Origin of the sequence: Fusobacterium sp. IOR10 (assembly GCF_010367435.1) — a bacterium.
GTDB lineage: Bacteria > Fusobacteriota > Fusobacteriia > Fusobacteriales > Fusobacteriaceae > Fusobacterium_B.
On the sequence record NZ_WJWY01000003.1, the window covers coordinates 1 to 98,167 of the forward strand.

Annotated in this window: 79 protein-coding genes, 1 tRNA gene, 2 rRNA genes, 1 pseudogene and 1 riboswitch; of the genes and pseudogenes, 52 read left to right on the plus strand and 31 right to left on the minus strand. The window is 28.2% G+C overall.

The window, feature by feature from the left end:
- The 22 genes from GIL12_RS10030 to GIL12_RS01075 all read left to right on the plus strand — a co-directional run.
- Positions 1-90 (plus strand): 23S ribosomal RNA (locus tag GIL12_RS10030); the annotation flags it as partial.
- Positions 91-149: 59 nt separating this feature from the next.
- A 5S ribosomal RNA gene (gene rrf, locus GIL12_RS00975) occupies positions 150-266 on the plus strand.
- Positions 267-356: 90 nt separating this feature from the next.
- Positions 357-1,583 (plus strand): FtsW/RodA/SpoVE family cell cycle protein, encoded by a 1,227-nt coding sequence (locus tag GIL12_RS00980; protein ID WP_163468212.1) that lies wholly within the window; start codon positions 357-359, stop codon positions 1,581-1,583.
- Between the two features lie 74 nt (positions 1,584-1,657).
- Positions 1,658-1,846: a DUF896 domain-containing protein gene (locus GIL12_RS00985; RefSeq protein WP_163468214.1), complete on the plus strand. Its 189-nt coding sequence runs from the start codon at positions 1,658-1,660 to the stop codon at positions 1,844-1,846.
- An 11-nt stretch (positions 1,847-1,857) separates the two neighbouring features.
- Positions 1,858-3,252: an asparagine--tRNA ligase gene (gene asnS, locus GIL12_RS00990; protein ID WP_163468216.1), complete on the plus strand. Its 1,395-nt coding sequence runs from the start codon at positions 1,858-1,860 to the stop codon at positions 3,250-3,252.
- Between the two features lie 41 nt (positions 3,253-3,293).
- Entirely contained in the window at positions 3,294-4,325 is a 1,032-nt protein-coding gene (locus GIL12_RS00995; protein WP_163468218.1) for an alpha/beta hydrolase family protein, read from the plus strand.
- 60 nt (positions 4,326-4,385) lie between these two features.
- The gene (locus GIL12_RS01000; protein WP_163468220.1) at positions 4,386-4,688 is read left to right on the plus strand and encodes a hypothetical protein; all 303 of its coding nucleotides are present in this window, start codon (positions 4,386-4,388) and stop codon (positions 4,686-4,688) included.
- 12 nt (positions 4,689-4,700) lie between these two features.
- Entirely contained in the window at positions 4,701-6,506 is a 1,806-nt protein-coding gene (locus GIL12_RS01005; RefSeq protein WP_163468222.1) for a polysaccharide deacetylase family protein, read from the plus strand.
- A gap of 21 nt (positions 6,507-6,527) precedes the next feature.
- The gene (locus GIL12_RS01010; protein WP_163468224.1) at positions 6,528-7,268 is read left to right on the plus strand and encodes a MipA/OmpV family protein; all 741 of its coding nucleotides are present in this window, start codon (positions 6,528-6,530) and stop codon (positions 7,266-7,268) included.
- 45 nt (positions 7,269-7,313) lie between these two features.
- Positions 7,314-7,401: riboswitch (SAM riboswitch) on the plus strand.
- Positions 7,402-7,510: 109 nt separating this feature from the next.
- A complete protein-coding gene (gene metK, locus GIL12_RS01015) occupies positions 7,511-8,665 on the plus strand; it encodes a methionine adenosyltransferase (protein WP_163468226.1) in 1,155 nt (384 codons plus the stop codon).
- A 142-nt stretch (positions 8,666-8,807) separates the two neighbouring features.
- Complete coding sequence (gene rimP / locus GIL12_RS01020; protein ID WP_163468228.1) at positions 8,808-9,314, plus strand: ribosome maturation factor RimP; 507 nt, start codon at positions 8,808-8,810, stop codon at positions 9,312-9,314.
- A gap of 23 nt (positions 9,315-9,337) precedes the next feature.
- Positions 9,338-10,399: a transcription termination factor NusA gene (nusA, locus tag GIL12_RS01025; RefSeq protein WP_163468230.1), complete on the plus strand. Its 1,062-nt coding sequence runs from the start codon at positions 9,338-9,340 to the stop codon at positions 10,397-10,399.
- Positions 10,392-10,910 (plus strand): DUF448 domain-containing protein, encoded by a 519-nt coding sequence (locus tag GIL12_RS01030; RefSeq protein ID WP_163468232.1) that lies wholly within the window; start codon positions 10,392-10,394, stop codon positions 10,908-10,910. The genes nusA and GIL12_RS01030 overlap by 8 nt, the downstream gene beginning before the upstream one ends.
- 25 nt (positions 10,911-10,935) lie before the next feature.
- Positions 10,936-13,050: a translation initiation factor IF-2 gene (gene infB / locus GIL12_RS01035; protein ID WP_163468234.1), complete on the plus strand. Its 2,115-nt coding sequence runs from the start codon at positions 10,936-10,938 to the stop codon at positions 13,048-13,050.
- A gap of 29 nt (positions 13,051-13,079) precedes the next feature.
- Entirely contained in the window at positions 13,080-13,442 is a 363-nt protein-coding gene (gene rbfA, locus GIL12_RS01040) for a 30S ribosome-binding factor RbfA (RefSeq protein WP_163468236.1), read from the plus strand.
- Between the two features lie 11 nt (positions 13,443-13,453).
- Positions 13,454-15,139 carry a single-stranded-DNA-specific exonuclease RecJ gene (recJ, locus tag GIL12_RS01045; RefSeq protein ID WP_163468238.1) on the plus strand — a complete coding sequence of 562 codons (1,686 nt, stop codon included), beginning with the start codon at positions 13,454-13,456 and terminating at the stop codon, positions 15,137-15,139.
- 29 nt (positions 15,140-15,168) lie between these two features.
- Positions 15,169-16,458, plus strand: coding sequence for a trigger factor (tig, locus tag GIL12_RS01050; RefSeq protein WP_163468240.1), 1,290 nt, complete (start codon positions 15,169-15,171; stop codon positions 16,456-16,458).
- 88 nt (positions 16,459-16,546) lie between these two features.
- Positions 16,547-17,128: an ATP-dependent Clp endopeptidase proteolytic subunit ClpP gene (clpP, locus tag GIL12_RS01055; RefSeq protein ID WP_163468242.1), complete on the plus strand. Its 582-nt coding sequence runs from the start codon at positions 16,547-16,549 to the stop codon at positions 17,126-17,128.
- A 25-nt stretch (positions 17,129-17,153) separates the two neighbouring features.
- Positions 17,154-18,419: an ATP-dependent Clp protease ATP-binding subunit ClpX gene (gene clpX, locus GIL12_RS01060; RefSeq protein ID WP_163468244.1), complete on the plus strand. Its 1,266-nt coding sequence runs from the start codon at positions 17,154-17,156 to the stop codon at positions 18,417-18,419.
- A 3-nt stretch (positions 18,420-18,422) separates the two neighbouring features.
- Entirely contained in the window at positions 18,423-20,741 is a 2,319-nt protein-coding gene (gene lon / locus GIL12_RS01065) for an endopeptidase La (protein ID WP_163468246.1), read from the plus strand.
- Between the two features lie 23 nt (positions 20,742-20,764).
- Positions 20,765-21,367 (plus strand): ribosome biogenesis GTP-binding protein YihA/YsxC, encoded by a 603-nt coding sequence (yihA, locus tag GIL12_RS01070; RefSeq protein ID WP_163468248.1) that lies wholly within the window; start codon positions 20,765-20,767, stop codon positions 21,365-21,367.
- A gap of 18 nt (positions 21,368-21,385) precedes the next feature.
- The gene (locus GIL12_RS01075) at positions 21,386-24,043 is read left to right on the plus strand and encodes a valine--tRNA ligase (RefSeq protein ID WP_163468250.1); all 2,658 of its coding nucleotides are present in this window, start codon (positions 21,386-21,388) and stop codon (positions 24,041-24,043) included.
- Positions 24,044-24,178: 135 nt separating this feature from the next.
- On the opposite strand, the gene brnQ is transcribed toward GIL12_RS01075, so the two are convergent.
- Positions 24,179-25,450 carry a branched-chain amino acid transport system II carrier protein gene (brnQ, locus tag GIL12_RS01080; RefSeq protein ID WP_163468252.1) on the minus strand — a complete coding sequence of 424 codons (1,272 nt, stop codon included), beginning with the start codon at positions 25,448-25,450 and terminating at the stop codon, positions 24,179-24,181.
- Between the two features lie 619 nt (positions 25,451-26,069).
- Here brnQ and GIL12_RS01085 point away from each other — a divergent pair.
- On the plus strand, positions 26,070-27,419 hold the full coding sequence (locus GIL12_RS01085; RefSeq protein ID WP_203522461.1) for a sodium-dependent transporter: 1,350 nt from the start codon (positions 26,070-26,072) through the stop codon (positions 27,417-27,419).
- 70 nt (positions 27,420-27,489) lie between these two features.
- Here GIL12_RS01085 and GIL12_RS01090 read toward each other — a convergent pair whose 3' ends face one another.
- From GIL12_RS01090 to GIL12_RS01110, 5 genes are all read right to left on the minus strand, one after another.
- Entirely contained in the window at positions 27,490-28,713 is a 1,224-nt protein-coding gene (locus GIL12_RS01090) for a uracil-xanthine permease family protein (RefSeq protein WP_163468254.1), read from the minus strand.
- Positions 28,714-28,877: 164 nt separating this feature from the next.
- Positions 28,878-29,510, minus strand: a complete 633-nt coding sequence (locus GIL12_RS01095; protein WP_163468257.1) for a thiamine diphosphokinase — start codon at positions 29,508-29,510, stop codon at positions 28,878-28,880.
- Between the two features lie 22 nt (positions 29,511-29,532).
- Positions 29,533-30,381: an endonuclease/exonuclease/phosphatase family protein gene (locus tag GIL12_RS01100; protein ID WP_163468259.1), complete on the minus strand. Its 849-nt coding sequence runs from the start codon at positions 30,379-30,381 to the stop codon at positions 29,533-29,535.
- Between the two features lie 56 nt (positions 30,382-30,437).
- Positions 30,438-31,016, minus strand: a complete 579-nt coding sequence (gene gmhA / locus GIL12_RS01105; RefSeq protein WP_163468261.1) for a D-sedoheptulose 7-phosphate isomerase — start codon at positions 31,014-31,016, stop codon at positions 30,438-30,440.
- 19 nt (positions 31,017-31,035) lie between these two features.
- Positions 31,036-31,908 carry a LysR family transcriptional regulator gene (locus GIL12_RS01110; protein WP_163468263.1) on the minus strand — a complete coding sequence of 291 codons (873 nt, stop codon included), beginning with the start codon at positions 31,906-31,908 and terminating at the stop codon, positions 31,036-31,038.
- Between the two features lie 156 nt (positions 31,909-32,064).
- Between GIL12_RS01110 and pepF the strand changes: the two genes are divergently transcribed.
- From pepF to GIL12_RS01130, 4 genes are all read left to right on the plus strand, one after another.
- A complete protein-coding gene (pepF, locus tag GIL12_RS01115; RefSeq protein ID WP_163468265.1) occupies positions 32,065-33,879 on the plus strand; it encodes an oligoendopeptidase F in 1,815 nt (604 codons plus the stop codon).
- A 176-nt stretch (positions 33,880-34,055) separates the two neighbouring features.
- A complete protein-coding gene (locus GIL12_RS01120; RefSeq protein ID WP_163468267.1) occupies positions 34,056-35,837 on the plus strand; it encodes an adenine deaminase in 1,782 nt (593 codons plus the stop codon).
- 19 nt (positions 35,838-35,856) lie between these two features.
- A complete protein-coding gene (gene ade, locus GIL12_RS01125; protein WP_163468269.1) occupies positions 35,857-37,587 on the plus strand; it encodes an adenine deaminase in 1,731 nt (576 codons plus the stop codon).
- A 29-nt stretch (positions 37,588-37,616) separates the two neighbouring features.
- The gene (locus tag GIL12_RS01130; protein ID WP_163468271.1) at positions 37,617-39,182 is read left to right on the plus strand and encodes a xanthine/uracil/vitamin C permease; all 1,566 of its coding nucleotides are present in this window, start codon (positions 37,617-37,619) and stop codon (positions 39,180-39,182) included.
- 34 nt (positions 39,183-39,216) lie between these two features.
- Here the strand turns inward: GIL12_RS01130 and GIL12_RS01135 are convergent, their stop codons facing one another.
- Positions 39,217-41,190 carry a sigma-54-dependent Fis family transcriptional regulator gene (locus tag GIL12_RS01135; RefSeq protein ID WP_163468273.1) on the minus strand — a complete coding sequence of 658 codons (1,974 nt, stop codon included), beginning with the start codon at positions 41,188-41,190 and terminating at the stop codon, positions 39,217-39,219.
- 322 nt (positions 41,191-41,512) lie between these two features.
- On the opposite strand from GIL12_RS01135, the gene GIL12_RS01140 reads away from it, so the two are divergent.
- Positions 41,513-42,703, plus strand: a complete 1,191-nt coding sequence (locus GIL12_RS01140; RefSeq protein ID WP_163468275.1) for a MalY/PatB family protein — start codon at positions 41,513-41,515, stop codon at positions 42,701-42,703.
- A 60-nt stretch (positions 42,704-42,763) separates the two neighbouring features.
- The gene (locus GIL12_RS01145; protein ID WP_163468277.1) at positions 42,764-44,107 is read left to right on the plus strand and encodes a Na+/H+ antiporter NhaC family protein; all 1,344 of its coding nucleotides are present in this window, start codon (positions 42,764-42,766) and stop codon (positions 44,105-44,107) included.
- Between the two features lie 74 nt (positions 44,108-44,181).
- Here the strand turns inward: GIL12_RS01145 and GIL12_RS01150 are convergent, their stop codons facing one another.
- From GIL12_RS01150 to GIL12_RS01165, 4 genes are all read right to left on the minus strand, one after another.
- Positions 44,182-44,787, minus strand: coding sequence for a metal-sensing transcriptional repressor (locus GIL12_RS01150; protein WP_163468279.1), 606 nt, complete (start codon positions 44,785-44,787; stop codon positions 44,182-44,184).
- Positions 44,788-44,914: 127 nt separating this feature from the next.
- Positions 44,915-46,174, minus strand: coding sequence for a YeeE/YedE family protein (locus tag GIL12_RS01155; RefSeq protein ID WP_163468281.1), 1,260 nt, complete (start codon positions 46,172-46,174; stop codon positions 44,915-44,917).
- A 17-nt stretch (positions 46,175-46,191) separates the two neighbouring features.
- The gene (locus GIL12_RS01160) at positions 46,192-47,889 is read right to left on the minus strand and encodes an FAD-dependent oxidoreductase (RefSeq protein WP_163468283.1); all 1,698 of its coding nucleotides are present in this window, start codon (positions 47,887-47,889) and stop codon (positions 46,192-46,194) included.
- A 149-nt stretch (positions 47,890-48,038) separates the two neighbouring features.
- Entirely contained in the window at positions 48,039-48,890 is an 852-nt protein-coding gene (locus GIL12_RS01165) for a S1 RNA-binding domain-containing protein (protein ID WP_163468285.1), read from the minus strand.
- A 139-nt stretch (positions 48,891-49,029) separates the two neighbouring features.
- On the opposite strand from GIL12_RS01165, the gene GIL12_RS01170 reads away from it, so the two are divergent.
- Entirely contained in the window at positions 49,030-49,521 is a 492-nt protein-coding gene (locus GIL12_RS01170) for a D-Ala-D-Ala carboxypeptidase family metallohydrolase (protein ID WP_163468286.1), read from the plus strand.
- Between the two features lie 39 nt (positions 49,522-49,560).
- On the opposite strand, the gene GIL12_RS01175 is transcribed toward GIL12_RS01170, so the two are convergent.
- Positions 49,561-49,869 (minus strand): hypothetical protein, encoded by a 309-nt coding sequence (locus GIL12_RS01175; protein WP_163468288.1) that lies wholly within the window; start codon positions 49,867-49,869, stop codon positions 49,561-49,563.
- 135 nt (positions 49,870-50,004) lie between these two features.
- Between GIL12_RS01175 and GIL12_RS01180 the strand changes: the two genes are divergently transcribed.
- From GIL12_RS01180 to murI, 3 genes are read left to right on the plus strand one after another with little or no spacing between them, the layout of a single operon-like run.
- Positions 50,005-50,799, plus strand: coding sequence for an ATP-binding protein (locus GIL12_RS01180; RefSeq protein ID WP_163468290.1), 795 nt, complete (start codon positions 50,005-50,007; stop codon positions 50,797-50,799).
- Entirely contained in the window at positions 50,792-51,553 is a 762-nt protein-coding gene (locus tag GIL12_RS01185; protein ID WP_163468292.1) for a tRNA 2-thiocytidine biosynthesis TtcA family protein, read from the plus strand. Before GIL12_RS01180 ends, GIL12_RS01185 begins: the two co-directional genes overlap by 8 nt.
- A gap of 27 nt (positions 51,554-51,580) precedes the next feature.
- On the plus strand, positions 51,581-52,384 hold the full coding sequence (gene murI, locus GIL12_RS01190) for a glutamate racemase (protein ID WP_163468294.1): 804 nt from the start codon (positions 51,581-51,583) through the stop codon (positions 52,382-52,384).
- 67 nt (positions 52,385-52,451) lie between these two features.
- On the opposite strand, the gene GIL12_RS01195 is transcribed toward murI, so the two are convergent.
- The 19 genes and pseudogenes from GIL12_RS01195 to GIL12_RS01285 all read right to left on the minus strand — a co-directional run bounded on the left by GIL12_RS01195 (position 52,452) and on the right by GIL12_RS01285 (position 71,707).
- Positions 52,452-53,336, minus strand: coding sequence for a YegS/Rv2252/BmrU family lipid kinase (locus GIL12_RS01195; protein ID WP_163468296.1), 885 nt, complete (start codon positions 53,334-53,336; stop codon positions 52,452-52,454).
- A gap of 97 nt (positions 53,337-53,433) precedes the next feature.
- Positions 53,434-54,450 carry a ketol-acid reductoisomerase gene (gene ilvC, locus GIL12_RS01200; RefSeq protein WP_163468298.1) on the minus strand — a complete coding sequence of 339 codons (1,017 nt, stop codon included), beginning with the start codon at positions 54,448-54,450 and terminating at the stop codon, positions 53,434-53,436.
- 32 nt (positions 54,451-54,482) lie between these two features.
- Positions 54,483-55,286, minus strand: a complete 804-nt coding sequence (locus GIL12_RS01205) for an ABC transporter ATP-binding protein (protein ID WP_163468300.1) — start codon at positions 55,284-55,286, stop codon at positions 54,483-54,485.
- Complete coding sequence (leuB, locus tag GIL12_RS01210; RefSeq protein WP_163468302.1) at positions 55,271-56,332, minus strand: 3-isopropylmalate dehydrogenase; 1,062 nt, start codon at positions 56,330-56,332, stop codon at positions 55,271-55,273. Before leuB ends, GIL12_RS01205 begins: the two co-directional genes overlap by 16 nt.
- Before the next feature lie 8 nt (positions 56,333-56,340).
- Positions 56,341-56,916, minus strand: a complete 576-nt coding sequence (leuD, locus tag GIL12_RS01215) for a 3-isopropylmalate dehydratase small subunit (protein WP_163468304.1) — start codon at positions 56,914-56,916, stop codon at positions 56,341-56,343.
- A 5-nt stretch (positions 56,917-56,921) separates the two neighbouring features.
- Entirely contained in the window at positions 56,922-59,816 is a 2,895-nt protein-coding gene (locus tag GIL12_RS10190; protein WP_203522463.1) for a 2-isopropylmalate synthase, read from the minus strand.
- 9 nt (positions 59,817-59,825) lie between these two features.
- Positions 59,826-60,314, minus strand: a complete 489-nt coding sequence (gene ilvN, locus GIL12_RS01225; protein WP_163468306.1) for an acetolactate synthase small subunit — start codon at positions 60,312-60,314, stop codon at positions 59,826-59,828.
- A complete protein-coding gene (gene ilvB / locus GIL12_RS01230) occupies positions 60,315-62,024 on the minus strand; it encodes a biosynthetic-type acetolactate synthase large subunit (RefSeq protein WP_163468308.1) in 1,710 nt (569 codons plus the stop codon).
- Between the two features lie 393 nt (positions 62,025-62,417).
- On the minus strand, positions 62,418-62,648 hold the full coding sequence (locus tag GIL12_RS01235) for an ACT domain-containing protein (protein WP_163468310.1): 231 nt from the start codon (positions 62,646-62,648) through the stop codon (positions 62,418-62,420).
- A gap of 1 nt (position 62,649) precedes the next feature.
- Positions 62,650-64,296 carry a biosynthetic-type acetolactate synthase large subunit gene (gene ilvB / locus GIL12_RS01240; RefSeq protein WP_239056024.1) on the minus strand — a complete coding sequence of 549 codons (1,647 nt, stop codon included), beginning with the start codon at positions 64,294-64,296 and terminating at the stop codon, positions 62,650-62,652.
- An 8-nt stretch (positions 64,297-64,304) separates the two neighbouring features.
- On the minus strand, positions 64,305-65,918 hold the full coding sequence (gene ilvD, locus GIL12_RS01245) for a dihydroxy-acid dehydratase (RefSeq protein WP_163468314.1): 1,614 nt from the start codon (positions 65,916-65,918) through the stop codon (positions 64,305-64,307).
- 384 nt (positions 65,919-66,302) lie between these two features.
- Complete coding sequence (locus tag GIL12_RS01250) at positions 66,303-66,953, minus strand: M48 family metallopeptidase (protein ID WP_163468316.1); 651 nt, start codon at positions 66,951-66,953, stop codon at positions 66,303-66,305.
- On the minus strand, positions 66,943-67,458 hold the full coding sequence (locus tag GIL12_RS01255) for an NUDIX domain-containing protein (protein WP_163468318.1): 516 nt from the start codon (positions 67,456-67,458) through the stop codon (positions 66,943-66,945). Before GIL12_RS01255 ends, GIL12_RS01250 begins: the two co-directional genes overlap by 11 nt.
- A 19-nt stretch (positions 67,459-67,477) precedes the next feature.
- Entirely contained in the window at positions 67,478-68,197 is a 720-nt protein-coding gene (locus GIL12_RS01260; RefSeq protein ID WP_163468320.1) for an HAD family phosphatase, read from the minus strand.
- 22 nt (positions 68,198-68,219) lie between these two features.
- The gene (rfbB, locus tag GIL12_RS01265; RefSeq protein ID WP_163468322.1) at positions 68,220-69,239 is read right to left on the minus strand and encodes a dTDP-glucose 4,6-dehydratase; all 1,020 of its coding nucleotides are present in this window, start codon (positions 69,237-69,239) and stop codon (positions 68,220-68,222) included.
- 24 nt (positions 69,240-69,263) lie between these two features.
- On the minus strand, positions 69,264-69,818 hold the full coding sequence (gene rfbC / locus GIL12_RS01270; RefSeq protein ID WP_163468324.1) for a dTDP-4-dehydrorhamnose 3,5-epimerase: 555 nt from the start codon (positions 69,816-69,818) through the stop codon (positions 69,264-69,266).
- A 19-nt stretch (positions 69,819-69,837) separates the two neighbouring features.
- Positions 69,838-70,716 (minus strand): annotated as a pseudogene (rfbA, locus tag GIL12_RS01275) (glucose-1-phosphate thymidylyltransferase RfbA).
- Between the two features lie 137 nt (positions 70,717-70,853).
- Positions 70,854-71,558 carry a 5'-methylthioadenosine/adenosylhomocysteine nucleosidase gene (locus GIL12_RS01280; protein WP_239056025.1) on the minus strand — a complete coding sequence of 235 codons (705 nt, stop codon included), beginning with the start codon at positions 71,556-71,558 and terminating at the stop codon, positions 70,854-70,856.
- Positions 71,559-71,618: 60 nt separating this feature from the next.
- Positions 71,619-71,707, minus strand: a tRNA-Leu gene (locus GIL12_RS01285).
- 138 nt (positions 71,708-71,845) lie between these two features.
- On the opposite strand from GIL12_RS01285, the gene GIL12_RS01290 reads away from it, so the two are divergent.
- The 19 genes from GIL12_RS01290 (at position 71,846) to GIL12_RS01380 (ending at position 98,007) form a co-directional block, all read left to right on the plus strand.
- Complete coding sequence (locus GIL12_RS01290) at positions 71,846-73,249, plus strand: aminopeptidase P family protein (RefSeq protein WP_163468327.1); 1,404 nt, start codon at positions 71,846-71,848, stop codon at positions 73,247-73,249.
- A gap of 178 nt (positions 73,250-73,427) precedes the next feature.
- Positions 73,428-75,098: a DEAD/DEAH box helicase gene (locus GIL12_RS01295; protein WP_163468329.1), complete on the plus strand. Its 1,671-nt coding sequence runs from the start codon at positions 73,428-73,430 to the stop codon at positions 75,096-75,098.
- A 71-nt stretch (positions 75,099-75,169) separates the two neighbouring features.
- Positions 75,170-76,135 (plus strand): endolytic transglycosylase MltG, encoded by a 966-nt coding sequence (gene mltG, locus GIL12_RS01300; RefSeq protein ID WP_163468331.1) that lies wholly within the window; start codon positions 75,170-75,172, stop codon positions 76,133-76,135.
- 5 nt (positions 76,136-76,140) lie between these two features.
- Positions 76,141-77,781 carry a DUF4080 domain-containing protein gene (locus tag GIL12_RS01305; RefSeq protein ID WP_370456692.1) on the plus strand — a complete coding sequence of 547 codons (1,641 nt, stop codon included), beginning with the start codon at positions 76,141-76,143 and terminating at the stop codon, positions 77,779-77,781.
- Between the two features lie 13 nt (positions 77,782-77,794).
- A complete protein-coding gene (tilS, locus tag GIL12_RS01310) occupies positions 77,795-79,129 on the plus strand; it encodes a tRNA lysidine(34) synthetase TilS (protein WP_163468333.1) in 1,335 nt (444 codons plus the stop codon).
- Positions 79,123-81,384 (plus strand): ATP-dependent zinc metalloprotease FtsH, encoded by a 2,262-nt coding sequence (gene ftsH, locus GIL12_RS01315; RefSeq protein WP_163468335.1) that lies wholly within the window; start codon positions 79,123-79,125, stop codon positions 81,382-81,384. Before tilS ends, ftsH begins: the two co-directional genes overlap by 7 nt.
- A 110-nt stretch (positions 81,385-81,494) precedes the next feature.
- Positions 81,495-81,752 carry a 30S ribosomal protein S15 gene (gene rpsO / locus GIL12_RS01320; protein ID WP_163468337.1) on the plus strand — a complete coding sequence of 86 codons (258 nt, stop codon included), beginning with the start codon at positions 81,495-81,497 and terminating at the stop codon, positions 81,750-81,752.
- Positions 81,753-81,883: 131 nt separating this feature from the next.
- Positions 81,884-83,224: a TrkH family potassium uptake protein gene (locus tag GIL12_RS01325; RefSeq protein ID WP_163468339.1), complete on the plus strand. Its 1,341-nt coding sequence runs from the start codon at positions 81,884-81,886 to the stop codon at positions 83,222-83,224.
- Between the two features lie 21 nt (positions 83,225-83,245).
- Positions 83,246-83,923 (plus strand): TrkA family potassium uptake protein, encoded by a 678-nt coding sequence (locus GIL12_RS01330; RefSeq protein ID WP_163468341.1) that lies wholly within the window; start codon positions 83,246-83,248, stop codon positions 83,921-83,923.
- Positions 83,924-83,932: 9 nt separating this feature from the next.
- A complete protein-coding gene (mnmG, locus tag GIL12_RS01335; RefSeq protein ID WP_163468343.1) occupies positions 83,933-85,822 on the plus strand; it encodes a tRNA uridine-5-carboxymethylaminomethyl(34) synthesis enzyme MnmG in 1,890 nt (629 codons plus the stop codon).
- Positions 85,822-86,523: a 16S rRNA (guanine(527)-N(7))-methyltransferase RsmG gene (gene rsmG, locus GIL12_RS01340; protein WP_163468345.1), complete on the plus strand. Its 702-nt coding sequence runs from the start codon at positions 85,822-85,824 to the stop codon at positions 86,521-86,523. The genes mnmG and rsmG overlap by 1 nt, the downstream gene beginning before the upstream one ends.
- Positions 86,524-86,549: 26 nt before the next feature.
- Positions 86,550-90,872: a translocation/assembly module TamB domain-containing protein gene (locus GIL12_RS01345; protein ID WP_163468347.1), complete on the plus strand. Its 4,323-nt coding sequence runs from the start codon at positions 86,550-86,552 to the stop codon at positions 90,870-90,872.
- Between the two features lie 12 nt (positions 90,873-90,884).
- The gene (locus GIL12_RS01350; RefSeq protein WP_163468349.1) at positions 90,885-92,957 is read left to right on the plus strand and encodes an outer membrane protein assembly factor; all 2,073 of its coding nucleotides are present in this window, start codon (positions 90,885-90,887) and stop codon (positions 92,955-92,957) included.
- A gap of 28 nt (positions 92,958-92,985) precedes the next feature.
- Positions 92,986-93,462 carry an OmpH family outer membrane protein gene (locus GIL12_RS01355; protein ID WP_163468351.1) on the plus strand — a complete coding sequence of 159 codons (477 nt, stop codon included), beginning with the start codon at positions 92,986-92,988 and terminating at the stop codon, positions 93,460-93,462.
- Positions 93,463-93,481: 19 nt separating this feature from the next.
- The gene (lpxD, locus tag GIL12_RS01360; RefSeq protein ID WP_163468353.1) at positions 93,482-94,489 is read left to right on the plus strand and encodes a UDP-3-O-(3-hydroxymyristoyl)glucosamine N-acyltransferase; all 1,008 of its coding nucleotides are present in this window, start codon (positions 93,482-93,484) and stop codon (positions 94,487-94,489) included.
- A gap of 139 nt (positions 94,490-94,628) precedes the next feature.
- Positions 94,629-95,216: a TIGR03936 family radical SAM-associated protein gene (locus tag GIL12_RS01365; RefSeq protein WP_163468356.1), complete on the plus strand. Its 588-nt coding sequence runs from the start codon at positions 94,629-94,631 to the stop codon at positions 95,214-95,216.
- Positions 95,217-95,232: 16 nt separating this feature from the next.
- On the plus strand, positions 95,233-96,501 hold the full coding sequence (gene serS, locus GIL12_RS01370) for a serine--tRNA ligase (RefSeq protein ID WP_163468358.1): 1,269 nt from the start codon (positions 95,233-95,235) through the stop codon (positions 96,499-96,501).
- A complete protein-coding gene (locus tag GIL12_RS01375; RefSeq protein ID WP_163468360.1) occupies positions 96,491-96,964 on the plus strand; it encodes a CbiQ family ECF transporter T component in 474 nt (157 codons plus the stop codon). The genes serS and GIL12_RS01375 overlap by 11 nt, the downstream gene beginning before the upstream one ends.
- Positions 96,965-97,029: 65 nt before the next feature.
- Entirely contained in the window at positions 97,030-98,007 is a 978-nt protein-coding gene (locus GIL12_RS01380; RefSeq protein ID WP_163468362.1) for a class II fructose-bisphosphate aldolase, read from the plus strand.
- The last annotated feature ends 160 nt before the right edge of the window (positions 98,008-98,167 follow it).

Sequence of the window (98,167 nt, forward strand, 5' to 3'; positions counted from 1 at the left end):
AACTTCGAGACTAGGAGTTTGATAGGTTGGAAGTGTAAGTGAAGCAATTTATTTAGCAGACCAATACTAATAAGTCGGAATCTTAATCAAATATTAAATTATATTTTACTATGTAGTATCAAGTGTTCAAGAAATACAAATAAATAATGATTGGCAAGAATAGCTATGAGGGTACACCTAGTAACATACCGAACCTAGAAGTTAAGCTCATAAACGCTGAAAGTACTTGGGGGGCAGCCCTCTGGGAGGATAAGTACTTGCCAATCTTTTTTTTATTTTTTGGAAAAATATTTAGATTATGTTATAATCTGTTCAATGGAAGCTATCTAAAAATATTTGTAGTATAAGGAAAAATGATGGAAAAAAATAAGAATATTTATCAGCAACAAAAAATAATAGAAGAAAATATAGCAAAGGTTCTAAAGGAAAAAAATAAAAAAAAAGTTGTTAAAAGAAGAAAAAGAGTTTTAATAGGAATATTAGGTATAATAATGATACTAGGAATTTTAAATATTTTTAGTATATCCTATTATAGAAACGGTATTTTAAATAAAAGTAAATATTGTCTCTATTTAAGCATAGGATTATTTTGTTATTGTTTACTAAGCGGTAAGGATTATAGAATATTAAAAAATAAATATATAGTATATTTTCTATATTTTATTTCTATTTCAATTTTGTCTTTTTTAGCTGTGGGAAATAAACTCTTTCCAAGCATAGTTAGAGAAATAAACGGTGCAACAGGTTGGATTGTAGTAGGCACCTTTGGAACCATACAACCTGCAGAACTTTTAAAGGTAGTTTTTATAGTTCTACTAGCTAGACTGTTTTCAAAATGTGAGGAAGAAAATAAAAGTGTATTTGAAACATTTACATCTTCAGCTTTTATTTTAATGGTTTTTTCATTTTTAATATTCTTTGAAAATGATTTGGGAACAATAATCCATTACATTTGTATTTATATCTTTATGTTTTTCTTCACTAAAATATCAAAGAAAAAAATATTAGAAATATTAATGCCAGCAATTGTTTTAGGAATAACTGTTTTAACATTTATTTATAGAGGAGATTCACCAAATTATAAATTAGTGAGAATAAGGATGTTCTTACAAGGAATACTTAGAGATAATTACTTGGGAAATCTTAATGAAGGATATCAGGTTGCCCAATCTTTACTTGCCTTTGGAAACGGAGGTATTTTAGGGAGAAGTTATGGTAGTGGAGTTCAAAAATATAATTATTTGCCTGAAATACACACTGATTTTATAATGGCTCTATTTGGAGAAGAATTAGGTTTTATTGGGGTAGTATTTGTAATATTCTTATTTTTCTTATTATATAATTTAATATTAGAAATAGGATTAGATTCTAAAGATATTTTCGGTAAATACTTAGCAGTAGGTATAGGTGGTTTTATAATAACTCAATTTTTAATCAATTTTTTTGTAGTTTTAGGCTTACTACCAGTTTTTGGTATTCCCATGCCTTTGTTCAGCTATGGAGGAAGTTCAATAATTACCATTATGGTTGCAATGGGAATTATTGCTAGCATAAACAATGTGTCCATGTTTGACAAAAAATAAAATAAAATGTATAATACTTTAGATTTATAGATGTAATAAATTACAACTAATATGTTATAATATAGGAGATAAAAATGGAAATGAAAGATATAGTTACAAAGGTAAATTATTTTGCAAATCTGTCAAAAAAAAGAACTTTAACTAAAGAAGAATTATTAGAAAGAGATAAATACAGAAAGCTTTATATTGAAAAATTTAGAGCTCAAGTTAAAGGTCATTTGGACAGAATAGAAATAGTAGATGATAAAGGGAACTTAAATTAAGGGGGAGTTTAATGAGTTGTGGAGTTACAGTAAGAGAATTGTATAGAAAAGAAAAAGAATTATTGGGGAAAGAGGTTGAAATTTCTGGATGGGTAAGAAAAATAAGAGCTCAAAAAAACTTTGGGTTTATAGAAATAAATGATGGAAGTTTTTTTAAAGGAATTCAAATTGTTTATGATACAAGTTTAGAAAATTTTGAAGAAATTTCTCATTTATCAATTTCTTCTTCTGTATTTGTAAAAGGAATGTATAAAGAATCACAAGGAAAAGGGCAAGCAGCAGAAATAATTGCCACTGAAGTGAAAATAGAACAAAAAGCAGACTTGGATTATCCACTTCAAAATAAAAGACATTCATTTGAATATCTAAGAGAGATAGCACATTTAAGACCAAGAACAAATACTTTTTCTGCTGTATTTAGAGTAAGATCAGTATTAGCTTATGCTATTCATAAATTTTTTCAAGACAAAAATTTTGTGTATGTTCATACTCCAATTATAACTTCTTCAGATACTGAAGGGGCAGGAGAAATGTTTAGAGTTACAACTTTGGATATGGAAAATTTGCCTAAGAATGAAGATGGAACAGTTAATAATTCAAAAGATTTTTTTGGTAAAGCAACTAACTTAACAGTAAGTGGACAACTTAGTGTTGAGACATATTGTTCTGCTTTTAGAAATGTTTATACTTTTGGACCTACATTTAGAGCAGAAAATTCAAATACTTCAAGACATGCTTCTGAATTTTGGATGATAGAACCAGAAATGGCATTTGCTGACTTAACAGTAAATATGGATGTTGCTGAAGAAATGGTTAAATATATAATTAAATATGTTATGGAAAATTGTCCAGAAGAAATAGAATTTTTCAATAAATTTATAGAAAAGGGATTAACTGAAAAATTAAATAATATTCTAAATAATGATTTTGCAAGATTAACATATACAGAAGCTATAGATATATTAATAAATTCAAAACATAAATTTGATTATAAAGTTGAATGGGGAATAGATTTACAAAGTGAACATGAAAGATTTTTAGCTGAAAATCATTTTGGAAAACCTGTATTTTTAACAAATTATCCAAAGGAAATTAAAGCTTTCTATATGAAATTAAATGAAGATGGTAAAACCGTTAGAGCTATGGATTTATTAGCTCCAGGAATTGGAGAAATAATAGGTGGATCTCAAAGAGAAGATAAACTAGAAATATTAGAAGGAAAAATGAATGAATTAGGATTAGATAAAGATGAATATAAATTCTATACTGATTTAAGAAAATATGGAAGTTTCCCTCATTCAGGTTATGGATTAGGTTTTGAAAGAATGATGATGTATATTACAGGAATCACTAATATTCGTGACGTAATACCATTCCCAAGAACACCAGGAAATGCAGCATTTTAAACAAATTTAATTGAATAAAAATAAAGAAAGGAGATAAAAAAATGATTATTAGTCTTTTTGTGACAGTAGTATTTTTATGTCTTCTTTTTTACTTTATAACTTATCCTTATAAATTTAAATTTGCAAGAAAATTAAAAAGAGTATTGTCATATGAGGAAGTTCAATATAATAAGGAAACAGAGTTAGATTTAACCAGTTTAAGTAAAGAAGAAGTTTATGATAATTTTAACATTCAAAGAAAAAGTATAAAAAGTGTTCATGTTAAGGAAATGATGAAAGTTATTATTGTAACTCCAAAGAACGTAGAACTTAAAGAAATTCCTTGTTTAATTTTACTCCACGGTATTAGAGACTCAAGTGAAGATTGGTTGGAGAGAGGGAAATTATTAGAAAATTATTTAATCTTAAAAAAAAGTAATAGTATAAATGATATGATGTTTATCTTACCTGATTCAGGATATGCTGGAGAAAGTTGGTATACCAACTTTTATGAGGATAGCAATTTTAAATATGAAGATTATATAATGGATGAACTGTACAATGAAGTTAAAAAAATCACTCCAAATGGGAAATTAGGTATAGCAGGTTTTTCAATGGGTGGTTATGCAGCTTATAAAATAGGACTGAAAAACATTGGAAAATTTAATGTTATTGGAAGTTTTTCAGGGGCAGTAAGTCTAATTAGGATGAGCGTAAATAGAAGGGTCATGAGAATAATGAAATATATTTATATTCCAAGATTTTTATTTAACGATTTGGATAAAACAAATTTTATACGAATTTTTAGTCCTTGGGGTTGGAGAATATTAAAACAAGATCCATATAGTATAATTAAAGTGATGGATAAGGAAGAATTCAATGGAAAGAATTTTTATTTAAGTGTAGGTGCAGAGGATAAGAAACCTTATTTGATGCTTCAACAATGGATTGATATAGTTGGAAGATTAAAAAAATATAATATAAATTTCAAAGGCTATATTTATAAAAATGAGTATCATACTTGGGAGTTTATTTCAAAGGATATTTATTGTTTTTTAAAATATTTTAATAAAACAATAAATAAAATTGACTAGAAGACGGAAGATATGATATGCTCAAAGAAAGAATTGACTTATAAGTCAAGGGGTGTGTGTTTGTTGAAAAGATTAATCTTAATTATAATTGTAGTTCTAATGACCTCTTGTTCAGGAATACACTATTATAACAGTTACGAATTTGAGAAGAATTTTAAAATTTCTGAGAAAATGTTCAATAGAACCTTAGAAGGAAAAGTTACTAAGAAAAAGTTGAAAAAATTAAAAAAACATTTTGTTGTTTTAAACAGACAATTGTATGAGGAAAATGATAATTATATTAGAATAAATAAAGAAATAGTTGAAAATTACAGTGGCAAAATTAACCACTATATTATGTTGATAAAGGATTTAGAAGATTAAAAGTGAGGGAAAATGAATATATTAATGGCATTATCTCAATTGGAAGTTACAGGGGCTGAAGTTTATGCAGTAACCCTTAGTAATGAATTAATAAAAAGAAAAAATAAAGTTATTATAGTATCAGACACATTAACAAAAAAAACCAGTGCTGAATATTTTGAAATTCAATTTAATAAGAGAAGTTTATTTCAAAGATTGGGTCACGTTAGAAAATTATTAAAAATTATAAAAGAAAATGATATTCAAGTTGTTCATGCTCATTCTAGAGCCTCAGCTTGGAGTTCAGCATTAGCTTGTAAAATAGCAAGAATTCCTCTAATAACAACTACCCATGGGAAACAACCTGTTCATCTAAGTAGAAAATTAATTAAATGTTTTGGTGATTATGGAATAGCAGTTTGTGAAAATATTAAGCATCAACTAATTACTGAATTAGGAGTTGATAATTCCAAAATAGAGGTGTTGAGAAACCCAGTTGATTGTAACGAATATCTTTTTGAAGTTGAAAATAAATGTAATGAAAAAATAGTAGTTTCAATAATTGGAAGATTGTCAGGACCAAAGGGAGATGTGTGCTACGATATTTTAGAGGAAATATCAGATAGAAAAGATTTAGTTGTTAGAGTTATTGGAGGAAAAGAAGTTCCTAAAAGATTTGAGAAATTTAAAAATAAAGTTGAATTTATGGGATATATAAATAATGTTTATGAGGAAATATGTAAGTCATCAATAGTTATAGGAGCTGGTAGGGTTGCAGTGGAAGCTATTTTATCAGGTAAGCCAGTTATAGCAGTTGGAGAAAATGAATATTTAGGATCAATAGGAACAAGTAACATAGACTATGGATTAAAAAGCAACTTTGGTGATATTAATTTAAATGAAAATTTAGCTAGTAAAGTTGAAATAAGAGGAATATCTCAAGATATTAATAATGCAATTAAAAAATCCCATGGAAATCTTTTGGAATTAAGAAAAAAGGTAGAGAAGAATTTTTCCTTAGAAAAAATAGTTGATAGAATAGAAAAAATATATTCAAAACAATATGTTTTAAAAAACAAATATGAAATTCCAATTATAATGTATCATAGAGTTATAAAAGGAGATGAGGAAGAGAAAGGGGTTCATGGAACCTACATAGAAGAGAAAATCTTTAGACAGCATATGCAGTACCTAAAGGATAAAGGTTATGAAACAGTGACCTTTGAAGATTTAAAGGATAATAATTATAAAAAAAGATTCAATAAAGACAAAAAATTAATAGTATTAACCTTTGATGATGGGTATAAGGATAACTATGAAATAGCCTTTCCAATTCTTAAAGAATTTGGATTTAAGGGAGTAATATATTTATTAGGAGAGTTGAAATACAATAAATGGGATGCTGAAAATAATTTTAATCCAGAAAAAGTTTTTCATCTAATGAGTGATGAAGAAATACTAGAGATGCAAAATTACGGAATGGAATTTGGTGGGCATTCTATGACACATTCTAAAATGGGAAATTTAAAGCCTGAAATAGCAAAAAAAGAAATTATTGATTCTAAAGAAATATTAGAAAAAAAATTAGGGAAAAAATTAACTAGTTTCGCTTATCCCTATGGGCATAGAAGCAAAATAGTTAAAGAACTTGTAAAGGAAGCTGGATATGAGTTTGCAGTGACAACAGATAATGGAGACATTTCTTTTCAAGAAGACTTATTTGACATAAGAAGAATAGCGATTTTTCCAACTAATGGAAAATTTAGTTTTAAAAGAAAAGTAACAGGAAAATATAATTTTATAAAAATAAAAAGAGAAGAGAAACATATGAATAAATAAATTATTAACTGGGAGGTAATTATGAAAAAAATAGCTTTTTTTCCCATGATAGCATTAGTATCACAAATTACTTTAGCATCTAGTGTTGGAATTGGTTATGGAGTTACAAGTGAATTTTTTAAAGGTGATGATAAAAGTCATGTACTGCCATTTTTGAATTATGAATATGACAATTATTTTATAGATTCTACAACAGCTAATACGTTACACATAGGGTATAGGTTAATGGAAGATGATGTGTACGCATTTTCTTTATATGCAGTTCCCTTTGGAGGATATAAAATTGATGGAAGTGATTTAGATTCTAAATATAAAGGAATTGATGACAGAGATTATCAATTTATGCTAGGAAGTGAATTTAAATATTACAATGGACTTCATGATGTTGAGACAATTTTAAATGCAGAAATAGGCCAAGAGGGAGGAAAATTATCCCTTAGAATTCAAAAACCTTATGTAATTAATGAAAATTTAATAATAAAACCTTCTTTTAATTTTAACTATTATAATTCAAGTTTTATTGATTATTATTTTGGTATAGACTCTGGAGAAGCCAGTACAAGTACTTCCTTAAATGAGTATAATGGGGAAAGTGGCTATTCACTAGGAATTGGGGTTACAAGTTCTTATAGATTAACAGATGCTTTTTCATTGCTTGGATTTTTAGGTGCAATGAAATTTTCAAGTGAAATAAAAAATTCTCCCATTGTTAGTAATAGTTTGATTTATTTAGGTGGAGTTGGAATTGTATATACTTTTTAAAAAAGCTTGACTTTTTGAACAAATAATAATAAAATATAAACTGAAATACCATCAAGAGAGACGGAGGGATTGGCCCGTAGATGTCTCAGCAACCTACATTTATTGTGTGGTGCTAATTCCAAAGAGATGGGACAATGTAGATATTATGTCCTTTCCTATGGAAAGGACTTTTTATTTTGAATTTAATTTGTGATAACTAAGTAAATATAATATATAAGTATATATATTTTAAGGAGGAATTAATGGAAGATTTAATTTATTTTACTTCAGAATGCGTTTCCCCAGGACATCCAGATAAAGTATCTGATCAAATTTCAGATGCAGTTTTAGATGCATGTTTAAAGGATGATCCAGAATCAAGAGTAGCATGTGAGGTTTTTTGTACAACAGGACAAGTAATAGTTGGAGGAGAAATTACCACTAAAACTTTTGTAAATATTCAAGATGTAGTTAGAGATAAAATAAGAGAAATAGGATATAAAACAGGTATGGGATTTGATAGTGATTGTGGGGTATTTAATTCAATACACGCTCAATCATCAGACATTGCCATGGGTGTAGATAGAGGAGGAGCAGGAGACCAAGGTATTATGTTTGGGGGAGCTGTAAAAGAAACCCCAGAACTTATGCCTCTTGCTTTAGTATTAGCAAGGGAAATATTAAGAGTTTATGTGGATTTAAAGGATAATGGAGTTTTGACTTGGGCTAGACCAGATGCAAAATCTCAAGTAACATTAGCCTATGACAGGGAAGAAAACATTAAATTTATTGAAGCTATAGTTGTTTCAGCTCAACACAATCCAGACGTAACTCAAGAACAAATCCACGAGGATTTAAAAGAATTAGTAATTAAACCTGTAATTAAAAAATATAACATGAAGTTTGAAGATATAAAGAAAATATTTATCAATCCCACAGGACAATTTATAATCGGCGGTCCAAATGGAGACACAGGACTTACAGGCAGAAAAATTATAGTTGATACCTATGGTGGATATTTTAGACATGGGGGAGGAGCTTTTTCTGGAAAAGACCCTTCAAAAGTTGACAGATCAGGGGCTTACGCTGCTAGATGGGTTGCTAAAAATATAGTTGCAGCTGGATTAGCTTACAAATGTGAGGTTCAACTATCTTATGCAATAGGAGTAATAGAACCAATTTCAATAAAAGTAGATACATTTGGTACAGGTAAAGTTGATGAAGTGAAATTATCAAGAGTAGTTAAAAAAATATTTGATTTAACACCAAGAGGAATAGAAAAAGAGTTGAAATTAAGAAGTGGTGAATTTAGATATCAAGATCTTGCAGCTTTTGGTCATATTGGAAGAACAGATATTGATCTTCCATGGGAAAAATTAGATAAAGTTGAAGAATTAAAAAGCTATTTTGGCTTATAATTCTAGGACGGAAATCTGTTTAAAAGCCTATGATTTGCTTAGGAAAAATCCAAAGAATGATTGATTTTTTTGAATTTATATGGTATAATTTCTTGGTAAAGTATATTGTTTAGAGGAGAGTGGGGAAACCCACTCTTTATTTATGGTAAGGATTAGGAAGAGAGGTGAGTTGTTTTTGGAAAAAGAAGATAAATTGAAAGTTATAGAAAAAATTGAGAAGATAATAGATCCAACTCTAAAAGAATTTGGTCTGGAATTAGTTGATGTGGAGTATCTTCAAGATGGAGGATATTGGTATGTAAGGATATACATAGAATATTTAGATAAGGAGATATCATTGGGAGATTGTGCTAAAGTGAGCTCAGCAGTTGGTGATGATATAGATAAAATTATCGATAAAAAATTCTTTTTAGAAATTTCCTCACCTGGAATAGAAAGACCTTTAAAAAAACCAGAAGATTTCATTAGATTTCAAGGGTCAAAAATAAAAGTAAGTTTAAAGCATAAGTTAAATGATAAAAAGAATTTTGAAGGTGTACTAACAAAATTTGAAAATAATATTGTATTTCTTCAAACAGAGGATGAAATGCAAATACCATTTAAAGAGATTAGAAAATCTAATCTAGTCTATGATTTTAAAGATATTTAAAGTCTAGGCTTCAGGAGGAGAAAATGAAAGGTAAAGACGGAAAAAAATTTCTAGCAGCATTGGAAGAGTTGGAGAAATCAAAGGGGTTAAGCCAAGAAAGTTTATTAGAAACAGTTGAGCAAGCCCTTTTAGCAGCTTATAAAAAACATTTTGGAGAAGAAGAAAATGTCAAAGTTGAGATAAACAGAACAACAGGAGAAATTAAAGTTTATGAATTAAAAACAATTGTTGATGATGTTTATGATGCAGCTTTAGAAATTTCTTTAGAAGATGCTAAAGAATACAAGAAAAGAATTAAAATTGGAGACGAAATAAAAATAGAAGTTAACTGTGAAGAGTTCAGAAGAAATGCAATTCAAAACGGTAAACAAATAGTTATCCAAAAAGTTAGAGAAGCAGAAAGAACAGGGGTTTACGATAAATTTAAAGTTAGAGAAAAAGATATAATCATTGGTATTATAAGAAGAATCGATGATAGAAAGAGTATATTTATAGAGTTTGATGGAACAGAAGCAGTACTTCCTATATCTGAACAATCACCATCTGATGTATATAGAGTTGGAGACAGAATAAAAGTTTATGTTGCTGAAGTTGAAAAAACTAGCAAATTCCCTAAAATAGTAATATCTAGAAAAAACGAAGGACTATTAAGAAAATTATTTGAATTGGAAATTCCAGAAATATCTGAAGGGTTAATAGAAATAAAATCAGTTGCTAGGGAAGCAGGATCTAGAGCTAAAATAGCAGTCTACTCAAAGGATAAAAATATAGATACAATAGGTGCTTGTATTGGTCAAAAAGGACTAAGAATAAGAAATATTGTAGATGAATTAAATGGAGAAAAAATAGATATAGTTGAATGGAAAGAATCAATAGAAGAATTCGTTTCAGCAGTTCTTAGTCCAGCAAAAGTTAATAGTGTGGAAATTCTAGAAGATGAAACTACAGCAAGAGTTATAGTTGATGCAACTCAATTGTCTTTAGCAATTGGTAAAAGTGGTCAAAATGCAAGACTTGCTGCTAAATTAACTGGAATGAGAGTAGATATAAAAGTAAAAGAAGCGTTAGAGGAAAAAAATGACTAAAATTTCTGAAAGAACATGTATTATTTGTAGAAAAAAGCATACTAAGGATGAATTATTTAGAATTGTTGAAAAAGGAGATAAATATACCTTTGATGAGAAAATGAAATCTCAAAAAAGAGGAACATATATATGCAGATCCCAAGAATGTGTGAACAGATTATCAAAACATAAGAAAATAAAAGTTGAAATAGATGATTTACTAAAAATGTTAAGCTTATTAAAAAAAGATACCAAGGATTATCTTAAGGTTTTGAAAGCAATGAAGAATTCTCAGGAGTTAGTTTTTGGAGTAAATATGATTTTTGATGAAATAGAAAAAATTCATTTTATGATAATAGCTGAAGATATAAGTGAAAAGAATGACAATAAGCTAATAAGAAAAGCAAATGAAAACAACATTCACTATATTCATTACGGAAGTAAGATTCAGTTAGGAGAAATATTCGATAAAGAAGAAGTAAATGTAATTGCTATTAAAAATAAGAGGGTAGCCCGAGGACTTATAGGATAAGTTTTAAGGGGGGTGCTAAGAATAAATGAAAGTAAGAGTTCATGAATTAGCTAAAAGATATAAAATGGGGAATAAGGAGTTTTTAAATTTAATTAAAGAGTTAGAAATAGAAGTGTCATCTCATTTATCTGGTTTAACAGATGATCAAGTTGATAAAATAAAGAATTATTTTGTTAAAGATGACGAGCACGATAAAAAAGAGAATAAAAAGAAAAAATCAAAAACAAAAAATAAAGAAAGTGAAGAGGGAATAGATATAGATAAGAAAAAGAATAAGAATAAAAACAAAAAGAAAAAAAAGGGTAGAAGAGCAGATTTTTATGTAAAAAAAGTTGATACTGAAGCTGCAGTTTTAGTTGAAGAAGATGGAGTTAAAATAATAAAAATGAGAAGTGAAATGACTTTAGGTGATTTTGCTGAAAAACTAGGAGTTAACAGTTCAAGTTTAATCAAAAAATTATTTTTAGAAGGTGGAATGTACACAATAAACAGTCCAGTTAATTTAGAATTAGCAGAACAATTAGCAGCTGAATATGATATTTTAGTTGAAGAAGAAGAAGAAGAAAAAATAGCATTTGGAGATAAATTTGCACTTGAAATAGAAGACAAAGAGTCTGATTTAGTTGAAAGAGCTCCAGTTATAATAATTATGGGTCACGTTGATCATGGTAAAACATCTCTATTAGATGCAATAAGAAGTACTCAAGTTGTTGATGGAGAAGCAGGAGGAATCACTCAAAAGATTGGTGCTTACCAAGTTGTAAAAAATGGAAAGAAAATAACTTTTGTTGATACTCCAGGTCATGAGGCTTTTACTGATATGAGAGCAAGAGGAGCACAAGTAACTGATATAGCAATATTAGTTGTAGCAGCTGATGATGGTGTAATGCCACAAACAGTTGAAGCAATCTCCCATGCTAAAGCAGCTAAGGTTCCAATTATAATCGCAGTAAATAAAATAGATAAACCAGATGCTAATCCATTAAAAGTTAAACAAGAACTTATGGAATATGGACTAGTTGCAGTTGAATGGGGTGGAGACATAGAGTTTGTTGAAGTTTCTGCTAAAGCTAGAATAAATTTAGATGATTTATTAGAAACTATTTTATTAACAGCTGAAATCTTAGAATTAAAAGCAAATTCAAAGAAAAGAGGAAAAGCAGTTGTTCTTGAATCTAAATTAGATTCTCAAGTTGGACCAATTGCAGATATACTAATTCAAGAAGGAAACATAAAGATAGGTGACGTTGTAGTTGCAGGGGAATCTTATGGTAAAATAAGAGCCTTAATTGATGATAAAGGTAAAAAAATCAAAAAAGCTATTACATCTCAACCAGTTGAAATTATAGGATTTAACACAGTTCCAGAAGCAGGAGACGTTGTTTATGTAATTCAAAATGAACAACATGCTAAAAGAATAGTAGAAGAAATGACTAAAGAAAGAAGATTAGGAGAGAAATCAAGAAAAACTGTAACTCTAGAATCTCTATCAGAAAGTTTTGAACATGAAGAAGTAAAAGAATTAAACTTAGTTATCAGAGCTGATACAAAGGGTTCTGCTCAAGCTTTAGTGGAATCTTTAAATAAATTAAATAATGATGAAGTTGCAGTTAATATAGTTCAAGCAACTCCAGGAGCAATAACTGAAAGTGATGTAAGACTTGCAGAAGTTTCAGGTTCAATAATAATAGGATTTAATGTTAGACCTACAACTAAAGCAATAAAAGACGCTGAAAAAGCTGGAATAGAAATAAGAACATCTTCTATAATTTATGAAATAATTGAAGATGTTGAAAAAGCCTTAACAGGTATGTTAAAACCAGAATTTAAAGAAAATTATTTAGGAAGAATAGAAATCAAACAAATATTTAAAGTTACAAAATTAGGAAATATAGCTGGATGTGTAGTTGTTGATGGAAAAGTAAAAAGAGACTCAAACATAAGAATACTTAGAAATGGAACTATTACATATGAAGGAAAATTATCATCTTTAAAAAGATTTAAAGACGATGTAAAAGAAGTTGTTGCTGGTCAAGAATGTGGATTAGGAATAGAAAACTTTAATGATATTAAAGTTGATGATATAGTAGAGGCATTTAATATTGTAGAAATAAAAAGAACTCTTAACGATAAAAAATAAGTTTGATTTTTATTTAGAAAGGGGCAAAAATGAGAAAAGAAAGATTAGCTTCTATAGAAAAAGAAATACTAAGGGTTGTTTCAACATTATTTCTAACTGATATAAAAAACCCTAAAGTTAAAGGATTAGTTTCTATAACAAGAGTTAACGTAACAGAAGATTTAAAATTTGCAGATTTATATTTTACAATTTTATCCACAGAGGGTAAGGAAATAGATAATAAAAAAGTTTTAGAAGGATTAAATGAAATTAAAGGTTTCCTAAGAAAAGAAGTGGCTAAAACATTGGCTCTTAGATATATACCAGAATTGAGAGTAAAGTTAGATACTTCAATAGAGTATGCTGTTAAAATGTCTAAATTACTAGATGATTTAAAAATAACTAAGGATTAGGCGAATGGAAAATGTTATGGAAAAATAATTTTATAGAGGATTCTTTAGTGGAAAAAAAATCCATAGAATGGGGTATTTCAAAAACACTTACAAGACTTCTATTAAAAAAACAAATAGTTGAAAAAGAAGAAGTTGAAAAGTTTATAAATCCTGAATTAAGTCAATTAAGAGATCCTTTTGATTTTGAAAATATGGAAGCTGCTGTTTCGAAAATCATAGAAAAAAGGAATAGTCAAGAAAAGATATATATCTATGGTGATTATGATGTTGATGGGATAAGTGCTACTGCTTTTTTAGTTCATGTTTTTAGGGATATAGGAATAAAAACAAATTACTATATTCCAAATAGAATGGAAGAAAACTATGGCTTTGATAAAAAAACTGCAGATTTTATGAAGAGCAAGAAAGGAAAACTTGTTATTACTGTAGATATAGGTGCTAATTCCATAGAAGATATTAGATATGCTAAAAGTATAGGAATTGATATTATTGTTACAGATCATCATAAGGCTGAAAAGGAAGAATTTGATGACGAATATATATTGATAAATCCTAAAATTAGTAAAACTTATAAATTTAAATATTTGTCAGGGGCAGGAGTCGCTTTAAAATTGGCCCAAGGATTATATAGAAAATTAGGTATATCTGAGGAAAACCTATATAAATATTTAGACATAATAATGATAGGTACAGTGGCAGATGTTGTACCTATGGCAGATGAAAATAGAATAATAATTAGTAACGGATTAAAAGTATTGAAAAATACTAATGTAAATGGATTATTTTATCTTTTGAAATATTTAAAATTTCAGCATAAAAAAATAACCACAACTGATGTAAGTTATTTTATTTCTCCTTTAATAAATTCCTTAGGAAGAATAGGAATTTCAAAAGTAGGAGCAGATTTTTTCATAGAAAATGATGATTTTAAAATATATAACATTATTGAAGAAATGAAAAAAATGAATAAAATAAGAAGAAAATTAGAAAAAAAGATATTTGATGAAGCTATTGAAATAATTGAATCATACACTGATGGAAGACAGGAAAAAAAGATACTTATAAAATCAGAAAATTGGCATCCAGGTGTTATTGGGGTGGTTTCCTCTAGATTATCTATAAAGTATGGTGTTCCAGTAATTTTAATAGCTATAAGCAAAGACATTGGAAAAGCATCTTGCAGAAGTAGTAACGGAATAAATGTTTTCAATATATTTGTAGATATGAAAGAAAACTTTATTAGGTTTGGAGGACATGATTTAGCAGCAGGTTTTGTAGCTAAGATTGAAAAATTAAACGAAATTGAAAAAATATTTTCTGAAAAAATTAATAATTTAGATAAGGAAAAAGTACAAGAAATAGTAGAGATAGATATGAAATTATCTGTAAATGATATAAATAAAGAATTATTGCAAGATATGGAAAAACTATCCCCCTATGGATTATCAAATAAGCAACCATTGTTCTTAGATGAAAATATTGAAATAAAAACAATTGAAAAATTTGGAGTGGAAAATAGACATTTTAGTGGTGTTTTGAAAAAGAATAATAAAGAGTATTCTTATATAGCTTTTAATTTATCAAATGAGATAAAAAATATAAAAGATTTAAAAAATTTGTCAATAGTCTATTATCCTGAGAGAATAGTAGTTAAAGATAAAGAAAAATACAACATAAGAATAAAAAGTATAAAATAAAATTTATATAAAAAACTAAGGAGGAAAAAATGAAACACGAAATTAAAAAACTTGAAAAATCAGCTTTAGAGATTACTATGACTTGGAATAAGGAAGAATTCGCTCCAATAGAAAAAAAAGTAATTACAGAAATTCAAAAAAATGTAGAGGTTCCAGGATTTAGAAAGGGACATGCACCTATTGATCAAATAGAAACAAAATTTGCAAAGGAAATTACTGAAGAAATTACTGATAAATTAATAAAATCAGATTTCATGAATGTTGTAAAAGAAGCAGAATTAAAACCTATCAGTCCTTTATACAATGCAAAAACTGAAAAGAAAGATGGAGGATTTGAAATTGTTGCTTCAATAGATGTTTTTCCTGAATTTGAATTAGGTCAATATAAAGATTTAGAAGTAGAAAAAACAGAATTTGAAATGACTGATGAAAAATTAGAAGAAGCTGTAAAAGAATTATTAAAAAGCAAAGCAAAATTAGAAGACTGTGAAGAAGGTTATAAAGCAGCAATGGGTGACACTTTAGATCTTGCATTTGAAGGTTCTGTAGACGGTGTTGCATTTGAAGGAGGAAAAGCTGATTCTCATACATTGGAATTAGGAAGTCATTCTTTCATTGATACTTTTGAAGATCAATTAGTTGGATATACTGTTGGACAAGAAGGAGAAGTAAATGTAACTTTCCCTACTGAATATCATGTTGATACTCTAGCTGGAAAACCTGCTTTATTCAAAGTTAAAGTAAATGCTATAAAAAAATTAACAACTCCTGAATTAACAGATGATTTAGCAAAAGAATTAAAATATGAAAATGTTGAAGATTTAAAAGCTAAATTAAGAGAAGAAACTGAGAAAAAAGGAAAAGAAGCAGTTGAAGTTGAATTTAAAGGAAGACTTTTACAAAAAGTTATGGAATTAACAGAAGTTGAAATTCCAAAATCTTTAGTAATGCAAGAAGTAGACGCTAAAATCAATCAATTTGCACAACAATTAAAATCTCAAGGAATGGAATTTGAACAATACTTAAAAATGACAGGTTCAACAATGGAAAGTATTTATGATCAATTAGCTCCTATGAGTGAAAATAAAGTAAAAATGGATTTAGTTTTAGATAGAATAGCTCAAGTTGAAAAATTAGAAGTAACTGAAGAAGAATTAGTTGAAAAAGCAAAGGAATTTGCAACTTCTTATGGAATGACTTATGAAGCTTTACAAGATGAATTAAATAAAAACAAAAAAATGGAAGACTTTAAAGGAAGTATCAAAGCTGATTTAGTAATAAATAAAGCAATGGATTTCTTAGTAGCTAATGTTAAATAGATTATAAAAATTGAGACATTGGTTTTCCAATGTCTCTTTATGGAAAAAATAAATTTTTTTATTTTTTCTATAAAGGAGGGGATGACATATGTATTATAATCCAGTTGTAATAGAAAATACTAGTAGCGGAGAAAGATCTTATGATATTTATTCAAGGCTATTGAAAGATAGAATTATATTTTTAGGAACAGAAGTTAATGATACTGTAGCAAATGCAATTGTAGCACAACTTTTATTTTTAGAGGCAGAGGATCCAGAAAAGGATATAATAATGTATATAAACAGTCCTGGTGGAGTTGTAACAGCAGGGATGGCTATATATGATACAATGAACTATATTAAGCCAGATGTTCAAACTATTTGTATAGGACAAGCTGCTAGCATGGGAGCTTTTCTTTTATCTGCAGGAAGTAAAGGAAAAAGAGCTGCTTTAGAAAATTCAAGAGTAATGATACATCAACCTCTTGGTGGAGCCCAAGGTCAAGCAACAGATATAGAAATTCAAGCTAAAGAAATATTGAAAATAAAGGATACATTAAGTAGAATATTATCTGAAAATTGTGGAAAAACTCAAGAAGAAATATTAAAAGATACAGATAGAGATAATTTTATGTCTGCAAAAGAGGCATTGGATTATGGAATTATTGATAGAATTTATAATAAGAGATAGTGAAGGCATTTAGAGAGGAGAAAATATGGATAAGGTAGTTTGTTCTTTTTGTGGAAGAGGAAAAGAAGAAGTAGGAAAACTTTTTAGAGGAATAGAAGGATCTTATATTTGTGAAGAGTGTATTGAAACATGCTATGAAATGCTTGAATATTCTGCAGATTCTATTGAAGAAGTATTATCTGAAAAAGAAACAAAAGAAAGAGAAGAGATTAAACTTTTAAATCCAAAAGAAATAAAAGAAAAATTAGATGAATATGTAATAGGTCAGGAAGAAGCTAAAAAAGTTCTTTCAGTTTCTGTTTACAATCATTATAAAAGAATAAAACTATTATCAACAAACAAAGAAGTATTAGATGATGGAATAGAACTTCAAAAATCTAACGTTTTAGTAATTGGTCCAACTGGTTCAGGAAAAACATTAATGGCTCAAACTCTTGCAAAGATACTAAATATTCCATTTGCAATTGCAGATGCAACTACTTTAACAGAAGCTGGATATGTTGGAGACGACGTAGAGAATGTTTTAGTTAGATTGTTGCAAGCAGCTGATTATAATGTAAATGCTGCTGAATATGGGATAATATTTATAGATGAAATAGACAAAATAGCTAGAAAATCTGAGAATATGTCTATTACAAGGGATGTATCAGGAGAAGGAGTTCAACAAGCTCTATTAAAGATAATAGAGGGAACAAAATCTCAAGTTCCTCCTGAAGGTGGGAGAAAACATCCTAACCAACCATTAATAGAAATAGATACTAAAAATATACTATTTATTGTTGGAGGAGCCTTTGAAGGGTTAGAAAAGGTAATAAACAAAAGGACTCAAAATAAAAGTATAGGTTTTGGTTCAGAAGCTACCAAGGAAAAATTAGGAGCTGAAGGGGAAGTATTTAAAAAAGTAACTCCTGAAGATTTAATTAAACAGGGAATAATTCCTGAATTAGTTGGAAGACTACCCCTTGTAACAACACTTCAAAATTTAGATGAGGAAGCATTATTAAAAATATTAGTTGAGCCTAAAAATGCAATAATAAAACAATATAAAAAATTCTTTCAAATGGAAGACATAGAATTAGAAGTCACTGAGGAAGCATTAAAAGAAATTGCAAAAAGAGCACTAGACAGAAAAATAGGTGCTAGGGGATTAAGAGCTATTATAGAAAGAACAATGATAGATTTAATGTATGAAATTCCATCAAAAAAAGATGAAAATATAAAAAAAGTTATAGTTGATAAAGATTCTTTAGACAATTATAAGAAAGTAAAATTAATAAAAAGGGAGGAATAGCAAATGAGCAATAGGATAGCGTTTTTACCTACAAGAGACTTAATCGCATTTCCAGGAGCAGTTCGTCCATTATATGTGGGAAGAGAAAAAAGTCTAAAAACAATAAAAAAATTAATTAAAAAGGGTGAAACTAAATTATTATTGGTTTCCCAAAAAAAGATGGAACAAGAAAATCCCTCTTTTCCAGAAGACGTATATCAAGTGGGTGTTATAGCTAATATATTACAAGAAATTACAATGCCAAACGAAACTGTTAAATTATTAATAGAGGTTGAAAAAAAAGTCATTGTTGAAAATATAAAGGATGAAGATGGTGATGTAACTGCTGAATATACAGTAGTTGAACCAGATACTAATTATGATAAAGAGACAATGGCCTTGTATAGGAAAATTGTTTCTAAATTTGAAGACTATATAGATATAGAAAGAAATTTATCAAAGGAAGTTTTAATAAGCTTAGAAGGAAGTACTAATGTTGAAGCTAATTTTGACTTAATTTGTAATAATTTAAAAATAGAAAATAAAAAGAAACAATTACTTTTGGAAAAATTTAATGCAAAAGAAAGAGGTTTTTACTTATTAGAAATTTTATTAAATGAAATGGAAATGTTAAGAATTGAAACTAATGTGGAAGAAAAAGTAAGAAAAAAAATAGATGCAGCTCAAAAAGCATATTATATAAAAGAAAAAATAAATGCCCTTAAGGATGAACTTGGAGGGGAAGAAGAAATTAGTCAAGAGGATGACGAAATTTTAAAAAGGCTTGAAAAAGCTAAACTCCCTGTAGAAGTAAGAAAAAAAATAGAAGCAGAATTAAAAAAAGTTTCTAAAATGCCATCTTTTTCTGCAGAAGCTTCAGTTTCTAGAAATTATATAGATGTTCTTCTTGATTTACCTTGGGGAAAATCAACAAAGGATCATTTGGATATAGTGAAGGCTAACAGAATATTAGAAAGAGATCATTATGGATTGAAAGAAGTTAAAAATAAAGTACTAGACTATTTAGCTGTAAAAAAACTTAATCCAAAAATGAAGGGAACAATACTTTGCTTAGTTGGCCCTCCAGGGGTTGGAAAAACATCAATTGCAAAGTCAGTGGCAGATGCAATGGGTAGAAAATTTGTAAGAGTATCCCTAGGTGGAGTAAGAGATGAAGCTGAAATAAGAGGACATAGAAGAACTTACATAGGTTCTATGCCTGGAAGAATAATGAAGGCTATGAAAATAGCAGGAACTAAAAATCCATTAATATTATTAGATGAACTTGATAAAATGGCAAGTGATTTTAAAGGAGATCCAGCTTCAGCAATGCTTGAAGTTTTAGACCCAGAGCAAAACATTCATTTTGAAGATCATTATGTGGATTATCCATTTGATTTATCAGATGTCTTTTTCCTTGGAACAGCAAATGATTTAAGAAACATACCAAGACCATTAATAGATAGAATGGAGATAGTTTCAATTTCTTCATACACTGAATTTGAAAAATTAAATATAGCTAAAAAATATATAGTAAAGAAACTTCAAAAAGAAAATGGTTTGGAAAAGATAAAAATTAATATTTCAGATAAAGTTATATTAAAAATAATAAATGAATATACAAGGGAAGCAGGAGTTAGAAATTTAAAAAGAGAAATTAATAACTTATTTAGAAAATTAGCTAGAAAAGTTATTAATGAAAAAGTAGATAAAATAAGTGTTACAGTTACAAATTTAGAAAAATATTTAGGAAAACCTAAGTTTAGGTTAGAAAAATTAAAGGAAAAACAAAGCAAAGTTGGTATTGTCAATGGACTTGCTTGGACATCAGTTGGTGGAGTAACTCTAGAAGTTCAAGGGGTATTAATTCCTGGAAAAGGAAATATAACATTAACAGGTACACTTGGAGATGTAATGAAAGAATCTGCACAAGTTGCATTTACTTATGTTAAATCTAATTTTGAAAAATATAATATAAAATCTGAAGATTTTTTACAAAAGAAAAATATTCATCTTCATTTTCCAGAAGGTGCAACTCCAAAAGATGGTCCTTCTGCAGGGATTACAATAGTAACAGCTATTTTGTCTGTTCTTACAGGTAGAAAAATAAGACAAGATGTTGCAATGACAGGGGAAGTAACAATAACAGGAGAAGTTCTTGCTATTGGTGGAGTTAAAGAAAAAGTTATAGGGGCTCATAGAGCTGGAATAAGAGAAGTTATTCTTCCTGACGATAATAGAGTTGATGTGGATGAAATACCTCAAGAAGTTTTGAAAGAAATGAAAATTAATTTCGCTAAAACTTATGACGATGTGGAAAAAATTGTTTTTGAAAACAATTAATAAAGAAAAAGTTAGGAGATATTATGCAAATAAAACAGGCAGATTTTGTAAAATCAGCAGTTTATGATAAGGATTATCCAGAAGAATTAGGGGGAATAGAATTTGCCTTTGTTGGGAGATCCAATGTTGGAAAATCATCTTTAATAAATAGTATAACAGGAAGAAAAAAATTAGCAAGAACAAGTAAAACTCCAGGTAGAACACAACTTATTAATTATTTTATAATGAATAATGAATTTTACTTTGTTGATTTACCAGGGTATGGTTTTGCAAAAGTACCTAAAGCGGTTAAAGCTGAATGGGGAACAACTATGGAAAGATATTTATCTAGTCCTAGGAAAAAATTAGTATTTGTTCTTTTGGATATTAGAAGAGTTCCAAGTGGAGAAGATTTGGAAATGTTAAATTGGCTAGAGCATTTTGAAACACCATTTAAAATTATTTTCACAAAAATGGATAAGGTTTCAAATAATGTTAAAAGCAAATGTTTAAAAGCTATTAAAACTAAATTAGAATTTGATCATGATGATGTATTTTTTCATTCTTCACTAAAAAATACAGGAAAACAAGAAATATTAGATTATGTTGGAAAAGTAGTTGACAAATATAGAGTAGAAAACAATTAAAATTTGGAGGTAGGAGTAATGAAAGAATTAGAAAAGGTATATTCTCCTAAAGAAATAGAAAAAAAGTGGTATAAAATTTGGGAGGATTCTAAATATTTTGCAGCAACTATGGATGAAAAAAAGAATAATTATTCTATAATGATTCCACCACCAAATGTAACAGGAATACTACATATGGGGCATATTTTAAATAATAGTATTCAAGATACATTAATAAGATTTAAGAGAATGTCAGAATACAATACTTTGTGGATGCCTGGAATGGACCATGCTGGAATAGCTACACAAAATAAAGTTGAAAGAAAACTAGCAGATGAAGGATTGACAAAGGAAGATTTAGGAAGAGAAAAATTTATAGAAGAAACATGGAAATGGAAAGAAAAACATGGTGGGATAATAACTTCTCAACTTAGAAAAATAGGAGCTTCTCTTGATTGGGATAGGGAAAGATTCACTATGGACGAAGGACTTTCAGAATCTGTAAAGGATATATTTATCAAACTATACAATGATGGTTTAATTTATCAAGGTGAATATATGGTAAATTGGTGCCCAAGATGTGGAACTGCAATTGCAGATGATGAAGTGGAATTTGAAGATATAGATGGTGGATTTTGGTATGTTAATTATTCAGTTAAAGGAACAGATGAAAAATTAACAATAGCAACTACAAGACCTGAAACAATGTTAGGGGATGTGGCTATAGCAGTTCACCCAGATGACGAGAGATATAAGCATTTAGTTGGTAAAAAAGCAATACTTCCATTAGTTGGTAGAGAAATAGAAATAGTTGCAGATTCATATGTAGATATGGAATTTGGAACAGGAGCCTTGAAAATAACTCCAGCTCATGATCCCAATGACTTTGCAATTGGAGAAAAATTTAATCTTCCAATTATCAATGTATTTACAAAGGATGCTAAAATAGCTGAAGGATATAAGTATTCTGGAATGGATAGATTTGAAGCTAGAGATAAAATAGTTGAAGATTTAAAAGCAGAGGGATATTTAGTAAAATTTGAAGCTAGATCTCATAATGTAGGTACATGTTATAGATGTAAAACTGTAATAGAACCTAGAGTATCTAAACAATGGTTTGTAAAAATGAAACCTCTTGCAGAAAAGGCATTGGAAGTAGTTAGAAATGGCGAAGTAAAAATAATGCCAAAAAGATGGGAAAAGGTATATTATAACTGGCTTGATAATATAAGAGATTGGTGCATTTCAAGACAAATTTGGTGGGGACATAGAATACCTGCTTGGTATGGACCAGATAAAAAAATGTTTGTTGCTCATGACGAAGCAGAAGCCTATGCACAAGCTAAAGAATTTTATGGTAAGGATGTGAAATTAGAACAAGAAACAGATGTTTTAGATACTTGGTTCTCATCAGCACTTTGGCCATTTTCAACTTTAGGTTGGCCAAATAAAACAAAAGAATTGGAATTATTCTATCCAACTTCTACCCTAGTAACAGGAGCAGATATTTTATTCTTCTGGGTAGCTAGAATGATAATGTTTGGAGAGTATACTCAAGGGGAAATTCCATTTCATAATGTATATCTTCACGGAATAGTAAGGGATGATTTAGGTAGAAAAATGTCAAAATCATTAGGAAATTCTCCTAATCCACTTGATTTAATAGATAAGTATGGAGCAGATGCAATTAGATTTACAATGCTATATAATACATCTCAAGGTCAAGATGTTCATTTCTCTGAAAAATTAATAGAAATGGGAAGAAATTTTTCCAACAAAATTTGGAATGTTTCAAGATTTGTTATAATGAATTTAGAAGGTTTTGATGTAACTAAAGTTAAAGCAGAAGAATTGAAATATGAGCTTGTGGATGAATGGATATTCTCAAGATTAAATGCAACAGCTAAAGAAGTTGCAGACAAATTAGATAAGTTCCAATTGGATGAAGCTGCAAAATCTGTTTATGAATTTTTAAGAGGAGATTTTTGTGATTGGTACGTTGAATTAGCAAAAATTAGATTGTATAATTCAGATGATAAGGATCAAAAAATTACAGCTCAATATGTTTTATGGTCTATTTTAGAAGCAGGAATGAGATTATTACATCCATTCATGCCATTTATAACAGAGGAAATTTGGCAAAAAATAAAAACTAACGGAGAAACAATAATGTTAGAAAAATATCCAGTTTGTGATGATTCTCAAGTAAATAAAGATGTGGAAAAATCTTTTGCCTATATTCAAGGAATAGTATCATCTCTTAGAAATATTAGAGCAGAAGCTTCAATATCTCCAGCTAAATTAGCAAAAGTTGTTATTAAAACATCTGATGATAATGAACTTAAAACAATAGAAGATAATTATATGTTTATAACAAAATTATGTAATTTAGAAGAACTTAATTATGGAAAAGAGATAGAAAAACCAGCACAAAGTGGATTTAGAGTAAATATGAATTCAGAGGTTTATATGATTCTTACAGGTCTTTTAGATGTTGAAAGTGAAATCAAGAAATTAGAATCTCATTTGTCAAAAGTAGAAAAAGAATTAGAAAAGATAAATAAGAAATTATCCAATGAAAAATTCTTAGCAAAAGCTCCAGAAAATATTTTAGAAAGAGATAGAAGAATTCAAAGGGAATATCAAGATAAATTTAATAAACTTTCTGAAAATATAAAAGAATTAAGAAATAATTAATAGACTCAATTAAGAAAAACAAATATATTTAATCCTTCAGTTTTTAGCTGAAGGATTTTTTATTAATTGTATAAAAAAGGTGCTAATATTAAAAAATACTAGCACCTAATATTATATAATCTAATGAAAGTTGTATTAATTATTTTTTTTACTAGAGAAGAATAAACTAACTACAAAAACAATTACACATGGAACTAGCCATGAGAAACCATTTTTTGCAAGAGGAATATATTCAATCATTTTAGAAAGACTAGATATATGGAAAGTACTTCCTAAAACCTCTAAAGTAGCAATAATTAAAGCTGTATAAGATACTGATTTAAAAACAGTTTTATTTTCAATTCCAAACATATTTAATAAAATCAAAACAATAGTTATTGGATAAAGAATTATCAAAACAGGAATTGATAATTTTATAATGAAATCCACTCCTCCAATTGCCATTAAAGCTGAAAAAATACAAGTGAAAATAGCAATTCCTTTATAAGAAAATGGAGTGATTCTTTCAAACCAATCACTTACAAGGGCAACAAGTCCAACTGAAGTAGTAAGACAAGCCACAGACACACAAACACCAAAGGCTAATTTACCAATGGATCCTAGAGTAATTTCAGCTATATAAAGCGCAGAACTTGTAGTAGCAGCACCACTTTCAACTCCACTAACTCTAGAACCAAGATACATTAAAGATAAGTAAATAAGTCCAAGGCCTAAAGCAGCAATAATAGCAGCACCACTTAAATAAGATCTTTGCTCATGTGGATCTTTAATTCCTTTTCCCTCTAACCCTTTAACAATAACAACCCCAAATATAACAGAAGCAAGAGCATCCATAGTTTGATATCCTTGAACGAATCCATATGAAAATACTTTCTCTGCTTTTGAAACAATAGGAGTTCCAATGTCTGTAGTTAAGCCAATAATAGTAACTGCAGCTAAAATAATTAAAATTATAGGAGTAAGAAATTTTCCAATAATATCTGTAATTTTAGATTCTTTTAAAACAAGAGCAAGAGTAATACCAAAGAAGGCAACTGATGTTATAATTGAAATCATAAAATGATTGGCATTTGGTAACATTGGCAAAACTCCCATTTCAATTGTAGTAGATCCTGTTCTAGGAATTGCAAATAACGGACCAATTACTAAAATAAGAATAGAATAATACAGAGTATTAAACTTAGGAGAAATAATTTTAGCAAAATTTTCAACCTCTCCAACTTTAGTAAATGCAAGAACCCCTAAAAGTGGAAGTCCAACTCCAGTAAGTAAAAAACCAAATCCAGCTAAAAGCCAGTTGGATCCCATATTTACACCAACAGAAGGCGGAAATATAAGGTTTCCAGCTCCAAAAAACATTGCAAATAGTGCAAAACCAAGCACTAAAATCTCTTTTTTCTTATTCATACACACACATCCCCCTTTAAACCTTAACAATAAAAAACAACCTAATCATAAGCAATTAGGTTGATGATAACTTAAATATATATTTTTAAAACTAAATTATATTTACGCAAAATTGCAATGATAATTTAATTTATATAAAAATTTATGTTTTAAGAAACCTAATATACTCTTATTCATACTAAAAAATCTGTTACGTATGACTAGTATTAGTAGCACTAATATAGTTATTAGTATCAGTAAAATATTTATTATGAATATTTTAAGTGTATTATTAAACATAAATATTTCTCCTTTGAAAAATTATAATAATATAATTTTATCAGATATTGGGTTTTATGTCAATAAATAAATCATAAAGTTAGTGATTAAGAAAATAAAATCTTTAATTAAAATTAAAATATATTAATCTTTTGAAACCAATATATATAGCTAATATTTTTTAATAAATAAAATTTATATTAAAAAAAAAGTTGACATAAATTAAAATTTTAGTTAGAATAATTGTCATAAGTGAAAAATATGCTATAAAATTAGAATATATATACCAAAAAAACAAACAATTTGTAAAAAAAAGTTAAACAGTTGTTTTAAATAAAATTTAATATAAAACAGGGGGATTATGATGACGGAAAAAAAAGAAAAAAGGGGAGAATGGAGTTCAACCTTAGGATTTATTTTAGCAGCAGCAGGATCAGCTGTAGGATTGGGGAATTTATGGAAATTTCCATATTTAGCTGGTAAAAATGGTGGAGGAGCTTACTTATTTGTATATTTAATTTTTGTTGGACTTATTGGGTTCACAATGATATTAGCTGAGATGGCAATAGGTAGAAATGGACATTCAGATGCTTTAGGTGCATTTAGAAAAGTTAGTGAAAATTGGAAATACTTAGGATTATTACAAATTTTTATTAGTTTTCTAATTTTATCTTATTACAGTGTTATTGGTGGATGGGTTTTGAAATATGTTTTTTCATTCTTAAGTGGTGGAATATCAGGGGATAAAGCAACATATTTTACTAATTATATTAGTAGTACAAATGGCCCAATAATATTTCATTTATTCTTTATGATAGCTACAGCAGCAATAGTTTTCAAAGGAGTTTCAAGTGGAATTGAAAAGGCAAGTAAATTTATGATGCCAGCATTATTTGGATTATTAATTTTAATTTGTATACGTTCAGTGACTTTACCAGGTGCAGGTGCAGGAATCAAATTTTTCTTAAAACCAGATTTTTCTAAACTTAATGGTTCAGTTGTATTAGATGCACTAAGTCAAGTTTTCTATTCATTAAGTTTAGCAATGGGTATCACAGTAACATATGGTAGTTACTTAAGAAAAGAAGAAAATTTATTAGGTAATGCAATAAAAGTACCAATTTTAGATACAATAGTAGCTGTGTTAGCAGGTTTTGCAATTTTACCAGCAGTATTTGCTCTAGGATTTAAACCAGGTGCAGGACCAGGATTAATGTTTATTACATTACCAGCAGTATTTGAACAAATGGCTTTTGGAAAATTGTTTGGATTGATGTTCTTTGTGTTGGTTTTATTTGCAGCATTAACATCTTCAATTTCTCTTTTAGAAGTTAGTACTTCTTTACTTGTGGATCAATTTAAAATAAAAAGACAAAAAGCAGTTATAATTTTAACAGCAGCATTATTTTTATTAGGTGTTCCTTCTTCTTTATCAATGGGAGTTTGGTCAGATTTAAGAATATTTTTCGGAATGAATTTCTTTGATTTCTTATGTTACTTAACTGATAATGTTTTCCTACCAATTAGTGGACTTTTAACTTGTATATTCATAGGTTATGTTTGGAAAAAAGAAGACCTTTACAAACAAATTACAAATGATGGAACTATTAAATTTAAAATGTTTAAAGTTTGGTTTGGAATGTTAAAATATGTAGCTCCTGTAATTTTAGTAGTAATATTACTAAAATCATTGGGAATTATAAATGTTTAAAAGGATATTAAAAAACTTCTAAAAAAAGAGGCGAGTACTTATTAATAAGTACTCACCTCTTTTTATTTTATTATCTGTCTTCTGGGAAGAATTTGTTTAATGTAACTCCAACTAGAGCTGCTATTGCAAGACCAGATAAAGAAACAGTTCTCCAAATTGTGATATTATTTATTCCAATACCAAGCACAAGAATAAGAGAAGCTATAATCAAATTTCTAGATATGGAAAAATCCACTTTGTATTCAATAAGAGTTCTCATTCCAACAGAAGCAATCATTCCAAATAGAATAACAGATATACCACCCATAACAGGAGTAGGTATAGTTTGTAAAATAACACCAAATTTCCCAATAAATGAAAGGACAATTGCATAGCAAGCTGCGATTCTTAAAATAGCAGGGTCATAAACTTTAGTTACTGCTAAAACACCAGTATTTTCACCATAAGTTGTATTTGCAGGACCTCCTAATAATCCAGCTACCACAGTAGCCATTCCATCTCCAAGTAAAGTTCTTGAAATACCAGGATTAGCAAAGAAATCTTTTCCAACAACTGCTCCATTAGTAGTAATATCTCCAATGTGTTCAATAAATACAACAAAGGCAATAGGTGCAATTGCAAGTACACTAGTTAGACTAAATTTAGGTACAGTGGTAAGGGAAGTCCAAGCTTCTGGAGAAAATCCAATCCAACTAGCCTCTCTTATTGGAGTAAAGTCAACCATTCCAAGTGCCATGGCAACTAGATATCCAATAACTACAGATAGAAGGATAGGTACTAACTTAAAGAAAGATTTTCCTAATAAAGATACAAGTACCATACAAATAACAACAGTTCCAGATACAATTAAACTTCTAGTATCAAATATTCCATTGGAATATCCTGCCATTGAAAGAGCAGTGGGACTAAGTCTCAATCCTATAACAACGATAGTTGGTCCAACAACTATTGGTGGGAAGAAAGATTTTACTTTTTCTACACCAAAAATTCTAACAAGTTGGCTAACTAAAACATAGACAAGACCTGCAGCGATAACTCCACCTTTAACTTCAGCTATACCATTTTCCCTTAAAACAAGAGAGATAGCTCCGATAAATGCAAAAGAAGATCCTAAAAATACAGGGACGATTTTCTTAGTACATGCATGAAAGATTAAAGTTCCAAGACCTGCTGATAAAAGAGCAACTGAAGGATTTAATCCAGTAAGGAAAGGTACAAGTACAGTAGCTCCAAACATAGCTAAGATGTGCTGAAGCCCCAGGACTAGTTTTCCTTTAGTGTTAATTTCATTCATTCATTAACCTCCATTAATATATTAAATTTATGTAATAACTTTAAAATAAATAAGATCACTTATTTTTGGACAAAAAAAATTTGAGAGTTTTCACAAATTTTCTTAAATTTTTACGTATTTTTACTATTCTATCACATTAGAAAATAGAAAGTCAAATAGTTTTATTATAAATTTTCAATAATCCCAATAAGCTTTCCAATTGAAAAAGTGATATGAGCTGTTGACTCAGTAATAACATTGCTATTACAAATAGAATCTCCCCTATATAATAAAAAATTATTTAAAGGATATTTAAAACCCCTTAGGGTTAAATTATGGACAGCATCAGTCATAGGAATAAAGGAAACAGTTTTATTGATTTCATTTATAATATGAAAATCTGAAGTAACTCTAAAGATTTTTTCTGTGTCACTTAAAAAAACAATGTTGTTGTATTTAAATAATAAATTTAAATTAGTTAAAAAATGATCAGTTCTTCCTCCTAGTCCACCTAGGATAATAATTTCATCATAATTTCTCCTTGAGATATCTGAAATTAATAACTCACCATCAGTTAGATCTTTTTCAGAATTAAATTTATTAATAATACAATTTAAACTTCTAGCTTTATCAATTAAATTTTTATCACAGGAATCTAGATCTCCCCAGATTTCCAGTGGTTTTAAATTTAATTCCAATGCAAATTTAACCCCTCCATCTGCACAAAAAATGTTTTCCTCATTTTTCAAGATTTCTTTATAGAAATTTTTAGTAGTATCCATACTACCATTTAAGAAAATAAATGCTTTGTTTTTCATAAAAATCCTTTCATCATTAATTCTAATCATCGTCTAAATCAGTACTCACCTCTATAAAAATAGGGAGATGATCAGAAATATATTTTCTACAATATTCATAGTTACCATTTGTATAGTCAATGGTACCACTTATATTATTATACTCCTTTGTATATTTTTTTGAAACAAAAATATTATCATATTGATTGGCTAATTTTTTTGTTCCAATAGTTGTCTTTAAATTAGGGGAAATACAATTTATTACACTGTCTTCATGGGAAAGCAAAGATTTAAATCCTTCATTTCTAACAGATAAATTAAAATCTCCACCAATTAATATATCATTTTCTTTTTTATCTAAATCTTGGAAATATTCATATACTTTAGGTAAAGCTTCAGCTTCAGCAACTCTAAAGCTTTTACGTTTCCCATATATAGAATGTAATAAAATAAAAGTAAAATCAAAGTTATTTATTTTAAAATCTGCCCCGTAAGGCTCCCTAATAAAATCGTTATTTTTATCTTTGAAATAACCTCTAGATTTTATAAATTTAACTCTATTAATTTTATATACGTAAGCATAATATTCCTTATACTTCCTAGTCCCCACAGGATAAGAAGCTATATGATAATCCCACTTTTCTTTTGAAATTTTGTTCATATTATCTACTAATTTTTCAACTCCATTTTTATTTGAAACTTCAATTAAACCAATTATATCAAACTCAGAAACTATGCTAGCTAATTCAGTATAATTTTTTTGATTTTGTCCTAGTCTTAAAACATTAAATGAAGATATATAGGCAGTATTATCCTTTGTAGAGTAGGGATTATCATTAGAAAATGAAATAAAATATATTGAAATAAAAATAGTTAAAAATATTGATTTCATAAATTACCTCGATTATTAGTCAAAATAAAAGGCAGAAATATTCTGCCCTTTAGAGTTTATAAATAGTTTTCTGGAAACATAATTTTTTCCACACCTTCAATAATAATATGAAGGATCATCATATGAATTTCTTGGATTCTATCTGAAGTCTCTCCAGGAATAATAAATTCATAATCACAAATTCCCTTTAATTGTCCTCCATCTTTTCCAAGAAGGGCAACAGTTTTCATTCCTATTTCCTTAGCTGTCTTTATAGCTTTAATAACATTGTCTGAATTTCCACTAGTGGAAATTCCAATTAACATATCATTTTCTTTTCCAAAGGCTTCAATACCTTTAGAAAAAATAGAATTAAATCCATAATCATTTCCAACACAAGTTATATGAGAAGAATCAGATATGGAAATAGCAGGAAGTGCTCTTCTTTCGTTTCTAAATCTACCTGTAAATTCCTCTGCAAAATGCATTGCGTCACAGTTACTTCCACCATTTCCGCAAATCATAACTTTATTTCCACAAGTGAAAATTTTAGCCAACTCAATGGCAATTTTTTCTGTTGTTTTATTATTTTCTTCTTCTTTTATAAAGTTAATAAGTAGTTCTAATTCATCTTTATATGATTTTATTAAATTCATAATTTGTCCTTTCTATTATTTAGCCGTTAATTTTATAATGTGACATAAAATTTAAAAACTTAATTATTGGAGTAAGATTAGCCTTATCCTTAGTTATAACTAATTGATATCCATCTTTAATTTCTTCTAATTCTTCTACTATTTTAAAAGTTCCATTTAAAATTTCTTTAGAAACTGAATAATAAGGTAAAATAACATTTGCAATATCTTTTTTTACCATACCTTTAATTACTTCTAAACTTCCTAAAACTGAAATTTTATTTTCAAATATAAAATTATATTTATCTTCTAAGTAATTAATAGCTTTGGTGTTGTTAGGAACATTAGTTCTAGTAATAAGAGGATATTCAGAGATATTTTCAATTGAAATGTCTTTGTTTGAAGTTATCAAAACATATGGAACTTTTTCAACAGTAATAACATCTAGGTTAGGGTCAATAATATGCTCTTCATCAACTAAAGCTATATCTATTTCTCCTTCTTTTAATTCTTTTAAAAGAATAACTTTATCTGATATTTTAATTTCATATTCAATTTCATTGTGAGAATGACCAAATTCTTCCATTAATCTAGGTAAAAGTGGATCTCCGATTATAGAAGTAGAACCAATTATGATTTTAGCTTTACCTAATTTAATAATTCTATTGATTTCTTTTTCTGTTCTTTGAACTTTGTTGAAAATATCTTCAGCCATTTTATACAGAGCTTCTCCAGTATAGGTAAGTCTTATTTTTTTAGAACTTCTATCAAACAATTTAGTATTTAAAATTTCTTCAAATTTCTTTACTTGAATAGAAACAGCTGACTGATTAATAAATAATCTATTTGCTGCTTTAGTGAAACTTTTTTCTTTAGCTACTTCGTAAAAAATTTTTAAATAATGTAAATCCATAAATTCCTCCTTAATCAAGAGCGTATACTCTAAGATCTAAATATATTCTATCATATAAAGTATATATTTCATATATAAAATCAAAAATATTTAAAAAAAGAAAATTAATTTGTTATAATCTGAATATAAAGAAAAATTAATACAAAGGAGATTAATATGGATAAAGTTATTAATAGAGAAATGATAGATGAAAAGTATAAATGGAAACTAGAGGATATCTATGAAAATTGGGATAAATGGGATAAAGATATTGGTAAATTAAAGGAAGATATAAAGGGTATTTCTAAGTTTCAAGATAAAATCAAAGAAGATAAAGAAAGCTTTGTTTCTTTAATAAATTTACAAGAAAAAATAGAAAGAAGATTGGAAAAATTATATATCTATGCTTTTATGTGGAAAGATTTAAATTCTGTTGATCAATTTGTTTCTAAAAAATTACAAGATATTGAATATATCTACTCAGAATATGGTGTTGTTTCCTCTTGGGTAACTCCTAAAATTCTTGAGATACCAGAGGATACAATGGATAAATGGATAGAAAGCAATGAAAAATTGCAAGAAAATAAATTTGGATTAAAGGAAATATACAGGCTTAAAACTCATGTTTTAGATATGGAAAAGGAAAAATTATTATCTTATTTTGGACAATACATGGGAGCAACAAATTCAATATATAATGAACTTTCAATATCAGATATAAAATGGAACAAAATAAAATTATCCTCTGGGGAAGAGGTTGAAGTTACAAATGGAATGTATTCTAAAATTTTAGGGGAAAGTAGAAATGTGGAAGATAGAAGAAATGCTTTTGAGGCTTTATATAAAGCCTATGAAATCAATAAAAATACATATGCTTCAATATATAAAAGTCAGTTACAAAGAGATGTGGCTTTTATAAAAGCTAAAAACTATAAAACAACTTTAGATCAAGCTTTGGAACCTGATAATATTCCTGTGAAAGTTTATGAAAATTTAATAGAATCTGCTAGAGAAAATTCGGAACCATTAAAAAAATATATAAGTCTAAGAAAAAAATACTTAAAATTAGACAAATATCATTACTATGATAATCAAATAAAAATAGTAGATTATAAAAGAGAATTTTCTTATGATGAAGCTAAAGATATTGTATTAAATTCAGTAAAACCTTTAGGAGATAAATATTTTGAAAATTTAAAAAAAGCTATAGGTGATGGATGGCTTGATGTTTTTGAAACACCTAATAAAAGAAGCGGTGCTTATTCTATAAATATTTACGATGTTCATCCTTATATGCTTTTAAATTATAATGGTACCATGGATTCTGTTTTTACTTTAGCCCATGAATTAGGACATACTCTTCACAGTATGTATTCAACAAAAAATCAGCCTTATGCCACTAATGATTATACTATTTTTGTTGCAGAAGTAGCCTCAACTTTTAATGAAAAATTACTTTTAAAATATATGCTAGAAAATACAGAGGACAAAAAAGAGAGAATAGCATTAATAGAAGAAGCTATTGGAAACATTATGGGAACTTATTATTTACAAGCTTTATTTGCCAATTATGAATATGAAGCTTACAAAATTGTTGAAAAGGGAGAAAGTATAACCACTGATATTTTAGATAATTTAATGGAAAAATTATTTAAAGATTATTTTGGTGATGAACTTGTAATGGATGATTTACAAAAAATTATTTGGGCAAGAATTCCACATTTTTTCAATTCTCCATACTATGTTTATCAATATGCCACAAGTTTCTCAGCTTCATCAAAATTATTTGAACTAGTAACAGATGAGAAATATAGTAATGAAGAAAGAACTATAGCTTGTGAAAAATATTTAAAACTATTAAGTTCAGGTGGAAATAATTATCCTGTTGAACAACTAAAACTTGCAGGAGTAAATTTAGAGGAAAAAGATAATTTTGCAGCAGTAAGCAAAGAAATGGAAAAATTAATTAAATTATTAGAAAAAGAAATTTAAGGTTGACGAATAAAAAAGAATATGATAAAGTTGTTTTTATCAAATATCAGTAATAACTGAATAAAATTCCATTTTAGATACTAGACGCAGGACGGGAAACCTGGTTCGCCTTTTAAGGCCGTAGAGTATCTTTTTTATTTAAAATTATAAAATTTAAATTTAAAAATGGAGGAATTATGGAACAAACAGTTACAAACTTAAAAGAATTGGTAAGAGCAGGAAGAGGAATAATACCTGCAGATTTGGTCATTTCCAAAGGGACATTAGTAAATGTAATGTCAAATGAAATATATCCTGCAGATGTTGCAATTTATAAGGATACTATAGTTGCAATAGGAAATGTAGATGATTATATTGGAGATGCAACTGAAATTTTAGATGCTTCTGGGAAATATATAACACCAGGGCTTATTGATGGACATATTCACAGTGAGTGTAGTAAATTAAGTATTACTAGTTATGCTAAAGCAGTAGTTCCTTGTGGGACAACAAGCATGATATCTGGCTTAGATGAATATATTTCAGTTTCAGGTTTAGAGGGATTAAAAGAAATCTTTGAAGAAATTAAACTAAGCCCTTTAAAAGTATTTTGGGGAGCTCCTCATCAAACTCCTTATACTATTCCACAATCTACTATTTCTTTTAATTTTACTAAGGAAGTTCATGAAAATGTTCAAAAATGGCCTGAATGTTTTGGAGTTTGGGAAACAGTTAGAGAGTTTATTCAAGAGGAAGACGAAAATACTTTAGGAGCAATAGCTGAGGCATCTAAAAATAGATTACCAGTTTTTGGTTGTGCACCAATGGCTAGGGGAAAAGAATTAAATGGCTATTTATGTAGTGGTGTACGTTTGGATCATGAAAGTTATACCCATGAAGAAGTTGTTGAAAAAATGAGAAATGGAATGCATATGTTAATTAGAGAATCATCTGTAACTCATTTCTTAGAAGAAAATATGAGAGCAGTTACAGAGGTTAATCCATATTTTGCAAGGCGTGTAAGTTTTTGTACTGACGATGTTACAGCTACAGATGTTTTAGAAAAAGGACATTTAGACAATGTTGTTAGATTAGCTATAAAACAAGGTATAGAACCTATCACAGCAATACAAATGGCAACTATAAATAGTGCAGAGGCTTATAGAATAGATCATTTAATTGGATCAGTTTCTCCTGGAAGAATAGCAGATATTCTTTTAGTTGATAATTTAGAAGAATTTAAAGTGAACACTGTAATTACAAATGGGAAAATAGTTGCTAAAAATAAAAAACTTACATATGAGTTAAAAGCTCCAAAAAGAAGTGAATTATTAACAAGTAAATTAAAATGTGATAAGGTTTTACCATCAGATTTTCAATATAAAGTTGAACAAGAAAATGGAAAAGTAAAGGTGCTTTCTATGAATGTTATAGGTCCATTTGTTAGAAAAAGAAGAGATGCTATATTGGAAGTTGAAAATCATATTGTAAAACCAGATATTGAAAATGATGTTTTAATGGTTTCGGTTTTAGAAAGATTTGGGAAAAATGGAAATAAATCTTTAGCTTTTTGTTCAGGATGGAAGTTAAAAAGAGGAGCAATGGCTTCTTCAGCAGCACCAGATGATAATAATATTGTTGTACTTGGAGCAAGTGCTTCTGATATGGCAGTTGCAGTAAATTATTTAATTGAAAATGGTGGAGGACAAGTGGTTGTTTGTGATGGAAAAATTATAGAATTTTTACCATTACCAGTTGGAGGAATATGCAGCGATGCAGAACCAGAAGAAATAGCAAGAATAGAAAAATTATTATCTAAAGGAGCAAATGAGTTAGGTTGTGATTTACCAGAGCCTCTAATGTATATGTTTTTCTTACCTATAACAGCTATTCCAGACTATGCTATAACAGATGTTGGACCAGTTGACTGTATAGAGCTTAAAATATTTAATCCAATTTTAGAAACAAATATAAAATAAATCTTTTAGGAGGGCTAAAATGGAAAAAAAAGTTTTAAAAAGACTTATTGAAGTTGCTTCAGGAAGAGAGAAGGCAGATTTAGTTATTAAAAATTCCAAAGTAGTGGATGTTTATTCTTCTAAAATTATAAATGGAGATATTGCCATTTGTGATGGAATTATAGCTGGAATAGGATCCTACGATGGGAAGAAAGTAATAGATGCAAAGGGAAAATATGCTGCACCAGGTTTTATAGATAGTCATATACATATTGAATCAGCATATGTTTCTCCAGAGGAAATAGGTAAACTATTATTGCCTCATGGGGGAACAACTATAATTGCAGATCCCCATGAAATTGTTAATGTTTGTGGAATTAAAGGTTTAAACTATATGATGGAAGCTGGAAAAAATACAGTTTTAGATATAAAATATATGATACCATCTTGTGTTCCTGCAACTCCCTTTGAAGATTCAGGGGCTATTATAGATGCAGAAAAAATAAAGGAACCTATACTAAGGGAAAATGTTTTAGGATTAGGAGAATTTATGAATTTTCCAGGGATAATTAATGGAGAAGATTATGATTTAGAAAAAATAATGGTTGCTAAAAATTCAAATAAAATAATTGATGGTCATTGTCCAGGAATATATGGGAAGGATTTAAATGCCTATGTCTCTGTTGGAATTAGAAATGATCATGAATGTTCCACTGTTGAAGAAATGGACGATAGAATTTCTAGAGGAGTTTATGTATTATTAAGAGAAGGATCAGCCTGTCATAATTTAAGAGATTTAGCAAAGGGTGTAACTAAAAATAATAGTAGACGTTGTCTTTTATGTTCAGACGATAGACAGCCAAAAACTATACTAGAGTTAGGACATCTAGATAATCATTTGAGAATTTGTGTTGAAGAGGGAATTGATCCAATAGGAGCAATACAAATGGCAACAATAAATGCAGCAGAATGTTTTAATTTAAAGGATAGGGGAGCAATTGCTCCTGGGCTTCGTGGAGATATAGTTCTTTTAGATGACTTAACAAATTTTAAAGTTCAGCAGGTCTTTGTAAAGGGGGAAAAAGTAGCAGAAGCTGGAGAATATCTTCTTGAAACTAAAAAATATGATATAAGTTCAGTTAAGGGAAGTATGCATGTGGCTGATTTTTCTTTAGAGAGGTTGCAATTGAAACTAAAGTCAAATAAAGTTAATTTAATTGATATTTTACCAGGTGGAGTTGTAACAAAGAAAAGTGTTGGGGAAATTAATATAGACAGCAGTGGTGACTTTATATATGATAAAGAAAAGGATATTGCTAAAGTAGCTGTAATAGAAAGACATAATAACACAGGGAAAATGGCAGTGGCTTTACTTAGAGGATATGGAATAAAAGAAGGAGCAGTTGCTTTGTCCATAGCCCACGATTCTCATAACATAATAGTTGTTGGAGTCAATAATGAAGATATGACCTTTGCAGTTGAAAAATTGATAGAGCAAGAAGGTGGAATTATTCTTGTTAAAGATAAAAAAATTATAGAATCAATGCCTATGCCAATAGCAGGTATTATGAGTGATAAAGATGGAAAATGGGTTGATAAAAAATTAAGAGCCATCCATGAAAAGGCTTATAATGAACTAAGGGTGCATAAAAATGTGGAGCCTGTTATGACACTATGCTTTATGTCTTTACCTGTAATTCCTGAAATAAAAATTACAGATAGAGGTTTATTTGATGTAACACAATTTAAATTTATAGATTTAGAAATTTAATATTATATATAGTTAAATAAGGAGAGAAAATGAAATCTAATTCACATATTCCTTTTTTCAAAAAGGGAGATATAGGTGGTCTTACGTATATAGTTACAAATAATGTTATAAATTATTTAATTGTTATAGCAACACTTTCAGGAGTTTTAGAATGGCCTGATGAAATTGTTTATGGAAAGGTAATCCCTGGAATGTCAATAGGTTTGGGGTTAAGTTGTTTGTACTATGTATATATGGCAATGAAACTTGCAAAAAAAGAAGGAAGAAATGACATTACAGCCCTTCCTTCAGGAGTATCAACTCCAGCCATGTTTGTTATATTATATGGGGTAATAATGCCCCTTAACTATAGTTTAAATGATCCTCAACTTACTTGGTCAGCAGCAGTTGCAGCTTGCTTTATAGGTGGGATGGTTGAATTTTGTGGAGGATTTATAGGTCCTTGGATGAAAAAAAATATTCCCCGTGCAGCTTTACTTGGAACAGTTGCAGGAATAGGATTTATTTGGATGGCAACTCAAGGATTATTTGATATATTTAGTGATCCTATAATTGGACTACCAATATTTATAATAGCTATGATAGGACTGTTCGGAGGATATTTATTTCCTAAAAGAATTCCACCTTTAGTAGTTGCAGTATTAGGTGGGGTAGTTTATGCTTATTGTTTAGGAAGAACAGAAATAGATTTTACAGGAATAGGTTTTTATTTTCCAAACCCAATTAATACAATACAAAACCTTATAAATGGTTTTGCTGTTGTAGCTCCATATTTAACAATAATTATTCCAATAGAAATTTATAATTTTGTAGAAACAATGGATAATGTTGAAGCTGCAAATGCAGCAGGGGATAATTACAGTGTAAGGGAAGCACAATTTGCAGATGGTGTTTGTACAATGATTTCAGCTATATTTGGAGGAGTAGTTCCAAATACAGTGTGGTTAGGGCATGCAGGATTAAAAAAGGCAGATGCAGGAATAGGATATTCAGTTGTTTCAGGAATAATATTAGCTAGTTCAGGAATATTTGGATTGTTTACATTTTTAAGTAAAATGGTTCCCCCAGCAATTTGTGGGATAACATATTTATGGTGTGCAGTTATAATGGTAGCTCAAGCATTTAGAGTTTGTAAAAGAAAACAATTTGCAGCAGTTGTAGTTTCAATGATTCCACCAGTTGCAGATTTCTTATTTACTCAAGTATCAGGTGCAATGGGAGTTTCTAATATTTGGACAGAGGTAACAGCTTCTGGAGTAAATGGTTATACACCTGAAGTTTCTAAGATGCTTATAGATTCTGGTGTTATGTGGCATGGAATACCTGAAGTTAAGGCAGGTGCAATTATAATAGGAATAATAGTAGGAACTTTAACTTCTTGTATAATAGACAGAAATTTAAATAAAGCTTCTATAACAATGTTTTTTGCAGCAGGATTATCAATTTTTGGATTTATTCATAGTTCAGCATTGGGATTCTATCCAAATTCACAATTTTTTAAAGCCTATGTAATATCTGCAGTATTATTATATGTTTTACATTTAGGAAGTAAAACTTCATGGTTACAAGAACAAGAAGATTTTGATTATGTATAAAAAAATAGTCTGGACTTTTAAAGTCCAGACTATTTTATTTCATTTTATTTAATCCTTTTTCAGTTAGGCGAGATCCTCCCCTTCCCTTTAAAGGAATAATATATCCTTCTTCTTTTAATTCATTAAAGAGTGTTCTAATTTTAGCATCAGTTATGAATATATTAATTTTTTTCAATTCATTCATTAGAATTTTTCTTCCACACCCCTTTCCTAAAAGATGGAAATTATACATAATATTTAAGATTTGATTTTTTAAAGATTTAGTGTTTTCAATTATATTTTTATTTAAATTAATATGAGAACATTCTAAAATATATGCAGGAAGAGATTGAGGTTCAATTATTTTTTCATCTAAGCAGAAAAAATACTCCATACAATTTTTCAATTCCCTTATATTTCCTGGCCAATCATAATTTATTAAAATATCCTTAGTTTTATTTGTAAAAGCAAAATTGATATTAGCTTCCTTTTTTAAAGAATCTATAATTAATCTAATGTCTTGTTTTCTCTCTCTAAGGGGAGGAATAGTTAAAGGCAGAGTATTTAACCTATAATATAAATCCTTTCTGAATTTTTTTTCTTGAACAAGAATTGATAAATTTTCATTGGTTACAGCAATTATTCTAACATCTATTTTTATAATGCTATCTCCTCCAACTTTTATAATTTCTTTTTCTTGAATAACACGTAATAATTTAAATTGTAAATTTTCACTCATTCCTTCGATTTCGTCTAGAAAAAGAGTCCCATTATTTGCTATTTCAAAAAGACCAATTTTCCCTCCCTTTTTAGCCCCAGTAAAAGCTCCTTCTTCATATCCAAAAAGTTCACTCTCTAATAAGGTATCAGTAATAGCTCCACAGTTTATAGCTACAAAGGGTTGGTTTCTTCTATTGGAATGATTATGAATTGAATGAGCAAATAATTCTTTTCCAGTACCACTTTCCCCTGTAATAAGTATAGTTGCATTTGTATTGGCCATTTTCATTGCCATATTTTTTGTTTTTATAATGGATTTTGAAGTGGTGATAATATCGTCAAAGGTATATTTTGCTTTATGCCCTTTTTTTATAATTTCGTTTCTTAATTTATTTTGTAAAGTTTGTTTTTCTTTTTCTTTACTTATAATAAAAAAATTAGAGAAATGTTTTTTATATCTATTTATAGGTGTTATGGACACATTAAATTTTTCGCTATTTTTATTTGTAAAGGGAATATTGTAGGATAGCAAATTATTGCAATTAATATTCTGTGGAATATCTATTATGTTATTAATATTATTATGAAGAAGAGAATAGTTAGATTTCTCTAAAAATTCAGCAGCTTTATTATTAAAATTTAAAATTTTATAATTTTTATCAGTTACAATAATTCCTATATGAATAGCTTGCAAAAGAAGATTAAATTCTTCCTTTAGAACAGCTGTTTTAGCAATTAAGCTTTCAATTCCAGTGTTGTTATCAGAGATATTTTCAAAATAATTTATAAATCTGTTGGTTTCTAAAAGATATTCACAGTCAGATGCAGAAGCTATTTCAAGAATAGTATTTATGTCTAAAATTCTGTTTTCAATATCAAGAACATTGGTTATATTTTTAGGAACAATTTCCTTCTCTCCAGGGGTAATAGCAAGTGAAACAAAAGAGTAATCATCTTTACACTTTGGATAAAAAGGAAAAAATTCAATATTATTTATTCCTCTAGAATATAATAAAGTAATAGTTTCATTTGCCATTTTAGAAGTTGAATTTACAAGTAAAGCTTTAGTTCTATCTGGATATTTTTTTAACATGTTTATAGTTTTATTTGTTAGGGTAACTCCTCCGATAATTAGTGGTTTATCCTCATCAATATATTTTAAAACAGTTTTGTATGAATCAAAGGTTACAGTTGTGACTAAAAATATATCTTCATCCTTTTTAGAAAAAGCTGATTTATCTTCAAAAGAATAGGAGTTAACATTGATAGAATCTCCAAAAAGATAATTGATTTGTTCTTTATAAAACAACGAAACTTTCTTTCCAGCAGCAATAATAGCTAAATTAATAGAAATAAATCTTCACCTCCTTAGGTTTATATATAAGTTATATCAGTAATAAATTAAAATATCAAGAGCTAAATAAAAAAAATAGGTTTAAATAGGTTAAATAATTAGTTAAACCTATTTAAAATGGGTTTAACCTTTTAAAGGGCTCTATAAAAACAAACAAATTTTCTTTAAAATCTTACTAGAAAAGCAGTTGAAAATTGGCATGAAAAATGCTATAGTATAGCATTAAAGAATAAAAAGTAATATTTTATTTATAAAAATACAAAAGGAGATGACTTTAATGAAATATTGTTTTAATGAAAAAATAGACAGAAGTAATAATCATTCAGCCAAATGGGAGGAAATGGGAAATAAGTTTATATCTAATGATTTATGGCCAATGTGGATTGCAGATATGGATTTAAAAACACCACCAGAAATTATAGAAGCAATGAGAGAAAAAGTAGAACAAGGAATATTTGGGTATGTTTATAGACCAGATTCTTACTATAAAGCAGCAACAGATTGGTTAGAAAAAAGGTTTCAATATAAAATAGATGCAAATACTTTAATCAATAGTCCAGGAGTTGTTCCTACTTTATCTATTCTAGTAAGATTAATGACAAAAGCTGATGAAAAAGTTTTAATTCAATCTCCAGTTTACTATCCCTTTGCCAGTGTAGTAAAGGATAATGGAAGAGAATTAGTAAAAAATGATTTACTTAGAGATGAAAAAGGATATTATACTATAGATTTTAAAGATCTAGAAGAAAAATTAGCAGATGAAAAGGTTACATTATTTATATTATGTTCTCCACATAATCCAGTTGGAAGAGTTTGGAAGAAAGAGGAGTTAGAGGAAATTTCAAGACTTTGTTTGAAATATAATGTAAGACTTATTGCAGATGAAATATGGAGAGATATAATCATGCCAGGAAATAAACATATTCCAATAGCATCATTAAACAAAGAAACAGAATTAAATACAATAACTTGTTTTTCACCAACAAAAACATTTAATATAGCTGGACTTCAAGCTTCTTTTGTAACTTTCCCTGTAAAAGAGGAATGGGAACAATTTGATAGAGAACTTGGGATTTTAGATGTTAAAAGAAATAGTCCATTTAGCTTAGTTGCCTTTGAAACAGGATACACAAAGGGTGAAGAATGGTTAGAAGAGTTAATAGAACATTTAAGTGGAAATATGGATTATGTTATAGACTTTATAGAAAAAAAATTGCCAGAATTAAAAGTTCAAAAACCAGAGGGAACTTATTTAATGTGGATAGACTTTGCTGGTCTAGGAATGACAAAGGAAGAATTGTCTAACTTTATGCAAGTGGAAGCTAAAATTGCATTAGATGATGGATGTTGGTTTGGAGACAATGGTTGTGGATATGAAAGAATGAATGTTGCTTGCCCTAGATATATGGTTGAAGAGGGAATGAATAGAATAGAAAAAGCAGTAAAAAAATGGAGAAAAACAAAATAAAAGTTGCAAGCAATTAATAAATAGTGGAAACTTGATAAAATTAAAATAAGGGGGAATATTATGACGGGGAAAAACCAAAAGAAATATGGAGCATCTTCATTTTTACCATTACTAGTATTTTTGGCGCTTTACATAGGAAGTGGATTATTTTTTACAATTATGGGAGTAGATGGAGCATTTAAAAAATTTCCAAGACATGTTGCATTACTTGCAGGGGTAATTGTGGGAATGGTAATGAATCCTTCTAAAACTATGGATGAAAAAATGGATATTTTTGCTAAAAGTGCAGGAAATCCAGGGGTTATGACAATAGGATTAATTTACTTACTTGCAGGAGGATTTCAAGGAGCTGCAAGAGCCATGGGAGGAGTTCAATCAGTTGTTAATTTAGGACTTACTTTCATACCTGGTTTTGCATTAGTTCCAGGAATATTTATAATGTCAGCTATAATTTCAACAGCTATAGGTACTTCAATGGGAACAGTTGCAGCAATGGCTCCAATTGCTATAGGAGTTGCAGCTACAGCAAAACTTAATTTGCCAGTTACTTGTGCAGCAGTTATTTGTGGAGCTTATTTTGGAGATAATTTATCTATGATTTCTGATACAACAATTTCTGCAGCTAAAGGTGTAGGTTCTGAAATGAAAGATAAATTTAAAATGAACTTTTTCATAGCTTTACCAGCAGCAATTATTGCAGCTATTCTTTATGGAGTATTTAGTAGTGGTGCAGATTTAACAGGAGATTATCCATTTCATATAATAAGAATTATTCCTTATTTTGTAGTTTTAATAGCAGCTCTTTCAGGTTTCAATGTTGCAGGAGTGCTGTTTATAGGGATAGGAATGGCAGGGCTAATTGGGATCATGCAAGGGACTATAGATTTCCTAGGATGGGTCTCAGCCATAGGTGGTGGAATGTCAGACATGTTTAGTATTACAATAGTAGCTATTCTTGTTTCTGGTATTCTTGGAATTGTAAGAGAAAACGGTGGTGTAGATTGGATGGTTACTTCAATAACTTCTAGAATAAAGGATCGTAAAGGTGCTGAGTATGGAATAGGACTTTTATCTGGAATATTATCAGCTGCTTTAGTTAACAATACAATTGCTATAATTATTTCAGCTCCAATTGCTAAAGAAATAGGTAAAAATTATGGTATAGCTCCAAAAAGATTAGCAAGTTTAATAGATATATTTGCTTGTGCTTTCTTATCAGTATTACCATATGATGGTGGAATGTTAATTGTTACAGGACTTGCAAAAACAGTATCTCCATTGTCAGTTATGAAATATATGTTTTATATGTTTGCGTTAATAATAGTTACTAGTATAACTATACAATTTGGATTACTAAGAACTGAGGAAGAAAAACAGTTTTTAATAGATAATAATAAAAAATAAAATATAAATAAAAAACAATAAGGGACCACTTATTCATAAGTGGTCCCTTATTAAAATTATTATATAATGGTTTATTATTTTGTTAATTTTTTTAAATATTTAAAGAAATCATTTTTTTGTTCCACAGAATTAATACAAGTATTAAAAAACATTTCCATGATTTCTTGATTGGTTCCAGCTAATGCAGCTTTAACTGCAAGGGATTGATTTAAGATATCACCACAATATTCACCTTCTAAAAGCATTTTTTTCATTCCCTTTACTTGCCCTTCAATTTTATTAAGACGTGTAATTATATTTTTTCTAGATTCAATAATTTCCTGATCATCTAATTTAGAAACAGTAGTTACAAGATTTTGATTTCTTTGCCAATTTTTTAAACCACCTTCTAAATCATAAATATATTTAAATCCCAATTCAATCATAAGTTCAGCTGCAAAATGGCTTAATCTACCTACAGCACAATAAATAAGATAAGGTTTTTCTTTATCTAAAGTTAATATTTTTTTCTTGAAAAGTCTAGGTTTAAGAAAATCAATTAGAATTGATTCTTCTAATTTTCCTTCATATAAATGTTCTGCCTCTGTTCGAACATCTATAATTACTAAATCTTTAGTTTCCTCAATAATATTTTTTGCTTTTTCAGGAGACAGCTTAATAAAATAGTTTTGTTTATCCATAAATACCCCACTTTAAATTAATATACAACCAAATTATATAATATATTTTATAAATATGCAACTTCTTTGAATTTAAAATAAGGAGCTAAATAGGCTCCTTATTTTAGATACTGTTATTATATAAAAATTAGTTTATAATCCTAGATACTTTGTTTACAATGATTCCTCCAACAACAAGAAAAATAAAGAATATCCAACCAGATAAAGAGAAGTTAGCAATGGGAGTATACAGCGCTCCAACATTACATCCATTTGCTAATCTAGTTCCAAATCCCATAGAAATACCACCTAATGCAAAAAGGAAAACATCTTTTTTGGATATCTTCAATTCAGATTTGGAAATTTTAGTAAAGGTACCTGCAAGTAAAAGGCAGATAAAAGTTCCTAAAACAATACCAAAGTTTTGAACATTTATTGGATGACTAAAAAATGACATTGTGAAAACTGATGCTGGTTTTGTGGAAAAACTAGTGATAGTTTCTATTGGAACTCCTAATTTAAGAAGCAATGTTCCAAACCAAAATCCATAGGGAGTAGAAGCTCCCCATCCTGCTTTAGTTACACCCATAAGTAAAGTAAACACACCTGTTATAATAATTGCTCCAGTTTCCATAGTCCAAGGTTTAACAAAAATTTTATTATATGTTCTTTCACTAATTAGCTTAAAAGGTTCATATTCTAATTCTTCTTTACTATATTGAATAGTTTCAGATTCAATATGATAAAAACTATTTTTTAATTTTCTACTGTCCTCATATTTATAAGAAATCCAAATTGTAATTCCAGCAAAAATTATTGTTACTATACTAGCTCCAATATAGCCATTTAAACCATCATTTTTAAATAAATCAGGTAGATAAACTCCACCAGAAAGTTTTGATCCAACCTCAGTGGTAAACCAAGAATCAGTTACCCAAGAGGCTTTAGATTGTATAGGGAACCCTAAAAATACTCCCATACAAAAGAAAAGTAAAGTAATAATTGCTCTAGGAAGACTAGTTACTAAATCTGTTAAAACTCCAGAGGCGCAACAAACAGAAAACGTCATTCCAAATCCAAACAGAATTCCTCCAAGTATTAACCCTAAATTTATAGGATTAACCCATAAGTTATAAGTTGAAGCATCTACATTATATAAGAAAGCAATGGAAATTAATGCTGTGATTGTAAACATTCCTGCTAAGACTCTCATTAACTTAGTAGATCCACTGTTGTAGGCTCTATTAACACTTCCTGCAAATCCCATAAAGGATCTAGTAAGAGCATAACCAAGAGTTATACCTACTAATAATCTAAAAAATAACATTCCAGAAATAAGGAATTTATGTCCAAAAAAAATAACAATAAAGCTTAAAATGATTCCAATAATATTTTCATTTTTTTTCATTTTATTTTCTCCTAATATTAATCAAAATTATAGTCAGTGACTATTTTTGGTCTATTTAAAGTAAGGTCATTAAAATATTCATAGAAAGAAAGTCCCATGAATCCCCCTGCAATTGAATAAGAATTTTTAAATCCTAAGTTTTCCATAATTAAAACAGCATTATAGCTTCTTTGTCCACTTCTGCAATGTAAGTAAACTGGAACATCTTTAGGTATTTCATTGATTCTTTCTCTAAATTCACTTAAAGGAATATTTTTTGCATTAATAATATGACTTAATTCAAATTCATCCCTTTCTCTTACATCTATAATGTAGGCATTTTTCTCTACAAGGTTTCTAACCTTAGAAAAACTTATTTGTTTATAGTCACCATTAAGAAGATTACTTGCAATATATCCACCAAAATTTACAACATCCTTTGCAGTTCCAAAGGGAGGAGCGTAACACAATTCTAAATCTTTTAAGTCATCTATAGTGGCATTTAGTTTGATTCCAGTTGCAATAACATCTATTCTTTTGTCAACATTTCCTTTCCCTACAGCTTGGGCTCCTAGTATTCTTCCAGAAGGAACCTCATAAATAAGCTTAAAATGTAGAGGATTAGAGCTAGGCATTAATCCTACTCCGTCTCCAGGTATGGCCCAAACAACATTATAGTGAATATTCATTTTTTTCATTTTAATAAATTCTTCTGTAAGACCTGTTGAAGCGCCATTATAGTCAAATACTTTTATAACAGAAGAACCAATAAATCCTTTGTTATTTATTTTCATTCCATTAATGTGATCTGCAACACTTCTAGCTTGTTTTTGAGCTGGGCCAGCAAGAGGAAGCTTAAAATAGTCATTAAACAGTGCTCCATAAACTTCAATAGCATCTCCAACAGCATAAATATTTTCATCATTAGTCATATAGTTTGAATCTGTTTTAATTCCACCTAGAGGACCTAGTTCAAGTCCAGAGTTTTTAGCTAACTTAGTTTCAGGAAGAACTCCAATAGCCATAATAACAGTATCAACATTTATGCTTTTTCCAGATTCTAATATTACAGTTTTATCTTCAAATGAACAAACTTTATCATTTATAATAAGATTAATTCCCTTATCAACTAATTCTTTATGAAGTATTTGAACCATGTCATAATCAAAGGGTTTCATTATTTGTTTAGCTGCTTCTATAAGTGTCACATTGTAACCAGCTTCTTTTAAATTTTCACAAGTTTCAACTCCTATAAATCCTCCACCAATAACAGAAATATTTACAGAATTAGAAGATTTTATAAATTTATTTAAATTATCTATGTCAGTAACATTTCTTATTGAGAAATGATTTATTTTTTCAATTCCAGGAATATTTGGAACAATTGGTTTAGCACCAGGAGATAGGATAAGTTTATCATAACTTTCATTGTATTCTTCTCCAGTTAGAGTATTTTTAACTCTAATATTTTTAGAGTCTCTATCTATTGAAATAACTTCATTATTTATTCTAGCTTCTATGTTATATTGTTTAATAAATTTCTCAGGTGACATAAGAACTAAATCTTCAGCTTCCTTAACAGTTCCTCCTAAATGATAAGGTAAACAACAATTTGAGAAAGAAACATGAGGTCCTTTTTCAAACATTATTATTTGATCTTCTTCACTATGTCTTCTAAGTCTAGCAGCAGCAGAAGCTCCACCAGCAACTCCTCCAACTATAAGAATTTTTTTCATAACTATCCTCCAAATTTTTATTTTTTGTTCTACCAGTACCCAGTATAGCAAAAATAAAAAACTTCGTCAATTGTTTTCATATAAATACTTTTAATTAAAATAAAAAAGAGAAAGTTTAAACTTTCTCTTTAGGATATTTATTAATTTATTTATTGATTTAATTTGAATCCATTTGGAGTTTTAATAATAATTTGTTTTTTAAATAATCCTCCAATAGCTCTTTTAAAAGCTTTTTTACTAATACCAAAATAATCATAGATTTCTTCAGGGGAAGATTTATCATTAAAATAAAATGCATCCTTTAGAAGTTTCATTTTTTCTACAATTAATTCCTCATCCTTATCCATTTGCTCATAAGCACGTAATCTAGGAGAAAGATCTAATTTACCATCTTCTCTAACTCTTATAACACGAGCACTAACTTCATCTCCTATTTTATAAGATTTAAAAAATTCGTTGTTTGGCATAAGTCCAAAATACCTATTGTCAACAGCAACAAAAACTCCGATTTCTTCATCAATACTATAAACAGTTCCTTTAACTAAATCATTTTTTTCATAATCGCTACATGGTAAAAGGAAATTATAAATTTTCATAGTAGAAGAAATTCTACCTTTTTTATCTTCATAAACTCCAACTAAATATTTTTTACCAATTTCTAGAGGACATACCTCTTGACCTCTTGGTAGTAATAAATCTTTTTTTAATCCCCAATCTAAAAATGCTCCTATTTTTGGGTTGATATCAGTAACTTCTAAGCTTTTTATAGTACCAACAGTTGCATAAGATGTTCTTAGTGTAGAGATAAGTCTATCTTCTGAATCGCTGTAAATAAAAACATCCAATTCATCTCCAACATTTGGTTTTTCATCTAGTAATTCAAATTCATTTTTTGGAAGAAGAATGTTATCATTTTCGTCCCCTGTTTCAGCATCCAAGTATAATCCAATAGATGTATAATTGTTTACTTTTAATTTTTGTCGTTTACCTATTTTTATCATAAAATGACTCCTTATATAATTAATTATCTGTATAATGTCTTAGCGTCTAGTAATGTATTATACAATGTATACAAATAAATTACAAATAATATTTTATATGGTATAATAGAAAATAAAAAATGATTAATTGGAGAAGACTATGAAAAAAATAATCTGTATAATATTATTATCCATTAGTTTTATAAGTTGTGGAAAGATAAAAAGAAGAGGAAACTTTAAAATATCTAGACATTTTACTTTTTCAGAAGCTACTATTAGTAGAAAAGGAAGCCGTCTTCATTTTAATAATTATCCAAATAAAAAAAATTATAGAAATATAGTATATACTGCAAGAAGAATGGAAGATATTAGAAGAATAGTAGGAAAAGAACTTAAAATAAATAGCTGGTATAGAAGTGGAAATATTAATAGACTAGTTGGAGGTTCAAAACATTCAGCTCATAAGGATGGATTAGCTGTTGATTTTACAGTTAATGGAAAATGGGAGTTAAATAATGCTTTGAGAAAAATAAGAAAATCTGGATATAGTTTTGATCAAATATATTATCACTCAAAGAGCAATTATATTCATATTTCCTTTAGATTAAATAGAAGAAGAGAAAGAAAACAATTTTATTATAGAAGAAAATAAAAAAAGGACTAATTAGATAATTAGTCCTTTTAAATTAATTTAGAATTCAAATTCACGAATAGCTTTAGCAGTTATAACTTTAATATTTTTATAGCTTTCGGGAGAAACTTTCATTCCACAACCAGAGCAATTAGACCCACAACTACTGGACATACAAGCTGGCTTCCCATCACTATTTGTTCTTTTTAAATAGTCTTCATAAGTTTCAATATATCCTAAATCAAGTAGAGTTAATAAAGCAGCATCTAATTCTTCTTTAGTTATACCAAGATTTTTTAATATTGCATCATCACTATAAGCTTTTCCTGAAACTAAAAACTTTAATATTTTAATATCAATTTCATTCATAATATCACCCTTTCTAAACAGATTTTATCTTTAGATAAACTAATTATATCATATTCTAATAAAGAATATAAAAAAAATTTTTAATACTTAAAAATTATGATATAATTATTCTATAAAAAAAGAAAGGAAATAGAAATGATGCTAAGTTTAGAAAAAGATTTTTATTTAGAAAGCTTGAGACAATCTTATAGAAAGAAAATCTGGAGAAAATTTATTAAAGGAATTAAGGACTTTAATTTAATAGAAGATGGAGATAAAATAGCAGTTGGAGTATCAGGAGGAAAAGATAGTTTAATTCTTTGCAAATTATTTCAAGAATTAAAAAGGGATAAAAGCAAAAATTTTGAAGTGGTATTTATTTCAATGGATCCAGGTTTTTCAAAGGAAGATTTACTTGATTTCAAGGAAAACCTAATAAAATTAAAAATTCCTTGTGAAATTTTTGGTTCAAATGTTTGGGATGTTGCCTTTAGAGAAGAGCCAGATAATCCTTGTTTTCTTTGTGCTAAGATGAGAAGGGGAGTATTATATAATAAAGTGGAAGAACTAGGATGCAATAAACTTGCCTTGGGACATCATTTTGATGATATTGTGGAAACAGGTCTTATAAATATGTTTTATGCAGGAACAATAAAAACAATGATTCCTAAAGTAAATTCTACCAGTGGGAAACTGACGGTAATTAGACCTATGGCTTATGTTAAAGAGAAAGATATTATTTCATATATGAATAAAAATGAAATATCTCCTATGGGTTGTGGATGTTCTGTTCAGTCTGGAGAAAAAGATTCAAAAAGATTAGAAATAAAACAACTTTTAAGTGAGCTAGAAAAAAATAATTCAAATATAAAACAAAGTATATTTAATTCTTTGAGAAATGTAAATTTAGATTATATTATGGGATATACAAAGGGAAATAAAAATGGATAGTATAGATATTAAAAAGAAAAGAGAAGTGTTAAAATTTATTGAAGATAAGGGCTATGGCAAGCTTCTTTGGAGTAAGATAGGAAAAGCCATGCATAGATTTAATATGATTGAGGAAAAAGATAGGATTTTAGTAGGTGTATCTGGTGGAAAAGACAGCCTTGTTTTATTAAATTCCCTAGTGAGAATAAAAATAATTTCCAATATGAATTTTGAAATTATACCTATTCATATTCATATGGAAGAGGATATATCTGATTTAAATGATGTAATTGAATATTGTGAATTTTTAGGTTTGAAATTAGAGATAATAAAGACAAAATTAAATGCTTTAGTAGAAGGTGATTCTAAAGAGAAAAATCCTTGTTTTTTATGTGGAAGGTTAAGAAGAGGAATATTGTACTCTTTCATGAAAGAAAAAAATATAAAAAAACTAGCATTAGGACATCATAAAGATGATATAATAGAAACTTTTTTAATGAATATATTTTATCAAGGAAACAGAAATGTAATGAAGCCATCTTATATTTCAAAGATTCATAATGTAACAGTAATTAGGCCAATGTCATTTGTTGAAGAAAAAGACTTGATTGATTATTCAAAGAGATTAAAATTACCAATTTTAAAAAATAAATGTCCCTATGAAGATAGTAAGAATTCCAAAAGACTTAAAATAAAAAATATGATAAAAAATTTATCGTTAGAAAATGAAGACGTTAGAAGTGTTATTTTAAATAGTATAAAAGATTTATTTTAGAATATAGAGAGTTTGGAGAGTGAAGAAATGGTGAGATCATGTAGTATAGGGGTTCTTGATTCAGGTCTAGGAGGAGTTAGTGTTTTAAAAAGTTTAGTTAAGCTAATGCCTAATGAAGATATAATATATGTTGGAGATACAAAAAATATTCCTTATGGAGGAAGAACAAAGGAAGAAATAAGAAAATTTGCATTGAGAATTGTTGAATTCTTAATTTTAAATAAATGTAAAATGATAGTTGTAGCTTGTAATACTGCTTCTATAGCAGCATTAGATTATTTGAAAGGGCATTGTAACATTCCAATTGTTGGAATTATAGATGCAGGGGTTGAAATAGTTTTAGATGGAGGCTACAAGGAAGTTTCAGTTTTATGTACACCTTTTACAGCTAAAAGTGGAGATCATAAAAGGAAAATAAATAACAAAAATAAAAAAATAAAGGTAAATGTTATTGGGTGTGAATTGCTGTGTCCAATGATAGAAAAGGGATGGGAAACAATTGAAAATAGAGATGATATTTTAGATGAATATATGTCCCATGTTTCTAAAACCTCAGAAGCTCTTTTGTTAGCATGTACCCACTATCCCTTTATAAAGGAAGAAATAAGAAAAAAATTTAGCGGAGAAATTATTGTACCAAGTGATGAATGTGTAAGGGAAGTTTATAGAACACTTAGAGAAAATAGTTTGTTAAATGAAAACAAGAAAAAAGGAAATGTAGAATTTTATGTTACAGGGGATGTAAATAGCTTTAAGGATAAGGCAGAAAAATTCTTAAAACAAAAAAATTTAGAAGTTTATAAAGTGAACTTAACAGATATAAAAAAATAAAATAAAAATGAGATAAGTGAATGTATAAGTCACTTATCTCATTTTTATAAATAGATATAAATAGTTTTCAATTATTTCCCAATATTTTAAGACCATTTTTTATACAAGAAATTTTAACAGGAAAATTAGGTCCCTTTTCCCCATCAATATCTGTAGAGTAATATTTATTTGAAACATCAATAGAAAGTTCAGATGTTTTAAAATGTAAAATTCCTTTAGGATAAGAAAAATTTTTTTTAAGTAAAAATTGAGGAAGAATTTTTATGATTTTCATTAAGTTTTCATTTGAAATAACAATGACATTTAATAGTCCATCATTAATACAAGAGTCATGGGCTATTTCAAAGGAACCAGCACTTTTTCCGTTAAAAACAAAAAATAAAATTGATTCTCCTTCATATGAAAAATCTTCAGATTTTAGAGATAAATTTAGTAATTTAAATTTAGGTAGTTCCTTTAATCCTGTAAAATAATAGGCTAGTTTTCCAAATATATTTTTATATTCAGAGGATGTTTTTTGTGATACATCTGTAAAAAGCCCACAACTAAAGATATTTACAAAGTATTGATTATTAGCAAGTCCTAAATCAATACTTGAAACTTTACTATTTAATATTTTGTCAACAGAATGGATAATATTTTTAGGCATATTTAAAACATTGGCAAAATCATTGGCAGTTCCAGCTGGTAAAACAGCAATTGGAAGATTAATATTATTATTTTTCATAGTATTTACTATTTTATTGATAGTTCCATCACCACCAGAAATTAGAATATGGTCATAACTATCGTCTACATCTAGAAAAGCGTTTTTAAGATTGAAATTATAACTTATTCTAAAAGGAATAATTAAAAATTCTTTTTTTTGATAAGCATTTATAATATAATCTAAATATTTTAGTATTGTTCTTTCTCCAGAAAAAGGATTATAAAAAAATTTAACTTTTTTCATGACTTCACCTCTTAAAATTACATAATCTTATAAACTAATTATATCATACAAATAAAAAAAGGAGAATATCTTTCGATATTCTCCTAAGGAATTCTTTCTAGAATTCTTCTCTGATCCAAGGCATTAATCCTCTTAATTCTTTTCCTACTTTTTCTATTTCATGATTTGAAGCTGCAGCTCTTTTTTCTTTTAAGAATGGTTGCCCTGCTTTTGAATCAGCAAGGAATTCATTTGCAAATTTACCAGATTGAATATCAGCTAATACATCTTCCATTGCTTTTTTAGTTTCAGGCGTAATGATTCTAGGTCCAGTTGCGAAATCTCCGTATTCAGCTGTATTAGATATAGACTGTCTCATTTTAGTGAATCCACCTTCATAAATTAAATCTACAATTAATTTCATTTCATGTAAACATTCGAAATAAGCGTTAACTGGATCATAACCTGCTTCAGTTAATACTTCAAAACCAGTTTTAATAAGTTCTGTAACTCCACCACAAAGAACAGCTTGTTCTCCAAATAAGTCAGTTTCAGTTTCTTGTTTAAATGTAGTTTCTAAAATACCAGATCTTCCTCCACCAATTCCAGCAGCCCAAGCTAAAGCAATTTCCATAGTATCTTTACTAGGATCTTGATTTACAGCTACTAAACAAGGAACTCCAGATCCTTCTGTAAATGTTCTTCTTACTAAATGTCCAGGTCCTTTAGGTGCAACCATAAATACATTTGTACTTTTAGATGGAACAATTTTATCAAAATGAATATTGAATCCATGTCCAAATCCAATATAAGCTCCTTCTTTTAAATTTGGTTCTACAGAAGTTTTGTATGTATCAGCTTGAGTTTCATCTGGTGTTAAAATCATTACGATATCTGCATTTTTTACTGCTTCTCCTGTTTCTTTAACAACAAATCCAGCCTCTTCAGCAACTTCCCAAGATTTTGAAGTTTTTCTAAGTCCAATAGTAACATTCATTCCAGATTCTTTTAAATTTAAAGAATGAGCATGTCCTTGTGATCCATAACCTAAAACTGTAATGTTTTTACCTACTAATTTTTCTAAATTACAATCTGCATTATAATATACCTTTGTTCCTAAGATGTTTCCTGCCATAATTGTTTCCTCCTAATTTTTATATATTTATATTATTTAACGATGACCCAAGGTCTTCCTTGTTCCCAAACTAATTTTACATCCACTTCATATAAAGTAGATAGATTTTTTTCTGTAAGTACTTCTTCTTTTTTTCCAGTTGCAATCATAGTTCCATCTTTTCCTAAAATTGCCACATGGGTAATTTCAGGAATAAGTTCATCTAACTGATGTGTAACATATATAAATGGTGCTGTTGTTTTTTGTGTGGTATTTCTTAAAAGATTTAAGAAATGTTCTCTAGATTTTAAATCCAAACCAGTACAAGGTTCATCTAAAATAAGAAGTTTTGGATTATTCATAAATGCCCTAGCTAAAAGAACCTTCATTTTTTCCCCTTGTGAAAAGTTTTTATAATTTTTATTAATTAAATAGGAGATTCCAAATTCCTCTATTAATTTATTAGCTAACTTAATATCTTTATCATTAATTTTTTCATATATTCCAATGGAACTAAATTTCCCAGAAATTATAATATTTTCAACACTTTGAATGTTTAAAATGTTTGAAAAGTTAGATAAACTAGAACTTACAAAACCTAATTTTTCTCTAACATTAGCCCAAACACAATTTCCAAATAAATTCCCAAATACAGTAAGTTCTCCGCTACTAGGAAAAGAATAGGCAGGAATCATATTAAGTAATGTTGATTTTCCAGTTCCATTAAGTCCAATTAGTGCCCAGTGTTCCCCAGAATTTATATTCCAATTGATTTTATCTAATATCTTTCTTCTATTTCTTGTAAAAGAAATATTTTTAAAATTCAAAATTTCTTTTTTATTTAATGTATGTTCCATGCTATTAAGTCCCCCATTTGAGAAGTTGAAATTTTCTTAGTTCCTTCACTGTATATATCAGGAGTTCTATAACCCTGATCTAAAACTTTTTTCACTGAAGCTTCAATAGCTTCACTTTCTTTAACTAAATTAAAGGAATATTTTAACATCATAGCAACAGATAATATAGTTGCTATTGGATTAGCAATTTCTTTTCCTGCAATATCAGGAGCAGATCCGTGAACAGGTTCGTATATTCCTAATTTAGAATCACCTAAACTAGCAGATGGAAGCATCCCAATTGAACCAGTTAGCATAGAAGCTTCATCAGATAAAATATCTCCAAATAAATTTCCAGTTAAAATAACATCAAATTGTTTTGGATTAACAACTAATTGCATAGCAGCATTATCCACATACATATGATCAACCTTAACTTCAGGATAATCCTCTCCAACTTTAATAACAACATCTCTCCAAAGTTTAGAACTATCTAAAACATTTCTTTTATCAACATTTATTATTCTATTTTTTCTTAATTTAGCAATTTCATAAGCTTTTTTAGCTATTCTCTCAACTTCAAAATTAGAATAAAGTAAAGTATCATAGGCTTTTTCTTCATCTCTATTTCTAGGGCCAAAATATAGTCCTCCAGTTAGTTCTCTAACTACCATAATGTCTAATCCACCTTTAATAATAGACTCTTTTAAAGGGGAAGAATCCTTAAGAGATTCAAACAACATTGCAGGTCTTAAATTACAATAAAGATTAAGAGCTTTTCTTATTTGTAATAATCCTTTTTCAGGTCTAAGATTAGGATCAATATCATCCCATTTAGGACCTCCAATAGATCCCAAAAGTATAGAATCACTTTCTTTACATAATTTTATAGTTTCTTCACTAAGAGGAACTCCATATTTGTCAATTGATTCTCCACCTAAGTAACCTCTTTTATAGATGAAATTATGATTGTATATTTTTCCAATTTTATCAAAAATTTTAATTCCTTCATTTACAATTTCAGGGCCTATTCCATCTCCCTTTAAAATGGTGATTTTATAATCCATATATCCTCCTAATAATTTTTATTTTCATATTCTTTTATTAAATTGATAGATTCTAATGTAACGTCAATAGCATCGAGACCTTTTAATAGTTTAGTTTTCCAAGATTCTTCCAATTGAAAACTAAAGTTAAATTCATTGGTTATGACCTTATTATTTTCTAAATCAATTGTAATTTTTTCATCTCCAGGGATAAGGGCAAGTTTTTCCCTTTGATCCCTAGGAAGAATAATAGGAAGATGTCCGTTATTTAGCCAGTTCATATAAAATATTCCAGAATAACTTCCTGCAATAATTACATGTATTCCATAATCTTGTAATGCCCAAGCAGCATGTTCTCTTGAAGATCCACATCCAAAGTTTTCACCAGTAATTAAAATAGTTCCAGTTTTATATTGAGGTTTATTTAAATTAAAGTTTTCATTTTCACTTCTATCTTGATTATATCTCCATTCATCAAAAACATAGTCTCCAAAACCAGTCTTTTCAGTACTTTTAAGATACTGTTTAGGAATAAGTTGATCAGTATCAATATTGTTATGCATAATTGGAATGATAGTTCCACTATATTTAGTAAAAGCTTTCATAATAATTAAACCTCCTCAATTTCAAATCTAGCATCTATAAAATGACCATAAATTGCAGCAAGAACAGCCATAGCTGGACTTATTAAATGAGTTCTAGCACCATTTCCTTGTCTACCTTCAAAATTTCTATTTGATGTGGAAGCACAGTGCTCCCCATAAGGTATTAAATCAGGATTCATTCCAAGACAACTAGAACATCCAGATTCTCTCCACTGGAAACCAGCATCTTTAAATATTTTGTCAATTCCAAGTTCTTCAGCTTGTTTTTTAATGATTTGAGATCCAGGTACAACTATTCCTGAAATATTAGGATTTATTTTTCTTCCCTTTATATATGAAGCTGCAATTTTTAAATCACTTAATCGTCCATTGGTACAAGAACCTATAAAAACGTGTTTTAATGGAATGCTTTCAGGAGATGCTCCAGGAGTTAGTCCCATATATTCATAGGCTTTCTTATCATTTATATCCTTTATGATTGGGAAAGTATCTGTTATATTCATTCCCATTTCAGGAGAAGTTCCCCAAGTAATCTGAGGCTCTAAATTACTTACATCTAAGTTGATTATCTTATCAAAGGCTTCAGGGGAATCTGTTTTTAACATTTTCCATTTAGAAAGCATATTTTCCCATTCTTCTTCATTAGGAGCATAAGGTCTTCCTTTTAAATATTCAAAAGTTTTTTCATCAGGAGCTATAATTCCAGATTTTCCTCCAGCTTCAATGGCCATATTACAAATTGTTAATCTGCTTTCCATGTCTAAATTTTCAATAGTATCTCCAAAGAATTCAAAAGCATAGCCATTTCCAACAGCAACTCCATAAGTTTTTATAAAGTGTAATATAATATCTTTAGCATAAACTCCCTTAGGTAAATTTCCAGTTATTTTAACTCCCATTGTTTTTGGTTTTTTTTGCCACAAGGTTTGAGTTGCAAGAACATGCTCAACTTCACTTGTTCCTATACCAAATGCAATAGCTCCAAAGGCTCCATGAGTTGCAGTATGGCTATCTCCACATACAATTGTTTTTCCTGGTTGAGTTAATCCTTGCTCAGGGCCAACAGTGTGAACAATTCCATTTCTTTCATCATTCATATGTGCAAGCTCTACTCCAAACTCTTTACAGTTATTTTCCAAAGCATCCAATTGGGCTTGAGAGAAAGGATCCTTAATACATTTTCTTTCTTCCACAGTGGTTGGAGTATTATGATCCATAGTGGCAAAGCATAGTTCTGGTTTTCTAACAGTTCTATTTTTTAGTTTCAATCCAGAAAAGGCTTGGGGAGAAGTTACCTCATGAAGTAAGTGTAAATCAATATAAAGTAACTGAGCTTCTCCAGTTTTTCCTATAATAACATGATTATCCCAAATTTTATCAAATAATGTTTTTCCAAGGCTGCAAACTCTATTTATTGCATTAATGTAAGCTTTTATACTTGCTTCAACAATATCAGTACTTTGTCCACGGCCTATATATTCTTTTTCTTTATTTAAAATTATCACTGTTGCTTGAGCTTGAGCATCAACATCCTCTGTTATTGCATCTAATTTATATTCAGATAAGAAAGGTTCAGAACCAAATATTTTATTAATAACTTGGAAAGCTGCATCCACAGGACCATCTCCATAGGCTTCTCCAGTTTTTAAATTTCCATTTTCTAATATTTCAACCTTTGCTTTTGTTTTATTATTATCCCTATAAATCTCAAAATGTTTAAGTTTGAATTTGCCATTTGTTGAAATACCTGCATCTCCTGCAATTAATGCAATAATATCATCATCTAGAATATATTTCTTTTTATCTGCTAATTTTTTAAATGCATCAAATAGTTGAGATACTTTGTCTTCAGATAAATTATGGATTCCTAAAGTATTTAATTTATCAATAAAAGCATGTTTTCCAGAAAGTTTTCCAAGTATAAGACTGTCACTAGTTCTTCCCACTGTATCTGGTTTCATAATTTCATATGTTTCTGGATTTTCCAAAACTCCATGTTGATGAATTCCAGATTCATGGGAAAAGGCATTTGCTCCAACAATAGCTTTATTTGGTTGAGGTTCAACACCTGTTAACAAACCAACTAATTTGCTAGTAGGGTACAATTGTTTAGTATTAATATTTGTTTGGTATTCTTTAAATATATCAGTACGAGTATTAATGATCATAACCACTTCTTCTAAAGAAGTATTTCCTGCTCTTTCTCCTAAACCATTTATTGTACATTCAATTTGAGTTGCACCTCCTTTAATAGAGGCTATTGAATTAGCTACTGAAAGTCCTAAATCATTATGACAATGAACTGATATTTCAGCTTTTTCAATATTTCTTATATTAGATTTTAAATAAGAAATAAGAGAATACATTTCTTCAGGTGTTCTATAACCAACAGTATCAGGGACATTTAATATTGTAGCTCCAGCTTCAATAGCTGTTGAATAAGCTTCAACTAAAAATTCTTTTTCTGTTCTTGTTCCATCTTCACAAGAAAATTCCACTTCATCTACAAATTTTCTAGCATAGGCAACATTTTCCTGTATACTATTTATAATTTCTTCTTTGCTCATTTTTAATTTAAATTTTCTATGTATTGGGGAAGTTGCAATAAAAACATGAATTCTTGTTTTAGTTCCTTCTTTAAGAGCTCTAACAGAAGCATCAATATCTTTTTTAACAAGTCTAGATAAACTAGAAACAGTTGATTTTTTAATTTCTTTAGCTATTAAACTCACTGCTTCAAAATCTCCAGGTGATGCAATTGCAAAACCTGCTTCAATAACGTCTACTCCCAAATGTTCCAATTGTTTTGCTATTCTTAATTTTTCATTAGTATTTAAATTCACCCGAGGTGTTTGTTCTCCATCTCTTAAAGTTGTATCTACAATTTTGATGTTTTTCATAAAATCCTCCTATATTTTTTCTCCTCTTGACATTGCAAGGGTTCCAGTTTTAGCTACTTCTAAAATTCCATATTCCTTCATGAGTTCTAAGAAACCTCTGAGCTTAGGAACTTTCCCAGTAAGCTCAATAACTATGGAATTTGAAGCTACATCTAATATTTTTCCCCTATAGACATCAGCTATTTGAATTATTTGAGAACGAGTTCCAGGTGATGAATTAACTTTTACTAACATTAATTCTCTTCTAAGAACATTTTCTTCAGGAAAGATTTTAACCTTAACCACATCTATAATTTTATAAACTTGTTTTTGTATTTGATGTAAAATTTGTTCGTCCCCTTGTACACTTAAAGTTAATCTAGCGTAACCTTCTTTGTTTGTTGCTCCAGCTGTCATTTTTTGTACAAGATATCCACGTTTATTAAAAAGGAGCATAATCCTAGCTACTATTCCATTTGTATTTTTAGTAATAATTAAAACTTCTGATGTTTTAGTCATTTAAATCACTCCTTTTTTTCCAATCATTTTATCAACAGAATAATTACTAGGTACCATAGGTAAAACATTTTGATTCTTATCAACTACAAATTCTATTAAAACAGGTTCGTTTAAATTAAGTAAATTTTCTAGATTTTCATTTAGATCTTCTTTTGTTGATAGTTTCATAGATTTAATATCATAGGCTTCACCAATTTTTACAAAATCAGGATTATATGTTAAATCCACTTGAGAGTATCTTTTTTCATTAAAAACTTCTTGTAATTGTCTAACCATTCCTAAGCAAGAGTTATTAATTATTAAAATTTTTATAGGAAGGTTGTATTCCCTTAAAAGTATCAATTCTTGGATAGTCATTTGGATACTACCATCTCCAACTATTAGTACTACATTTTTGTTAGGATTTGCAATTTGTGCTCCTATTGCAGCAGGTAATCCAAATCCCATTGTACCAGCTCCCCCAGATGAAATAAGTGTATTAGGTTTATTAAAATTAATAAATTGAGCTGTCCACATTTGATGTTGTCCAACATCTGTTGCAATAAGAGTGTCATCTTTTAACAAAGTATTTAATTTATTAAAAACATATTGAGGAACTAAAGAATTATCATTGCTTTCAGGTATAATCAAAGGGTATTCTCTTTTCCAAGTATTAATTTTATCAATCCATTCTTCATGAGTTAAACTTTGTAAATTATCGTTAAGTTTATTAAGAACATTATTTAAATCTCCAACTATAGGCACATTGGAAACTATATTCTTATCAATTTCAGCAGGATCAATATCAATATGAATAATTTTTGCATTTGGACAGAATTCTTTTATGTTCCCTGTAACTCTTTCATCAAATCTCATACCTGCTGCTATAATTAAATCAGCTTGTTTAGTTGCATAGTTTGAAGCAACAGTTCCATGTAATCCAAGCATTCCTAGCATTAATTTGTGATTACTTGGAAATCCTCCAAGGCCCAGGAAAGTACAAGTAACAGGACAATTTATTTTTTCAGCAAATATTAATAGTTCATCAGAAGCACCAGATTTAAGTATTCCTGCCCCAGATATTATTAAAGGACTTTTTGAACTTTTAATAAGCTCAGTGGCTCTTTTTATTTGTCCAGCATGTCCCTTGTAAATTGGATCATATCCTTCAAGGATAAAGTCTTTTTCAAATAATTTTTCAAATTCATCAATTGATATTTCAGTGCTTTGTATATCCTTTGGTATATCTATTAATACAGGACCAGGTCTTCCAGTTTTTGAAAGATAGTAAGCTTCTTTGATTATTCTAGGTAAATCTCTAATATCTGTAATAAGATAATTTGTTTTTGTTATTGGAATAGTAATACCAACAATATCAGTTTCTTGAAAGGAATCAGTTCCAAGCAAAGTTGTTTGAACTTGTCCAGTTATAGCAAGTAAAGGAACAGAGTCCATATGAGCAGTCATAATTCCAGTAACAATATTTGTAACCCCAGGTCCAGAGGTAGCTAAGCAAACACCAACTTTTCCACTTGATCTAGCATAACCATCTGCTCCATGAATTGCACCTTGCTCATGTCTTGCAAGATAATGTTTTATTTTTTTGAAGTCATATAATTCATCATAAATTTTAAGGACAGAACCTCCTGGATATCCAAACATATCAGTGACTCCAAGTCTAGATAAACACTCTAATAAGATTTTTGCCCCGCTTATTGTTTTTGATTCCATAAGAATACCGTCCTTTTATATTTTATAAAATAATTCTGCTTAAACAAAAATGACCCAATGGAATAGATTCCATTGGGTCATCAAAAAGTTTTATATTAGTTTATAAGATTAAAGATTAAATACATTTACAATGTTTCTCTAAAATATATTTATACTTAAGTACTACAAAACTATTATCAGTAACTTTAAGGCAATTCAATGAAATCAAACCTGTTACGAGACCGATAAGGACTAGCAGTATGCTTATTATAAATATAATTTCAAATGTAAACATTTCTTTCTCCTTCTTTTAATTATTTGTAACATCTTATCAAAAAAAGTCCGCAATGTAAAATACATTAAATAAACAGTAGGCGTTCTATGAATATATATAATGAATAGTTTGAGAATGTGTTAATTTTTATCTTTAATTTCAGAAACATTAAAGACATCAATAAGTCTTTCAATTTGTTTTTTTAAATAAATTTCTTTTTGGTTCTCTTCAGAAAAAGAAAGAGTAATATTAGAAGTTTGGTTATCAATTTTAAAAGAGAATTCATTTATAAAAATTCCAAGTCTACTAGTTAATCCAATAAGTCTACTTAGAGTCCAAGGGCTATGTCTTGCTACAATTAAAAGTTTCATTTTAACCTCCTATAATCATCTCACTAATGTTTCCTTTAGCTGGAACCATTGGATAAGTATTTTCTTCTTTAGTTACTTTAATATCTATTAAAACAGGCTCATCTGTAAATAGATTTTCCTTCAAGATTTTTTCTAAATTTTTAGGATTTTCAATTTTTATAGATTTAATATTATAAGATTTTCCAAGTGCCACAAAATCTGGATTTTGTTCTAAACTTACAGAGGAATATCTTTTATCAAAGAATAGTTCTTGCCATTGTCTAACCATTCCTAAATAAGAATTATCAATAATAATAATTTTTATTGGCAATTTATACTGGGAAATAGTCATAAGTTCTTGGCTTGTCATTTGAAAACCACCATCTCCTAAAATAGCAACAACCTGTGAATTAGGATTTCCAATTTGAACTCCAATTGAAGCAGGTAGCCCAAATCCCATTGTACCTCCTCCTCCAGAAGTACAAATTGTATGATGTAAGTTATAAAATTGAGCTGTCCACATTTGATGTTGTCCAACATCAGTAACAACATAAGCTTCAGGTAAAAGTTTACTAATTACATCAATTGCTTCTTGTGGTTTAATAGAATCTGTAGGAGTATAGCTAAATTTAGTGCTATTTTTTAGTGCGAATATTTCTTCGTTCCATACAGAATAATCTCTATTTACAAGGGGAGTTATAGTTTGTAAAATATCTTTACAGTCCCCAACTATATGTGTACATTGTTTTATTTTATTAATTTCAACATTATCAATATCAATATGAATAATTTTAGCTTGAGGTGCAAAAGTTTTTACATTGCAAGTTACTCTATCATCAAATCTCATACCAATAGCAATAAGAACGTCAGCTTGAGAAACAGCTTTATTAGCCACAATGCTTCCATGCATTCCTAGCATTCCAAGGGAAAGTTCATGATTTAGTGATCCAATTCCCATAAGAGTAAAAGCAATAGGTGAATTTATTTTTTCAGCAAAATCTTTCAGTTCTTCTTTAGAATGTTTGGAACCTCCTCCAGCTAAGATTAAAGGTCTTTCACATGAATTTATAATTTCAATAACTTCCTCTAATTTTGAAGTATCTTTTTTATTTTCCATATGAAAATGTGAGTTAGAATATTGTTTTTCAAAATCTTCAAAATCAATTTCTTGCATTTGAATATCCACAGGAAAATCAATTAAAACAGGTCCAGGTCTACCATTTTTAGTTATATATAAAGCCTCTTTAATTATTCCAGCCAGTTGATTAATATCTCTTACAAGATAACTATGTTTTGTTATTGGCATTGTAATGGCCATGATATCTGATTCTTGAAATCCATCAGTTCCAATTTCGTTACAAGCTACTTGTCCAGTTATAGCAAGTAATGGAACAGAATCCATATGAGCAGTCATAATTCCAGTAACTAAATTAGTTGCTCCAGGGCCAGATGTTGAAAGGCAGACTCCAGTTTTATTAGTTGTTCTGGCATATCCATCAGCAGCATGGGAAGACCCTTGTTCGTGTCTATTCATAATATGGTTGATTCCTTTAAAATCAAAAAGTTCATTATAGATTGGAATTACTTTTCCTCCAGGATACCCAAAGATATCTGTAACTCCTTCTCTTTTTAAAGTTTCTAATAAAATTCTAGCTCCAGTAATTTTCATATAACACCTCATAATTTTTTTAAGCAAATACTTTTATTGTTATGTTGTAAAGGTTTGAAATTTTTCATTCTTTTGGCAATTTCTTCATCGCTAAGTTTTACATTTAAATTTCCATTAGGAATATCAATTTCAATAATATCGCCATTTTCCACAATACCAATTTCTCCATATTCATAAGCTTCAGGATTAATATGTCCTATTGATGCTCCTCTAGTAGCACCAGAGAATCGTCCATCTGTTAAAAGAGCTACGTCTTCATCTAATCCCATTCCTGCAATAGCAGCAGTTGGTGATAGCATTTCTCTCATTCCAGGTCCACCTTTAATTCCTTCATATTTAATAACAATAACGTCACCTTTTACTATTTTATTGCTATAAATTCCTTCAATGGCCTCTTCTTCTGAATTGAAAACTTTAGCAGGTCCTGAGTGAACTAGCATTTTAGGTAAAACTCCAGCACTTTTAACAATACATCCATTTTTAGCAATATTTCCTCTTAAAACTGAAAGACCTCCAGTTTTATTATAGGCATTTTCAAACTTATGAATAACATCTTCATTTGAAATTTTGGCATTTTTAGCAATTTCTGTTTGGGTAGTAAGAGAAACTGTCATACTTGGATTAATAAGATTAAGTTCATCAAGATTTTTCATAACTCCAGGAATTCCTCCAGCAGCATCTAAATCTTCTATAAAATATTTTCCAGAAGGGGATAATTTGCAAAGTTGAGGAGTTTCTTTAGAAGCTTTATCAAAATCATATAAATCCAAATCCACATTCATATTTTTAGCAATTTCACAAAGATGTAGAGTAGTATTTGTAGAACCTCCCAATGCCATATCAACTCTTAGGGCATTGTAAAAAGTTTCCTTTGTCATTATATCTGAAGGTTTAAGATTTTTATCAAGAACTTTCATAATTTGCATTCCAGTTAATTTAGCCAATCTCAATCTCTTTGAATATACAGCAGGAACAGTACCGTTTCCAGGTAAAGCCATTCCAAGAGCTTCAGTTAAACAGTTCATAGTATTTGCTGTATACATACCAGAACAAGATCCACAAGTTGGACAAGCTATATTTTCAACTTCTTTTAATTCATCTTCTGTTATTTGATTATTTTCATATTGACCAATATATTCGAAAACATTACTAAGTCCAATTTTTTCATTTCTAAAATTTCCAGCAAGCATTGGACCACCACTTACAAAGATACATGGAATGTTCAATCTTGCTGCTGCCATTAACATTCCAGGAACAACTTTATCACAACTAGGAATAAAAACCATAGCATCAAAGGGCATTGCCATACCAGTTGCTTCAATTGAATCTGCAACTATTTCTCTAGTAACAAGGGAATATTTCATTCCTTCATGGTTCATAGCAAGACCATCACAAACTGCAATAGTATTAAATTCCATTGGAATTCCACCAGCAGTTCTAACTCCAGCTTTAACAGCATCAATGATACTTCTTAAATGCATATGTCCTGGGACAATTTCATTAAATGATCCAGCTACACCAATTAATGGTCTTTTAATTTCTTCATCAGTAAGTCCTAAAGATTTCAAAAGGGACTTGTGAGGTGTTCTTTTAATTCCTTTTTTAATTTCATCACTTCTCATAATAGATTCTCCTTTGGTTGTATAAATAAAAAAGCCGACATAAAATGTCGGCTGTGAGTGCTTTTAATCTAATAATTTTTGATAACCAAAAATTATAGTTTAATTAAAATTTCCTTTTCACTGGAAGCCAACGTTTGAATTTTAATTTGAACTATTATAATTATTATGCTAAGTATTAGACCTATTATAGATATAGTTTTTAAATTCATAAGATTAACCTCCTAATTAAATTAATTGTTTCTTAAGTTGGTACGAGTATAACAAATAAAAAAACAAATGTCAAACTATTTTTTTATTTATTTAGGATAAGCATTAAGACTTATTGAAGCTTTATTAATCAAAGGATTCTTTTTTTTATGAGACATGACTCTCTTTTTAATAACATTATAGAGATTTTCTTTCTCGCCAATCAGGCATGAATTTTTCAATATAATTATAGAAATTTTTACTATGATTTGGATGAACAAGATGGGAAATTTCATGCAAAATAACATATTCAATAAATCTAATATCTTTTTTCATTAATTCTGAATTTAGATTTATTATTTTTTTGTTACAATTGCAAGATCCCCAATTTGATTTTAAAGTTTTTATGTTCAATTTAGAAATATTTAAACATGTTAATTTTAGGTATTTGGATAGTATTTTTTCAAACAATATTTTCCCTTGTTCCCTATACCAATAATTCAAAGTATTCTCAATTAACTGAATGTTGTTAACATCTGAGATTTCTAGATTAATTTGATTATTTGAAATATATATTTTATTGTTATTACTTGATTTTAAATTAAGAAAATAAGGCTTTCCTAAATAATAAATTTCACAATTATTTGAGTAATCAACAACTTTTATCTTTGATTTTAAACTGAATTCTTTTAATTTTTTATTTATCCAATTTTCTTTTTTTTCAATAAATTCATATATGTATTTGTCATTTAAAAAAATTGGAGAAGAAATATATATATTTCCATCTCCTTTTATTTTCATGATTAAATTTTTAATATTTTTTTTTGTTATTATTACTCTAGGCTTCATTGTTTTTTAACCTTAAAAGTTCGTAAATTCTAATTAAATAATAGGTTTTAAAGTCATCAGTTTTAGAAAAAACTAAGTTTAAATCTAACCATTCTCCTGTTAATTCTTCCCCTTGATCTAAATCTAAAGCTTTTTGTTTTATATTTTTATCTTTTATTTTTAAAATATACAAACTTAACTTTTCAGTTGTGTACCCTGGAGAAATAGCTAATGGTTTCTTTTCTTGAAAAATTATTTCATAATCCTCTTTATAAAATCCACTTTCCTCTTGAACTTCTCTGTATAGAGCATCTTCAGGTGTTTCTCCAGGATCAATTAATCCTGCAACAACTTCTGTTGAAATTCCATTAATTCCTGGTCTAAATTGACTTACAAAATATCCTTGTTCACCATTATTTGAAATAATTAAAGCAGCAATTGCATCTTGCTTGTTCAAAAATTCCAAAGTCATTCCATTATTAGGGTGAAGCATTTTAGTTGGTTTTAAAAATTTAAATTCACTCATAATTATCCTCCTAGATTATTTAATCTATAATATCTATATTCAAATCTAATTTATAAATAATATCTTTTCTTTCTACTACAATTTGTATTTTTTCAGATAATTGTTCGTCAGCTCTTAACTGTTTGAAAAATTCCTTTGAAGGATTTATTGCAATGGGATTTCCAACTGCATTAAGCATAGTATAATCTCCAGATGTATCTCCATAGGCAAAGCTATCCTTTAAATCAATATTATATTTTTTACAAAATTTGTTTAAAGCTTGAATTTTATGTTCAGAATCCCACATAGGTCCTATTTCACCAGAAAACACTCCATTTTCAATAAAATAAGTTGAACCACAATAGTCATCAGCATTCCATTTTTCTGCCATACGTTTAACTAAAAAATCAGGACTTCCAGATATAAATATAACTTTATGGCCTTGTTCCTTATGCCATTTAATTCTATCCCTTGTATATTTGTAAACTCTATTTCCTTTTAATTTCATAACTTGGTCTGAAATAAAATCATTATCTTTAACAGAAAATCCTTTAATAGCTTCCACATAAACCTTTGTTAAATCCAAAAGATAATTATCATAGTCCCCAACTCTTTCAGACCATAAAGTATACGTTTTTTTTACATTTTCATCATAAATTTTTTTATCTAAAAGTTCATATTTAATCATTTTCTTAAAATGTTCTGTTAAAAGTGAATTTCTATAAATTGTACCATCAATATCAAAAAAAGCTCCTATCATGTGTGTACCTCCTAATTTCTGATTAATTATTTTCATACATTTTTTTATAATAATCTTTATACTCTCCATTGATAATGTTTTCCCACCAAGAAGTGTTGTCTAAATACCATTTAATTGTCTTTTTTATCCCTTCGTTAAATGAAGTTTCAGGTTCCCAGTTTAATTCATTTTTTATCTTTGTAGGGTCAATTGCATATCTCATATCGTGACCTGGTCTATCTGTTACATATTTTATTAAATCTTCTGATTTTCCAAGTTCTTTTAAAATTGTTTTAACAACTTCCAAATTAGTTTTTTCATTGTGTCCACCAATGTTATAAACTTCTCCAATTTTTCCATTATGTATTATCTTATCTATTCCTATACAGTGATCTTGAACATAAAGCCAATCCCTTACATTTTCTCCCTTTCCATATACAGGTAAATTTTTATCATTTAGTGCATTTGCAATTATTAAGGGTATTAATTTTTCTGGAAAATGATAAGGACCATAGTTATTAGAACATCTTGAAATTGTTACTGGAACTTTAAATGTTCTATAATATGATTGTACTAATAAATCAGCTGAAGCCTTTGAAGCAGAGTATGGACTTGAAGTATGGATTGGTGTTTCCTCTGTAAAAAATAAATCAGTTCTATCCAAGGGTAAATCCCCATAAACTTCATCTGTTGAAACTTGATGATATCTTTTTATTCCATATTTTTTACAAGCATCTAGTAAAACCCCTGTTCCTAAAATATTAGTTTTTAAAAATATTTCAGGGTCTTCTATGGATCTATCCACATGACTTTCTGCAGCAAAATTAACTATAATATCTGGCTTTTCTTCCTGAAAAAGATTATAAATAAAAGATCTATCTGCAATATCTCCTTGTACAAACTTAAAATTGTCATTTGACATAACAGACTCTAAAGTGGCTAGATTTCCAGCATAAGTTAGCTTGTCTAAACATATTATTTTATAGTTATTATATTTTTTTAACATATAGTGGACAAAATTCCCGCCTATGAATCCAGCTCCACCTGTTACAATTATTTTCATCTTATAACCTCTCTTTATTTTAGTTTATCCATATATGAAGTCAGCATCTGAATCACAAAGTTTTGGAGCCTTTGCATCCTTTTCAGAAAGAATAGGATTAGATATTCCCCATTCTACACCAATTTCTTCGTCATTCCAAATAATATTCCTATCAGATTCAAAATTATAGTAATTATCAGCTTTATAAAGAAATTCAACTTCATCAGTTAAAGTTAAAAACCCATGGGCAAATCCCCTAGGAATTAAAAATTGTTTCTTATTTTCAGCAGAAAGCTCAATGGAATACCATTTTTTATATGTGGGAGATCCTTTTCTTAAATCAACAGCAATATCTAAAACTGCTCCCTTTGCACATCTTACAAGTTTAGCTTGAGAATGACTTCCCTTTTGAAAATGTAATCCCCTAAGAGTTCCCTTAACAGATGAATATGAATGGTTATCTTGAATAAAATTATAGTGAAGCCCTGCTTCTTCCATTTTTTTGTGTGACCATGATTCCATAAACCATCCTCTATTATCCCCAAAAACTTTTGGTTCTATAATATAAAGACCTTCTATATTAGTTTTTATAATTTTCATTTAAGTTTTCCTCCATAGATTAATATTTAATTTTTCCAAGGGCAACTTTTTTTAAGTATTGTCCATATGTTGATTTTCCATAAAGATTGGCAGCAGTTAATAATTCTTCCCTATTTATCCAATTATTAATGTAGGCTATTTCTTCAAGAGCTGAAATTTGAACTCCTTGTCTTTTTTCAATAACTTTAACAAATTCACTAGCTTCTGATAATGAATCCACAGTTCCAGTATCAAGCCAAGCATAACCTCTTCCAAGGGTTACCACATTAAGAGAATCATCTTCCAAATACATTTTATTTAAATCTGTAATTTCAAGTTCTCCCCTTTTTGATGGTTTAACTTTTTTAGCAAATTCAACAACCCTGTTATCATAAAAATATAACCCTGTAACACAATAATTAGATTTAGGATTTTCAGGTTTCTCCTCTATGGATACAGCTTTTCCATTTTCATTAAATTCAACAATTCCAAATCTTTCTGGATCATTAACATAATATCCAAAAATTGTAGCTCCTTTTTTTTGAGAACTTGCTTTTTTAAGATGATTACCAAGACCAGCTCCATAGAAGATATTATCTCCAAGTATCATGGCACAAGAGTCACCACCTATAAATTCCTATCCAATTATAAAAGCTTGAGCAAGTCCATCTGGACTAGGTTGTTCTTCGTAACTTAAATTTATTCCATAATTAGATCCATCACCTAATAATTTTTTAAAATTAGGTAAATCCTGTGGTGTTGATATTATTAAGATATCCTTTATACCAGCTAACATAAGGGTAGATAAAGGATAAAAAATCATAGGTTTGTCATATACAGGTAGAAGTTGCTTAGAAGTTACCATTGTCAATGGATAAAGTCTAGTTCCAGATCCCCCTGCTAGTATTATTCCTTTCAAATTACCCCTCCTAAAAAATATATAATATTATTTTATCATCATTAATGATACTTTTCAATAAGTATTATATCTAGAAAGTATTATATAAAAAAAATCCCCAGAAACCATTGTTTAGTTTCTAGGGATTTAAAAATATTTTATAAAGTTTCTAGCATACTCATAACTATTTTAGCAGAATGTTCAGCAGCTAAAGGTTTAAATTCATTGTAGTCCATGTGAGCAGAGCCATCTGCTTTATCAGACATAGCCCTTAGCACAACAAAGGGAAGATTATAGTTAAGTGCCACTTGAGCAACAGCAGCTCCTTCCATTTCAGTTGCCTTAGCTCCAAATGTATCCCCTATAAAGTCAACTTGTTTTTTATTAGCTACAAATTGATCTCCAGTTGCAATAGTTCCAAGAGTAACCTTGTTTTTTCCTAAAATCTTAATAGCAGAATCATAGGCTATTTTAACAAGAGTTTCATCAGCTTTAAATTTAATTGATTTCTCCCCATCTATTAATCCTAAAGGACATCCAAATCCAGTTAAATCAAAATCATGTTGAACTAAATCAGTGGAAATTACCAAATCTAATATATTTAGATTTTTATCAATTGCTCCAGCTATTCCTGTGAAAATAATCTTAGAAACATCAAATTTTAGAATTGCTGTATTAGAACCAATTGCAGCATTAACTTTTCCCACACCACATTTAAAAACAACTACATTTTTTCCAGAAAGTTTTCCTTGAAAAAAAACAGTTCTACCTATTGTAGATTTTTTTGTTTCTTGCATAGCCTTTAATAAAATTTCTATTTCAGCATCTAAAGCTCCAATAATTGCTATTCTTTCTAAAAACATAAATCCTCCTATTTTGGACATGAAAAAAAGGAGAATAATATCTCCTTTATAATTTTAAAATGGTGCCTAGGGCCGGAATCGAACCGGCACGGTATCAAGATACCACGGGATTTTAAGTCCCGTGCGTCTACCTATTCCGCCACCCAGGCGCATGTTGTCTAACTGCATAAGATTATACTGGATTTTTAAAATTATGTCAATAAAAAAAATAAAAATTTTAAAATAATTGATTTTTTCATATTTAAATAATATAATTTATTATAAATAAAGATTAAAGAGGTGAGATTATGTTTTCAAGAGATACTTATGAAAAAAGAAGGATGGCATTGAAACAGGAGTTTGAAAAAGGATTAATACTAATTTGTGGGAATACTCTTTTACCAATGAATTTCAAAGACAACACATTTAACTTTATACAAGATTCAACTTTTTTATATTATTTTGGTTTAAATAGAGAAAATCTTTTTGGTGTAATAGATATAGATAATGATGAAGAATATATATTTGGAGACGAAATAACAACAGAAGACATTATTTGGAGGGGACCTCAAGAAAAATTAAAAGATCAATGTGAGGAAGTTGGAATTGAAAATTTAAAGCCAAGTAGCTATTTTTCAAATTATATTCAATCAGCTTTAGATAAAAGATTACCTATAAGATTTGTACCTCTATATAATCCAGAGGTGAAAATAGAAATAGGAGAATGTTTTGGAGTTACAGCTAAAATAATAAATACATACGCTTCAAAAGAACTTTGTTATGCTATAGCTAAACAAAGAAATTTAAAATCTCCTGAAGAAATTGAAGAGATTCAAAAAGCTGTAAACATAACAAGGGATATGCATTTAGAAGCTATGAGGAAAGTGAAACCAGGAATGAAAGAATATGAAGTAAAAGCTTTATTAGAAAATGTGGCTCAAAAACATAATTGCACTTTTTCCTTTCCAAGCATATGTACTAAAAACGGTCAGATATTGCATAATAATTCTTATGATAACACTTTAAGAGAGGGAGATTTGTTACTAATTGATGCAGGAGCAAGACTAAAAAATGGTTATTGTGGAGATATGACAACTACAATTCCTGTTTCAGGAAAATTTTCCCAAAGACAAAAAGATATTTATAATATACTAATAAATATGTTTGATAGAGCAGAAGAATTAATAGCCCCAGGAGTTACGTACAAAGAAATTCATCTGGAAGTTTCTAGGGTTTTAGCTGAAGGGCTAAAAAATATGAAAATTCTAAAGGGACCGGTGGATGAGATAGTTTTAAAGGGTATACATGCTTTATTTATGCCTCATGGATTGGGACATATGATGGGATTAGACGTTCATGATATGGAAAATTTTGGGGAAGAAATTGTAGGATATAATGGGGAGGAAAAAAGTGAACAATTTGGATTGTCTTCATTAAGATTGGGAAGAAAAATAGAAGACGGTTTTGTATTCACTGTTGAACCAGGTATATATTTCATACCAGAACTTATAAAAAAATGGAAATTAGAAAATAAATTTTTAGAAAATATAAATTATTTAGAGCTAGAAAGATATATGAATTTTGGGGGTATGAGATACGAAGGGGATTTTTTAGCAACGAAAAAAAGTAGCATTAGACTAGGAGATACTATGCCTAAATACATAGAGGAAATAGAGAAAGAAAGAAATAAAGCTTTTAATGACATAGATTAAATCTCTTTGTAAATTAGTGTAGGATTTGTGAGCAATATATATTTTTATTAATTGTTTTATTTTTTATTTTGCCTTCGTCATTAAAAATAATATACATTTTGTTTGATATATGATATACTTATTAAGTTAAAGATTAAATTAAGAATAAAAAATTAAAATATATTTAAGGAAGTGACGAATGAACAAATTAGAAAAATTTAGAGAGCTTGGATTGGGAGAAAAAACAATTAAAGCTTTATCAAAAAAAGGATTTGAAGAGCCTAGCCCGATACAAGCATTAACTATACCAGTATTGCTAAAAGGAGAAAAAGATGTTATAGGTCAAGCTCAAACAGGAACAGGTAAAACTGCTGCCTTTGCATTACCAATACTAGAACAAATAGAAAAAAGTAATGGGAATATTAGAGCAATAATACTTACTCCAACAAGAGAACTTGCTATTCAAGTTGCAGAAGAAACTAATTCTTTTGCAGTTGGAAGAAAAGTTAAAGTTTTACCAGTGTATGGTGGACAGGCTATAGATCAACAAATAAGACAAATTAGAAATGGAGTAGATGTAGTAGTAGGAACTCCAGGTAGAGTAATAGATCTTATAAAAAGAAAGATTTTAAAATTAGATAGTATTGACTATTTCATACTTGATGAAGCAGATGAAATGCTTAATATGGGATTTATCGATGATATTGAAGAAATTTTAAGTTACACAAAACCAGAAAAAAGAATGTTATTTTTCTCAGCTACAATGCCTAAAGAAATCTTAAAAATAGCTTCAAAACATATGAGAGAAGGTTTTGAAGTTTTAAAAGTTAAAAACAAAGAATTAACTACTAGTTTAACTGATCAAATTTATTTTGAAGTAAAACAAAGAGATAAATTCGAAGCTTTATGTAGAATTATAGATTTAGAATCTGAATTTTATGGAATTGTTTTTTGTAGAACAAAAAATGATGTTAATGAAGTTAGTGGAAAATTAAGCGATAGAGGTTATGATGCAGGAGAACTTCACGGAGATATAACACAAACTTACAGAGAAAAAACTTTAAAAAGATTTAAAAAGAAAAATATAACTATATTAGTTGCTACAGATGTTGCAGCTAGAGGAATAGATGTAAATGATTTAACACATGTAGTTAACTATTCAGTTCCTCAAGAAGCAGAAAGTTATGTTCATAGAATTGGAAGAACAGGAAGAGCAGGGAAACAAGGAACTGCAATAACTTTCATAACTCCATCAGAATATAAAAGATTACTTCAAATTAAAAAAGTAACTAAAACAGAAATAAGAAAAGAAAAATTACCAGGAATAAAAGATGTAATAGTTTCTAGAAAACATAGAATAAAAGAAAGCGTTGCAGAAAATATCAAAGCAAATGAAATGGCTGATTTTAAAGATATGGCTTTAGAATTATTAAAAGAAGGAACACCTGAAGAAGTTTTAGCAGCAGTATTAAAATTAAATTATGAAGAAGTTTTAAATACTTCAAATTATAATGAAATTCAAGAAGCTACTGTGGACAATGCAGGTAAAACTAGACTATTTATAGCTTTAGGAAAAGTTGATAAAATGACACCTAAAACAATAGTTGACCTAGTTGTAAAAGAATCTAAAGTATCTAGTGACAAAATCAAAAATGTAGAAGTTTATGAAAGCTTCTCATTTATGAATGTTCCTTTTGTTGAAGCAGAACAAATTTTAGAAGTCTTCCAAAAAAGTAGAAAAGGAAGAAAACCTTTAGTTGAAAAAGCAAAAGTAAGATCAAGTTCAGGTTCAAGTTCAGGTTCAAGATCAGGTTCAAGATCAAGAACAAGTTCAGATAGACCAAAAAGAGATTATAACAGAAAAAAATAAATTAATCATAACTGCTCTCAATTTAATAGATAACTATTAATAGAGAGCAGTTCTTTTATATGGGGGATTTTATGAAAAAAATAATTAAAAAATTTAGGATAATATTTTCTACTTTTTTTATTTTTTTTATTTTAGGAATAATTTTTGTGACTTTTCAAGTTGAGAAAAAGGTTAAGTACAATCAAATTTTAGAAATAAAAAAAGGAGATTCAGTAATAAAAACAATTAAAATGTTAAACCCCTCTAGGACTATTTATTTTAAATTATATTTAAAATTTTGTGATGATGGGAAAAATATAAAAGCAGGTTATTATGAAATTAAAGGGAAATACTCAATAAAAGAAATAATAGAAATACTTGAAAAAGGAAATGATAAATTTTTTAAATTCACAATACAAGAGGGGTTAACTCTTAATCAAGTAATAGACAAGCTAGAAGAAGAAAAGAGAATAGATAGGAAAAAATTTAAAGAAGAATTATTAGGAATAGAATTTCCTTATGTAACTCCTAATCATAATTTTGAAGGCTATTTTTATCCAGACACCTATTATTTTCCAGAATATTTTACTGAAAAAGAGATAATAACTACTATATTAAATGAATTTTTGAAAAAATTTCCACCAGAAAAATATTTAGATAAACAAAATTTTTATAAAAAATTAATTTTGGCATCTATTATAGAAAGGGAAGCTCAGGTTAAAAAAGATAAGAAATTAATATCTTCAGTTTTCTATAATAGAATGGAGAAGGGTATGACTTTATCCTCAGATGCAACTATAAATTATATTTTTGATTATAAAAAAAGAAGAATATTATATAAAGATTTAAAGGTAAAATCTCCTTATAATACTTATATAAATAAAGGTTTACCACCAAGTCCCATAGGGAATCCAGATAAAGATTCCATAGATGCAGCTTTTAAACCTTCTAGAACTAAGTATTTATTTTTTGTAGCTAAAGGGGATGGGTCTCATTATTTCAGCAAAACTTATAAGGAACATTTGGAATTTCAAAGAAAAAATAAAAAGAATAGGTGATAATATTGGATAATATTTTAGTAGGAATAAATAGTAGATATGTTCATACAAATTTAGCAATAAGATATTTAAAAAAATTTGTAATAGAAAACAGTGAACATAAAATAGATATATATGAAAACACAATAAATAACAATATTGAAAAAATTATAAGAGATATAGTAGAAAAAAATCCTAAAAATATCTTTTTTTCAGTTTATGTTTGGAATGTTGAAATAATTTTCAAAATAGCCAAAGAATTGAAAAAAATTCTAATTAATAGTAATATATTGTTAGGTGGTCCTGAAGTTAGTTATATTCCAAGAAAAATAATGGAAGAAAATCAATTTATAGATGGGATAATGATAGGAGAAGGAGAATTAGTATTATTATCATATTTAAATAAAGACCCTATGAAATTAGGGGTTTATTACAGGGAAAATAATGAAATAAAGTTTAATGGGTATGAAAGATTAATTAATAATTTAGATATAATACCTTTTCCTTATACAGATGAAGAACTAAAGGATATTCATAAAATAGTTTATTATGAGTCTGCAAGGGGATGCCCTTTTAATTGTTCATATTGTATGTCTTCAATAGATAAAAGTGTAAGATTTTTTTCTTTAGAAAGAACAAAAAAAGATCTTAAAAAATTTATAGATAGAGGAACAAGACTGGTTAAATTTGTGGATAGAACCTTTAATTTAAATAAGAAGAGATATCTAGAAATATGGAAGTTTTTATTAGAAAACTACAGGGAAGATATAATTTTTCATTTTGAAATAAATGCAAATATTTTTGATGATGAGGTTATTGAATTTTTGAAAAAAGTTCCAAGGGAATTTTTTCAATTTGAAATAGGAATTCAAACAATAAATACAGACACAATGAAATCAATAAATAGAATAAATAATTTGGAAAAATTATTTCATAATGTTACAGAAATAAATAAGAGTATACATTTACATTTGGATTTAATAGCAGGTCTCCCTTATGAAGATTATGACACTTTTGGAGAATCATTTAATTATGTATATAAAACCAAGTGCGAGATGATTCAACTTGGATTTTTGAAAATTTTAAATGGAACTGAAATGGAGACTAAAGTTGATGAATATGATTATGAATATTTAGATTATCCTCCATATGAATTTATATCTAATAAATTTTTACCATATAATGACGTTTGTAGATTGAAAGATGTGGAAGAAGTTCTTGATTATTATTATAATTCTCAGAAATTTTTAAACTCACTGGATTTTGTAATTTCTAGTTTCTATAAGAGTCCATTTAAGTTTTTTGAGGAAATGGGAGAATATTACAAAAAAAATGGATATCTAGATGTAGCTCATAAAGAAGTTGCAATATTTAATTTCTTTGTGGATTTTTATAAGTTTAAAAATTTCTCAGATTTTGACAAATTTTTAGAATATTTAAAACTAGATTATCTAATGGTGAAAAAACCAGGCTATTATCCAGAGTGGTTTAATTCTATTAAAGACAAAGATAAATATAAAGATGAAATAGAAAAAATGGATTTTAAAACTTCTAGAGAAGCCCATAAAAAAACAGAAATAGAAAAATTTTACTTAATATTTGATTCGAAAATTGTGGATGTATTATTTAATTACACTAAAAAGAAAACAACTTATTGTATTGTATAATTAGGAGTTAATAATGAATGTAATAGATAAAGTTATAAAGAAAATAGAAAAAGAAAAATTAGTTGAAAATAACGATAGAATAGTTTTAGGATGTTCTGGAGGTCCAGACTCAATATTTTTATTAGAAGTTTTTTTAAAAATCAGAAAAAAATATAATTTAACTTTAGCTTTAGCTCACATTAATCATTTATACCGTGGAGAATTTGCATTAAGGGATGAAACTCATGTGAGAAAAATAGGGAAAAAATATAATATTCCAGTTTTTGTTAGAAAAAAAAGTATGGAAAATTTAGCAAAAGATAAAAAAATAACATTGGAAGAAGCTGGAAGGGAAATAAGATATTCATTTTTTGATGAAGTTTTAGAAAAGATTGATGGAAATAAAGTGGCTTTAGCTCATAATTTAGATGATCAAGTTGAGACATTTTTATTTAGAATGATGAGGGGAACCTCCCTTGAAGGATTAGAAGGGATTGCAAATATTAGGGGTAAATTTATAAGACCTATAAATGAAGTTTATAAGAAGGATGTATTGAATTATCTAGATACTAATAATATAAGTTATATGTTAGATCATACTAACTTTGAAAATGAATACACAAGAAATTCAATAAGACTTGATCTTATACCTTTTATAGAAAAAAGATATAATCCCAAGTTTAAAGAAAAAATTTTTAATTTGATGGAAGAAATAAAAGAAGTTAACAATTTCATTGAAATTGATTATGATGAATATATTGATGGAAATAAACTAAATGGGAAAATTGTACTTTCTGAAAATCCTTATGTTCAAAAGAAAATAATAAATAAATTTTTAAATTTAAATAATATCCAAGCTTCAAGAAGAAAAATAGAAAATATATTTGAGCTATTAACAACATCAGGAAGCAAAAAAATAAAATTGGATAAAGACTATACTCTATTAAAAGAGTATGATAGAATAATAATAGTAAAAAATAAAACACAAGAAAAAGAAATAGAAACTATTACACTTAAAATTCCTGGGGAAATAATTTTTGGAAATTATATTATATCAGCCAACCTAATTGGTAACAAAGATCAATTAGATAAAAACTCTTTTATTACAACATTGAAAAGGGAAGATGAACTTTTAATTAGAAGCAGAAAAGTTGGAGATAGAATTAAACTAAAGGGTTTAGATTATCCTAAAAAGGTTAAAGATATAATGATTAATTCAAAAATACCTAAATTTGAAAGAGAAAATATTCCTATAATTTTGCATAACAATGAAATTGTTTGGATAGTTGGAATAAAGAAAAGTGAAAAATATATCTCTGAAGATGGAAAGGGAACAGTTGTGTTAAATGTGAGGAGGAAAGAATGTTAGAAGATAAAGATAAAAATCTTGAAAATCCGATTTCAGATGAGAAAAACAAGGAAAAAATAGAAACTGGAAATAAAGATAAAGATAATTCCACAGAAGCTGGACAAAAAGAGGAAAAATTACCTACAAATGAGGAAAATTTAAAAGGATCTGATTCAACTGAAGAAGATTCAGAAGATCAATTAGAAAAAGAAGAAGAGGTTAAAGAGAAAAAAACCTCTAAAAGTGATAAAGAAATAGAAAAAGAATTGGAAGAAAGAAAAAATGAATTAAAAAACAAGATTTATTCAGGAATGAATTCTAAATTAAAAATGAAAAAAAGTAAATTGAGTTTTAAAGGTTTAATAATGTTAGTCTTTATTATAACGATATTGCTTTCTTTACCAAATATGATGGCAGATAGAAACAAAACTCCTGCTAAAGAAGTTTCATATAGTGAATTTATAGATCTTTCTAAGACTAAAGAGTTAAGTTCAGTTGAAGAAAAAGATGGATTTGTTTATGGACGTATTGGAGAAGGAGAATCATTAAAGGTTTATAAAACAAGAATGATTACAAATAGACTAGGACAAGATGAAAAACTAGTTAAAACTTTAGAAAATAATAATATAAAAATAAAATCTACACCACCTGAAGAGTTACCATTTATATTAAGCTTACTTGCATCATGGTTCCCAATGCTTATTCTTATTGGTGTTTGGTTCTTCATGCTTAATAAAATGAATAAAGGCGGAGGAGGATCCCAAATATTTAGTATGGGAAAATCAAAGGCAAAAGAAAATGGAGAAGAAATATCTGATGTAACTTTTAAAGATGTTGCAGGAATAGATGAAGCAAAACAAGAATTAAAGGAAGTTGTAGAATTTTTAAAAGAACCTGAAAAGTTTAGGAATTTAGGAGCTAAAATACCAAAAGGAGTTTTACTGTTAGGAAATCCTGGAACAGGTAAAACTTTACTTGCTAAAGCAGTTGCTGGAGAAGCAAAAGTACCTTTCTTTAGTATGTCAGGATCAGAATTTGTGGAAATGTTTGTTGGTGTTGGTGCGTCAAGAGTTAGAGATTTATTTGCTAAGGCTAGAAAATCAGCTCCATGTATTATATTTATAGATGAAATAGATGCAGTTGGAAGAAAAAGAGGATCTGGACAAGGTGGAGGAAATGACGAAAGAGAACAAACATTAAATCAACTTTTAGTAGAGATGGATGGGTTTGGAACTGGAGAAACAATTATTGTTTTAGCAGCAACAAATAGACCTGATGTTTTAGATAGAGCTCTTAGAAGACCAGGAAGATTTGATAGACAAGTTGTGGTTGATCCACCTGATATAAAAGGAAGAAAAGCAATTTTAGAAGTACATGCTAAGAACAAAAAATTTGCAGATGATGTTGATTTTGAAACTTTAGCAAGAAAAACAGTTGGACTAGTTGGTGCAGATCTTGCAAATATATTAAATGAAGCAGCAATATTAGCAGCAAGAGAAGGTAGAACAGACATAAGTATGGCTGACCTAGAAGAAGCTTCTGAAAAGGTTGAAATGGGTTCTGAAAAAAGATCAAAGGTAGTTTCAGAAAAAGAAAAATTAAAAACAGCTTATCATGAAGCAGGACATGCAGTAATAAACTATCTATATATGAATGACACTGATCCAGTGCATAAGGTAACAATAATTCCAAGGGGAATGGCTGGTGGATACACTATGGCCTTACCTAATGAGGATAGATATTATTATTCTAAGAAATGGTTTATAAATAAAATGAAAATGTGTTATGGTGGAAGAGCAGCAGATGAGATTGTTTCACAAGAAGTTAATACAGGAGCAAGTCAAGATATTAAGGTTGCAACAAGCATAGCCCAAGGAATAGTTACAAAATATGGAATGAACGATAAATTTGGTCCTATTCTTCTAGATGGAACTAATGATGGAGATATGTTCCAACAAAAATACTATAGTGATATAACAGGAAAAGAAGTAGATGAAGAAATAATAAGACTTGTAAAAGAAACTTACGCTGAAACTGTGCAGGCTTTAAAAGATAATAGAGAAAAACTAGATAATCTAGCACATGCTTTATGTGAAAGAGAAACAGTTATGAGAAAAGAATTTGAAGCTCTTATGAGAGGCGAAGAATTACCACCTTTAGTTTTAGCATCAGAAGAAGTTAAAGAAGAAGAAGTTAAAGAAGAAAAAACTACAGAAGAAATTGTTGAAGAAACTACTGAAGAAGCTAAGGAAGAAACTAAAGAAGAGAAAGAATAATTCTTTACAAATTAAAAGATATATGATAGAATTATTTGAATTTATCCTAGGATTTGGGAATGGCCTCCTATTTCGTGGGTTAAATAATAATATTCAGGAGGAAGGCTAAAATGAAAACAAAATTAGAAATAACTAAAGAATTTGGAAAAAATGAAAAAGATACTGGTTCTACTAGAGTTCAAATCGCTATATTAACTGAGGAAATCAAACATTTAACTGAACATTTAAAAGTTCATAAAAAAGATTACCACTCAAGATTAGGATTACTTAAAAAAGTAGGACACAGAAAAAGATTATTAAACTACTTAGCTTCAAAAGATATTAATGAATACAGAAGTTTAATAGCTCAATTAGGAATTAGAAAATAATTATATAAATTATTTTTGCCGCTAACATAAATTGTTAGCGGTATTTTTATTTAAAGATTAAAAAGCTTGAAAGCTGGTATAAAATGAAGTAGAATAGTAGGGGTAAGAAAAGATACAATATTGGAGGAAAAATGAAAAAATTAAATTTTTTTGTAAAACTTTCTCTCTCTAGAAAATTAATAATGGGATTCATGTTAGCTATAATTATAGGAACTCTAATTTTAATGTTACCTATAGCAACAACTAATGAGAAAGGACTTGATTTTTTAACAGCTTTATTTACAATAGCTTCAGCTATTTGTGTGACTGGGCTATCTGTTATAAATGTAAGTAAAGAATTAAATGTTTTTGGACAGATAACATTACTTATGTTTATTCAACTTGGAGGTCTTGGAATTATGACTTTTTCTTCATTTATTTTTATGCTTATAGGGAAAAAAATAACCTATGAAGAAAGAGAATTATTAAAAGAAGAGAGAAATGTAGAAGATAATGGTGGGATTATTGGTTTTTTAAGGAAAGTTATTTTAACTGTTTTTACAATAGAAATAATAGGTGCAATTTTTTTGACTTTTAGTTTTGCAAGGGAAATGCCTTTAAAAAAAGCTATTTATTTTGGAATATTTCATAGTATTTCAGCTTTCTGTAATGCAGGATTTAGTTTGTTTAGCCAAGGGTTAGAGGGATATTCATCTAATATTTTAATGAATGTAACAGTTGCATATTTGATAATAATTGGGGGGATAGGTTTTACAGTTATAAACTCAATAATAGATTCAGTTAGGCACAGAAGAAACAAATTAGACTTAACTTCTAAAGTTGCAGTAACAATAACAACTATTCTAACAGTTATTGGTATGGTTTTTTTCTTTATATTTGAATATAAAAATAACGGAACAATTGGAAATATGTCTTTAGGGAAAAAAATTCTAGCTTCTTTTTTCCAAAGTGTAACTACAAGAACAGCAGGATTTAATACAGTTCCAATTGGAAATTTAACAGAATCTTCCACATTAATGTTTTGTATATTAATGTTTGTAGGTGCTTCTCCAGGATCTACTGGAGGAGGAATAAAAACAACAACCATTGGAGTTATAATTTTTTATGTTATAGGTATAATTAGAAAAAAAGAAAAAGTTTCTATATTTAACAGAAGAATAGGATGGGAAATATTAAATAGAGCTATAGTTATTTTAGTTTTAGCAATAGCTTATGTTTTAACAATAACTTTGATTATTTTATCAATAGAAAATTTAACATTTAACCAAGCTATATTTGAAGTAGTTTCAGCCTTTGGAACTGTAGGATTGACTTTAGGTGTTACCCCAGATTTAGGAGTAATTTCGAGACTATTAATTATTATAACTATGTTTATTGGAAGACTTGGTCCTATGACATTTGCCCTAGCTTTTGGAGGAACAAATGAAATAGAAAAAATTAGTTTTCCAAAAGAAAACATTATTGTTGGTTAGAATAAAATTGGGAGGAAGTGAATGAAGCAGTATTTAGTAATTGGACTAGGAAGTTTCGGTAGTAGTGTGTTAAAAACTCTGTATGAAGCTGGTGAAGAGGTTTTAGGTATAGATTCAAAGGAAACAGAAGTTCAAGAAATAGTAAATTCTAATTATGCTGAAAATGCAGTAATTTTAGATGCCACTGATGATATACAATTAAAAAAAATAGGAGTGAAAAATTTTGATATAGTTTTTGTTTGTGTTGGTGCAATTGAACCAAGTATTATGATTACTCTTAATTTAAAAGAGCTAGGAGTTAAAAAACTAATAGCAAAGGCATCTAGTAAAAAACATAGAAAACTTTTAGAAAAAGTTGGAGCAAATCAAGTTATTTATCCAGAAGAATATATGGGAAAAAGAACAGCACTTATTGCAATGGAACCTAATATGATTGAACACTTGAGATTTTCTCAAGATTTTCTATTAGCTGAGATAAAAGCTCCTTCTGTATTCTGGGGACAAACAATAATAGAGGCAAATATTAGAAAAAATTATAATGTAAATATAGTAGGAATAAAAAAAGCAACAGGAAAATTAATTCCTAATCCAACAGCAAATACAAAATTGGAAAAAGATGATATACTAATTGTAGTAACAGATTCAAAAACAGCAAATAAATTAAATGAATTAATAAAAAAAGAGTTTAAAGAAGATTAGGAGGAAAAGATGTTAGATTTTGATGTTATAGTAATAGGTGCTGGTCATGCAGGATGTGAAGCAGCTTTAGCTTCAGCTAGAATGGGATTAAAAACAGCAATTTTTACTATAAGTTTAGACAGAATAGGATATATGTCATGTAATCCATCTCTTGGTGGACCAGCTAAATCCCATTTAATAAAAGAAATAGATGCTCTAGGTGGAGAAATTGGAAGAAATATTGATAAAACCTTTATACAAATAAGGGTATTAAACACTAAAAAGGGACCTGCAGTGAGATCATTGAGAGCTCAAGCAGATAAACCAAGATATACAATTGAAATGAAAAAAACTTTAGAAAATACAGATAATTTAGAAACAATTCAAGGGATAGTAACTAACCTTATAGTGGAAAATAATACTGTAATTGGAATTAAAACAAAGGAAGGATCAGAATATTACTCTAAAGCTGTTATAATAGCTACAGGAACTTTTATGAGAGGGTTAATACATATAGGAGAAAGTCACTTTAGCGGTGGAAGAATGGGAGAATTATCCTCAGAAGAACTACCTTGTGAAATGGAAAAATTGGGAATTAAACTAGGAAGATTTAAAACAGGAACTCCAGCTAGGGTTGATGAGAGAACAATTGATTTTTCAAAAACAGAAGAACAACCAGGAGATAAAAGTCCTTTAAGATTTTCAGTACATTCTTCATATGAAGAATTAGCTAAAAGAAGACAAATTTCTTGTCATCTTCTTCATACAAATGAAAAAGCTCATGAAATAATTAGAAGAAATAAGGATAGATCACCTCTTTATAATGGAACTATTCAAGGAACAGGACCAAGATACTGTCCATCAGTTGAAGATAAAATATTTAAATATCCAGAAAAAACTCAACATCACCTTTTTTTGGAAAAAGAGGGTTATGATACAAATGAAGTTTATGTTAGTGGACTTTCTAATTCCCTACCAGCAGAGGTTCAATATGAAGTTATGAAAGCAATACCAGCATTGGAAAATGCTAGAATAATGAGATATGCCTATGCAATTGAGTATGACTATGTTCATACTGATGAACTAACTTATTCTTTAGAAAATAAAACTATAAAAAATTTATACACTGCAGGACAAATAAATGGGACATCAGGGTATGAAGAAGCAGCAGCCCAAGGTATTATGGCAGGAATAAATGCAGCAAGAAAAATCCAAGGTAAAGAAGCAGTTATTTTAGATAGAGCAGATTCTTACATAGGGACTTTAATTGATGATATTGTTTCCAAGGGAACAGATGAACCATATAGAATGTTTACTGCAAGAAGTGAGTATAGATTAATATTAAGAGAAGATAATGCAGATTTAAGATTAACTAAACTAGGTTATGAAATAGGACTAGTTGGAGAAGAAGAATATAAAAGAGTATGTTTTAAAGAAGAAAAAGTAAAAGAAATTATAGAAAAATTAAAAAAACAATATATAGGAAGTAGTAATCCTAGAGTAAATGAAATCTTAACAAAATATAATGAAACTACAATTAGTAATGGGATAACATTATTTGAATTATTAAGAAGAGCTCCTATAACTTATAAAGATGTAGTATATATAAGTGAATTAATAGAAAACTTTAATTTAGAAAGATGTTTAGAAGATATAGAATATCAAGTTGAAGTACAAGTTAAATATTCAGGATATATAGAACGTTCTATGAAGAATATACAAAAACATAAAAATTTAGAGGATAAGAGAATACCAGAAGATATGGACTACGATTCTTTAGGAAATATTCCAATTGAAGCTAAAGAAAAGTTAAAAAAAATAAGACCATTAAATATAGGACAAGCTTCTAGAATATCAGGGGTTTCCCCAGCAGATATTCAAGTTTTACTTATTTATTTAAAAATAAGGGGAAAAAATTAATGAGAGAATATTTAGAAGAGGGAATAAAAAAGTTAAATATTGAAATAAGTGAAGAAAAAGTAGATAAATTAATGAAATTTCTTAAAATATTAATGGAATATAATTCACATACCAATTTAACAGCAATAAGAGATGAAAAAGGAATAATAGAAAAACATTTTCTAGATTCAATACTATTAATGAAACATTTTAGTTTAAACTCAGGAAAGGCAATTGACATAGGTACTGGAGCAGGTTTCCCAGGTATGGTACTGGCTATATGCAATCCAAATATAAAATTTACATTAATTGATTCAGTTGGTAAAAAAATAAAATTTTTAATTCAAGTTATAGAAGAATTAAAAATTGAAAATGTAGAAGCGATTAACATTAGAGCTGAAGAATTTATAAATTCTAAAAATAGAGAAACTTATGATTTAGGTTTTTGTAGAGGTGTATCTAAATTAAATATAATTTCAGAATATATGATACCTTTTTTAAAAGTTCAAGGGAAATTTTTACCTCAAAAAATGGAAGGAACAAATGAAGAAAAGGATAGTTCCAAGGCTTTGAAAATTTTAAAGTCAAGTTTAGAAAATATTTATATTGAAAAATTACCCTATTCTATGGAATCAAGGGCAATTATGGAAATAATAAAAAAAGGAAAAACAGATACAAAATATCCACGTAAAACAGGGATACCAAGCAAAAGACCATTATAAATAAAAAAGGAAGGGGGATGATTACAATGACTAAACATATTAAAAGATATAAAAAACCATTGTTTATAATTGTCCCACTTTTTTTTATTTCTTTTTTATTTTATTTATCTATTTATAAAACTGAATTAGTTGTAAGTGCAGTTTTTAAAATTGCCACAAGAGGAAATATAAAAATAGAAAAATTAGCATTTGAAAAGGGAAGCAATTATAAAAAAGGTGTAATTAATTTAACAAATGTTAAATTATATGATTCTTCCAATGTGAAAGCAGGGGATATGCCCAAAGTTCAAATAGATTATAATAATTTGAAAATAGAAAATATAAATATTTATAAGCCAAATATTGTATTTATTAGGAAAAAAAATTATTATAATTTAGCAGATATTTTTGTTAAAATAAATTCTTCAAAGAAAAAAACTAACTCAGAAAAAAAAGAATCTAACTCTAAGCCTATTTTAGAAAAAATAAATGTTTCAAAGGCTAGTGTGGTATATATAGATAGAAGTTATACAAAAGAAATAAAAATGAAAATAGAAAATGTAAATTCAACTATAAATTTTTTCAATGGATATTTAATAGATATAGAAGCTAAAGGAAATACAGGAATAGAAAAATATAGTTTAAATTTTAATACATTAAGTGGAAGATATGATTTTAATATTATTGGTAAAAATATTAAAATGAATGAGAATATATTTCAATATGCCTATGATAGCAATGAAGAAATAACTAATGTGGATGGGAATTTAGATATTGATTTTAGGATAAATGATTCTGGTTATTTTGGATCAGGAAAAATTACAGATGGAAAAGCAAATTATAAACAACTTTACCTTCCTATTTCTAATATAAATTTAGATTTAAAATTTTTAGGGAAAAAAATAGCCATAGAAGGAAATTATTTGTTAGGTGAAAAGGATAATGGATTATTTAATTTAGAGTATAGCAAAAAAGATGGTACAAATATTGATTTTAAATTTAAAGACTTATCCTATGAAAGTGCAGCTTCATATAAATATTTAAATGATTTAAAGTTAAAACTAGATGGTACAAACTTTGATAAAGTTAATATTAATTTAAAATATAAAGAAAAATTAAAAGTGGATATATTTTTTGATAGTAAAAGTGGAATAGAAAAAAATAAATTTAACGTAAATAATATTTATGGAAATTTCATTTATGAGAACAAAGAACTTAGATTAAAAGATATTAGTTCTGAGGTTACATTAAACACTCCAAAAAAGAAAATAACTAGAAATATAGTTACTAATTTTTCATATAAAGATAAGCTAGGAAAAGTTAAGTTTAGATTAAAAAATCAAGGGATAATGTTTCCTGATATTAAAGTAGGCCTTAATTTCAAACTAACTAAAGACAAAAATATTTTCAGTATAAATTCAAATGTTTTTAATTTAAATGGTGAGTATGAGTATAAAAATCAAATTTTATCTTTAAATCAAAAAAATAATTTTAAATTTAAATACAATATAGAAACTAAAAAACTATTAAATTTCCAAGGCTTTTTAACTGGAAAATTAGAAGATAAACAACTAATTTTAGATATGAAAAAAATAAATGATGAGGTCATTAATTTAAAAGGTAAAATAAAATTTAAAAATGAAGAAAAAGGTGAAATTAGCGGAGATATAGACATAAAAAATTTCCTATATAATCTAGAGTTTAGTGTGAACAATTTGGAACTAAAGCTTAAGGATAATTTGTTTTCAACTTCTTTTACAGGTAAGATAAAAGGGGATAAAAATACATATTTAGGAAATATTAAATTAAAAAATGTTAATTATAAGGATAAGATTAATAATTTCAATGTCCAAGGAATTTTTGGGGAATTAAAATTAGAAAAAAAAGATAAACTAGAAATGTTTTTTGATGGTCAAATTAAAGAAATTAAATCGAAAAGTTTAAATTTTAAAGGATTGAGATCCAGTGTAAGCTATTCAAATGATAAGATAAGTATTCTAAATATGGAAAATAAATATTTGAAATTAAGTGGAGAATATAATATAAAGGATACCTTAACTAATTTGAATATTCAGTTAAATAAATTAGATGAAAATTTTATAAATATTAAAGATTATAAATATACTATAGATAAAATTTACGGTAGACTTTATGGTAAAACAAATGATTTACATGGTGAAATAAATATAAAAGAAGGAAAAGTTTATGTTAATGAAAAATTACCATTTAATATTTCAGGGAATATTAATTATTCAAATGGTAGTGTTTTTTCAGAGAAACTAAAATTAAACGAGAACACATTAAAATTTAATTACTCCCTAAAGGAAGGAAAAGGAAGTTACAATATAGATATATTTGATTCAAAAGTTTCAAAAAATATTTTAGGAAGTAAGGCTAGAATAATAGGGAAAGTAAATGGAACTGTTAATAAAACAGATATTATTGGAAATTTCAGAGGAACCTTAAGCGAAATGTACTATAAAGGAAGAAAAATTCCATTGGTATATTTAGAAGGTAATATTAAAAATAGAATTATAAATTTTTCAAAAATAGTTTTTCAAGATGAAGTTGGGAAGGATATTTTATTTTCCCAAGGTTATATAGATATTGGAAAAAATAACTTGTATTTTCAAATTCCAAAACAAAACTTAGACATACAAGAAGTTTTAAAGAACTCTAATTTAAGTGGAAGTGTTGAGGTTAATGGTGAAATTAAAGGACCACTTAATAAGATAAATTATCAAGCCTCATTTTTAAGTAATGAAATAAAATATAAGGGAAATAAAATAGATAATTTTAAAGCTTTTATAATTGGAGATGAAAGTAATGTTAATTTACAAGAATTTATTGTAAATTATAAAGAGGGAACAATTAATTTAGATGGAAATTATCTCATTAAAGATGGGAAATATAAATTTAATTTAAAGAGTTCTAATATAGACTTGGATTTTTTTAATATAATTCTCAATAAATATGGGATTACAAATATTAATGGTGTTGGGAAAATTGATTTGGAAATATCAGATCTAGATATGTTAGGAAATATAGAGGTTGAAAATTTTGGATTAAATCTTGATAAATATAATTTGGATTTATCAAAATTAAGTGGAAATATAAAAATAGAAAAAAACAAATTAACAATTAACAAATTTTCAGGTATTTTAAATGAAGGAACTTTAAATATTAAAGGAACAGTTTTAAGGGAAGGCTCTTCAAATAATGTAGTAGCTTCTAATAATATAATCTATAATTTAATTTTAAATGGAAAAAATATAAAATATTCCTATGAAGATTATTTTGACATAAATTTCAACACAAGAATTCAACTTTTTAGAAACAAGGTAGTGGGAAATGTAACTGTAAATAATGGTAAAATAAAAAATATTTTAAAAAAAGATTTAGGGTTAATAACATTAATAAAAAATTTTATAAAAGAAAAAATTATAAATGATGATATAATAGAAGAGAGCAAAGTAGATTTTATAAAATCAAGGGAATATATTCCAGAAGATTTGAAAATTAATATAGGGTTTAATATTGATAACGGTATAAAATTAGATGTGGAAAAGACAGTTTCTTATATTTCAAAATTACAAGGGAATATATTTGGACAAGGAGTTTTACAAGGGAATTTAAAAAAATTAAACTTTTTAGGGGAAACTAGCATCAAAGATGGTGAATTTGTCTTAAATGGAAATAAGTTTACCATAGATAAAGCTCTTATAATTTTCAATAATAGAAATGAATATATTCCAGATATAAATCCCAACATAGTTTTTGTAACAAGTTCCATAATAAATTCTAAAATTTTTGAAATATCTTTAAGTGGTCTAAGTAAAAGTTTAACTTTTAAAATAAGAAGTGGAGATATAACATCAGTTAATACATTAGATAGTATACTAAGTGATAACGCATTGGAAGAAAATAAATATGGAAATGCAAACCTATTATTAACAAATATATTAGGTGGACAAATTTCAGATATTATAGTTAACCCTATAGTGGATATATTTAAGGAAGTTTTTAGATTACCTCAGTTAAGAGTTTCTTCTAATATCACAGCAGAACAAAATCAAAATACTAAGGAAAAAGAAGAAACGTTATATGGAGCATATTTAGAGGCAGAAATGCCTTTATATAAGGATAAAATCTTTGGAAAAATGAAGTTTAACTTTATTGGTGACTCTGGTAGTGAAAAATCAAATGGAGCTTATGGACTTGTAAATTATGATGTAAATTTATATAATAAGATAAATAAAAATATTTCGTGGGGAGTTGGTGCACAAAAATTGAGAGATGATGTAGAAGTAAATGGAGGAGAAGTAAATTATTATATTGAATTAAAATTTGAGAAAAAATTTGATTTTTAATGGAGGGATTTAATGAAAAAAAAGCTTGTAATTATTCTGAGCTTCATAATGATGATGTTTGCATATGGAAAGGACAATAACATTAAAAAAGATAACTATAAAATTGAAAAAATAGTTATAAATAATATCAAGGAAATACCAGAAGCTACTTTGTTGTCTAAAATGGTTTCTAAAGAGGGAAAAAACTTTTCCACAGAAAATATGGTAAAAGATTATAAAACTTTAAGAGAGCTAGATTACATAGCTGATGTAAAGCTTTCTCCTAAATACTATAATGAGGGTGTAAAGTTAATAGTTGACGTTAAAGAAAAAGAAAATATTAAAGAAATTTTAAGAAAAAAAGGGATTATTCCAGTTTCAGACAGGGAAAATATCAGTAAAACTGCTGTAATCAAAGGGATTAATTTTTACGGAAATTATGAAACTCCAAGTAAAAAATTATCAAAATTAATACCTTTAGAAATAGGAGGTTACTATTCTAACAATAAATTGAAAGAAGGATATAGAAAATTAGTTGAGTCAGGTTATTTTAGACAAATAACTCCAGATATAGAAGAAGCAAATGGTGGAATAGTTATAGATTTTTATTTCACAGAAAATCCTAAAATAAAGAAAGTTAATGTAATAGGTAATACTGTTTATAGTACAGATGAAATTAAAAGTATTATTGAAACAAAACCTAAAACAGTGTTGAATTATAATGTTTTAAGAAAAGATAGAGAAGCTATAATAAAAAAATATAGTCAAGATGGTTATGTTCTTGCTAGAGTAGAGGATATGTCTTTAAATAAAAAGTTAGAATTAAATATCTATCTTAAAGAAGGAATGGTTAAGGATGTAAAATTCCAAAAGATGGTAACAAAACAAAAAGGTCAAAGAAGAGAAGCTGAGGACACAGTTTTAAAAACTGAAGATTACCTAATTTCTAGAGAAATAGAAATAGAAAAAGGTAAAGTTTTCAATATAAATGAATATAATAGAACTTCAGCTAACTTAACAAGACTTGGTTACATTAAAAGTGTTAAATACGAAGCTAGAGATGTTTCAGATTCTGTAGATAGTAAAGAAATTGTTTTATTAGTTGAAGAGGACAGAACAGCTAGAATACAAGGTGCAATTTCTTATGGTTCTGAACTAGGAGTTATGGGAACACTTTCTTTAGAAGAAAGTAACTGGAAAGGAAAAGGACAAAAAGCTTCTTTAAGTTTTGAAAAATCAGATGATAGTTATAGCAGTTTTTCTTTAAACTTTTCAGATCCATGGATAAAAGATACAGATAGAATTTCTTGGGGATGGAGTCTTTATAGAAATAAATATGAAAATGACGATAGTGAAGCCTTTAATAAAATAGAAACTTATGGACTTAGTGCTAATGTAGGAAAAGGAATAACAAAAAATGTAAGAATTAATTTAGGAAATAAACTTGAATATGTACAAACAGATCCAAGTCAATCAACTGGAACTACAACAGATGGTGACACAGTAAATTATTACAGTGATGACTATTTCTTATACAGCATTTACCCTTCAATTTCTTATGATACAAGAAACAGTTATCTTAATCCAACAAGAGGGGAATACTATAAATGGCAAGTTGAAGTTGGATATGCAGGTGGAGTAGATTCAGATGCCTTTACAAACACAACTTTAGAAGCTAGAAAATATTATCCAGGATTCACTAAGAATAATACCTTTGCAACAAGAGCAGTTTTTGGAATACAATCAGATAGTACAAAGGAATCTCAAAGATATTGGGTTGGTGGAAGTAGTACTCTTAGAGGGTATGATGGTGGAGACTTTAGAGGTAGTAAGAAATTTATAGTTAATTTAGAAAACAGAACTCAATTTAATGATGTTTTAGGTGGAGTTGTTTTTCTTGATGTAGGTAGAGCTTGGGATTATGATGGTATTGATCAAGGATATACAAACGATGAAAATTTCCCAGATGATATAGCTTACACAGCTGGTGTGGGACTTAGAATTAATACTCCAATGGGACCATTAAGATTTGATTTTGGATGGCCACTTGGTGATGATGATGTAAGTGGAATGCAGTTCTACTTTAATATGGGACAATCATTTTAACATATAAAAAACAACGTGGGAGGAAAACATGAAAAAATTAACATTATTAGCAATGGCAGTAGTTATGTCAACGTCTGCATTAGCTCTAGAAATAGGAGTTGTAAATTCACAAGAATTATTTTACAAATATTCTAAAACAAAGATAATAGATGAGACATTACAAAAGGAAGGAGCTACACTAGATAATACATTAAAACAAAAACAAGTTGAATTAAAAAAATTACAAATAGAATTAAATTCAAAAGGTGACAAAGCTACAGAAAAAGATAAAAAAATATTTAATGATAAAGTTAAAATACTTGAAAAATTTGTAAAAGATTCCAAAGCAAAAATGACAAAGGAAAGAGATACAAAAATAGCTGAAGTTGAAGGTATAATGGATAAAGCAATTTCAAAAGTAGCTAAAAATAAAAAATTAGATTACATTTTAGAATCAGGAGCTGTTAAATTTGGTGGAGTAAATGTAACTAAAGATGTTTTAATTGAAATGGAAAAAAGTAAATAAAAAATAATAGGAGGATAGCATGAGTTATAAGATAACTGATGTTGCTAATCTTCTTAATTGTGAAATTATGGGAGATGAAAACCTTTTAGTAAAAGGTCTTTCTCCCTTTTTTCAATCAAAAGAAGACGAGTTAACATTTGCAGCAGATGAGAAATTTATACATAAAATATCAGAAATAAAGGCAAGGGTAATAATAGTCCCAGATATTAAATTGCCAGAAAATTCAGAAAAAACCTTTTTAATAGCTAAAAAAAATCCAAGAGAATTAATGCCATTATTATTAGATTTTTTTAAAAAACCTAGGAAAAAAATGGAAAAATTGATAGAAGATTCAGCTAAAATAGGATCTAATGTGGAAATAGCTCCAAATACCTATGTAGGTCATGATGTGGAAATAGGTTCAAATACAATAATATATCCAAATGTTACTATATGTGAAGGAGTCAAGATAGGTAAAGACTCAATAATATATCCAAATGTTACTGTTAGGGAATTTTGTGAAATAGGAGAAAGAAATATAATACAAAGTGGTGCAGTAATAGGTGGAGATGGATTTGGTTTTGTAAAAGTTAATGGAAATAATATGAAAATAGATCAAATAGGAAGAGTAATACTAGAAGATGATGTGGAAATAGGTTCTAATACAACAATTGATAGGGGAACTATAGGGGATACAATAATAAAAAAATATTCTAAATTGGACAATTTAATTCAAATTGGTCATAATGTAATTTTAGGAGAAAACTTTTTATCAGCCTCTCAAACAGGAATAGCAGGAAGCACAGAAATAGGAGATAACGTTACAATAGGTGGACAATCTGGAATAGGTGGACATATAAAAATAGCTAAAAATAATATGTTTGCAGCAAGGTCAGCTGTAACAGGAAATATTAAAGATGAAAATCAAGTTTTAGCAGGATTTCCCATTGTTAATTTAAGGGAAGATATTAAAATAAGAGCTAGTTTGAAAAAATTACCAGAGGCAATAAAAAAAATAAATAAACTAGAAAAATCTTTAAAAAAGTAATTATTTTAAAAAAATAAAATTAATATTTAAAAAACTGAAAATAGGCTAAAAATAGCCTATTTTTTTAAGATATAACTATTTAATTATATCTCTTTCCGTGGTACAATATATGATATCAAAAAGAAGAGAAGAGGGAAATATGAAAAAGAGATTATTTTTTAATAAATACAACGAAATGAAATATATTTCTAATCTAGATCTCCTAAGAGTTATGGATAGACTTTTAAGAAGAAGTGGAGTTCCAATAAAATATACTCAAGGGTTTCATCCAAGACCGAAGATATCTTTAGGGAATCCTATTTCTTTGGGAACAGAGGCATTTAATGAGCCTATGGATATAGATTTAAAAGAAGAAATGACCAATGAAGAGTTAATGAAGAGATTAAATAGTAAAGAAATATTAGGATTTGAGTTTATTAAGGTAATTGATATAGATGGAAAAACATCAATTGTTCAAGATTATAAAGATATGGAATTTGAAATAGGAGGATTAGGCTCCTCCATTAATAAATTTATTGAGTTCATATCTCAAGAGGAAATTATATTAGTTAAGGAAAAAAAAGGAAAAACAACATCTAAGGATTTAAAACCAAGAATAAAAAAATATAGAATTGACGGGGAAAAATTAATTTTAGTTTTAGAAAGCATGTCTCCAAATTCATTATTAAAATTATGTGGGATAAAAATAGAAGAATTAGAAATAAAAAAAATAGGAATGGTTAAATAATAAAGGGGGAATAAGAATGTTAGATTTAAAATTTATGCGTGAAAATAAACAAAAGATAGAGGAGATGTTAAGAAATAGGAATAGTAATCTTACTCTAGATGAATTTATAAAACTTGATGAAGAAAGAAGAATATTATTAACAGAAGTTGAAAATTTAAAAAACAAAAGAAATGTAGAATCTATGGAAATAGCTAAATTAAAAAAAGCTAAAGGTGATGCTAGTGAATTAATTAAAGCTATGGGTGAAGTTTCAAAAAAAATAAAAGAATTAGATGGAAAATTATCTGAAATAGATGAAAAAATAAAATATATTCAAATGACAGTACCAAATAAATATAATGAATCTGTACCTATTGGTAAAGATGAAGATGATAATGTTGAAGTTAGAAAATGGGGTACTCCAAGAGAATTTGATTTTGAACCAAAAGCTCATTGGGAAATAGGAGAAAATTTAAATATCTTAGATTTTGAAAGAGGAGCAAAGCTTTCAGGTTCTAGATTTGTACTGTATAGAGGGTTAGCAGCGAGATTAGAAAGAGCCCTAGTAAGTTTAATGCTTGATATGCATGTGGACGAGCAAGGATATACAGAACATATAACTCCATTTTTAGTAAATAGAGAAATATGTGAAGGAACAGGTCAACTTCCTAAATTTGAAGATGATATGTACAGAACAGATGATGACATGTTCTTAATTTCAACTTCTGAAATAACAATGACTAATATTCACAGAAAAGAAATATTAGATGAAAAAGATTTACCTAAATACTATACTGCTTATTCTCCATGCTTTAGAAGAGAAGCAGGTTCATATGGAAGAGATGTAAAGGGAATAATAAGAGTTCACCAATTTAATAAAGTAGAAATGGTTAAATTAGCTACTCCAGAAAATTCATATGAAGAATTGGAAAAAATGGTAAATAATGCTGAGGACGTATTAAAAAGATTAAATCTTCCTTATAGAGTTATAAATTTATGTACTGGAGACATTGGTTTTGGAGCAGCTAAAACTTATGATCTTGAAGTATGGTTACCTTCTCAAAATAAATACAGAGAAATATCTTCTTGTTCAAATTGTGAAGATTTTCAAGCTAGAAGAATGGGATTAAAATATAGACCAACAGGAAGCAATAAAAGTGAATTTGTTCATACATTAAATGGATCAGGTCTTGCTGTAGGAAGAACTTTAGTAGCTATAATGGAAAATTATCAACAAGAGGATGGAAGTTTTATAGTTCCAGATGCTTTAGTTCCTTATATGAATGGAATAAAAATTGTTAAATAGTTTTTTATTAATTTTATTCATCAGTACTGTATTTGTTCAAAATTTGAAGGTAATTTCAATAATATTTTTAATTGTGTTTGTTTTAAATGTTGTTTTAAATAAAAATTTAATAATAAATTTAAAAAAATTAAAAGTTTTAGTTTATATTTATATGGTTACTTTTATAATTCAGATTATTTCTCATCAAAATGGGGAAGTTTTATTTAAGGTGTTCAATATATACGTGACTAAGAATGGTGTAGTTTATTTCTTAGTTACATTTTTAAGAATAATAAATCTTATGATGATATCATGGCTTGCTAAGGATACTGGATTTTTAATGAATAAGCTAGGAAGATATAGACAAGTTATAGAAAATGTTATTAGATTAATCCCAGAAGTATTTGTACTTTTTAAAAGAAGATTAAAATTTAAATCATTTTTAAGGTATATTTTGAGAGAAATCAAATTAAAAGATAATTAAAGTTTGATTTTATTAGTAACATTTGATAAAATTATATAGGTAATAATTATTCGAGGAGGAGTATAATGTCATATAATTACAAAGATTTAGGTCTTGAAAACACAAAAGCGATGTTTGCAAAAGCAAACAAAAATGGTTATGCAGTACCAGCATTTAATTTTAATAACATGGAACAAATTCAAGCAATAGTTGAAGCTTGTGCTGAAATGGGTTCACCAGTTATATTACAATGTTCTAAAGGGGCAATGGAGTATATGGGGATTACTTATGTGGCTATGATGGCTAAAGCAGCGGTTGATTATGTTAAAATGATGGGATCAGACATTCCTATAGCATTACATTTAGATCATGGACCAAGTTTTGAAGTTGCTAAATTATGTATTGATAATGGATTTTCATCAGTAATGATAGATGGTTCATCTCTACCATTTGAAGAAAATATAGAAGAAGCTAAAAAAGTTGTTGAGTATGCTCATAAATTTGATATAACAGTGGAAGCTGAATTAGGTGTTCTTGCTGGTATAGAAGATGATGTAAAAGCTGAAGATCATATTTATACAAATCCTGATCAAGTTGAGGAATTTGTAGCTAAAACTGGAGTTGACTCATTAGCAATAGCTATAGGAACTTCTCATGGAGCTCACAAGTTCAAACCAGGTGATGATCCTAAATTAAGACTAGATATATTAAAAGAGTGTGAAGTAAGAGTTCCTGGGTTCCCTATAGTGTTACACGGTTCTTCAGCAGTTCCTGCTAAATATGTACAAATGATAAAAGAATTTGGAGGAACTATAAAGGATGCAATTGGTATTCCTGATTCTGAATTAAGAAAAGCTACAAAATCATCAGTGGCAAAAATTAATGTTGATACTGACGGTAGATTAGCATTTACAGCTGGAGTTAGAAAAGCAATGCATGAAAATCCAGGTCAATTTGATTTAAGAAAATATTTAGGACCAGCTAAAGAAGAAATGAAATCTTACTATAAAACTAAAATAGTTAATGTTTTCGGTTCTGAAGGAAGTTATACTAAATCAAAATAAATGTATGAAAGAAATTAAAAAAGAATATCCTTTTGTAGTGCACCCAAAATCTTAGACAAATAAGATGGAGGGTGCATTTCTTATGTCCAAATTAACAAATAAACAAAAAATAGAAATTTATGAAAGAAGGTTGAAAGGAGAAACAGTAAAATCTTTAGCT

Bases quoted from the DNA above. Each gene is read 5' to 3' on its own strand.
- tig (WP_163468240.1), top strand. From the start codon at position 15,169: ATGAAACACGAAATTAAAAAACTTGAAAAATCAGCTTTAGAGATTACT.
- GIL12_RS01290 (WP_163468327.1), top strand. From the start codon at position 71,846: ATGTTTTCAAGAGATACTTATGAAAAAAGAAGGATGGCATTGAAACAG.
- GIL12_RS01180 (WP_163468290.1), top strand. From the start codon at position 50,005: ATGATGCTAAGTTTAGAAAAAGATTTTTATTTAGAAAGCTTGAGACAA.
- ilvN (WP_163468306.1), bottom strand. From the start codon at position 60,314: ATGACTAAAACATCAGAAGTTTTAATTATTACTAAAAATACAAATGGA.
- GIL12_RS01005 (WP_163468222.1), top strand. From the start codon at position 4,701: ATGAATATATTAATGGCATTATCTCAATTGGAAGTTACAGGGGCTGAA.
- asnS (WP_163468216.1), top strand. From the start codon at position 1,858: ATGAGTTGTGGAGTTACAGTAAGAGAATTGTATAGAAAAGAAAAAGAA.
- rbfA (WP_163468236.1), top strand. From the start codon at position 13,080: ATGAGAAAAGAAAGATTAGCTTCTATAGAAAAAGAAATACTAAGGGTT.
- ftsH (WP_163468335.1), top strand. From the start codon at position 79,123: ATGTTAGAAGATAAAGATAAAAATCTTGAAAATCCGATTTCAGATGAG.
- GIL12_RS01345 (WP_163468347.1), top strand. From the start codon at position 86,550: ATGACTAAACATATTAAAAGATATAAAAAACCATTGTTTATAATTGTC.
- GIL12_RS00985 (WP_163468214.1), top strand. From the start codon at position 1,658: ATGGAAATGAAAGATATAGTTACAAAGGTAAATTATTTTGCAAATCTG.
- GIL12_RS01140 (WP_163468275.1), top strand. From the start codon at position 41,513: ATGAAATATTGTTTTAATGAAAAAATAGACAGAAGTAATAATCATTCA.
- mltG (WP_163468331.1), top strand. From the start codon at position 75,170: ATGAAAAAAATAATTAAAAAATTTAGGATAATATTTTCTACTTTTTTT.
- GIL12_RS01120 (WP_163468267.1), top strand. From the start codon at position 34,056: ATGGAACAAACAGTTACAAACTTAAAAGAATTGGTAAGAGCAGGAAGA.
- GIL12_RS01085 (WP_203522461.1), top strand. From the start codon at position 26,070: ATGATGACGGAAAAAAAAGAAAAAAGGGGAGAATGGAGTTCAACCTTA.
- ilvC (WP_163468298.1), bottom strand. From the start codon at position 54,450: ATGGCAGGAAACATCTTAGGAACAAAGGTATATTATAATGCAGATTGT.
- GIL12_RS01365 (WP_163468356.1), top strand. From the start codon at position 94,629: ATGAAAAAGAGATTATTTTTTAATAAATACAACGAAATGAAATATATT.
- GIL12_RS01255 (WP_163468318.1), bottom strand. From the start codon at position 67,458: ATGAGTGAATTTAAATTTTTAAAACCAACTAAAATGCTTCACCCTAAT.
- GIL12_RS10190 (WP_203522463.1), bottom strand. From the start codon at position 59,816: ATGAAAAACATCAAAATTGTAGATACAACTTTAAGAGATGGAGAACAA.
- GIL12_RS01205 (WP_163468300.1), bottom strand. From the start codon at position 55,286: ATGGAACATACATTAAATAAAAAAGAAATTTTGAATTTTAAAAATATT.
- GIL12_RS01090 (WP_163468254.1), bottom strand. From the start codon at position 28,713: ATGAATGAAATTAACACTAAAGGAAAACTAGTCCTGGGGCTTCAGCAC.
- GIL12_RS00995 (WP_163468218.1), top strand. From the start codon at position 3,294: ATGATTATTAGTCTTTTTGTGACAGTAGTATTTTTATGTCTTCTTTTT.
- GIL12_RS01155 (WP_163468281.1), bottom strand. From the start codon at position 46,174: ATGAAAAAAAATGAAAATATTATTGGAATCATTTTAAGCTTTATTGTT.
- GIL12_RS01095 (WP_163468257.1), bottom strand. From the start codon at position 29,510: ATGAAAAACAAAGCATTTATTTTCTTAAATGGTAGTATGGATACTACT.
- leuD (WP_163468304.1), bottom strand. From the start codon at position 56,916: ATGAAAGCTTTTACTAAATATAGTGGAACTATCATTCCAATTATGCAT.
- GIL12_RS01110 (WP_163468263.1), bottom strand. From the start codon at position 31,908: ATGGATTTACATTATTTAAAAATTTTTTACGAAGTAGCTAAAGAAAAA.
- clpP (WP_163468242.1), top strand. From the start codon at position 16,547: ATGTATTATAATCCAGTTGTAATAGAAAATACTAGTAGCGGAGAAAGA.
- pepF (WP_163468265.1), top strand. From the start codon at position 32,065: ATGGATAAAGTTATTAATAGAGAAATGATAGATGAAAAGTATAAATGG.
- gmhA (WP_163468261.1), bottom strand. From the start codon at position 31,016: ATGAATTTAATAAAATCATATAAAGATGAATTAGAACTACTTATTAAC.
- rpsO (WP_163468337.1), top strand. From the start codon at position 81,495: ATGAAAACAAAATTAGAAATAACTAAAGAATTTGGAAAAAATGAAAAA.
- rfbB (WP_163468322.1), bottom strand. From the start codon at position 69,239: ATGAAAATAATTGTAACAGGTGGAGCTGGATTCATAGGCGGGAATTTT.
- GIL12_RS01030 (WP_163468232.1), top strand. From the start codon at position 10,392: ATGACTAAAATTTCTGAAAGAACATGTATTATTTGTAGAAAAAAGCAT.
- GIL12_RS01010 (WP_163468224.1), top strand. From the start codon at position 6,528: ATGAAAAAAATAGCTTTTTTTCCCATGATAGCATTAGTATCACAAATT.
- ilvB (WP_163468308.1), bottom strand. From the start codon at position 62,024: ATGGAATCAAAAACAATAAGCGGGGCAAAAATCTTATTAGAGTGTTTA.
- ilvD (WP_163468314.1), bottom strand. From the start codon at position 65,918: ATGAGAAGTGATGAAATTAAAAAAGGAATTAAAAGAACACCTCACAAG.
- GIL12_RS01295 (WP_163468329.1), top strand. From the start codon at position 73,428: ATGAACAAATTAGAAAAATTTAGAGAGCTTGGATTGGGAGAAAAAACA.
- tilS (WP_163468333.1), top strand. From the start codon at position 77,795: ATGAATGTAATAGATAAAGTTATAAAGAAAATAGAAAAAGAAAAATTA.
- infB (WP_163468234.1), top strand. From the start codon at position 10,936: ATGAAAGTAAGAGTTCATGAATTAGCTAAAAGATATAAAATGGGGAAT.
- GIL12_RS01380 (WP_163468362.1), top strand. From the start codon at position 97,030: ATGTCATATAATTACAAAGATTTAGGTCTTGAAAACACAAAAGCGATG.
- mnmG (WP_163468343.1), top strand. From the start codon at position 83,933: ATGTTAGATTTTGATGTTATAGTAATAGGTGCTGGTCATGCAGGATGT.
- GIL12_RS01075 (WP_163468250.1), top strand. From the start codon at position 21,386: ATGAAAGAATTAGAAAAGGTATATTCTCCTAAAGAAATAGAAAAAAAG.
- GIL12_RS01195 (WP_163468296.1), bottom strand. From the start codon at position 53,336: ATGAAAAAAGTTAAATTTTTTTATAATCCTTTTTCTGGAGAAAGAACA.
- GIL12_RS01175 (WP_163468288.1), bottom strand. From the start codon at position 49,869: ATGAATGAAATTGATATTAAAATATTAAAGTTTTTAGTTTCAGGAAAA.
- serS (WP_163468358.1), top strand. From the start codon at position 95,233: ATGTTAGATTTAAAATTTATGCGTGAAAATAAACAAAAGATAGAGGAG.
- rimP (WP_163468228.1), top strand. From the start codon at position 8,808: ATGGTAAGGATTAGGAAGAGAGGTGAGTTGTTTTTGGAAAAAGAAGAT.
- GIL12_RS01350 (WP_163468349.1), top strand. From the start codon at position 90,885: ATGAAAAAAAAGCTTGTAATTATTCTGAGCTTCATAATGATGATGTTT.
- GIL12_RS01250 (WP_163468316.1), bottom strand. From the start codon at position 66,953: ATGAAGCCTAGAGTAATAATAACAAAAAAAAATATTAAAAATTTAATC.
- GIL12_RS01145 (WP_163468277.1), top strand. From the start codon at position 42,764: ATGACGGGGAAAAACCAAAAGAAATATGGAGCATCTTCATTTTTACCA.
- GIL12_RS01130 (WP_163468271.1), top strand. From the start codon at position 37,617: ATGAAATCTAATTCACATATTCCTTTTTTCAAAAAGGGAGATATAGGT.
- leuB (WP_163468302.1), bottom strand. From the start codon at position 56,332: ATGGATTATAAAATCACCATTTTAAAGGGAGATGGAATAGGCCCTGAA.
- GIL12_RS01160 (WP_163468283.1), bottom strand. From the start codon at position 47,889: ATGAAAAAAATTCTTATAGTTGGAGGAGTTGCTGGTGGAGCTTCTGCT.
- lpxD (WP_163468353.1), top strand. From the start codon at position 93,482: ATGAGTTATAAGATAACTGATGTTGCTAATCTTCTTAATTGTGAAATT.
- lon (WP_163468246.1), top strand. From the start codon at position 18,423: ATGAGCAATAGGATAGCGTTTTTACCTACAAGAGACTTAATCGCATTT.
- GIL12_RS01325 (WP_163468339.1), top strand. From the start codon at position 81,884: ATGAAAAAATTAAATTTTTTTGTAAAACTTTCTCTCTCTAGAAAATTA.
- ade (WP_163468269.1), top strand. From the start codon at position 35,857: ATGGAAAAAAAAGTTTTAAAAAGACTTATTGAAGTTGCTTCAGGAAGA.
- GIL12_RS01260 (WP_163468320.1), bottom strand. From the start codon at position 68,197: ATGATAGGAGCTTTTTTTGATATTGATGGTACAATTTATAGAAATTCA.
- recJ (WP_163468238.1), top strand. From the start codon at position 13,454: ATGTTATGGAAAAATAATTTTATAGAGGATTCTTTAGTGGAAAAAAAA.
- GIL12_RS01165 (WP_163468285.1), bottom strand. From the start codon at position 48,890: ATGATAAAAATAGGTAAACGACAAAAATTAAAAGTAAACAATTATACA.
- GIL12_RS01170 (WP_163468286.1), top strand. From the start codon at position 49,030: ATGAAAAAAATAATCTGTATAATATTATTATCCATTAGTTTTATAAGT.
- GIL12_RS01280 (WP_239056025.1), bottom strand. From the start codon at position 71,558: ATGTTTTTAGAAAGAATAGCAATTATTGGAGCTTTAGATGCTGAAATA.
- GIL12_RS01185 (WP_163468292.1), top strand. From the start codon at position 50,792: ATGGATAGTATAGATATTAAAAAGAAAAGAGAAGTGTTAAAATTTATT.
- yihA (WP_163468248.1), top strand. From the start codon at position 20,765: ATGCAAATAAAACAGGCAGATTTTGTAAAATCAGCAGTTTATGATAAG.
- GIL12_RS01100 (WP_163468259.1), bottom strand. From the start codon at position 30,381: ATGAAATCAATATTTTTAACTATTTTTATTTCAATATATTTTATTTCA.
- GIL12_RS00980 (WP_163468212.1), top strand. From the start codon at position 357: ATGGAAAAAAATAAGAATATTTATCAGCAACAAAAAATAATAGAAGAA.
- clpX (WP_163468244.1), top strand. From the start codon at position 17,154: ATGGATAAGGTAGTTTGTTCTTTTTGTGGAAGAGGAAAAGAAGAAGTA.
- brnQ (WP_163468252.1), bottom strand. From the start codon at position 25,450: ATGAATAAGAAAAAAGAGATTTTAGTGCTTGGTTTTGCACTATTTGCA.
- rsmG (WP_163468345.1), top strand. From the start codon at position 85,822: ATGAGAGAATATTTAGAAGAGGGAATAAAAAAGTTAAATATTGAAATA.
- GIL12_RS01355 (WP_163468351.1), top strand. From the start codon at position 92,986: ATGAAAAAATTAACATTATTAGCAATGGCAGTAGTTATGTCAACGTCT.
- GIL12_RS01235 (WP_163468310.1), bottom strand. From the start codon at position 62,648: ATGAAACTTTTAATTGTAGCAAGACATAGCCCTTGGACTCTAAGTAGA.
- GIL12_RS01150 (WP_163468279.1), bottom strand. From the start codon at position 44,787: ATGGATAAACAAAACTATTTTATTAAGCTGTCTCCTGAAAAAGCAAAA.
- ilvB (WP_239056024.1), bottom strand. From the start codon at position 64,296: ATGAAAATTACTGGAGCTAGAATTTTATTAGAAACTTTAAAAAGAGAA.
- GIL12_RS01330 (WP_163468341.1), top strand. From the start codon at position 83,246: ATGAAGCAGTATTTAGTAATTGGACTAGGAAGTTTCGGTAGTAGTGTG.
- nusA (WP_163468230.1), top strand. From the start codon at position 9,338: ATGAAAGGTAAAGACGGAAAAAAATTTCTAGCAGCATTGGAAGAGTTG.
- rfbC (WP_163468324.1), bottom strand. From the start codon at position 69,818: ATGAAAATTATAAAAACTAATATAGAAGGTCTTTATATTATAGAACCA.
- metK (WP_163468226.1), top strand. From the start codon at position 7,511: ATGGAAGATTTAATTTATTTTACTTCAGAATGCGTTTCCCCAGGACAT.
- murI (WP_163468294.1), top strand. From the start codon at position 51,581: ATGGTGAGATCATGTAGTATAGGGGTTCTTGATTCAGGTCTAGGAGGA.